Below are 111,759 nucleotides of genomic sequence, written 5' to 3'. Positions count from 1 at the left end.
TGGCGAGCATGCGCTGGTAGAAGATCGCGGGCGGGCTGAGCGCCGGCTGGTCGCCGAGGAGAACGTCGAGATACCAGAGGCGCTCGACATGGCGCCCGAGGACCACCAGGCAGACCGTCAGCGGGGTGGCCAGCACGAGGCCGATCGGTCCCCACAGGAAGGTCCAGATCGTGGCGGAAAGGATCACGGCGACCGGCGAAAGGCCGGTCGAATGCCCGTAGAGCAGCGGCTCGACGACGTGACCGCAGATCGGCTCCACCACGAGGAAGAGCGCGGCCGTGGCGATCACCATGCCCCAACCGGGATCGACCGCCGCCGCGAGCACGATGGGCAGGAGCGCGCTGATCGCGGCGCCGATATAGGGCACGAAGCGCAGGATCGCAGCGAGCACGCCGAACAGGGTCGGGCTCGGCACGCCGATCAACCAGAGCCCGGCGCCGATCACGATGCCGAAGGCGATGTTGAGCGCGAGCTGCGCCAGGAAGAACCGGCTCAGGCGGCTGACCGCATCGTCGATGGCCGCCGTGGTCCGCCGCAGATCCCCCGAGCCCGCAAGGCGGATCATGCGATTTCGCAAATCCTCCCGCTGCAGGAGGATGAAGATCGTGAAGATGAGGATCAGGCCGGTCGTCGCGAGAGGGTGCAGGACGGGCGCGGCGAACGTCCCGAGTGTCTCGATGAGTCCTGCCTTCGGCGGCCTGATCTCGACGGTGAGCGGCTTCTCGCCGCCCGTCCCCTTGCCCGTCTCCTCGGCTTTCGGCGGCTGCAGCTCGGCGCCCAGATCCTGAACCATGTCGATGAAGCGCGAGAGCGTGCCCTGGCTCTCCGTGGCGCCGCGCAGTGACGAAATCTTCTCGCGCATCGTGAGCTGATAGCGCGGCAGGTCGGAGGCGAGTTGCGCACCCTCGTTGGCGATCAGCAATCCGACGCCGACCAGCGCCCCGAAGGCGACCGTGACGACGAGCATGACGGCAGGCACCCGCGGCAGGCCGGTCCGACGCAGGGCGCGCACGGCCGGCACCAGCACGAAGCTGAGGAGAATCGCGAGCGTGACGGGCACGAGGATCTCACGCCCGAAATAGAGGGCGGCCATCACCGCCACGACGAGGAGGAATGAGGCCAGCGCGGTGATGAGCGGCAGAGCCCGCCGGAGGCGCTGGGCCGTGACGGGATCGTCGCTCATGAATGACGCCTCACCTCTTTACGCTTCCAACACGCCAGTACGGAGCCTCGGCCCCCACCATCCCGAGCCGCCTCAGCCGGCGGCGGGCGCCGTCTCGCCCAGCGCGGCGCTGATCTGGCTGAGAAGCTTCGAGAAGTCGACCGGCTTCGGGTGGTAATCGTCGCAGCCGGCCTGGATCGCCTTGTCGCGATCCCCGGACATGGCGTGGGCGGTGAGCGCGATGATGGGAATCCGCTGCGTGTCGCTTCCCGACTTCAGGGCACGCGCCGCCGACCAGCCATCGAGAACCGGCAGGTTCATGTCGAGGAGGATCACGTCCGGACGTGAGGCACGCGCCTGCTGCACGCCAGCCTCGCCATCATGGGCCAGGACGACCTCGTGGCCGCGCCGTTTCAGGCGGCGGGACAGGAAGTCCCAGATCTCCTCGTGATCCTCGACCAGCAATATCTTCGCCATCACGCGCTAACCCCTTCGGCACGAGCCGCCGCACGGCGTTTCCCAACGCGCGGCGACGCGCAAACGTCGCATATCCGGTGACGAATCCATCCCGTGCAAGCCGGTCGAACCGTCAATCCTCCGCGTCGAGATGGAATCGTACGGTCTCGATATTGGCGCGCTCGAAGGCCTGCAACACGTGCTGGTAGGAGCGCTCCATCTCGGTCGGAGCGTCGCCGGGTGTGTCCTCCGGCTTCAGCACGAACATCAGCATCGAGCGCCCGGTCACATCGTAGCGGTTGCCCACCGGGAAGCTCTCCGCCTCCTGATTGTCGGGCAGGTTCGTGTCGATGAGCCGGGTCCAGGCACTGCCGCCGACCGATTCCGGCAGCGTGAACGAGACGACGTCGTGATAGGCGTTGTAGAGCACCAGCAGGGTGGCGTCGCCGCCGCGGCGATGGATGCCGGTCGCCTGCGCGCGGCCGTCGAGCAGGACAGCGAGGGACCGGGCGGCCGCGTCGTTCCAGCCCTCGGTCGACATCTCCTCGCCGTCGGGCCGAAGCCACGTGACGTCCTTGACGCCGAGATCCTCGTCGAAGGCTCCGGTCAGGTACCGGCCCCGGGTCAGGATCGGCAGGGCATTGCGCAGGAGCATGAGGCGCTGCGCGAACTCCGCGAGGTCGCGCTCCTCTTCACCGATCGCGGCCCAGTCGATCCAGGAGACCTCGTTGTCCTGGCAGTAGGCGTTGTTGTTGCCGTTCTGAGTCCGGGCGAACTCGTCGCCGGCCAGAAGCATCGGCGTGCCGCGCGACAGGAACAGCGTCGCCAGCATGTTGCGCATCTGGCGGAGGCGGACAGCACGGATCTCGGGATCGTCGGTCGGGCCCTCGACGCCATAATTGTAGGAGAGATTGTGGGAGTGACCGTCCCGGTTGTCCTCTCCGTTCGCCTCATTGTGCTTCTCGTTGTACGAAACGGTGTCGTTCAGCGTGAAGCCGTCGTGCGCGGTGAGGAAGTTCACGGAGGCCCAGGAGCGGCGACCGCGCTTGTTGAACTTGTCGGCCGAACCCGTGATCCGCGAGGCGAGCGACGGCAGAAGCCCCTCGTCTCCCTTCCAGAAGCCGCGCACGTCGTCGCGGAAGCGGTCGTTCCACTCCGCCCAGCCCGGCGGGAACCCGCCGACCTGATAACCGCCGGGGCCGCAATCCCAGGGTTCGGCGATGAGCTTGACCGAGTTCAGGACAGGATCCTGGCGGCAGGTATCGAGAAAGCCGCCACCCTCGTCGAAACCGTAGGGCTCGCGGCCGAGGATCGTCGCGAGGTCGAAGCGGAAGCCGTCGACGCGCATCTCGGTCGCCCAGTACCGCAGGCTGTCGGTGACGAGTTGCAGCACGCGCGGATGCGACAGGTTGAAGGTGTTACCCGTGCCCGTGTCGTTGATGTAGTAGCGCTGCTGGCCAGGCAGCAGCCGATAGTAGGACGCGTTGTCGATGCCCTTGAACGAGAGCGTCGGACCCTTCTCGTTGCCCTCGGCGGTGTGGTTGTAGACGACGTCGAGGATCACTTCGAGCCCGGCGCCGTGCAAGCGCGCCACCATCTCCTTGAACTCGGAGAAGGCGAAATCGGGCACCGCGGCGTAGCGGCGGGCCGGGGTGAAGAACGAGATCGTGTTGTAGCCCCAGTAATTCACGAGGTCCTTCTGCTGCAGGTAATCGTCCTGCACGAAGGAGTGCACGGGCAGAAGCTCGACAGACGTCACGCCGAGACTCTTGATGTAGTCGAGCACCGCAGGATTGCCGAGGCCGGCATAGGTGCCGCGCAGGCGCTCGGGAACCTGCGGGTGAAGCTTCGTCAGACCCTTCACATGGGCCTCGTAGATGATCGTTTTCTCCCACGGCACGTCCGGCTTCCGGTCGCGTCCCCAGGTGAAGGCCGGGTCGATCACGCGGGAGCGGCGCGTGTAGGGAGCGCTGTCGCGGTCATCGAAGGTCAGGTCGTCGCCCGTCTCCATCTTGTAGCCGAAGAGGGCCGGGTTCCAGACGATCGAGCCGACGAGCCCCTTCGCGTAGGGGTCGATCAGCAGCTTGTTGGGGTTGAAGCGATGCCCGGCCTCGGGCTCGTAGGGGCCGTGGACACGATAGCCGTAGATCGTGCCCGGACGGGCGTCGGGCAGGTAGCCGTGCCAGACCTCGTCCGTGTATTCCGGCAGCTCGATCCGCTCGATCTCCTTCTCGCCCGCATCGTCGAAGAGGCAGAGCTCCACCTTGGTGGCATGCGCCGAGAACAGGGCGAAATTCACGCCGAGCCCGTCCCAGGTCGCCCCGCGCGGATAGGGCAGCCCTTCGCGGATGCGGGACCGCGCCGCGCGCGCACCCGCAGCTGGCGACGACCCGTTTCTCGTATGCTCGACCATGTTCACTCCGGAAGAACGGGGCTGCCCCGCGCGAGCCCGCTCTCGCGTCGCAGGCGGGGCGCCCGAACCGGAACAGAACGTGCCGGTGGCGGCGAAGGTCCTTGGGCGGAGAAAAATTTCGCGGTGCACAACGAACGTCGGGGAGAGCCTTGCGCAGGAGCCCGGCCGAGGCCTGCGAGCACGGTTTCGGAGGGGTCTCCGCCGGGTCGGGTCGGGGCGATTGCGCGGATACAGGTCGTTCCACCTCGGCTTTCTTCATCATGCACGGTGGTCGGGTCGGAACAGCGCGGATCCGGGAATGGGCTATGTCTCTCGCTCCCCGTGCTGCGCTGCCGCGCTCCGTGCTAGAGTCGGGGCGAAAGCCCGGTCCGGGTCGCCAATGCTCGGGATCTACCGACGGAGTACGGTCATGATCGACGAGGGAGCCGAGAAACGCTTCGGCCTGCAGACCATCGCGGACCGGCACGGTGTGAGCCTCGACGCGGTGCGGCACCTCCTGCGCGCCTTGGAGGCGGGCCATGGCACCATGGCGCAATTCGACCATCCGGAACTCGGCGGCTTGGGCCAGTGGTTCGCGGGTGGCATGGTGATGGTCGGGCGCATGTTCGATGCGGAGCTGAAGGCGCGCGTCTCGGCTCTGTGCGGCGAGCTCGCGGCCTCGCTGCCACCGGCAGGCTGGAGCACGGCAGCGACCGGAGGGCCGGGCTCATCGCATTGGTGGCCCACCGACCTCGGCACGCCCTCGACGACGGGAGCGCAGGACGGATTGCGCTACGCCTACTTTCCTCTGACGCGCCGCCTCGCGGTCGCATCCTCGAAGGGTGTCGCCATCTACGATACAGGCGAGCACGCGATTTCCGGGGCCTCCCAGGCGAACGGCGCCGTGCGCTTCACGAGCGCCTTCGGGGATGTCGATCTCGCGAGCCTGCGGCGGGTCGATGCGGCGGAGGATGAAGCCTCCAACGTTCAGGGTCCTTCCGGACCCGCCCAGGCGCCGCCCGCCGAGCGACCGGATTCGGGCGCCGAGATCATCCGGACGATCGAGGCGCTGGCCGAACTGCAGAGAAAGGGCGTGCTCACGGAGGCCGAATTCACGGGCAAGAAGGCGGAGCTCCTCTCTCGTCTCTGAGGGCGCGGCCCCATATATCCATCAGCGGCCCGAGCCCGCCGCGCCGGGCTCCGCATGGCCGACATCCGCGACCTCATCGATATCCGCACGATCTACCACGAGGCCGCCGCCGCCGATTACCCGCTCGGGCGCGAGATCCTCGACCGGCATCCTCTGGCGGAGCGGATCATCGTTCCATCGCACTGGAACATCCCGACCCTGCACGGCAATGCCGGCTCGGTCGAGGATTGGACACGCATCAAGCGCTCCGTTCTGGTGCTCGGCGTGAAGAAGGGGCTCGCGATGCGCCCGAACGGCCGCAGCGCCCACTTCATCGCGCCCTCGACCTCGAACGGCTGCGCGATGGCCTGCGCCTATTGCTACGTGCCGCGCCGCAAGGGCTACGCGAATCCGATCACTCAGTTCGTCAACACCGAAGCGATCGCGGCCTCGATCCGGCGTCATGCCGCGCGCCAGGGATGCCTGCCGGCGCCAGACCAGATCGACGATCGGGCCTGGGTCTACGATATCGGAGAGAACGGCGATCTCTCGGTCGACGCCGTGATCGGCAGCGGCGTGCGCGACCTCGTCGAACTCTTCCGCGACATCCCGAACGCCAAGGCGTCCTTCGCCACCAAGGCCGTCAACCGCGATCTGCTCGGCTACGATCCGCAGGGGCGGACCCGAATCCGCTTCTCGCTGATGCCGGAGCGCATCGCCCGCATCGTCGACGTGCGCACCTCGCCGATCTCGGAGCGGATCGCTGCCATCGACGACTTCGTGGCCGCGGGCTACGAAGTCCACGTCAATTTCTCGCCGGTGATCCTCTACGAGGGTTGGGAGGCGGACTGGCAGGCCCTGTTCGAGACCCTCGACGACACGCTGTCGCCCCGCGCGAAGGCGCAGCTCAAGTGTGAGATCATCCTTCTCACGCACAATGCCGCCTTGCACGAGGTCAACCTCGGCTGGCACCCGAAGGCCGAAGCCTTGCTGTGGCGGCCCGACATTCAGGAATTGAAGCGCTCGGAGGGCGGTGGCGAGAACCTGAGGTATCGCAGCGGCTGGAAGGGACGTTGGCTCTCCCGCTTCAAAGCGCTGCTCTCCGCGCGCATGCCGTATTGCTCGGTGCGCTACGCCTTCTGACGAACCGGGGTCGGGCCTGCGCGTTTCGGAACACCTCCTCGAAGGATCCCGGATGAGCGACCACGAGACCCATATCCGCGACGCCGTCGCCCTCGCCCGCAGCAATGCGGAAGAAGGCGGCTCACCCTACGGAGCCGTGATCGTGCGGGATGGGACGGTGCTCGCCCGCTCGGTGAATACGGTGCATCGGACCAACGACCCGACCGATCATGCGGAGATGGTCGGGCTGCGGGAGGCCAGTCGCCGCCTCGGCAGCCGGGACCTCGCCGGCTGCATCGTCTACGCCAGTGGCCAGCCCTGCCCGATGTGCCACGCCGCGATGCGCCTGTCCGGCATTCGGGAAGGCTATTTCGCCTACACGGCAGAGGAGGCCGACACCTACGGCTTGCAGACGGCCGGCCTCTACGCCGAATTGTGCCGGCTGCTCTCCGAGCAACCCATGCGGCTCGAACAGATCCGGCCGACAGACGAGACGCCGCCCTACGCGGTCCGGCGCGACCGGAGGCCGGAATGAGGCCCCTTCAGTGCGTCCAGGGCGCGGTCCGGTTGAACTTGAAATTGTCCGAATAGGACAGGCCCTTGCGCATGACCGGCCTGTGCGGCTCCTCGACCCGGTAGGCGATGCCGGCGCGCTTGGCGTAGGCGACGGCCTCTTCCTGGGTGTCGAATTCCAGCTTGACCTGCTGCAGCATGTCGGACGAGCCGGTCCAACCCATGAGCGGGTCGGTCTCGCGCGGGCTGGTCTGGTCGAATTCGAGGAGCCAGGTCTTGGTCCGGGCGAGGCCCGACTGCGAGGCATCCTTCGAGGGCTGGAAGATGCGGGCGCTCGACATGGGTCCTGACGGTCTCCGAAGGTGATGGTCGGGGCGATAGGATTCGAACCTACGACCCCCTGGTCCCAAACCAGGTGCGCTACCAGACTGCGCTACACCCCGACATGGGAGGTTTCTAGGGACAAGCCGGCGGGCCGGCAAGTCGCGTTCACGTCGCTGCCCGTGTGTTCGCGGACGAAGCGGCCGACCTGGGCAAGCGATTGGGCTCCCTCGGTCAGCCGTTGATGGAACAGATGCCATGCGTGGATCATGTGAGGCCAGACGGCGAGCGTCACCGGAACGTCTGCCGCGGCGAGTTTGCCCGCCAGCCGCACGGCGTCGTCGAGGAGTGTTTCGGCCGAGCCGACCTGGATCAGCGTCGGCGGAAGCCCTGTCAGATCGGCCTGCAGTGGGGAGACGAGCGGACCGCGCGGATCCGACCCGTCGAGGTAGGCGGCCGCGAGTTCGCCGAGATAGGCCCGATTGATGATCGGATCGACGGCGTCCTTCGTCTCGATGCTGGCGCCCGTCATCTCGAGATCGACCCAGGGCGAGGCGCACCACAGGCAGGCGGGCAGCGGATCGCCCGCCTCGCGCAGGCTGACCAACGTCGCGAGCGCGAGCCCACCCCCGGCACTCTCGCCGCCGAGGCAGATCCGCTCGGGTGCGATGCCGGAGGTCAGCAGGAAGCGGTAGGCTGCCAGGGCATCGTCGAGGGCTGCGGGGAACGGATGCTCGGGCGCGAGGCGGTAGGATAGGGCGAGCGTCCGGCATCCGGCCTCGCGCCCGGCCATCGCGACCATGACCCTGTGGCTCGCGAGCGATCCCGAAACGTACCCGCCTCCGTGCAGGAACAGGAGCACGCGGCTCCCGTCGGCGGAGGGTGTCGCGGACCATTCGGCCGGGACGCCGCCGGGTTCGGAGGGCTCGATCCTCACATCCGGCGGAAGCGTCGAGAGGCTGCCGATCCAGTCGAGCCGCTCCCGCCGCTCCGCCAGACCGGTCGGCCGCGGGCGCGAGGCGAGCAGGGCGCGGACGCTGTCGATCTCCGATGATGACATGGCAGGCCCCCGACGCGGACGGCGACCGACGCTCGCACGCGTCCGTTCGGCCGCAAAGGGCCGGCCGCGCCGCGCTTGACCTCCGTACGGATGCGTCCCACCTGCGCCGCGAGGGCGCGACGAGCGACATGGCACGAGTCCCGGAGACCCGATGATCGACCTCTACTACTGGCCGACCCCGAACGGCCACAAGGTGACGCTCTTCCTGGAGGAGACCGCCCTGCCCTACAGGATTCATCCGGTGAACATCGGCAAGGGAGACCAGTTCAAGCCGGACTTCCTCAAGATCGCCCCCAACAACCGGATGCCCGCGATCGTCGATCACGAGCCGGCGGGCGGCGGCGATCCCGTCTCGATCTTCGAGTCGGGGGCGATCCTGCTCTACCTCGCCGAGAAGACGGGCCGCTTCCTGCCCCAGGATCTGCGCGGCCGGGTGGAGGTCCTCCAATGGCTGTTCTGGCAGATGGGAGGGCTCGGCCCGATGCTCGGCCAGAATCACCATTTCTCGCAATATGCGCCCGAGAAGGTGCCCTACGCCATCGATCGCTACGTCAACGAGACGAACCGCCTCTACGGCGTTCTCGATCGCCGCCTCGCCGACCGGACCTTCGTCGCCGGCCCGGATTATTCGATCGCCGACATGGCGGCCTATCCGTGGATCGTCCCTTGGGAGAAACAGGGCCAGGATCTCGACGAGCACCCGCATCTCAAGCGTTGGTTCACGGCGATCGGCGAGCGCCCGGCGACGAAGGCGGCGTATGCGCGTGCGTCCGAGGTCAACCCAAACCATGGCCAGCCGATGAGCCCCGAGGCCAAGGACGTGATGTTCGGGCAGAATGCCGTGAACACCCGGCGCTGAGCGGGATTGCGGAATCGCGCCGTTCGTCTCGCGCGAACGGCGTGAAGCACCAGCCTCGACGGCGCGCGGGAGATCCCCCGCGCGCCGGGCGTATCCCCTTTCCCCGGCGCGGTTTTTTCGGTTCCGGCGATCGAACTTTGCGGTGGCCTCGGCGTTACCGGCCCATGACCGCGCCCCGACGCCAGATGTCGCCGACCCAGGAGTTGATCAGCCGCGTGATGCGGATCGTCCGCATCTGCCCGGAGGCGGCGGCCGAGGTGCTCGAGCTGATGTTTCTGGTCAGCCAGATCGAGGCCCTCACCACCGTCGACCGGGACTATCGGGACGCGCGGCGCGTGATCAGCCGCCTCCGGCACCCTCTGTGGGACCTCAATCCCGGCGAGCGCGAGACGCTGCTGAGGGCCGCCGAGACGATCCGCAAGGCGTGCCGCCTCAAGGAGAGCGAGATTCCCCCCACGCCGCTCGCCGATATCGGGGAGCGCGAGCGGATCGAGCGGGGGCTCGCTCTTGCCCTCGCCGGCGAGTTCAACGCCGCGCAGATCGCTCGCGTCACGGGGGCCGTCGCCGCCGTGCTGCAGGAGTGACGCGGCCCGGAATTCCGGGCCCCTCACCTCGACGGCTGCGCGAGCCATCCCCACATCGATGAGGCCAGCATCGATCCGGCCGCTCGGCGAGCGACCGGACGTTAGCTGAGCGAGGGAGATTCGCCATATGACAGCCGTGCGCCCGCTCGTTGCCCTGATGACCGCGAGCCTCCTCCTCGCTGCGTCGCAAGCCTCCACGGCGAGCGCGCAGACCACGATCACGAAGAGCGAGACGGTTGTGAGCGGGAAGTCCGTGCGCCTCGCCATCGCCCCGAACCTGAAGAAGGATTGCTCCGAGGGGCCGATGCCGGAGTTCAAGATCACCGTGGCTCCGAAGAACGGCGCGACCATCTCCAAGACGGGCAAGCAGAAGACGCCCGCGAGTTTCCGCTGCCCGAACAAGGATGTGTCCGTTCAGGCGCTGTTCTACCAAGCCAAATCGAATTTCACGGGCTCGGACGAGGTCACGTTCGAGATCAAGAATTCCGACGGGCAGGTCCAGACGCAGAACATCAGGATCACCGTCCAGGCGGCCGGCGCGAAGAAGGATGATGCTGCCAAGAAGGAGAGCACTGACCTCTGATTGCTGAGCAGGCTCGACTTGGTAGAGCACTGTTTTTCGGCAAGCGGGACTGAGAGCGCCTGATTCCCGCCGAGGCGGACATTGTGTCTGAGCGGAGATGCGGCAGGTCCGGTGTTGCAAGCATCACACGCATGCACGGCGTGTTGACCGCACTGCGACAAAAGCGGGCCTGTCAGTTGCATCCGAGGCGAGACAGGATGAAGCTGTCCTCGTCGTGAAAGGGGTTTTCGAATGCCGATGCAGTCGACGAACGACCTGTTTCAGAGCTTCACCCGAGGGTACGAGGCCCGGCGCGACACAGAGATGAGCCTCTCCGAGTATCTGGAGGCCTGCCGCGACGAGCCCCTGATGTACGCGAGCGCCGCCGAGCGCATCCTCGCGGCGATCGGCAAACCGGAGTTCATCGACACGGCCAAGGATTCCCGCCTCGGCCGCATCTTCATGAACCGCACCATCCGCACCTACCCGGCCTTCGCCGAGTTCTACGGCATGGAGGAGACGATCGAGCGGATCGTCTCCTTCTTCCGCCACGCGGCGCAGGGTCTGGAGGAGCGCAAGCAGATTCTCTACCTCCTCGGGCCGGTCGGCGGCGGCAAGTCGTCCCTCGCCGAGCGCCTGAAGTCGCTGATGGAGGTGCACCCCATCTACGTGCTGAAGGCCGGCAACGAGGTGTCGCCGGTCTTCGAGAGCCCGCTCGGCCTGTTCGATCCCGACACGATGGCCGAGGAGATCCAGAACCGCTACGGCATTCCGCGCCGGCGCCTCACGGGCCTGATGAGCCCCTGGGCCTTGAAGCGCCTCGACGAGTTCAACGGCGACATTTCGCGGTTCACCGTCATCAAGGTGCGGCCCTCGCGCCTCCGCCAGATCGCCGTGGCGAAGACCGAGCCCGGCGACGAGAACAACCAGGACATCTCGTCCCTCGTCGGCAAGGTCGACATTCGGCGGCTCGAAACCCTCAGCCAGGCTGACCCCGACGCATATTCCTATTCGGGCGGCCTGAACCGGGCCAACCAGGGCATCCTCGAGTTCGTCGAGATGTTCAAGGCACCGATCAAGATGCTGCATCCGCTGCTCACGGCGACGCAGGAGGGCAATTACGTCGGGACCGAGAACATCGGTGCCATCCCGTTCACGGGCGTCATCCTCGCCCACTCGAACGAGGCCGAATGGCAGAGCTTCAAGACCAACAAGAACAACGAGGCCTTCATCGACCGCATCTACGTCATCAAGGTGCCCTACTGCCTCCGCGTGAACGAGGAGCAGCACATCTACGAGAAGCTGATCAAGGGATCGGAACTCTCGGATGCGGCCTGCGCGCCGGGCACGCTCGAGATGCTGGCGCGCTTCTCGGTCCTCTCCCGCCTGCGGGAGCACGCCAACTCGAACCTCTTCTCGAAGATGCGGGTCTATGACGGCGAGAGCCTGCGCGAGGTCGATCCGCGCGCCCGCTCGATGCAGGAGTACAAGGACACGGCCGGCGTCGACGAGGGCATGGACGGCATCTCGACGCGCTTCGCGTTCAAGGTGCTCGCTGCGACCTTCAATCACGACACGACCGAGGTCTCGGCCGATCCCGTGCACCTGATGTACGTGCTGGAGCAGTCGCTGCGCCGCGAGCAGCTCCCGCCGGAAATCGAGAAGCGCTACCTGGAATTCATCAAGTCCGAGCTCGCCCCGCGCTACGCGGAGTTCATCGGCCACGAGATCCAGAAGGCCTATCTCGAGTCCTACCACGATTACGGGCAGAACCTCTTCGACCGCTACATCGACTATGCGGACGCCTGGATCGAGGACCAGGACTTTAAGGACGCCGAGACGGGCCAGCTCCTCAACCGCGAGCTCCTGAACCAGGAGCTGACCAAGATCGAGAAGCCGGCTGGCATCGCGAATCCGAAGGACTTCCGCAACGAGGTCGTGAAGTTCGCCCTGCGCTCGCGGGCGCAGCATGGCGGCCGCAACCCGAACTGGACGAGCTACGAGAAGCTGCGCGAGGTGATCGAGCGGCGCATGTTCAGCCAGGTCGAGGAACTGCTCCCTGTGATCTCCTTTGGTTCGAAGAAGGACGGCGAGACGGAGAAGAAGCACGGCGAATTCGTCGAGCGCATGGTCGATCGCGGCTACACCGAGCGTCAGGTTCGGCGTCTCGTCGAGTGGTACATGCGCGTCAAGCAGGCGGGGTGAGGTCGCCCCCGTCGGGGGCACGGTTCCGGAGAACCCTCCGCCGCCAGCGTTGCGGGCGACCGGCCGGGACGAAGGGACCGGTCGGGACATGAGGGCGAAGGCTTAGGCACCGGATGCACATCGTCGACCGTCGGCTCAATCCAGGCGGCAAGAGCCTCGCCAATCGGCAGCGCTTCCTGCGCCGGGTCAAGGATGTGGCCCAGCGCGCCGTGCGCGAATCTGCCCGCGAGAAGGACATCAAGGACCTCGGCAAGGACGGGCGCGTCAGCGTCCCCGCCGACGGCGTGCGCGAGCCCCGCTTCTCCCGCCAGCCCGGCAGCGGCCTGCAGGACCACATCCTGCCCGGGAACAAGACCTACGTCGAGGGCGACCGGATCGAGCGCCCGCCGGGCGGCGGGGGCGGCGGAGGCGGCGCCGGAGAGGGGGGCGACGGCAGCGAGAACAGCGAGGACGCCTTCCAGTTCGTGCTCACCCGCGAGGAGTTTCTCGAGCTCTTCCTGGAGGATCTGGAACTGCCGGACCTCGCCAAGCGCCGCCTCGCCGTCGTCGAGTCGGAAGGGCTGCGCCGCGCCGGCTACACCGTCACGGGCTCGCCCGCGAACCTCGCCCTGACCCGGACGCTGCGCAACTCGATGTCGCGCCGCATCGCGCTGAAGCGCCCGAAGCCGGACGAACTCGCGGCTCTCGAGGCCCGGATCGCCGAGCTGCGTGAGGGTGACCCCGCCCTGCCCGATCTCGAGCTGAGCCTGGAGCTGCTGCGCGAGCGCTCGAAGCGCATCCCCTACGTCGATCCGATCGACCTGCGCTACCGCCGCTTCGAGCCCTATCCGCGGCCGGTGGCGCAGGCGGTGATGTTCTGCCTGATGGACGTTTCGGGCTCGATGACCGAGCACATGAAGGACCTCGCGAAGCGGTTCTACATCCTGCTCCACATCTTCCTGACGCGCCGCTATCGGCACGTGGAGATCGTCTTCATCCGCCACACCGACCGGGCGACGGAGGTCGACGAGGAGACCTTCTTCTCCTCGCGCGAGACGGGCGGCACGCTGGTCTCCTCCGCACTCGTCGAGATGAAGCGCGTCATCACCGAGCGCTACGACCCGAACGACTGGAACATCTACGCTGCCCAGGCGTCGGACGGCGACAACGTCTCCTCGGACGGCCCGACCGCGACGGAATTGCTGCGCAGCCACATCCTGCCGGCCTGCCAGCACTTCGCCTATCTGGAGGTCGGCGACGAGAACGGGCCGCGGGCCGGCTTCGTCGAGCACCGCACCACCCTGTGGCGGACCTACGAGGGCATCGCCAAGTCCGGCGGCGCCATCGCCATGCGCAAGGTCAACCACCGCCGCGAGATCTACCCGGTCTTCCGCGAATTGTTCGGGCGCAAGGACGCCCGGGCGGAGGCTGAGGCTTGAGCCGTTCCTCACCCGAAGGGACAACAGCGAGAGAGGCCCGTTCATGGTCGGCAGCCTGAGCCGCGCGACGTCCCGGTCGGTCTCCGGATCGGCCGAGCCCCTGTTCACGGGCAACGACTGGGATTTCGACACGATCCGGCGAATCCACGACGCCTGCGAGGCGGTGGCCGGGCCCGAACTCGGGCTGTCCTGGTATCCGAATCAGATCGAGATCATCACGGCCGAGCAGATGCTCGACGCATACGCGTCGATCGGGATGCCGCTGTTCTACAAGCACTGGTCCTTCGGCAAGCATTTCGCGCAGCACGAAGCGGGGTACCGCCGCGGCCTGATGGGGCTCGCCTACGAGATCGTCATCAATTCCGATCCCTGCATCTCCTACGTGATGGAGGAGAACACGGCCACGATGCAGACGCTCGTGATCGCCCACGCCGCGTTCGGCCACAACCACTTCTTCAAGAACAACTACCTGTTCCGGCAATGGACGGACGCGGAAGGGATTCTCGACTATCTCGATTTCGCCAAGGGCTTCATCAGCCGCTGCGAGGAGCGGCACGGGCATCAGGCGGTCGAGCAGGTGCTCGACGCCGCGCACGCCCTGATGAGCCAGGGGGTGCATCGCTACCCCCGCAAGAAGCGGCCCGACCTCGCCTCCGAGCAGCGGCGCGAGCGCGAGCGGATCGAGCACGGCGAGCAGATCTACAACGATCTCTGGCGCACCCTCCCCTCGAAGCCCGGCGCCGTGCGCTCGGACGCGGCGGCCGAGCGCCGCCGCGCCCTGCTCGAACTGCCGCAGGAGAACATCCTCTACTTCCTGGAGAAGGTGGCGCCCCGCCTGCGCCCCTGGCAGCGCGAGATCCTGCGCATCGTCCGGCTCGTGGCCCAGTATTTCTACCCACAGCGTCAGACCAAGGTGATGAACGAGGGCTGCGCCACCTACGTCCACTATCGGATCATGAACGCGCTCTCCGAGAAGGGGCAGATCGGCGAGGCGGCCTATCTCGAGTTCCTGCAATCGCACACCAACGTGATCCGGCAGCCCAACTACGACGACCGATCCTATGGTGGCCACAACCCCTACGCGATCGGCTTCGCCATGATGCAGGACATCGCCCGCATCGCCGAGAATCCGACCGACGAGGACCGGGCCTGGTTCCCGGAAATCGCGGGGGTCGGCGACGGCATGGGCGTGCTGCGCGACATCTGGGCGAATTATCGCGACGAGAGCTTCATCGCGCAGTTCCTCTCGCCCAAGCTGATCCGGGACTTGCGCCTGTTCCACGTCGTTGACGATCCGGACGAGCCGGAATTGCGCGTGGAGGCGATCCACGACGAGCGCGGCTACCGGCGCCTGCGCCGGTCCTTCGCGCGCCAGTACGACGTGGCTTGGCTCGACCCGGATATCGAAGTCGTCGACGTGGATCTCGAGGGCGACCGCCGCCTGATCCTCCACCACAAGGCGCTGAACCGCATCACCCTTCAGAAGGACGACGCGCGGCGCGTCCTGCAGCACCTCGCGGACCTCTGGGGCTACGATGCGGTGCTGAAGGAGGTCGATCCGGCCACCGGCTCGGTCCTGGCCGAGCATACGGCGAGCGCGCGGCCGATCTTCTTCTGACGCGCCGGCCTCAGCGCGGCAGGACCAAGCCGGGCACGACGGTGCCCGCCGTGCCGAACAGCGCCGATGCGCGGGCGCAGCTGTCCGGGATGTTCTTCCGGTAGGCCTCGATGTAGCCGTGGGCGGCGAGCCGGAGGTCTCCCGTCTCCAGGTCCGGCATCTCGTATCCGAGGGAGGCGACGACTGCCTTGAGGCGGTCCGGGTCGCTGCGCAGGTTGGGGCAGAACAGGTTCACGAAGCCGGCCAGACCGGCGAGCTTGGCGGCGGTCTCGCTCCTCGAGGGCGGGATGCCGGACGCCGCCGGCGCCTCGGCCGATGCGGGCGTCCGGGGGGCGGCAAGGCACATCAGCGTCGCGATGCAGAGGGCAGCTCTCATCTCGTCTCCTCGCGCGGCGCATCGTTCTGCGCGGCCGTCGCGCACGCCGCGACAAGGATAAGAGCCAGGATTGACTTCCCCCGTCCAGACGTCATCCAGTCAAAGAGACGGGATGGGGGGAGAAACACGTGATCAGAGCATTTATGATATCATTATTAGGGATGATCTGGGCGGTAACATTTGCCGATGCTGCCCGACTTGCGATGGACGACAAGGCATCGCTCTGGCCGAGAGCGAGCATGCAGGAAAAGATCGACTTCACGAACCGGATGGGCAAGGCCTTCGTCGCCCTCTCGCCGGACCTCGACAGCCGCTTCTTCATGCGCTGCCTGGAGGAGACGGCCAATATCGGCGACACCAAGGACCTGCGCATGGAGGAGATGGTGAGGGCCTGCATCGCGGTCGGCAGCAAGGCGCCGTGAGGGCGACGGGGCGCTCGATCGCGATCATCGCGCGATCCCGTCTCGGCGGGGTCCCGCGTTGATCGCGATCATCCCGGTGGGGCCTCGTGCGGAACGCACGGCCAGGCCCGGTCGGCCTGTCTCGGCCGCCCGCTTTCGGCTACCCTGACCCCATGATGAGACCATCGCAGCCCCGCGCGTTGCGCCTGTTCGCGTCCGGCCTGCTGCTTGCCGGCTGCGTCCTGCGGGCGGATCCTGCCGCCGCGCAGGGCGTCCCGTTCGTCACCGGCTTCGGGGCCCTGCCCGCCTTCGCCTGGCCGCCAGCGGCGGGGAGCGAGGAGAATCGCTGGGCCGGTTCCTACGCCCGCCTGTCGACCGGGTTCGAGGTGTCCTCGTCGAAGCGGTTCGGCAGCTCGGCAGGGCCGACGATCGGGTTCGAGGGCGGCCGGATGTGGCAGGAGGGCCGCTTCGTCTTCGGCGTCGCCGGCGGGTTCGACTACCTGTCGGCGCTCGGCGGGGTCAGGCCCGGCCTGAGCGGTCTCGCCTATACGCGCGATTTCGCGGGGGCGCTGCAGGTCAAGGTCGGAACGCTCCTGACGCCCGACGTGATGCTCTATGCCAGAGGGGGCGTGCTGGCCGTCCACGGGACGCTGGAGGACCGGGCACGGCCGGTCTCGCGCTCCTTCGCGCGCGAGGACATCGCCGTCGTGCCGGATGCGCATGTCGGCGTCGAATGGGCCGTGTCCGACCGGCTCTCCGTCGCGGTCGAGGCGGGCGTGGTCGGCGGCAATCTCCGCTGAGGCCCCGGGCCAGCGCGCCGGCAGCGAAACGGGCGGCCTCCGGGACCTTCCGATGGGGCCGGGCGCCACCACCCGTACCGGCCGCGCGGCGGCGATTGCCGACTCGTCGCATTGATGCAGGATGCGGAGGATCGGGCGCGCCCCGTGACGGGCAGGCGACGTCCGGCGCGAGGGGCCCGGCCCCGTGCCGCGCTCCCGTCTCGGCGGGGCCGTCGCAGGAGGAGGCCAGGAGCATGCTCAGGCGCTTCGACCATCTGACCATCGTGGTGCGGGATCTCGACCGCGCCAAGGAGTTCTTCGCCGTCCTCGGCTTCCGGGAGGCCATGTCCGTGGTGATCGCCGGAGAGCCCTTCTCGGACTACATGGGCGTCCCCGAGATCGAGGCGGACCACGTGACGCTCGTCCTGGAGGACGTGACGCCCCGGACCGAGATCCAGCTTCTGCGGTACCGTCATCCGGATCCGCTGCCCGATCCCCACATCCGCGACCTGAACAAGCTCGGCATGAACCACATCTGCTTCGCGGTGGACGATGTCGAGGAGGAAGTCGCGAGGCTGAGGGCGCATGGCTTCGAGCCGCGCAACGCGATGATGGATTTCCACGCGCGCAAGCTCGTCTTCATCGACGGGCCGGAGGGCGTCACCGTCGAACTGGCCGAGTGGCATTAGGCCGGCTGAAGCGGAGAGGTGCCCGCGCTCGACCGTGCCCGCGAGAGGAGACGCTGAAGCGCCGCTTCGGAGATCGGCGACGCGCTTGTGGCGGATAGAGCTGACGGTCCGGCGGTTCCGTTCGGATGAACGTCCGGGCGCCGCGCATGCGAGGCGCGCGGCCGACACGTCCAGAAGCTTGCCGGTGATGGAAATTTTGGTCGGAGCGAGAGGATTCGAACCTCCGACCCCTAGTCCCCCAGACTAGTGCGCTAACCGGGCTGCGCTACGCTCCGACGCCCCGAGAGGGCTTGCGCGTCTTAGCTTTCCGGTATCGCCTGCGCAACCCCCCTCCGCGGGGCGCGCACGGCGGCTGGTCGAGGCCGCGCGGGACGGTTAACCCGAAGCCTCGACACGCCCGCCGCACCGTTCGGACATCCATGACAGACAGACCGGTCGCCTTCGACCTCACCCGCCTGATCACGCGCCTGCGCCACGCGAGCCCGACGGGAATCGACCGCGTCGATCTCGCCTATGCCCGCTGGGCGCTCGAAGGCCCCGGCCCGCGCTTCGGGCTCGTCACCACGCCGCTCGGGCCGCGGGTCATCGACCGGGCCGGCGCCGCGGCGATCGTCGAGGCTGTCGCCGCGGGCTGGGTCGAGGATGTCGCGGCGGAGGCCGATCCCGTCTACCGGCGCCTCGCCGGCCGCCTCGGCGCGGAGACGCGCGGGCCTGCCCCCGCGAGCCCGCCTCGGGCACAGCGGGACGCGTGGCGCCGGCGCCGGATCCAGGCCGAGACCTCGCTGCGCACCCTGCGCGCGGGCGGCCCGGACGCGCTGCCGGCGGGAACCGTCTACGTCCACACCTCGCATCTGCGCCTCGACCGCCCCGAGCGGTTCGACTGGCTCTACGACCGGCGCGACCTGCAGCCGGTCTTCTTCCTGCACGACCTGATCCCGATCACGCATCCGGAATACGGTCGCCCCGGCGAGGCCGAGCGGCACGCGGCGCGGCTGCGCACGGTGGCGCGCCACGCGGCCCACATCGTCGTCAATTCGGCCGATGTCGGCGCGCGGGTCGCCCGCCACATCGGCCGGACCGGGGCGACGGCTCCCGGCATCACCGTGGGCCACCTCGGCATCGAGGCGGCCTTCGGGCGGGACGGCCCGCGCCTCGCCCCCGACCGCCCGGTCTTCCTCGTCTGCGGCACGATCGAGCCGCGCAAGAACCACCTCCTGCTCCTCCATCTCTGGCGGTCCCTGGCCGAGCGGATGGGGCCTGCCACGCCCTACCTCGTCCTCGTCGGCCGGCGCGGCTGGGAGGCGGAGAACATCGTGGATCTCCTCGATCGCTGCGAGGCGATCCGCGACAGCGTCGTCGAGGTTTCGGGGCTCTCGACGCACGGACTCGCCGCGCTGATGCGCTCGGCGACCGCCCTGCTGATGCCGTCGTTCACGGAGGGCTACGGCCTCCCGGTGGTCGAGGCGGCGGCGAGCGGCCTGCCGGTCGTGGCCTCCGACATCCCGGTGCATCGCGAGGTCGGCGGCGAGGCGGCCCTGTTCCTCGACCCCCTCGACGGCCCCGGCTGGGGGCGGACGATCGAGGATCTCGCGGCGCCGGCCTCCTCCCTGCGGGCGGAGCGCCTGCGCCGCCTCGCAACCTACGCGCCGCCGAGCTGGGCCGCGCATTTCGAGCGGGTGGAGGCGGCGCTCTCCACGCTTCCCTCATAGCCTGCAGTTGCACCTGTGACGGCTGACGAATATGGAAAGACGTCAGCCCCACCCCCGATCGTGTCGGATGCCGAAGTCTTGCGCGGCGTCACCGTCGCCTCGGGCCCGGTCCCTGGCTATGGATGCTCCGGGGCGCGGACTTTGACGAGGATGGTGCGCATGAAGGTCGTCGATCTGGACCGGGACGCGATCAAGCAGGGGCTCGCCGACAACGCGCTCCTCGTCATCGACGTGCGCGAGCCGCACGAATACGAGGGCGGCCACATCCCGGGCGCGGTGCCCCATCCGCTCTCGAGCTTCGACACGGACGCCCTCGCCGCGCTGATCGCCGACGACCCGCGCCGGCCCGTCTTCTCCTGCGCGTCGGGGGTCCGGTCGGTGCACGCCCTCGCGGCGGCCCAGGCCGCGGGTCTACCGATCGAGGCGCATTACCGGGGCGGCTTCAAGGATTGGGCGGCCTCCGGAGAGCCGGTCGAGTGATCGGGCGAAGGCGCGGCGCTCGGGCGCCGTCATCCCGCATCGGGATCGGCCGTGTGCGGTGGCGCACCACGCGCCCCGGCCCGGCCGAGTAGGGCGCGAAGCGTAGGGATACCCATCATGCACAAGCGCCGGTTCTCGAACCTCCTCCTCGCTGTCGGGCTGGGAGCCCCGCTCCTCCTCGCCGGGTTCGCCGCGCCGGCCCAGGCGCAGGCCCCGGGCGGCCCGCCGCCCACCGTGACGGTGGCCAAGCCCGTCGTCCGCGAGATCGTGGAGCGCGATTCCTACACCGGCCGCTTCGACCCGGTGGAATTCGTCGAGGTGCGTGCGCGCGTCACCGGCTACCTCGACAAGATCGCCTTCCAGGACGGCGCCAACGTGAAGAAGGGCGACCTGCTCTTCATCATCGACCGGCGCCCCTACAAGGCGGCGCTCGACCAGGCGCAGGCGACGCTCACCTCCGCCAAGGCGCGCCTCAACTTCACCCAGACCGACCTGGAGCGCGCCCAGACGCTCAGCCGCTCGGGCAACATCTCCGAGCAGGTCACGGACCAGCGCCGGCAAGCCTCGCAGACGGCGCAGGCGGATGTCGACAACGCCGAGGCCGCGCTGCGCCAGGCCCAGCTCAACTACGATTTCACCGAGGTCCGCTCCCCCATCAGCGGGCGGATCAGCCGGCGCCTCGTCACCGAGGGCAACATCGTCATCACCGACCAGACGCTGCTGACGACGATCGTCTCGCTCGACCCGATCTATTTCGGCTTCACCGTCGATGAGCGCTCGTTCCTGAAGTACCAGGGCAGCCTCGGCATCGGCATGGGCGCCTCGCAGCAGGGCAAGGGCGTGCCGATCCTCATCGCGCTGACGGGCGAGGATAAGCCCACCCGCAAGGGCACCCTCGACTTCGTCGACAACCGCGTCGACAACCAGACGGGCACGGTGCTGCTGCGCGCCACTGTCGAGAACCCGGACAACTTCATCAAGCCGGGCCTGTTCGGCATCGTCTCCCTGCCGGCGACGAAGCCCTTCCAGGGCATCATGCTGCCCGACGAGGCGGTCTCGGCGAACCAGGACAAGCGCATCGTCTACGTGATCGCCGAGGACGGCACCGCCTCCGCCCGGGAGGTCAAGCTCGGCCCGAAGGTCGACGGCTACCGGGTGATCCGCGACGGGCTGAAGGGCGACGAGACCGTCGTCATCAACGGGCTCACCCGCGTGCGCCCCGGCGCCAAGGTGACGCCGGAGACGAAGACGCTGCCGCCGACCCGCTCCTGAGGCGCCGCACGGCACCCGAGCGGGAGACACGATTGACCGCCGCCCGTGGCCCGCGCGCCCCGGGCGTCGCGCCGCAGACGACGCAGGCTGCCGGCCGCCGCGAGGCGCCGGGCGGCGAGAGGTTTGACCGATGCGTTTTGCCCATTTCTTCGTCGATCGCCCGATCTTCGCCTCGGTCACGTCGATCGTCTTCCTGATCCTCGGCTACGTCGCCTACGCGTCGCTGCCGGTCTCGCAATATCCCGAGATCGTGCCCCCGACCGTGACGGTGCGCGCCTCCTTCCCCGGCGCGAACGCCGAGACGGTGGCGGCCACCATCGCGACGCCGATCGAGCAGGAGATCAACGGCGTCGACAACATGCTCTACATGACGTCGCTCTCCACGAACGACGGCAACATGCAGCTGACCGTCACGTTCAAGGTCGGCACCAACCTCGATATCGCGAACGTGCTGGTGCAGAACCGGCTCTCGGTGGCCCAGCCGCGCCTGCCGCCGGACGTGCGCAACCTCGGCGTCACCGTGCGCAAGGCCTCGCCCGACCTGATGCTGGTCGTGCACCTGCTCTCGCCGAACAAGACCTACGACCAGAACTACCTCGCCAACTACATCTACCTGAACATCCGCGACGAGATGCTCCGCCTCGACGGCGTCGGCGACATCACGATCTTCGGCGGCAACGAGTATGCCGAGCGCATCTGGCTCGATCCCGACAAGCTCGCGGCCTACGGCCTCACCACCACGGACGTCACCGGCGCGCTGCAGGAGCAGAACGTGCAGGTGGCCGCCGGCGCCCTCGGCGCGCCGCCGGCGCCCTCCTCCAGCGCGTTCCAGCTCGTGGTGCAGTCGCAGGGGCGCTTCCAGACGCCCGACGAGTTCGCCAGCGTCATCGTGAAGGCGCGGGACGGGCGCCTCGTGCGCCTGAAGGACATCGCCCGCGTCGAGATGGGGCAGAAGGACTACACGACGAACTCCTTCCTCAACGCCACGCCCGCGGTCGGCATCGGCGCCTTCCAGCGCCCGGGCACGAACGCGCTCGCGGCGGCCGCCACGGTGAAGGCGACGATGGAGCGGCTGAAGGGCAACTTCCCGCCCGACGTCGAGTACCGGATCGCCTACAACCCGACCGAGTTCATCGAGGAATCGATCCACGAGGTCTACAAGACGCTGTTCGAGGCGGTGGCGCTCGTCGTCATCGTGGTGCTCGTCTTCCTCCAGAGCTGGCGCACGGCGCTCATCCCCGTCATCGCGATTCCCGTCTCGCTCGTCGGCACCTTCGCGGTGATGGCGGCGCTCGGCTTCTCGCTCAACAACCTGACCCTGTTCGGGCTGGTGCTCGCCATCGGCATCGTCGTCGACGACGCGATCGTCGTGGTGGAGAACGTCGAGCGCAACATGGCCGAGGGGCTCTCCCCCGGCGAGGCCGCGCACAAGACCATGGACGAGGTCGGCGGCGCCGTCGTCGCGATCGCGCTGGTGCTCGCGGCCGTGTTCATCCCGACCGCCTTCATCCCCGGCATCTCGGGCCAGTTCTACAAGCAGTTCGCGCTCACCATCGCGGCCTCGACCATCATCTCGGCCTTCAATTCGCTCACCCTCTCGCCCGCGCTCTGCAAGCTGCTCCTGAAGCCGCACAACGCGCACGCCCAGCCGAAGTTCTTCCTGACCCGCTTCGTGAACTGGCTCGCCAACGGCTTCAACAAGGGCTTCGACAAGCTCTCGCACGGCTACGCCGCGACGATCCGCTTCCTGACGGCGAACGCGATCGGCCTGATCGCCATGCTCCTCGTCTACGCGGCCTCGATCGCCGGGACGGTGCACCTCGCGCAGACGACGCCGACAGGCTTCATCCCGGACCAGGACCAGGGCTACCTGATCGGCGTCGTGCAATTGCCCTCGGGCGCCTCGCTCGACCGCACGACGGAGGTCGTGACGCGGGCGGCCGAGATCGCCCGCGGCGTCGACGGGGTGACGAACACCGTCATCATCGCGGGCTTCGACGGCGCCACCTTCACGAACACCACCAACGCGGCGGTGATGTTCCTCACGCTCAAGAACGCCAAGGAGCGGGCGGCCCAGGGCCGCAGCGCCGCCGTGGTGACCGGCGACGTGCTCAAGGCCACGGCCGGCATCCAGGAGGCGCGCATCATCGTGATCCCGCCGCCGCCGGTCCGCGGCCTCGGCACGGGCGGCGGCTTCAAGATGCAGGTCGAGAGCCGGCAATCGTCGGATATCGGCCCGCTCCTCGCGGCCGCGGGCGAGCTGATCGGCCAAGCCAACCAGAGCAACGACGTGCAGCGGGTCTTCACGACCTTCGGCAACGACACGCCGCAGCTCTTCATCGACATCGACCGGACGGTCGCCCGGATGCTGGACGTGCCGCTCGCCAACGTCTTCTCGACGCTGCAGGCGAATCTCGGCGGCGCCTACGTGAACGACTTCAACACGCTCGGCCGCATCTACCAAGTCCGCGTGCAGGCGGACGCGCCCTTCCGCGTCAGCCAGGAGGACATCACGCAGCTCAAGGTCCGCTCCTCGACCGGGGCGCTCGTGCCGATGGGCACGCTCGCCCAGATCCGGGAGATCACCGGCCCGCAGATCGTGCAGCGGTTCAACCTGTTCTACTCGGTGCCGATCCAGGGCACGGCCAAGCCCGGCATCTCGACGGGCCAGGCGCTCGACGCCATGGAGCAGATGGCCCAGAAGGCGCTGCCCGGCGGCTACGCCTACGACTGGACCGAGATCGCCTTCCAGCAGAAGGCGGCGGGCGGGACGGCGATCTACGTGTTCGCCCTCGGCGTGCTCCTCGTCTTCCTGGTGCTGGCCGCCCAGTACGAATCCTGGGCGCTGCCGCTCGCGATCATCCTCGTCGTGCCGACGGGCGTGCTCGCCGCGCTCTTCGGGGTGCAATTGCGGGGACAGGACAACAACATCCTGACGCAGATCGGGCTGATCGTGCTGATCGGTCTGGCGGCGAAGAACGCGATCCTGATCGTCGAGTTCGCCCACCAGATCGAGGAGACCGAGCACAAGGGCCCGGTGGCCGCCGCCGTAGAGGCGTGCCGCCTGCGCCTGCGCCCGATCCTGATGACGGCCTTCGCCTTCATCCTCGGCGTGCTGCCCCTCGTCATCGCGACGGGCCCCGGCGCCGAGATGCGACAGGCACTCGGCACGGCGGTGTTCTTCGGCATGATCGGCGCCACCGTGTTCGGCCTGTTCCTCACGCCCGTCTTCTACGTCGTGATCCGCAACATCCTGATCTGGCTCGCGAAGAAGCGGGGCAAGGACCCGCAGAACACGACGCCCGACAAGCACGACCCGCACGCGACGCCGGCTCACCCCTAGAGCCGGCCCGCACGCCGCCACTCCCCGCGGCCCCGCTCCCCGTGTCGATTCGGCACCCGGGCGGGGCCGCAACCGTTCGGGGCGCCCCGCATTGAAGGGCCGGGGCGGTCGAGCGTGAGGGTTGCGGAATGGCGCGCGTGGTGGTCGTGACGGGTGGGACCTCGGGAATCGGCCTCGCGACGGCCCTTCTCTTCGCCGCCCGCGGCTGGTCGGTCGCGGTGATCGCGCGCGATCAGGAGCGTCTCGACGCCGCGCAGGCCGCGCTCGCGGCCCACGGGCACCCCGCCCTCGCGATCTCGGCCGACGTGTCCGACGCGCAGGCGGTCGATGCGGCCGCCGAGCGGATCGAGCGCGAGCTCGGCCCCATCCGGGCCTGGGTGAACAACGCGATGTCGACCGTGGTGAGCCCGGCCGACCGGATCACGCCGGACGAGTACCGCCGGGTGACCGAGACGACCTACCTGAGCCAGGTCTTCGGGACGCTCGCCGCGCTCCGCCACATGAAGGCGCGCAACCGCGGCGCCATCGTGCAGGTCTCCTCCGGCCTCGGCATCCGGGCGGCGCCCCTCCAGGCACCCTATTGCGCGGCGAAGTTCGCGGTCTCGGGGTTCACGGACGCGCTGCGGGCCGAGCTGATCCACGACGCCGTCGACGTGTCGCTCACCGTCGTCTACCTGCCCGCCGTCAACACCCCGCAATTCAACTGGGCGCGCACCCGGACCGGGCACGGGCAGAACGCGCCCGATCCCGTCTTCGACCCGCGCCTCTGCGCCGAGGCGATCCATTACGCCGTCGAGCATCCCCGCCGGGAGATCTGGGTCGGGCGCTCCTCGCTCATGATGGCCGTGGCACAGGCGGTCGCGCCGGGATTGGCCGACCGCAAGGCCGCCGACGCCTGGGAGAGCCAGCTCGAGGATCACCCGGTCCCCGACCGGGCCGGCAACCTGTTCGAGCCGGTGCCGGGTCAGGTCGGCGCGGAGGGCCGCTTCGGCGAGCGCATGAAGCACACCCGCACCGAGTTCTGGACGAGCCGGGAGCGCGACCTCGTGGTGCTGGGCCTCGCGGGCGTCGCGGCGCTGGGGGTTGCGGGCCTGCTGACGGCCGCCCGGGCGCCACGCCGCCTCCTCGGGCGGCGCTGAACGCCCCCGTGCATTCGCGTCCCCGGCCTGCTAGGTCAGCCCACCGTCACTTGCCGCGAGACGCTTCGTGCCCGGATATCTGCCCTTCGCGGGCGCCCTCAAGCTGCCCGCCTATACCTGCGACAATTGCGGGTTCTGGCAGCGCCATTTCGAGGCTCCGCCGCATTGCCCGATGTGCCTCGACGCCCGCCACGTCGTTCCGCAGGACGGCTGGCGCTTCTGGACCGAGCGGCAGGCGCAGGAGCGCTTCCCCTGCCACTGGCAGGAACTGGAGCCCGGCGTTTGGCGGTTCTGGAACGAGCCCGTCTCCGGCATCGGGCCGAGCGCCTACCTGATCCGGACCGACGCCGGCAACATGGGCTTCGAGGCGTGCCCCGTCTTCAGCGAGGCGGCGCTCGATCACATCGCGAGCCTCGGCGGGATGCAGGTTCTCTCGGCCTCGCATCCCCATTCCTACGGCGCGCTGGTCCAGCTGCAGGACCGGTTCGACCCCGAACTCTGCCTGCCCGCGGCGGATTTCACCTGGAGCGCGGCCCTGCAGGTCTCCTGGCCCTACGACGATTTCCTGGAGCCGCTGCCGGGGCTGGAGCTTCACCGCACGGCCGGCCATTTCGACGGGCACGCCGTGCTGTACGACCGGGCGCGGCAGATCCTCTTCTGCGGCGACGCCCTGAAGTTCGAGCTCGATCCCCGCGACTTCCGGAAGGCGCTGACGATCTCGGCGCACAAGGCCTTCGTGCGGGGCGTGCCCCTGACGATCAACGAGCTTCGCCGCTACCGGGACGTGTTCGCCCAACTCGACTTCCGGCAGACCTGGACGCCGTTCGAGCCGGCGGCGAATTGCGGCCGCTCCGAGGTGCTGGCGTTGATCGATCGGATGCTCGGCACCCGCCCACACGCGGCGCCTGTGCCGCTCGACAGCCTGAGGGGGTAGGACAGGCCGCTCGACGGCGAGACGCCTGTCGCAATCGGCAGCCGCGACGCGCCCCCTCTCCAATTCGGGAGAGGGTTGGGGTGAGCGGTGCAGGTCTGTCCGAGGAGGTCGCATCCCTCATCCGGTCCGTGTGCCGAGCAACCGAAGTCTCCCGGACGGAAGAGGCGGATCCGCCCCGACCGCGGGGTACGACGGCAGGGCCGCGTTCCCCGGCCTATTGCTCCGGCGGGAGCCGCAGAGCCGCCAGCGCGTCGCGGCAAGCCTTCAGCTCGGCGAGCGCCTCTTCCAGTGCGGCGCGCGCCCTGTCCGCGCCGGCCTCCCGCGGCGGCTCGGCGGTACTCGCCTCGCCGGCCGGCTCGGTCTCCTGCGGCGAGGGAGCGTCGGCCGCAGCCTCGCCGCGGCCGACCGCCTGGACGAAGCGGACCCCGTTCTCGCGCAGCACCCGCTGGGCGCCCCGGATCGTGTAGCCCTGGCCGTGCAGGAGCTGTCGCACGCCGCGCAGGAGGTCGACATCCGTGGGACGGTAATAGCGCCGCCCCCCTGCCCGCTTCACCGGGCGGATCTGCGCGAAGCGGGTCTCCCAGAAGCGCAGGACGTGCTGCGGCACGTCGAGATCCTCCGAGACCTCCTTGATCGTGCGGAAGGCGTCGGGCGCCTTCTCGGCCCGGGGGCCGATCTCGGCATCCTCGGTCACGGCTGCGAGCGTCATGGTCGCTCCCCTTCCCTACCGACCGGCCCTGCGCGGGCGTTGCGCCGCCCGTCGCCGCCGGTGCGGGCCGGCCTCAATCGTCGCCGTCGGTGTGATCGGCGCCATTGGCCCCGTTGATCCGCGCCTTCAAGACGTTCGACGGCTTGAACACCATGACCTGCCGCGGCTCGATCGCCACCTCGACGCCGGTCTTCGGGTTGCGCCCGACCCGCTTGCCCTTGCTCCGCACGACGAAGGAGCCGAACGAGGACAGCTTCACCGTCTCCCCCTGCGCGAGGCAGGTGCAGATCTCCGACAGGACGGTCTCGACGAGAGCGGAGGATTCCGTGCGCGAGAGACCAACCTGCTGGTAGACGGCCTCGCTCAGATCGGCGCGTGTGACCGTCTTTCCTGTCATGCTTCGACCCCCCCGGCGATTCGACGCTTGCGGCGTATCTCTATGATCCCGCACGCTAATCGGCGCCGTACCCCGGGTCAACCGCGGCTCTTGGGATCGGGCTGCGAAAACGAATCCGATCCGTTCGGGTTGCGCGGACAGGGGCGCTCACCAGCGGATGAGCGCGGCGCCCCAGGTGAAGCCGCCGCCGATCGCCTCGATCATGACGAGGTCCCCCTCGCGGATGCGCCCGTCCTTGCGGGCGACGTCGAGGGCGAGCGGGATCGAGGCCGCCGAGGTGTTGCCGTGCCGGTCGACCGTCAGCACCACCTTCTCGCGCGCGATCCCGATCTTGTCGGCCGAGGCCTCGATGATGCGGCGGTTGGCCTGATGGGGCACGAACCAGTCGAGGTCGTCGACGGTGATGCCGGCACGCCGGAACGCGTCCTCGATCACGTCGGTGACCGACCCCACCGCGAAGCGGAACACCTCCCGGCCCTCCATGCGCAGGCGGCCGGTCGTGCCCGTCGTGCCCGGCCCGCCATCGACGTAGAGCTTCGAGCGGTGGCGGCCGTCCGAGCGCAGGCTCGTGCTCAGCACGCCCCGGTCCGCGTTGGAGCCGGCGCCCTCGCGCGCCTCCAGCACGATGGCGCCGGCGCCGTCCCCAAACAGGACGCAGGTGGTCCGGTCCTCCCAGTCGAGGATGCGCGAGAAGGTCTCGGCGCCGACCACGAGGGCGCGCCGGGCGGCCCCCGTCGTCAGGAACTTGTCGGCGGTCGTGACGGCGTAGACGAAGCCGGCGCAGACCGCCTGCAGGTCGAAGGCCGCGCCCTGATGGATGCCGAGGCCCGCCTGGATCTGCGTGGCGGTGGAGGGAAAGGTGTGGTCGGGCGTCGAGGTCGCGCAGATGACGAGGTCGATGTCCTCGGGCCCCAATCCGGCCTCGGCGAGTGCGGCCTGTGCCGCCCGGATGCCGAGGACCGAGGTGCTCTCGCTCTCGTCCGCGAGGTGGCGCTGCCGGATCCCGGTGCGCTGGACGATCCACTCGTCGGAGGTCTCGACGCGCTGCGCGAGCTCGTCGTTCGTGACGGCGCGTGCCGGGAGGGCCGAGCCGCAGCCGACGATGACGGAACGCAGGGCTACCATGAGGATCCTTCTCCCGCCGGCCTCATGCGGAGACCACGGCGGGCGTCTGGTCGAGCATGTCGCGGATCGTGCGCATGAGATCGTGGCGGGCCATGTCGTGGGCAAGGTCGATGGCCGCTGCGAAGCCCTGTGCGTTCTCCGAGCCGTGGCTCTTGATGACGATGCCCTCGAGCCCGAGGAACACGCCGCCATTGGCGCGGCTCGGGTTCATCTTCTCGCGAAGGGCCTGGAACGCGCGGCGGGCGAAGAGGTATCCGATCTTGGCCGACAGGGTGCGGCTCATGGCCGAGCGCAGGTAGGAGCCGATCTGCTTGGCGGTGCCCTCCGCCGTCTTCAGGGCGATGTTGCCCGTGAAGCCCTCCGTCACCACGACGTCGACGGTGCCGCGGCCGAGATCCGTGCCCTCGACGAAGCCGTGATAGGCGAAGTTCGGCAAGTCCATCTCGCGCAGGAGGCGCGCCGCTTCCTTCACCGCCTCGTTGCCCTTCATCTCCTCGGTGCCGACATTGAGGAGGCCCACCGTCGGCCGGTCGAGGTCGAACACGATGCGGGCCATGGCCGCGCCCATCACCGCCATCTCGACGAGGTGCTCGGCGTCCGTGCCGATCGTCGCGCCCACGTCGAGCACCACGCTTTCGCCGCGGATCGTCGGCCACAGGCAGGCGATGGCCGGGCGCTCGATGCCGGACATCGTCTTGAGGCAGATCTTCGACATCGCCATCAGCGCGCCCGTGTTGCCCGCCGAGACGCAGGCATCGGCCTGCCCGTCGCGCACCGCCTGGATCGCCTGCCACATCGAGGATTTGCCGCGCCCCTGGCGCACGGCCTGGGAGGGCTTGTCGTCCATCGCCACCGCGACCGAGGTGTGGCGGATCTCGACGGCGCCCTTCAGGCGCGGCTCGGCCTCGACGAGGGGCCGCAGGACGGCCTCGTCGCCGAACATGAGGAAGGTCGTCTCGGGATGGCGCTCCCGGGCGATGGCCGCACCCGGCACGACGGTCGACGGCCCGTGATCGCCGCCCATGGCGTCGAGCGAGATGCACACGCGTTGTGACATGGGTGTTGTGTCGCGGCCTCGTGCGGAGGGCTGCCGGGTCGCGGGGGCTCGCTCTGTTCGAGGGGACCGCCCGGCGCCGCGGAAAATAGCGATCCGGGCCGGGCGGGCAAACGAAATCTGAGTCCGGGCGGATTCGGCGCCCTATTCCCCGCCCGGCTGGCCATCCCGCAGCCGGGCGAGAGCGGCGAAGGGCTTCTCCTCCTCGCCCTCCCGCAATTCCTCGAAGGCAATGCCGGGCTTGCGCGGATACGGGTCGAGGCCGAGCGCCAGGAACTCGGCGGTGAGCGCGCCGAAATCGATGCGGCCGTTCACGATCGGATCGGGCAATTCGGCATCCTCTGCGTCGGTGCCGACGAGCTGATCGGCGTTGGTGAAGTCGACCTCGACCGGTTCGCTGACCTTCGCCTCGAACGGGTCGAGGCTCACCGTGCAGACCTGCGTCACGCAGGCCTCGACGGTCCCGGTGACGCGGAGCTGGCTTAGCGAGCCGTCGAGATCGAACCGGCCGACGAGATCGCGGATCGCGGGGATGCCGAAATCCCGGGCGAGCGCGTCGCACTCGGCCTGCGTGGCCTCGACGGTGACCGTGCCGCGCCCCTGCGGCAGGCGCTCGACGTTGACGGAGCGGGTGAGCGGGCCGCCCTCGTGCCGGTACATCTCGCTACGGGTCATGCTGCATCTCCGAACGCATCCGGATCGGGAAAGGGCGGGGCGGCGAGGATGGCGTCGAGATCGGTCCGCGCCAGCCCCGCATTGGCGGCCCGGACATAGGCCGCGAGCCCGGCCGCGGCCCCGGGCTCCTCGCGGCCCAGGACGTTGCGGGCGAGCGCCGCCGCCAGGGCGGCCTGATCGTCCGCGTCGAGGGCGGCGTCGTAGCCGGCGGCGCGCCCGTAGAAGGCGGCACCGAGCTTCTTCATGCGCTTGGGCACCCCGAAATCCCCGACGCCGAGCTCCCGCAGCGACGCATCGAGCTGCAGGAAGACCGAGTTCACGAGATCCTGCGCCACGTCCGCGGCCGGGGGCGGCAGCGCGTTGAGCCTACGCAGGACGAGGATGACGTGCAGGCTCAGGCACTCGAAGCGGCCCTCCACCGTATCGGGCACGCCGAGCCGCGCGTAGAGCCCCACCTGCCGCGACGCCTCGTTGACGCGGGCGTGCAGCTGCCGGATCGTCGCGCGGCGATCATCCCCGCGGCGGAAGAAGCGGGCGATCATCGGGCGCCCCCATGCCTCTGCGCGAAGGCTTTGGGGTGTGGCCGAGCTTGCCTTGTCAAAACCATAACCCCGCGGTACGGCAACCCACGGCCAAGGCGCAAGCGTTCATCGGGCACAGGCCCGGAGCCCGCATCCGTGTCCGGGTTGCCAACAGTCTCAAGGGGGGCCGATGTCGCGCCGTCTCGTCTCGTCGCTCGCTCGTCTCGCCGTGGTCGGGCTCCTCGCCACCGGCGTCTCCGGCTGCATCGGCGAGGATCTTCGGCACGGCTACCCGATCGATCAGGCGGCCGTCGCGTCGATCAAGCCCGGCGCGAGCCCGGAGCAGGTCCTGCAGATCCTCGGGTCGCCCTCGACGGTCTCCACGGTCGGCAACAAGTCCTGGTACTACATCTCCCAGAACACCCGCCGCACGGTGATGTTCCTCGGCGAGTCGGTGCAGGATCAGAAGGTGGTCGCGGTATATTTCAGCTCCGGCTTCAAGGTGGAGCGCGTGGCCCTCTACGGCCTGCAGGACGGGCGCGTGTTCGACTTCATCGAGCGCACGACGCCGACGAGCGGCGCGGACCGCGCCTTCCTCAGCCAGCTCTTCCGCGGCCTGACGCGCTACGAGCCCTTCGGCAGCGGCAGCAGCCCCGTGCCCGGCGCCAACCGCGGCCTCTGATCGCGGTTCGGCTCGAGCCCGCCGCTGCGCGGGCTCCTCAGGCGAGAACGGGCGTCCCGGCGAGCAGCCGGGCGATCTGGCCCGGCTCCTCGAACAGATGGTCGGGACCGGTGGCGGCGAGCGCATCGGCCCGCGTGTAACCCCAGGCCACGGCACCGAAGGCGCATCCGGCCGCGCGGGCGGCCTCCGCATCGCGGATCTCGTCGCCCACGCTGAGAACCTCCTCGGGCGCGACGCCGGAGCGGCGGATCAGCGCGGAGAGGCGCCGCGCCTTGCCGAAGAGCGAGGCGCCGCAGGCATAGGCTTCGACGAGGCCGGCAAGGTCCGCCCCGAGCACGCGGCGCACGTTCGATTCCGTGTTCGAACTGAGGATCGCGAGGCGCAGCCCGCGTCCCGCCAGCGCCGTCAGCGCGTCCGGCACGCCCGGGAACAGGCGCAGCCCGTCGATGTCGCGGGCCGCGAGCCCGTGCATGTGGCGCGCGATGGCCGGCAGCTTCCAGAGCGGCACGCCGAGATGCGCCACGATCTCGCGGGCGCCGAGCGCCCGCAGGGCCTCGACCTCGTCCTCGGCGATGCGGCTGAAGCGGTAGCGGTCCGCCACGCCGTTGATGACGGAGCAGAACCACGGAAAGCTGTCGGCGAGCGTCCCGTCGAAATCGAGGACGACGAGGCGGCAGGGCGCGGGCGGGCGCTCACGGGTCATGGCGGGGCGGGCAAGGCAGAGGGGCGAGCGGAGAGGCCGCCTCAATAGCGCAGATTCGCCACCGGGACACGCAGGCGCATCACCAGCCCGCCCGGCGCCCATTCGTGCTCCAAGCTGCCGTCGAGCTGGCCCGCGACGCTCCGCTCGGCGAGCACCGTGCCGAAGCCGCGGCGGGACGGCGCGTGGGCGATCACGGGGCCGCCCGCCTCCGCCCAGGTCAGATGATAGCTGTCGCCCTCGATGCGGCCGGTCAGCGAGACAGTGCCGTCCTCCGTCGAGAGGCCGCCGTACTTCACGGCGTTCGTCGCCTGCTCGTGCATGATCAGCGCGAGCGCGGTGGCCGCCCGCTCACCCACCGGCGCGTCGTCCCCGCCGATCGCCACGCGCGCGCGGCCCGCCTGCATGTAGGCCGCCATGATGAGCCGCATCAGGCCGAGCAGCGTCTCGCCCTCGACGGTGGGGGCGCTCTCCGGCGAGTGGGGCCGCACGTATTCATGGGCCTGCGCGAGGGCCGTCAGCCGCTCGCGGAAGGCCTCGACGAAGGGGCGCGCCTCGGGGTCGCTGCGCGCGGTCAGGGCCGCGATGCCGCCCACCACCGCGAAGATGTTCTTGATGCGGTGCGACAATTCCCGGATCAGGAGGTCGCGGGCCTCCTCGGCGCGCTTGCGCTCCCGGAGGTCGCGGGTCACCGTCGCGTAGCCGACCTCACGGCCGGCCGCGTCGCGCACGGGGAAGATGTTGTAGAGGACGGCGATCCCCTCGCCCGTGCCGAAATGGCGGAAGGCGAGTTCCCCCTCCCACCAGCCGTCGCGGCGCACGGTCGGCAGCACCACCTCGTCGAGGATGCGCTGGCTCGCCGGCATGAAATAATCCGCGATCCGGGTCTCGCGGGCGGCGGCGAGGTCGCCGAGCCCGACGAGGCGGAGCGCCGCCTCGTTGAGGTGAACGATCCGCCCCTCCGCATCGGCGACGCCGATGAAATCCTTGGACGTCTCGACGACGGCGGCGAGCTTGCGCGCCTCGGTCTCCGCGCGCTTCAGGTCCTCGATATCGGTGCAGGTGCCGAACCAGCGCTCGATCCGGCCGCTCGCGTCGCGGATGGGCATCGCCCGGCCGAGCGTCCAGCGATATGCGCCCGTATGGTGGCGCAGCCGGTACTCGATCTCGTAGGGCTCGCCGGTGGCGAGCGAGTGACGCCAGCGCGACCAGGCCCGGTCCTGATCGTCCGGGTGGAACATGCCGTTCCAGCCCTCGCCATCCGTCGAGCCGTAGGGCACCCCGGTGAACTCGTACCAGCGGTCGTTGTAATAATCGTGGAACCCGTCGGGCAGCGTGGTCCAGACCATCTGCGGCATCGCCGCGGTCATCACGCGGAACCGCCGCTCGCTCGCTTCGAGCTCCGCCTCGCGGGCGGTGATCGTCGCGAGATTCTGCCGGTGAGCGAGGAGCGCCGTGATCTGCCGAGCGAGCGCGCACAGGGTCTCGCTCTGCGCAGGCGAGAGGCCCTGAGGCCGCGGCTCATGGTCGAGGACGCACAGGCTGCCAAGCGGCAGGCCGGAGGGCCCGCGGATGACGGCACCCGCGTAGAACCGCAGGAAGGGCTCGCCCGTCACGAGCGGGTTCTCGCGGGTCCGCCGGTCCGCGGTGAGGTCCGGCACGACGAGGAGGGCCTCCTCGCGGATCGCGTGCGCGCAGATCGACCGGTCGAGGGGGGTCTCGGCGCAGCCGAACCCGATCTCGGCCTTGAACCATTGCCGCTCCTCGTCCACGAAGCTCACGAGGGCCGAGGGCGCCTCGCAGACGAGGGCCGCGATCCGGATCAGGTCGTCGTAGGCGGCGTCCTGCGGGGTGTCGAGGACGTGCAGGGCGCGCAGGTCCGCGAGCCGCTCGGCCTCGGACCAGGCCGGCTGGGCCACGTCGCCCGGCAATTCGGACGTCAATTGAGCTGATCCTTCTCCACACGCCGAGAGATAGTCAGCGTGCCCGCCCGGGAACAGGACAAAGACCACCGATCCGGTCGAAAGCCGCAAAAAAGTACGGCTGCCGCGGCGGGAGATCCCGGATCGCAGCAACCTTGCAAGTCAAGGCCGCGACATTCCGCGGCCAGATCAGGTTCTGTCTAAAAATACACAGTTGAGTCAGGGCGCCCGCGCCGAATCGGCGCCGGCATGGGAGCCGGCGCCGGGGCAGGGTTACGCGTCCTCGGCGCAGGCTGGTGCCTGCCGATCCTCAGGCGGCCTTCGAATCCGCGAGCGTCGGATAGTCGATGTAGCCTTCCGGCCCCTGCGAGTACCACGTCTTCGCGACGTCCTTGTTCAGGGGAGCGTCCTCGGCGATCCGGCGGGGCAGGTCGGGGTTGGCGATGAAGGTCCGGCCGAAGGCGACCGCGTCGGCGACGCCCTCGTCGAGGGCGGCCTGGGCGGACCGGCCGTCGTAATCCGAGTTGAGGATCAGGGGGCCTCCGAAGGCGCGCTTGATCGTCGGCGCGACGGGGGGACGATTGGCCTTGCCGAAGGTGCCGTTGGGGCCGGGCTCGCGCAGTTCCAGGAAGGCGATACCGATGCGCCCCAGGGCCTCAGCGGCGGCGCCGAACAGGGCCTCCGGGTTCGAATCGTCAACGCCCTGGCTGTCGCCGTTCGGGGAGAGGCGCACGCCCGTGCGCTCCTTGCCGGCGACGCCGACGACTGCGCGCGTCACCTCGGTAAGCAGCCGGATCCGGTTCTCGACCGGGCCGCCATACGCATCGTCCCGGAAGTTCGAGCCGTCGCGCAGGAACTGGTCGGGCAGGTAGCCGTTCGCGGCGTGGATCTGCACGCCGTCGAACCCGGCGGCGAGCGCGTTGCGGGTCGCGCGCTCGTAGTCGGCGAGAAGCCGCGGGATCTCGTCGAGGTCGAGCGGCCGGGCCTCCGCATAGGGCTTCTTGCCGGAATAGGTGTGCGCCGCGTCCGGCGCCGTCGTCGCCGAGGCCGAGACCGGCTTCTCGCCGCCGAGGAAATCGGGATGGACGATGCGGCCCATATGCCAGAGCTGGGCGACGATGCGCCCGCCCGCCCCGTGCACCGCCGCGACCACCGGCTTCCAGGCCTCGACCTGCTCGTCCGACCAGAGGCCGGGCGCGTAGGGCCAGCCGAGACCCTCCTGGCTGATGCCAGTCGCCTCCGAGATGATGAGGCCGGCGCCGGCGCGCTGGGCGTAATACTCGGCCATGATCGGCGTCGGCACATGGGTGCGCGTGGCGCGGCCGCGGGTGAGCGGGGCCATCAGGATGCGGTTCGGCGCATCGATGGCGCCGAGTCGGATCGGATCGAACAAGGAAGGCATCGCGTCTCTCAAGGACGCTGTTCGGCCGCGCACGTACGCCGCGGCTCGGTCAACCGGGACCGCACAGGTCACCGGGTGCGGGATACGTGGGCACTTCGCTGCACTGCACCAGAGTTGTGCCGGCACCGACGGTGCGCTCGCGCACATGGGGTCCACGAGCGAGGGCGCGGTGCGGCGCCCGCCGGGTCAAAGCCTCGCGACCGCGATCGTGTTGCCCTGCGTGAGCGCGAAGCGGATGCCGGCCCGGCGCAGCGCCGCGATCGCGACGTGCCGGGTGCGGGCGGAGGACGTGTCCGCGTTCTCCTCCAGCCGCCGGATGCTGGAGAAGGACAGGCCGCTCGCTTTCGCGAGATCCGTCATGGACCAGTCGAGCAGGGCGCGGGCCGCGCGCAGGTGCCAGCCGGCGACGGACAATTCGAGCGCCCTGGCGAGGCCGCCCGTCGCCGGCCCCACCGCCATGCGCTCCGGACCGGTGAAGGCCGACCACGCCTCGGTCCCCCCGCTTGCGTCGAGGATCGGCGCGAAGGTGCCGCGATAGCGGACGCGCTCGCCGTCGGCGCGGATCTGCGTGTAGAGGTAGGTGAAGGGCTTCGTCCCCGCCCAGGATTGCATCAGCTCTCCCCGCCAGAAGCCGTGCTCCTCGCGCGGGATCGCGCAGAGCCAGTTCTCGTTGAAATCCTCCCGACGCTTGCCGGTGAGGGCGAGAAGCTCGGGCGGATAGGGATCGAACGGGCTCATCGGGATGTGCGAGAAGTAGGATCCGGTCTCCCGGAACAGGCTCAGGCGGCGCCCCGCGTCGATCGCGCGGGCTTGGTCGAGCCGCTCGCGCTCCGTCACGTCGACGAGGAGCCCGGCCGCGCCGATCGGGCGGCCGTCCAGGGCGTGATGGATCTCGCTGTGGCCGAGCATCGTGCGCTGCGCGCCATTGGGGCGGATGATGCGGAAGCGGCGGTCGCCGAGGACGCCGTAGCGCATCTCGTTCCAGGCGAGCGCGACGGAGGCCCGGTCCGCCGGATGGACGCAGGCGAGGAAGGTCTCGATCCCGGGACGCACGATCCCGGGCTCCAGGCCGAGGAGCCCGTACAGGCCGAGGGACCAGACCTGCTCGCCGGTCGCGAAGGTCCAGCCCCAGTTCCCCGTCAGCCCGAAGCTCTCGACCCGGCGCAGCATCTCCCGCGAGGAATGGGCGAGGCGGGCGGCCGAGGGACGAAGCCCGCCGTTCCAGTCATCGTCCCGATCCTTCATGGGGCCATCAGTTCCGCGAACGAATTCCGACGCTGCCGCGAGCGTCGTCGCGCGGTTCGGCGGCTCGAAGACGACGCGACATGCCTGACGCCGGGACCGCGGCTGCGGCTTTCACGCAGGCGCAGCGCGCCGCCCGAGCGGCCCCCTACACGTAATCTATGTTAAAACGAGTCCGCAAATGCGCGATAACGCAACCCGGCGAACGGGTTGCGCTCTGGTCACGATGAGTTGACGTAAAAAATCCGCGCCCGCTCCCGGAGCGGACGCGGATCGTCAGGGCGGATCTCCGGCGTCGACCGGGCTCGCCCGTGCTCAGCTGTGCGCGAGGACGGCGAGCAGGAGCAGGGCGATGATGTTGGTGATCTTGATCGCCGGGTTCACGGCGGGACCGGCCGTGTCCTTGTAGGGGTCGCCGACCGTGTCGCCCGTCACCGCCGCCTTGTGGGCCTCGGAGCCCTTGCCGCCGTGGTGGCCATCCTCGATGTACTTCTTGGCATTGTCCCAGGCGCCGCCGCCCGAGGTCATCGAGATGGCGACGTAGAGGCCCGTGATGATGACGCCGAGGAGCATCGCGCCGACCGTGGCGAAGGCCTGCGCCTTGCCCGCGATGGCCTGGATGACGAAGAACAGGACGATCGGCGAGAGCACGGGGAGGAGCGAGGGGACGATCATCTCCTTGATGGCCGCCCGCGTCAGCATGTCGACGGCGCGGCCGTAATCGGGCCTGTCGCGCCCCTCCATGATGCCGGGCTTCTCGCGGAACTGGCGGCGCACCTCCTCGACGACCGCGCCCGCCGCGCGGCCCACCGCCGTCATGGCGATGCCGCCGAACAGGTAGGGGATGAGGCCGCCGAGCAGCAGGCCGACGACGACGTAGGGGTTCGAGAGCGAGAAATCGACCGTGAGACCCTGGAAGAAGCGGTACTGGGTCGGGCTCGCATTGGCGATGAAGTAGTTGAGGTCCGACGTGTAGGCGGCGAACAGCACCAGGGCGCCGAGACCGGCCGAGCCGATCGCGTAGCCCTTGGTGACCGCCTTGGTGGTGTTGCCGACGGCGTCGAGGGCGTCCGTCGACTTGCGGACCTCGGCCGGCAGCCCCGCCATCTCGGCGATGCCGCCCGCGTTGTCGGTGACCGGGCCGAACGCGTCGAGGGCGACGATGAAGCCGGCGAGCGCCAGCATCGCGGTGACCGCGATGGCGATGCCGAACAGCCCCGCCAGCGCGTAGGTGGCGATGATGCCGGCGACGATGACGAGGGCCGGCAGGGCCGTCGATTCGAGGGAGATGGCGAGGCCCTGGATCACGTTGGTGCCGTGCCCGGTCACCGACGAATCGGCGATGGATTTGACGGGCCGGAAGTTCGTGCCGGTGTAGTATTCGGTGATCACGACGATGAGCGCCGTGATGACGAGGCCGATCACCGCGCAGCCGAGCAGGCCGCCGGAGGTGAAGGTCTGTCCGGTGCTCGTCTTGAACTCGGCGCCGAGGCCGCCGAACAGGGAGACGTTGACCGCGGCGATGGCCCCGATCGAGAGCACGCCGGCGGCGATCAGCCCCTTGTACAGCGCCCCCATGATCGACTGGTTCGCGCCGAGGCGCACCGCGTAGGTGCCGGCGATCGAGGTGAGGATGCAGGCCGAGCCGATGGCCAGCGGGTAGAGCATCATCGCCTCGAGGACGTTGCGCCCGCCCACATCGGTCTGGCCCGCGAAGAAGATCGCCGCGAGCACCATCGTGGCGACCACGGTGACGGCGTAGGTCTCGAACAGGTCGGCCGCCATGCCGGCACAATCGCCGACATTGTCGCCGACATTGTCCGCGATCGTGGCGGGGTTGCGCGGGTCATCCTCCGGAATGCCGGCCTCGACCTTGCCGACGAGATCGCCGCCGACATCCGCGCCCTTCGTGAAGATGCCGCCGCCGAGGCGGGCGAAGATGGAGATCAAGGAGGCGCCGAAGCCGAGCGCGACCAGCGCGTCGATCACCTCGCGACTCGCGGGCGCGAGGCCGGCGAAGCGCGTCAGGTAGGTGTAGTAGAGCGCGACCCCGAGGAGCGCGAGGCCGGCCACCAGCATGCCCGTGACCGCACCGGACTTGAAGGCGACCTCAAGCCCGCCGCCGAGCGAGGTCGAGGCGGCCTGCGCGGTGCGGACGTTGGCGCGTACCGACACGTTCATGCCGATGAAGCCCGCGACGCCCGACAGCACGGCCCCGATGAGGAAGCCGATCGCCACCTTGATCCCCAGGAAGAAGGCGAGCGCCACGAACAGGATGACGCCGACGATGCCGATGGTCATGTACTGGCGGCGGAGATAGGCCTGCGCGCCCTCGGCGATCGCCCCCGCGATCTCCTGCATGCGCTGCGTCCCGGCGTCTCGTTTCATCACGTCGTTGATCGTGACGATTCCGTAGGCGACGGCGCAGAGCCCGCCCAGGATGATCAGCAGCAATGCGGTCATTCATCCGTCCTTGAATTATGATGCCAGGCGTTGGCTTGTTTCGCCGAGCTCGGCCGGGACGGCCATGGGACGTGGCGCTCGGGTCGTGCCCTTCCTCCCCGGAAGTGCGTGCCCTGATTGCCAAACTTCGCGGCGGAGCGCAAACAGCGCGTACCGTTTCGAACAGCCGATATTGTTGCGCTGCAAAATTATTCAGTATCCGTGCCACCTGCATTATAGCCGTGCGCCCCGCCCCGTCCCGGCGCTCCGGTGCCGCCGCGCCCGACCTCACGAATTCCGATTGCCGGGCGACTCGGCGATGTTAATCAGAGGTTGCAAAGGCGTCAGGGCACAGAGGCAGGGGACACGGGATGAGTGCCGATCAGGTCGCGCGGCTCGCCGCCACGATCGAGACGTTGACGAAGGCCGTCCAGTTCCTGCTCGCGGAACGGGTCAGCGACCAGCCCGAGGATGTCCGCGAGGACCTGATCACGCTCCTGCAACGCTCGTTCTCGGCGCCCGCACCGCGCTCGGCCTCGCCGGCCAGCCGTGTCTCGCAGGGCGACCTCGCCCTCTGGATGCCGTCGGTGGCCGCCGAGCTGATGGACGATGTCCGGGCGCAGCTCGGCCTCGCGCCCCAGGGCCTGCCGAAAGCGCCCGTTCGGGACAGGTGAGATCGGGCAGGCCTCGCGCGGCCCGCCCTCAGCGGAAGTGGCTGAACGAGCCGGCGGCGAAGCTGCGCGAGGCGCCCTCGGCGGTCGTGAAGCGCGGCGATCCCTCCCCCGCCACGACCTCGCCGATCACGGCGACGGGCACGCCAGCGGCCGCGGCTTCGGCGCGGAAGGCCTCGGTCGCCTCCGGCGGCACCGTGCAGAGGATCTCGTAATCGTCCCCGCCGGTCAGCGCCGTGTCGAGGAGCGCGGCGTCGCCCGCGATGGCCGCGCGCGCGGCGGCGGAGAGCGGGACGGACGGGACGGCGATCTCGGCCCGCCTGCCCTCCCCCCCGCCCATCATCTTGGCGAGATCGCCCGCGAGCCCGTCCGAGACGTCCATCGCCGCGCTGGCGTAACGGCGCAGCAGGGGCGCGAGGGGCAGGCGCGGGCGCGGATGCAGGTAGCGGTCGAGGAGGTGCCCGCGCTCATCCGCATCGAGCCCGGCCGCCCAGGCTGCCGCCGGCCGCAGGCGCAGCGCGAGGCCGAGCGCCGCGTCGCCGATCGTCCCGCTGACGCAGACCCGGTCTCCGATGCGGGCCGCCTGCCGGCGCACCATGCGGCCGGCCGGCACCTCGCCGAGCGCGGTGACCCCGATGAAGGCCGCCCCCGGGGAGCGGACCGTGTCGCCGCCGAGCAGCGCGCAGCCGAATGCGGCCGCGGCTTCCGCGAGGCCCGCGCTGAAACCCGCGAGCCAGGCCTCGGTCCAGTCGTCCGGCAGGCCGAGCTGGAGGAGATAGGCCCGGGGCTGCGCGCCCTTGGCGGCGAGATCCGACAGGTTCACGCCGAGCGCCTTGCGGGCGATCGAGGCCGGCGGATCCTCGGGGAAGTAGTGGATGCCGGCCACGAGGGCGTCGGCGGTGAGGACGAGGTCGTGGCCCGGGCGCGGCGTCAGGCTCGCGGCGTCGTCGCGCAGCCCGTCGGCGCCCTCGCCCGCGAGCGGCGCGAAGTAGCGCGCGATGAGCGCGTCCTCGCCGGGCCGCTCCCCGCTCACCCGCGCTTCGCGTCGGCGAGCTCGTCGCCCCGGGTGCCGCGCGCCACCTTGTCGAGCACGGCGTTCACGAGGCCAGGCTCGTCGCCGGCGTAGAAGCTGTGGGCGACGTCCACATATTCCGAGATCGCGGCGCGGGCCGGCACGTCGCGCCGGAACATCAGCTCGTAGGTCCCCGCGCGCAGGATCGCGCGCAGCACCGCCTCGATCCGCTTCAGCGGCCAGCCCTGCGTGAGCGCGCGGTCGATCTGCGGGTCGATCGCCCGCTGCTCCTCGACGACGCCGCGCAGCAGGTCGCGGAAGAAGGCGGGCTCGGCGGGCGGATGGGCGACGCCGTCCACCTCCTGGCCGATCCAGAACACCTCGAATTCGGCGAGCGCCTCCAGGACGCCCTTGCCGGAGATCTCCATGTCGTAGAGGGCCTGCACCACGGCGAGCCGCGCCCCGCTGCGCTCAGCGAGCTTGATGTCTCGTTCGTTCGTCATCGCTCGGCCCCTCCCACAGAGCCGGCCTCGGCCGCACGCTTCAGGGCGAGGACGGCGAGCGCCGCCTCGGCCGCGCCGCCACCCTTGTTCATCTCTCCGACGCGGGCCCGCGCCAGCGCCTGCGCCTCGTTCTCCACCGTCAGGATGCCGTTCCCGAGGGGCAGCCGCAGCGCGACCGAGAGGTCCATGAGCGCGCGCGCGCTCTCGCCCGCCACGATGTCGTAATGGCCCGTCTCGCCGCGGATCACGCAGCCGAGGGCGACGACCCCGTCATAGGGCTCGCCCGAGCGCTCGGCGGCCTCGACGAGGATCGCGACCGTTCCCGGGATCTCCAGGGCTCCCGGCACCGTCACCGTGACCGCGCGGGCGCCCGCCGCCTCGATCGCGGCGAGGGCTCCCGCGAGAAGCTCGTCGGCGAGGTGATCGTAGAACCGGGCCTCGACCACGAGGATGCGCGCGTCGCGCAGCGACGGCGCGGGTCCGACCTCGGGACGCGGTGTGTTCGTCGTCGAAACCATCTCAGCCTTCGTCGATGAGGCAGTGACCCCACGCCCGGCTCCCGGTCGGGAGGGACGGGTCGGCGGCGGGTGGCGAGCGATAGACCGAAGGCCGCCCCTCCACAAGCGGCGGCGGCCGTGCGCGGAATGCGGGGCTCAGGGGGCCACGGCCTCGGCCCGGCTCTCGGCGAGCCGCGCCGCGTAGCGGGCGATGAGGTCGACCTCGAGGTTGAGCCGGTCGCCCTCGCGCCGCTCGCCCCAGGTGGTGACGGCCAGCGTGTGCGGGATGAGGAGGACCGAGAAGAGGTCGCCCTCGACGGCGTTCACGGTGAGCGAGGTCCCGTCGAGGCAGACCGATCCCTTCTGCGCGATGAAGCGGGCGAGGTGATGGGGTGCCCGCAGGGTGAAGCGCTCGCTCGCGCCCCAATCCCCCTCCCCGCCCGTGACGGGGTCGCGGGCGACGATCTCGGCGAGCCCGTCGACGTGGCCGGTGACGAGGTGGCCGCCGAGCTCGTCGCCGATCTTCAGGGAGCGCTCCAGGTTGATCCGCGTGCCCTCCCGCCAGAGACCGACGGTGGTGCGGGCCAGGGTCTCGGCCGCCGCGTCGACAGCAAAGACGGCCCCCCCGTCCACGGCCTCGACCGTCACGGCCGTCAGGCAGGGACCCGAGCAGGCGATCGAGGCGCCGATCGCGATGCCGGCGGGGTCGTAGGCCGAGCGGATCTCCAGCCGGCGCAGGCGCTCGTCGCCCGAGACCTTCAGGACCGTGCCGATATCGGTGACGAGGCCGGTGAACATGGCGGGCTCCGCTCGTAGATGACGGCGCGGTCGAGGCCGAATTGCCGCTCCTCGACCCTTGGGAGGCGGCCGCTCGCGAGGAGCGCGCCGAGACGTGGTCCGACGGCCCGCAGGCCGCCGCGGGGGCCGAGCTCGACCGGCCCGGTGATCAGGGTGCAGGCGTCGATGAGGTCGTGCCCCGCGAGCGTGTCCGCAAGGAGCGGGCCGCCCTCGCTGCAGATGCGGGTGATGCCCCGCTGCGCCAGGGCCTCCAGGGCCGCGCGCAGATCGACGCGCCCCCCCGCCTCGGCGCGGACGCAGACGACCTCGACGCCGAAGGTCTGGAGGGTGCGCTTGGCATGGGCGGGGGCGCTGCGCGTCGTGACGACGAGGGTCGGCACGTCCCGGGCGCTGCGAACCAGCCCGCTCGACGGCTGCAGGCGCAGATGCGAATCGAGGATCACCCGCAGCGGGGAACGCCCGGCGAGGCCGGGCAGGCGTACCGTCAGGGAGGGATCGTCGGCCCGTGCCGTGCCGATGCCGATCATGATCGCGTCCGCGTGGGCGCGCCACAGGTGCACGGCCCCGTCGGCGACCGCGCCGGTGATGCGCAGGCGCTCGTTCCCCGAGGCGGCCGCGAAACCGTCCCGGGTGCGGGCGAGCTTGAGGCTGACGGCGGGCCGCCCCTCGGTCACCCGCGTGACATGCCCAATGTGATCGCCGAAGGCCCGGTCCCGCAGGATTCCCGTGGTCAGCGCGATCCCGGCCGCTTCGAGGAGCGCGTGGCCGCGTCCCGCCACGCGCGGATCGGGATCCTCGATCGCGGTGACGACCCGGGTAATCCCGGAGGCCACGATCGCCTCGGTGCAGGGCGGCGTCCGGCCGTGATGGGAGCAGGGTTCGAGGGTGACGTAGAGCGTCGCGCCGCGCGCCGCATCGCCGGCCATGGCGAGCGCGAGCGGCTCGGCATGCGGGCGCCCGCCCGGCGCCGTCACGCCCTCACCGACGATGCGCTCCGCGCCGGGCGGCCCGGCCACGACGACGGCGCCGACCGAGGGGTTCGGCCAGGTGCGCCCGAGGTTGCGCTGCCCGAGGGCGAGGGCAAGGCGCATGAAGCGGCGGTCGGTCTCGCTCACGGGCGCGCCCGCGCCCCTCGTCGAGGACGCGCAGGCGCGGCGCCGGCCGGCGCCTCCGAGGCCTCGCCGAGCGTGTCGAGCAGCGCCTCGAAATCCTTGGCCTCGCGGAAGTTCTTGTAGACGGAGGCGAAGCGCACATAGGCCACGTCGTCGAGGCCCTTCAGCCCCTCCATCACCAATTCGCCGATGGCCTCGCTGGCGATCTCCGCCTCGCCGCCGCTCTCGAGCTGGCGGGTGATGCCGCTCACCAGTCGCTCGATCCGCTCCGGATCGACGGGCCGCTTGCGCAATGCCACGTCGATCGAGCGCTGGAGCTTGTCGCGGTCGAAGGGCACGCGCTTGCCCGAGCGCTTGAGCACCACGAGCTCGCGCAGCTGCACCCGCTCGAAGGTGGTGAAGCGGCCGGCGCAATCGGGGCAGACGCGGCGGCGGCGGATCGCGGCGCCGTCCTCGCTCGGGCGCGAATCCTTCACCTGCGTGTCGGAGCCGCCGCAATAGGGACAGCGCATCGGGCGCTCAAACCTCGCGTGATCGAACGGAAACGGCCGCGGAGCGCAGAGCCCGCGGCCGTTCCTTACCGTGGTGCAGGCACGGCCGGAAGCGTCTTCCGGCCGGTCCGATCGCCTCAGCCGTAGATCGGGAAGCGGCGGGTCAGCTCGTGCACCTTGCCCTTGACGCGGGCCTCGACCTCGGGGTCGCCGGCCTCGCCCTTGGCCGCCACGCCGTCGAGCACCTCGACGATCAGGCCGCCGATCTGCTTGAACTCGGCCACGCCGAAGCCGCGCGAGGTGCCGGCCGGGGTGCCCAGGCGGATGCCCGAGGTGATGGTCGGCTTCTGCGGGTCGAACGGCACGCCGTTCTTGTTGCAGGTGATGTGGGCGCGGGACAGCGCGGCCTCGGCCGCCTTGCCGGTGAGGCCCTTCGGCTGCAGGTCGACCAGCATCAGGTGGTTGTCGGTGCCGCCGGAGGTGATGGCGTAGCCGCCCGAGATGATGGTGTCGGCGAGCGCCTTGGCGTTCTCGATGACCTGCTTGGCGTAGATCTTGAACTCGGGCTTCAGGGCCTCGCCGAAGGCGACCGCCTTGCCAGCGATGACGTGCATGAGCGGGCCGCCCTGCAGGCCGGGGAAGATGGCCGAGTTGAACTTCTTGGCGAGCGCCTCGTCGTTCGTGAGGATCATGCCGCCGCGCGGGCCGCGAAGGGTCTTGTGGGTCGTCGTGGTGGCGACGTGGGCGTGCGGGAACGGCGACGGGTGGACGCCGGCCGCGACGAGGCCCGCGAAATGCGCCATGTCGACGAAGAAGTAGGCGCCGACCGCGTCGGCGATCTCACGGAACTTCGCGAAGTCCCAGTGGCGCGGATAGCCCGAGCCGCCCGCGATGATGACCTTGGGCTTGTGCTCGTGGGCGAGGCGCTCGACCTGCTCCATGTCGATGCGCTGGTCGTCGCGGCGCACGGTGTAGGAGACGGGCTTGAACCACTTGCCCGAGACGTTCGGGGGCGCGCCGTGCGTCAGGTGGCCGCCGGCCGCGAGGTCGAGCCCCATGAAGGTGTCGCCGGGCTGCATCAGGGCCATGAACACGCCCTGGTTCGCCTGCGAGCCCGAATTCGGCTGCACGTTGGCGAAGCCGCAATTGAACAGGCGCTTGGCGCGCTCGATCGCGAGCTCCTCGGCGATGTCGACGAACTGGCAGCCGCCATAGTAGCGGCGGCCCGGATAGCCCTCCGCGTACTTGTTCGTGAGCACCGAGCCCTGCGCTTCGAGCACCGCGCGGGAGACGATGTTCTCCGAGGCGATCAGCTCGATCTCGTCCTGCTGACGGCCGAGTTCCTGCTCGACGGCCTTGGCGATCTCCGGATCGGCCTCGGCCAGAGAGGCGGCGAAGAACGTGTTCGTGAAATGCTTGTCGGCAGCGGTACCGGCGCTCATGAGATGGCCTCTTGTCTTATGCTCGGGTGACGACCCGGTTGACCCGTCGGCGTGCACGGGCGGGCGTTCAAGCAGGGAGTTCTACACGGGCTGGAATGCCAGGCCAAGCACAGGCGAATTTGCCGCCCCCTTCAAAAAAAATTGAGCATTGGGGCCCGCCATTCGAGCCTCAACAGGCCGTCAGGAATAATTGACATTTTTAGGAAAATTTGCAACAATCGACCTGCTTTCCTTGAGGAGGTCGCCAAGAATGCCTATTCATCCGACAGATCTGGAGATTAGATCGGAGTTCGCATTCCTCGAAATTCAGCTCAACATCTTAAAAATCGAAATTTTACTTAACAAGAAGGCGAACTTCAATCCTGATCAGCCGCGCGACGCGTGCGGACGTTGGTGCATTCAGGGATCAAGTCATGTAGAGGTCATCAGAAAAGATCGAACTGGCGACCCAAAAATCGATGCTAAAACTGATTTGCTGATCGATATTGTAAAAGAAGTCGTCGAAGAAGTGGGTGCCGGAAGCGGTCCTTTGTACGGTGTATATATACATACGAATTCAGCGCAACGAATCCGCGATCTCAACCTGCCTGGAATTGGTAAAGACGGTGTTGAGCAGAGTTTCAGTGCTGGAGACCTCGTCAGGTACGGGCTCAATGGAAGCATTCGAACAGATGTTATTTTGCGTGATGCAGAAGGAACCAACGGGCGTGTTCTAGCAATCTGGGACTTCAAAACAGGTAATGCGCGCCTCACAGAAGCTCGTGCTGCCGAGATTCGAGCAGCCACGGGGGTCGGCAAAGATGTGCCAATCATCGAAATTCACATCCTTCGCGGCATCAATGTGAAGCAAATCATCTCAACTCTTTATCAAAACAGAAGACGCGCCCTCCTAAACAATCCATGAATTTACGCACTTAAAATGAGACGCAAGACATGTCATACGAAGCATACATATTCTGCGATCGGGTGATCAGATCGATAACCGACTGGCAGCGCCACATCGATGACTTAGGCTTCGAAGTCCGCATCGATTCCGATCGGGACCTCCGCACATCGAAGGGACATCTTCCAGCCATCTGGCAGGATCGCGAGGTCGGCTTCGAATTCGGGCCGATCGACTGCGAAGACGTCTTCAGAACCTACGACGACTTGGATCTGGGCGGGCCGTGGCAGCATGCCTTTGCCCTTTACTGGAACACGCTGCCGGGTTTCGTGGGGGCCTGGGTGTGCGCGGCCGCTTACGCGAAAGCCGTGGGCGGCTTCGCCTTCGATCCTCAGGAGAGCGTCCTCCTGTCGCCCGACGCGGCGGTTCGCCACGCGCAGTCGGCGATCGATTCGCTGCCGTCCATCGAGGCGATGCTCGCAGCACAGCGTCGGCGCTGAACGACGACACTGAAGGGACGACGCGGCTAAGCGCCGCCCGCGATCCTGTGGCGGATCAAGGCGTCCGCGCGCACCGCGCAGGCGCTTCGAGCGGTGCGGTCTCGGCCGCACCGCTCGGGATGAGGCTCAGTTCTCCTCGTCGCCCGGCTCGAAGGTCTCGGGCACGGTCTGCTCGGCGCTCGCCACCGGCGTCGGTGCCGAGATCGTCGAGGGCACGTTCACGCCGTCACGCTTGTAGATGTCGTCCCGGAACTGGACGAGGCCGTCCGGGGTCGACCAGGCCGTGATGTAGGTCCAGTAGACCGGCACGGGCTGGGTCAGGCGGGCATCGACGCGCTTGCCGCTCTCGATCGCCTGCTCGACCTCGTTGCGGCCCCAGCCGGGCGTGTCCTTGAGGAGCCACGTGATGTACTCGCGCACGTTCTGCACGCGCACGCAGCCCGAGGAGATGAAGCGGAAATCGTCGCCGAACACGCCCTTCGTGTTGGTGTCGTGCATGAACACGCCATGCGGGTTCGGGATGTTGATGCGCACGATGCCCATCGAGTTGAAGTCGGCGCCCGAATCCTGGCGGTAGGTGTAGCGGGTGCCCTCGTCGGAGAACCAGTTCACGGATTTCGGCGAGACCTCGCCAGCGCCCGAGAGGATGCGGATCTTGTTGTCCGTGAGGTAGTTCGGATCCTTCTGCATCTTCGGGATCAGGTCCTTCTTCACGATGGAAGCGGGGACCGTCCAGGTCGGGTTGAAATTGATCTCGGTCGCCTTGGTGTTCATGATCGGCGACTGCCGGTCGATCTTGCCGACGCCCGCGGCGTGCAGGGTCACGACCTGCCCGTTCTCGACCGTCTGGACGAGGGCCGCCGGGATGTTCGTGATCACGAAGCGGTTGCCGAGATTGCCCGCGTAGGAGCGGAGGCGCACCACGTTGATCTCGAGCTGGCGCAGGCGCACGTCGGCGGGGACGTTCATCGCCTGCTGCGTGGCCGTGCTCATCTGGCCGGTCTGGCTGAGGCCGTGGCGGGCCTGGAAGCGCTTCACGGCGGCGGCGACGTAGGAATCGTAGACGCCCGAGGTGCCGGCCACCGGGTCGAGGTCGCCGGTGACGATCAGGCGCTGGCGGATGGCGGCGACGGCGGGGCCGCGGCCGCCGATGCGCAGGCGGTCCGCGCCCGAGACCGGACGCCAGCCGCCGCGGGCGACGATGTCCCGGTAGCGCTCGACCATCTGCTCGGTCGCCGTCACCGTCTGGGGCGACAGGATCGGGGTGAGCGAGCGCTGCACCTGCATGGCGGCGGGCGAGGCGTAGTCCTGCGCCCACTCGGCCTGGGCGAAGCCGCCGGCGTCGCGGGCGGCGGCCGGCTGCGCGATCGCCACGGCGGCGAGGAGCGCGAAGCCGAGCGTGCGGGTGGTGTGTGCCTGGGTCAGCATCGGTCGGAAGCTCTGGTCCATGAATGGAGCACGGCGGTTTCGGGCCGAGGGACGCCGACGCGCCGGAAACTGCGTGCCCTCAGGGTGTCGAGGTACGGTTAAGAACCCATGCTCTCCGGGCCAGAATGTGGCACGGCGGTGCTCAAGCGCACACGCCTTCGCGGTGCGGCCCTGCGGCAACAGCGCCGTCGCCCGGACTGTGGCAGGAATGGCGCGCTGTGGCGCGATCGCTTAAGGGGTGCCGCGATGAGGGCCGGGAGCACGAGACGGGGCGGATGGCGCGCGGCGACGGCCGTGATCGCGCTCTACGCCTTCGTGCTCCAGATCATGATCGCAGGGATCATCCCGATCGCGGCCTCCGGTCCCGACGGCATCCTCTGCCTTCACGAATCCGACACCGCCTCGGCGCACGGCAAGCCGGCGCCCGTCCATCACCATGCCGATTGCTGCACGGCGGCCCCGCTCCTCGGGACGGCCGAGCCACCCCGCGTCACGCTCAGCACGGCGGCCTGGATGCCCCGAGCCGCGAGCCGGATCTCCTGGGTCCCCGCGACCGAGACGCTGCCGCGCGCCCCCCCCGGGCAGATTCCCCACCCGAGAGGTCCCCCCGCCGCCTGAAGGCTCTCGCATCCCGATTCCTTCAGACGACGGACCACGATCATGAACCGCATTCCCCGGGCCGAGCTCTGCGCCGCCCTTCTCCTCACCGCCTCGACCTCCGCCGCCCTCGCCCACGCCGTGCTCGAACGGAAGGAGGCAAGCCCGAACGCCGCCTATCGCGGCGTCGTCCAGATCATGCACGGCTGCGACGGCCAGCCGACGACCCGGGTCAGCGTCACGATCCCCGAGGGCGTGACCGGCGCGAAACCGATGCCGAAGGCCGGCTGGCAGATCGCCACCGCGCGTGGCGCCTACGACAAGCCCTATCCCTCCTTCCACGGCACCGTCAGCGAGGGGGTGAAGACGATCACCTGGAGCGGGGGCGAGCTGCCCGACGATCAGGTCGACGAGTTCACCTTCTTCGCCCGAATCTCGGACGCGTTCAGCCCCGGCGCCGCGATCTACTTCCCCGTCGAGCAGGATTGCGCCAAGGGCGGCTACCGCTGGAGCGAGATCCCCGCGGAGGGCGGGAAGGCGGCCGACCTCAGAACGCCGGCGCCGGCGGTGCGCGTCGTCGCCGCGGCCGCGGCCGCCGAGCGGTCGCCCTCCCCCGCCCCGGCGGCGCGTGCGGGCGACCTCGCCATCGAAACGCCCTGGCTCCGGGCGACGCCCGGCGGCGCGAAGGTGGCGGGCGGCTATGTTCGCATCACCAACACCGGCTCGCAGCCCGATCGCCTGACCGGGGCCAGCATGGCCCTCGCCGGGCGCGGCGAGATCCACTCGATGTCGATGGATGGCGGCGTCATGAAGATGGCGCCGGTCGAGGGCGGCCTCGCCATCAAGCCCGGCGAGACCGTGGAGCTGAAGCCCGGCGGCCTGCACCTGATGTTCCTCGACCTCACGGGGGCGCCGAAGGTCGGCGAGCCCGTGAAGGGCAGCCTGACCTTCGAGAAGGCCGGCGCCGTACCCGTGACCTTCGCCGTGGCCCCGATCGGCGCGCAGGCGCCGGCCGCTGCCGGCGGCGGGCATCAGCATCACTGAGGCGTCCCGCCCGGCGATCCGCCGGACGTGATGCGTGCCCGACCCGCGCCCCTCTCGGACAGACCGACGGGGCGGCCGGTCCCGAACCATCTCGCGCGCGAAGCTCCGCGCGCCCTCTCCCTCTGTCAGACGCGCGTGCCCGCCGCACGAGCCGGGACGCGTCCGGAGATCCCTCCATGCCCTCCCCCACCCGAACGGGCGTCCTCGCCCTCGCGGTGATGGCGGCTTCGCCGCTCGCGAGCCGGGCTCAGGACAGCGCCAGCGCGGCGCTGCCCGAGCTCTCGGTGAGCGGCGCCGGAACCGCCGGCTCGCTCACCGTGCCAAGCGTCGCGGATCAGCGGCGCGCCCTCAACGGCACCGTCGGCTCCGTCGCCTTCGTCGACGCGCAGGACTTCCAGAACCGCTACGCTAACACCCTGCGGGACGTGCTCAAGGACGTTCCCGGCGTCTACGTGCAGGAGCGCTACGGGCAGGAACTGCGCCTGTCGATACGCGGCTCCGGCCTCAGCCGCGGCTTCCACCTGCGCGGAATCGAGGTGCTGCAGGACGGCATCCCCTTCAACCTCGCGGATGGCAGCGGCGATTTCTACCAGATCGATCCGCTCGCCCTCCGCTCGGTCGAGGTCTTCAAGGGCGGCAATGCCCTGGCCTTCGGCGCGACGACCCTCGGCGGCGCGGTCAATTTCGTGACGCCGACCGCCTACACGGCCTTCGCGCCGAACATCCTGCGCATCGACGGGGGCGCCTTCAACACGATCCGCGAGAACGTCCAGGTCTCCCGCATCTCCGGTCCCGTCGATGCCCTCATCAACGCCACCTTCACGAATTCGGACAGCTACCGCTTTCACGAGGTGCAGCGGACGCAGAACGTCAACGCGAATATCGGCTACCAGCTCGCCCCAGACGCCGAGACCCGCTTCTATGTCGGCGCCTACCTCACCGACCAGAAGCTGCCCGGAACGCTGAGCCTGTTCAACGCGCTCGAGAATCCGCGCATCGCGAACCCCGCGGCGATCGCCGGCAATCAGTCGCGCAAGGTCGAGACCGAGCGGGTCGCCAACCGCACCTCGTTCCTGCTCGACGTGGGCAAGCTCGATATCGACACCTGGGCGATCCACAAGGCGCTGTTCCACCCGATCTTCCAGGTCATCGACCAGGATGGCTGGACCTACGGCCTCGCGCCGCGCTGGGCCGGCACCTACGACGTCGCGGGCTTCCGCAACGACACGATCCTGGGCTTGCGCGCCTATGCCGGCGTGAACTCCGCCCTGCAATTCGTGAACATCAATGGCCAGCGCGGCGCGCAGACCCTGAACTCGGAGCAGCGCGCCTCGAATGTCGAGGCCTATGGCGAGAACCGGTTCTGGTTCCTGCCCGACGTGGCGCTGATGACCGGCGCGAAAGTGTTCTCCTCTGACCGCACCTACCGGAATTTCGGCGGCTTGGCGGCGAGCCCGGTGCCGCAATTCGCGAGCCGCACCTACGAGGGGGTGAACCCGAAGATCGGGCTCCTCTGGCAGCCGCTGCCGGACATCCAGGTCTTCGGCGACGTCACCCGCTCGCGGGACGTGCCCGACTTCTCGGACCTCGTACAGCAGAACACCCTGCGCACCGTTTTCGTGCCGCTGGAGGCTCAGCGCGCCTGGACCTACGAGGCGGGCAGCCGGGGCCGGATCGGCCCGCTCGGGTGGGACGTCACCGTCTACCGCTCGGAGATCCGGGATGAATTGATCAACTTCAACACGGCGGGCGGAGCGGCGATCGGGGTGCCGGCCGCGACCTTCAACGCGCCGCGGACGCGCCACCAGGGCGTCGAGGCCGCCGCCTTCCTCGACGTGGCTCGGGATCTCGGCGCCGCCGGCGACCGGCTAACCCTCGGGCAGATCTGGACGCACAACGATTTCCGCTTCGTGGGCAACCGGATCTACGGCAACAACCAGATCGCCGGGGTGCCACGGGACGTGCTGCGGACGGTGGCGACCTATGCCCATCCGAGCGGGTTCTACGTCTCCCCCTCCCTCGACTGGGTTCCCCAGGGCGCCTTCGCCGACCACGCGAACACGCTGCGCGTGCCGGGCTACGCCCTGTTCAACATCCAGACCGGAATCGACTTCGCCAACGGCGTGTCGCTCTTCGTCGATGCCCGGAACCTCACGGATGCGCGCTACGTGTCGGACATCTCCGTGGTCGCGGATGCGAGGGCGAGCGCGGGGCCGCTCGTCGCCTTCTATCCCGGCGTCGGTCGGGCGATCTTCGGCGGGGTGCGGGCCTCGTTCTGATGCGCCCGGTCCGGGAGGCCGCACGCGGCCTCCCGAATCCTGCCCTCAGTACAGCCCACCGGCCTGTGCGGCCCGGTCCGCGTCGGGCGGGACGGCGCCCGGCGGCGGTGCGGCGGGCTGGGCGACGTAGGCGTCCGGCGGCGCGGTGCCGGGCTTGAAGGCCTCGAGGATCGTGCCGGCGCCCTCGCCCGAGCCGGCGCGCATGCCGGAGGAGGCGCTGACGCGGATCAGCTTGATGCCCGGCGGCACGCGGAAAGGCGTCGGCGGCTTGTCCTTGAGCGCGTTCTTCAGGAAATCGAGGGCGATCGGCGCGGCGAGGCCGCCGCCGGTCGCCCGGTCGCCCAGCGAGCGCGGCTTGTCGAACCCGAGATAGATCCCGACCGCGAGATCCGGCGAGAAGCCCACGAACCACGCGTCCTTGGCGTCGTTCGTCGTGCCGGTCTTGCCGGCGAGCGGCTTGCCGATCTGCTTCAGGATCGTGGCCGTGCCGCGCTGAACGACGCCCTCCATGATCGAGACCATCTGGTAGGCGGTGAGCGGATCGAGCACCTGCTCGGAATCGTCCACGAGCTTCGGCTCGTCCTGGCCCGACCATTTCTCCGCGTCGCAGCCGACGCATTTGCGGTTGTCGTGCCGGTAGATCGTCTCGCCGGTACGGTCCTGGATGCGGTCGATCAGCGTCGGGCGGATGCGGCGGCCGCCATTGGCGAGCATCGAGTAGGCGGTGACCATGCGCATCACCGTCGTCTCGCCGGCGCCGAGCGACATCGGCAGGACGGGGAGCATGTCGTCGTAGACGCCGAAGCGGCGGGCATACTCCGCGATGAGCGGCATGCCGACATCCTTTGCCAGCCGCACCGTCATCAGGTTCTTCGAATGCTCGATCCCGTAGCGCAGGGTGTGCGGGCCGCCCGACTTGCCGTCGTAGTTCGAGGGCGTCCACGCCTCCTGGCCCGGCCCCGCCTCGATGGTGATGGGCGAGTCCTGCACGATCGAGGACGGCGTGTAGCCGTTGTCGAGCGCGGCCGAGTAGACGATCGGCTTGAAGGACGAACCCGGCTGGCGCTGCGCCTGCGTCGCCCGGTTGAACTCGCTCTCGTCGAAGGAGAAGCCGCCGACCATCGCGTGGACGCGGCCCGTATAGGGGTCCATCGCCACGATGGCGCCGGAGAGTTCCGGCTTCTGGCGCAGGCGGAACTGGCCGCGCCCGCCCTCCATCGCCTCGACGTAGACCACGTCTCCGGCCGAGAGCGCGCCGGCGCCGCGCCCGATCCAGCGCATGCCCTCGGGGGGGATCGTGCCGGTCTCGCGCTCCTTGGTCACCGCGCCCGACGCCTCGCGCCGCGGCTGCAGACCGACCTGCACGGAACCGCCCGCCGTCGAGAGCACCACCGCGAGCCGCCAGGGTGCGACGTCGCCGAGCGCCGGCACCTCGGCCACCGCCATCCCCCAGTCGCGGCCGGTCAGGTCGACCCGGGTCTGGGGCCCGCGCCAGCCATGCTGCTGGTCGTAGCGGATCAGCCCGTCGACCAGGGCCTTGCGGGCCCAGGCCTGCATCTTCGGATCGAGGGTGGCGCGCACCGAGAGACCGCCCTCGTAGAGCTTCTTCTCGCCGTAGCGCTCGGAGATCTCGCGGCGGACCTCCTCCGTGAAGTAGTTGGCATTGGCGGCGTTGGGGAAGGCGACGCGCGGGTTGACGCCGAGCGGCATCTTCTTCGCGGCATCGCCCTCCTCGCGGGTGATGTACCCGTTCTGCGCCATCAGACCGATGATCTCGTTGCGCCGGTCGAGCGCCTTCTGGGTCTGCCGATAGGGATGGTAGTTGTTCGGCCCCTTCGGCAGGGCCGCCAGATAGGCGGCCTCGTTGATCGTCAATTCGTGAACGGACTTGCCGAAATAATCGAGCGCGGCCGCCGCGACGCCGTGAAGGTTGCGGCCCGGCACGATCGTGCCGAGGAAGATCTCGTTCAGGTAGAGTTCGAGGATCTTGTCCTTGGAATAGGCCGCCTCGATCCGCAGCGCGATCAGCGCCTCGCGCACCTTGCGGTCGATCGTCTGCTCGTTCGTCAGCAGGAAGTTCTTGGCGACCTGCTGCGTGATCGTGGACGCGCCCTGCTTCTTGCCGCTCTTGGCGTTCGTCAGCACCGCGCGAACGATGCCCTCCGGATCGATACCGCCGTGCTTGTAGAAGTTCTTGTCCTCGGCCGAGAGGAAGGCCGCCACGACGATCTTCGGCATCGCCTGGATCGGAAGATAGAGCCGCCGCTCGCGGGCATATTCGGCGAGCAGCGAACCGTCGGCCGCGTGCAGGCGCGTCATCACCGGCGGCTCGTAATTCGCCAGGGCGGCGTGATCGGGCAGGTCCTGGCTGTATTTCCAGTAGAAGAAGGCGCCCGCCGCCGCCAGCAGGACGAACACCACGGCGCCCGCGCTGAACAGAAAGGCAAAGAATCGAAGGATGAAGCGCATCCGGTGTCCCGTCCGTCGAGTGCTCTGCCGCCGCGGCGGGCCGCGCCGAGCCCCTGGGCGGCGACCCGCCTCGCGGGCACTGTCCGAGGCTCATGGCGGTGGTGTCACGCCCCCTGGCGAATGTCGATGTCTCGACGCCGCGGGCGGGGCTCTCATGGGCCCCGTATCGACACCGGATCTATGGTGAAACTGGGGCGATCGACGCGGCCTTGCGCGCGCTCGGGCCGGGGCGCGTCAGGCTCGCGCGGTTCGTGAAGAACAGGTCGATCGCTTTCGCCATCGAGCCCGTCACCGTCTCGCGCCACTCCTCGGATTGCAGGAGGTCGAGGTCGCGCTTGCTCGACAGATAGCCGAGTTCGACCAGCACGCTCGGCACGTCGGGCGAGCGAAGCACCCGGAAGCCCGCCTCGCGGTGGGGCTTGGGGCTCATCTCCATCACCGGGCCGAGTTGGCCCATCAGGGTGCGGGCGAAGGACGAGGAGAAGCCGCGGGTCTCGCGCAGGGTGAGTTCCTGCAGGATGTCGGCGATGTCCGCCGGCGCCTCGCTCGAATCGGTGCCGGCCGCCGCGTCGGCCTTGTTCTCGCGATCGGCGAGCCGGGCGGATTCGGCGTCCGTCGCCCTCTCGGAGCCGGTGTAGATGGTGGCGCCCCGCACCTGCGGAGCGGCCGAGATCGAATCGGCGTGGATCGAGACGAACAGGTCGGCCTTGGCCTCCCGCGCGATCCGGACCCGTTCGCCGAGCGGCACGAAGACGTCGCGGTCACGGGACATCCGGACGCGATAGCGGCCGGCGGCCTCCAGGCGCTTCGCGAGCGCCTGCGCGAAGCCGAACACGATATCCTTCTCGAAGACCCCGGTCGCCGCGATGGCTCCCGGGTCGGTGCCGCCGTGGCCGGCATCGACCACGATGAGCGGGCGGAGATCGCCCGTGTCGGTCGGCGCCGCGCTCTTGGCTTGCGACGGCGCCGGATCGCTCGCCACCGCCGCCTTGCGGAACGCCTCGCGGTCGGTGCGCTGCAATTCGACCGTGAACAGGACGGCCCCGTCGCGGGGGCGCGTCACGGTCTCGGCCCGCACGACCGTGGCCGGGCTCGCCAGATCGATGACGATGCGCGAGCGGCCCGGGGCAAAGAGACCGTATCGGAAGGATTGGATCAGTCCCTCGCGCCGGCGCCCGCTCTCCGGGTCGAGCTGGAAATTGACCTCGGCGAGATCGATCACGGCCCTGTCCGGCCGCTCCATCACGAAGGCGCGCGCCTCGACGGGCTTCGACAAGGTCAGGGTGAGCTTGGTGGAGCCGCCTGGCGCACCGGACACGTCCGCCGCGATCGCGACCGCGCCTCCTCGGCTCCTGTCGCCATCCTGTGCGCCGGCCGGGCTCATCGCGACGAGAGCGAGAGCCAGACAGCAGGATCGAATCAGGCGAGCGCGTGTCAGCATCTTTTGGCGACTGTTCCGGATGCCTCCGGTTAGGACATAGAGCCGACAGGGTTAACCATTCGTTTGCCGAACGGTTTCGATCGTACCGAGCTGTGGCTCGGGAACGACACCGGCGCGGCGCTCCGGACCCGGCAGGCTCAGTGCTCTCGCGCCAATCGAAGCAGGTTCTGTCCGTAGTTGGTCTTGGAGAACAGCTCGCCGCGGGCCACCAGCTGCTCGCGCCCGATGAAGCCCTGCAGGAACGCGATCTCCTCCAGGCACGCCACCTGCAGGCCCTGCCGGTGCTGGATCGTCCGCACGAACTCCGACGCCTCCAGCAGGCTGTCATGCGTGCCCGTGTCCAGCCACGCGTAGCCCCGGCTCATCCGCTCCACGTGCAGCTGACCGCGCTCCAGATACGCCTCGTTCACGCTCGTGATCTCAAGCTCCCCCCGCGAAGACGGCCGAACCGCGGCCGCGATGTCGAGCACTTGGTTGTCGTAGAAGTACAGACCCGTCACGGCCCAGGTCGAGTCCGGCTCCTGCGGCTTCTCCACGATCCGGGTCGGCCGCCCCGACGCGTCCAGGCTGACCACCCCGTAGGCCTGCGGGTTGTCGACATGGTAGGCGAACACCGTCGCGCCCTCGCGCCGCGCCGCCGCGCTCGCCAACAGCTCGCTCATGCCGGCCCCGAAGAACAGGTTGTCGCCCAGGATCAGGGCCACGTCGTCCCCGCCGACGAACTCTCGTCCGATCAGGAAGGCCTGCGCCAGCCCCTCCGGCCGCGGCTGCACCGCGTAGGAGAAGCTCACCCCGAACTGCTCGCCCGTGCCGAACAGCCGCCGGTAATTGTCCAGGTGCTCGGGCGAGGAGATGATCAGGATCTCGCGGATGCCGGCCAGCATCAGCACCGAGACCGGATAGTAGATCATCGGCTTGTCGTAGACCGGCAGAAGCTGCTTGTTGATCGACAGCGTGGCCGGGTGCAGGCGCGTGCCCGAGCCGCCGGCCAGAACGATGCCCTTCATGATCTGACGCCCTTCATCGTGTCGTCTCCGCCGCGACCGGCCCCACGAGCCGGTCGAGGATCTCCTCGAGCGCCTGCTCCCAAGGCCGCGGCCGGATGCCGTAGGCTGCCGTCAGGCGCGCGGTCGAGAGCTGCGAGTTCGCCGGGCGCTTGGCCGGCGTCGGGTAGGCCGAGCTCGCGATCCCCTCGACCGGCACCGCGCGCCCGCCGCGGCGCGCCGCCCCCGCCACGATCGCTTGGGCGAAGCCGCACCACGTCGTCGCGCCCGCGTTCACGCAATGCACGGTGCCGGTCGGCGCCCCCGCATCCGCAACCAGCCGCAGGGTGATCGTGCGCAGGGCCGCGGCGAGATCCGCGGCCGAGGTCGGGCAGCCGTGCTGGTCGTCCACCACCCCGAGCCGCTCGCGCTCGCCGGCCAGCCGCAGCATCGTCTTGACGAAGTTGGCCCGGTGCGGGCTCACCACCCAGGCCGTGCGCACGATCGCGTGGCGCGGGTTGCCCGTGCGCACGGCGAGCTCGCCCGCCGCCTTCGAGGCGCCGTAGACGCTCTGGGGGTTGATCGCGTCCTCGGGCTCGTAGGCGCCCGGCTTGCTCCCGTCGAACACGTAGTCGGTCGAGACCTGCACCAGCGGGATGCCGGCCGCCTTCGTCGCCGCCGCGAGATAGGCCGGCGCCAGCGCGTTGAGCCGCCAGGCCGCCGCCGCCTCGCTCTCGGCCCGGTCCACCGCCGTGTAGGCGGCCGCGTTCACCACCGCCGCATAGGCACGCGCGCCGAACAGGCGGCCGAGCGCCGCCTCGTCCGTGATGTCGAGATCAAGCCGGCCCGGCGCGTGCAGCCGCACGCCCGCCCCGCCCCAGTCGAGCGCCTGCAGCTCCGTGCCGACCTGGCCGGCGCCACCGAGGATCAGGATCTCCATGCCGCCCTCAGCTCGCCCGGGCGGGCGCCAGCCCCAGCCGCTCGCCCCGGTAGCGGCCCTCCCGGATCGGCCGCCACCACGCCTCGTTCTCGAGATACCAGCGGATCGTCTCCTCCAGCGCCGCCTCGAACCGCTTCGTCGGCGCCCAGCCGAGCTCGGCCTCCGCCTTGCCCGGGTCGATCGCGTAGCGCCGGTCGTGCCCCGGCCGATCCGCCACGAAGGTGATCAGCCGCTCGTGCGGGCCGGCCTCCGGCCGCAGCCGGTCGAAGGCCGCGCACAGCGCCCGCACCACCGCGAGGTTGTTGCGCACCGCCCGCCCCCCGAGCAGGTAGGTCTCGCCGACCCGGCCCCGCTCCAGCACCGCCACGAGGCCCCGGGCGTGGTCCTCCACGTGGATCCAGTCGCGCTCGTTCAGCCCGTCGCCGTAGACCGGCAGCGGCTTGCCCTCGAGCGCGTTCAGGATCATCAGCGGGATCAGCTTCTCGGGGAAGTGGCGCGGCCCGTAATTGTTCGAGCAGTTCGTCACCAGCACCGGCAGGCCGTAGGTCTCGTGCCAGGCCCGGGCCAGATGGTCGGAGGCCGCCTTCGAGGCCGAGTAGGGCGAGCGCGGGTCGTAGCGGCTGTCTTCCGTGAAGAAGCCGCCCGGCGGCAGCGAGCCGTAGACCTCGTCGGTCGAGACGTGCAGGAAGCGGAAGGCCGCGCGCTCGGCCCCGGCCAGCCCCTCGTAGTGGCGCCGGGCGGCGTCGAGCAGGACCTGGGTGCCGGTGACGTTGGTGCGGATGAAGGCGCCGGGCTCGGAGATCGAGCGGTCGACATGGCTCTCGGCGGCCAGGTGCATCACGGCCTGGGGCGCGAAGGCGGAGAAGGCCGCCGCCACGGCCGCGGGGTCGCAGATGTCGGCCTCGACGAGGCGGTGGCGCGGGTCGCCGGCGAGGGGGGCAAGCGAGACGGGATTGGCGGCGTAGGTGAGCGCGTCGAGGGTGAGCACCTCGTGGCCGAGATCCTCGACGAGGTGGAGGACGAGGGCGGAGCCGATGAAGCCGCAGCCGCCGGTCACCAGGATGCGCATGGGGTCAGTCTCGCTCAGAATCGGGTCTGCTCGGGATCACGGGATCGCGTTTCGAAAGCCGAGGCGCGACCGGATGGCCGAGGATCGTGTCGCCGGTGGGGCGGCGGGCGGTCAGTCGAACAGGGGCGGCAGGTCGGCGAGCCGGGGCGCGGCGCGATCCTTGTCGGAGAGGATGGCGGTCTGCGGCGTAACGGGCCAGGCGATGGCCAGGTCGGGATCGTTCCAGAGGAGCGCCCGGTCGTGCTCCGGGCTGTAATAGGCGTCGACCTTGTAGGCGACCATGGCGTCGGGGGTAAGCGTGCAGAAGCCGTGGGCGAAGCCGTGCGGGATGAGGAGTTGCTCGCCGGCCTCGGCGTCGAGGCGGACCGCGACGTGGCGGCCGTAGGTGGGCGAGGCGCGGCGCAGGTCGACGGCGACGTCGAGGATGGCGCCGGCGAGCACGCGCACGAGCTTGGCCTGGGGGGCGGGCGGGATCTGGAAGTGCAGGCCGCGCAGGGTGCCCTGCGGGGCGGAGAAGGACTGGTTGTCCTGGACGAAGGCGATGTCGAGGCCGTGCTGGCTGAGGCGGTCGGCGCGGTAGGTCTCCGAGAACCAGCCACGGGCGTCGCCGAAGCGCTGGGGCAGCAGCCGCTTGACCGCTGGGATCTCGGTGTCGATCACACGCATCGGCAAACTCGTTCCGCGGCGCTCGCGCACCCTCTTCCTCGCCGCGGGGCCTGCCCCCCGGTCGGCCCCGTGTCAAGCCAAGTACGATCCGCACCGATCCGCTCCGGATCGACGCGTCGCGAACGGGCGTGGGGGTGGCACAGCGGCCCAGTCACGCCCTGCCCGCGATCGTCTTTCGCTGCTCGGTCAGAAAGGCGTCGAAATAGTCGATCGTCTTCGCAAGTCCGTCCCTCAACGCAATCTTCGGCGCCCAGCCGAGAATGTCGCGCGCCTTCGTGATGTCGGGGCGACGCTGCTTCGGGTCGTCGGGCGGAAGATCCTTGAAGACCAACGGGGACTTCGAGCCCGTCATCTCGATGACGAGCTTGGCGAGTTCGAGGATCGTGAACTCTCCAGGGTTGCCGATGTTGATCGGTCCGACAATATCCGGCCCGGTATCCATCATCCTGATCATCGCGTCGATCAGATCATCGGCGTAGCAGAACGACCGGGTCTGCGATCCATCGCCGTAGATCGAGATCGGATCGCCGTGCAGCGCCTGCACGATCAGGTTCGACACCACGCGCCCGTCATTCGGATGCATTCGCGGGCCATAGGTATTGAAGATGCGCACCACCTTCACCGGCATGTCGTGCTGCCGCCGATAATCGAAGAACAGCGTTTCCGCGCAACGCTTGCCTTCGTCATAGCACGAACGGAAACCGATCGGATTGACGCGTCCCCAATACTCCTCCGGCTGGGGATGGATTTCGGGATCCCCGTAGACCTCGCTGGTCGATGCCTGGAGCACCTTGGCCTTGAGACGCTTGGCGAGGCCGAGCATGTTGATCGCGCCGATGACACTCGTCTTGGTCGTCTGAACGGGGTCGAATTGATAGTGGACGGGCGAAGCCGGACAGGCCAGATTGTAGATTTCATCGACCTCCACATAGAGTGGGAAGGTCACGTCATGGCGAAGGAACTCGAAGCGGCTGTTCCCGAGAAGATGTGCAATGTTTCTCCTCGATCCCGTGAAAATATTATCGACGCAGAGGACTTCGTGACCCTGTGCGAGCAGCCGTTCGCAAAGATGAGAACCGAGGAAGCCGGCGCCGCCGGTGACCAGAACCTTCTTCATCTCACCGTAGCGCATTTCGATCCCTGCCCAATCTCGCCACGCCGCAAACCGACCGGATGGACGTCGACCCTATAGGCCGGGCAGCTCTGCGGGACCTTCGTCCGGTTCCGGACATTGGCCGAACTGCCGGCTCGAACCGGCGCACGCTGCGCAGATTCATCACGGCGGAGCGGGTCATGATGACGGGCGATCGCTCAAAGTCCAGCACGCGCCCGTTGCCGCTCCGTCCCGCCCTTCCGGGAGAGGTGCCTCTGCCGCTCGCGGCCCTGGCGAACGCCTCTCTCGACCGCCGGAAACTGAACCTGTCCCCGCCGAGTACGGGCGTGACGACGCGCGGCTGCCGCGAAGATGTGTCGTCGTGCCGGGTATCCGGCCGATACGTCGGTCTGTCGGGTCGAGACGACCGGGTGATCGTGCGCCTGATCAATACCAGCACCCGAATCGTCGCCAATCCGCCTGCATTCGCAACCTGAGACCGGCCAGTCACGCCTCCCGCGAGAAATGGCGCTCATTTGCGACTTCTGGTAGACGCACTCGCCATCCTAAGCGGCGGAGTGGAATCATGAGCGAGGTCGCGGCGACAGTGAGCGCGAGGGCCGTGCCGCCGGATCCGATCCCGGACCGCCTCAACGTCGGATGCGGGCACGACATCCGCGAGGGATGGCTGAACGTCGACAGCGGCGACTGGCACAATCCCGACATGATCGCGGACATCACCGATCTGCCAATGCTTCCCAACCGGCATTTCGTCGAGATCGTCGCGCAGGACGTTCTGGAGCACATACCGAGGACCCGGCAGGTCTCCACATTGATCGAATGGGGGCGCCTTCTCTCGCCGAGCGGCGTGCTGAGCGTTCGCGTCCCCAGCTTTCACGATCTGGCGAAACTTGCCAAACACCCCGACTGGCAGAACGAGGAGCGCCAGCAATACCTCGTGCAGATGGCCTATGGAACGCAGGCCTATCCCGGAGACTACCATCTCTGCGGGTACACGCCCTGGACGGTGACGACCAATGCCAGGGAAGCCGGGCTGATCGTAAGCCGCGCGTGGATTCGGGATCTCTGGCTTTTCGAACTCGAATTTCGCCTCTCGAGCGAAATCTACAGCCTCACCGACGAGGAATGGCTGCATCATATCTATTTCTCGAAGGGGCACCGCTGCATCGATGCGGGCGGCCTCGCGTATTGGAGCGGTCAACTCGCTGAAGGACGGAAAAGACGCGATCTCGAACCGGTGATCGTGGCGGCCTTGCTCACCGAACCGTCGTGAGCACCGACCCGCAGCGGAGGATGGAACCACCGCGCATCGGAATCCGTGAGAGGCCGCCTCGCGGCGCATTCCGGTTTCATCACCCTCAGGACAGGAACCAGCCCTGCTCGATCTGGGCGACGTGCGCGCTGTGTGCTTCGGCGCTGTCCGTCAACTGAACGGCGAGATCGGCCCGGGAGACGCCGCTGTCGAGGCGGGCGGTCCAGAACTGCAAACCCTCCGCCTCCGCCGGCCGACCGAGAGCGCTCATGTAGAGCGCCTCGACATAGGCCGAGTTCGAGAGGGACCCGTACTTGGCTTGGCTCTCGGCGCTCGCGAGGAAGCCTTGCGCGAGCACGCTGAGATTCCCGCCCTGATCGAGTTGGTGGGTCCAGAACTCCAGGCCTCCGGCGTCCGGAGCCCGGTTGAGCATCGTGTAGTAGAGGCGGGCCACGTCCGCCGCCTGCCTGTCGGGGACGAACAGCCCCGCGTCGAAGACGCTCTGCAGGCTGCTCAGATGTTCGTCCGAAAACACGAACCCACTGGCGACATCGACGCGCGCGGCGCCCTGGTTCAACTGCCCGGTCCAGAAGGCGAGGCCGCCGCTATCCGCCGACCGATGCAACGTGCTCTGGTACAGTTGCTCCACGAAGGCCGCATTGTCGAGCGCACCGGCGCGTGCCTGGCCTTCGGCCGAGAAGAGCAGTTGCTGACCGAGGTCGCGCACCGAAGCGCCGTGCTCCAGTTGGTCGGCCCAGAACTCCAGCCCGAGATCATCGGGTGCGCGTCCGAGAAGGCCGGCGTAGAGCGAGTAGACCTGCCCGCCGATGCTGTGAACGTCGTGCGTGGAATTCCCGTACAAGGTGTAGAAGAAATTCGGCGCGACACTATATTTGTAGAGGTTGTAATCGTTCGGCAGAAACGTTGCGTTGTTGACATCGACCTTCAGGTCGAAGCCGCTCGTGATGCCGTTCAACAAGCCGATCGGGACGGCAAATTCGACGATGGTCTTGTCCGCGTTGAACACATGGGCCAGCGGCGTCACCGACAGATTCGTCCCGACATCCGTCCCGCTGAAAAGGTATGGCAGTCCGTCCGTCGCGAAATCGACGTAGAATTCCGCGCCCGTGCCGGCCCCGGTAAAAGGCTGCGCGCCCGTGCTCTCGTTGCGATCGGTGTTCAGCCAGAACGTCGTGAAGGCGGCGATGGCCACCGGTGATTGAAGGGCGAAGATGTACTGGTCGCCCTCTCGCGTTGCGTAGAGCGCGTAGTTCGCAGCACCTGTCCGGGCGGTATCGAGCCGCTCCGCGATCGTCCAGTCCGCAAGATTGCCATCGACGACATGTGCCATGGAGCAGCCTCCCTGATCCGCAACGGGCCGCGATCGACAGGCCTCGGCAGATCGAGGCGCGAAGAGCAGGACCGCCAACGGCAATTCCAGTCGAGGCTCTTATCGGCTTGCACGTCGACAAACCGAAGCGAGATTCCGGTGCTCTTCAGGGCCGATATGGGATTAGTCGCTTCGAGGTACGTCGAAGCATCGGCTACATCTTGCCTAGCCTCGTGCGACCGAGGCACAAGACTGGAAAAGCGGGGACTTTCGTTTGCCTTACCGAGGGTTCCGGCGGGATCGCGGCGCCCGAGGCCCGTCAGCCCTTCGGCCGCATCCGCTTCCCGATGGCCCGAACGAAGGCGGCGGAACCGTGCTGGATCCGCCTCGCCGCATTCAGGTGAGGCATTCGGATGACGCCCTCGCCTCGTGGCGGAGGCTTGCCGTCGCTCGTCCCCACCGCTCGATCGATCGTCATCGAGACCAGGCAGAGGCCGAGCTTTCGATCGTCGGCGCTCCTGCCGAGGTCCCGCGGCGAGACGAGGCGGTTCACCTGGAAATAGATCTCCAGAACGCCGCTCGGGTCGATGTCGTCCTCGGTCACCTCGAAAGCGACCGGGATCGCACGCGCCTTGTAACGGTAGGTCAGGTTGGCCTTGTGCCCGGAGGGACAGAAGACGTCGATGGCCTGCGGTCTGCCCTTCGAGGCCATGCCGGTCACGAGGCACCGCACGCGCATCGGCATCGGCTGGCCCGGCTCGGTCTCGATCCTCAGGATCGCCACCGTCTCCTTGCTCCAGACGCCGTTCGGCTCGGCCCCGTACCAGCCGGAGAAGAGATGGGGGGTGAGCGAATGTCGCGAATCCGGCCCTGTCTCCGAACCCGGCTTGCTGGCACGCGGAACGGCCGGGCGCTTGCCCGCGAGGAGAAGCGAGAGGAAGGGGCCGACCCGCCTCAGGGTCGAGGACCACAGGAGCCCGTCCAGGAGCTCCATCTGCTCGATCGTGTAGGTGAGCGGCGCGGCGCGCTCCGAGAGGCAGGCCCGGACCGCCTGCTTGAAGGCGTCCGGCTCGTCGTGGATCGTCAGCCCTGGAAAGCCGATGAAGTCCTCGTAGCCGCGCATCGCGGTCGTCGTGGCGACGATGCGCTTTCGATTGTAGAGGGCCTCAGCCGTCTTCAGGTTCGTGCCGCCTCCGAGCGTGATCGGCAGGACGACGCCGCCCGCCAGGTCGAACAACGTGCTGAGGCCCGCCTCGTCCTGGACGCCCGCGACGATCAGCCGGGCTGCGTTCAACCCGTACCAATCGGCATAGCCGGGCGTGCGATCGAGCAGGCCCGCGACACTGCCGACCACGATGATGCGCTCGTCGGGCGCGAGATAGCTCATCCGGGGACCGAGCATCTCGGCGAAGCCGACCGCGTTCGGCGGATGCCCGGATCCGACGAACACCATCGTGGAGAAAAGCGACAGGGTGCGGCGCCAATGATCCTCCGCGGGAGGCGGGACGAGGGGCCAGACGCCGTTCGGCGCAACGAGGATGGGCTTGCCGACAGGTGCGAAATGATCGTGATCATGCGTGCTCACGACGATGATGGCGTCGGCACGCGAGGCCAGATCGTCCTCGATCTCTCTCGCGCGTGAGGCGAGCCGAGCGCGGCCCTCCGCGGACTGGGCCGCCGTCACGTTCTCGATCAGATGGCCTTCGACGTTCTGCGAGGAGTAGAGGATCCGCACGTCGATGCCGGGCCGCTGACGCAGATACTCGCGCAACGCGGGCCAGAGCCAGGCCTGCTCGCAGGCGATGATGTCGGGGTGGAACTCGTCCACGACCCGGCAGAACCTCTGCCACGCCTCCGGATCCTGCAGGAGGACGTCGGAAGCATCGACATCGACCCGCCCCTCCCGCCGTGTCAGCTCACGTCGGAAACCTGCGCTCACCGGGAACAGGAATTCGCTGTCGGGCTCTTCAGGCTGGGCAGCCGCCTCGTAGACAGCGATGTGTTCCGTGATCCATCCCCGCTCGCGCAGCACGCGGTGGAGCGCGTTGACCCGGATCTGGCCGCCGTGCCGGGGAACGGAGATCGGATAGGTGGCGAGCGAGAGATACCGCATCAAAGGATCCCATTCAGCGGCGTGCCGCCTCATCTCAGCTGCGGTCGCCGGACGTGGCCCGCCACCGGCGAGCGCCTCGGATTTGCCCGTCAGAAGCCGCGTTCGGCCAGGACGGCGTCGAGCTTCCGACGAAACAGCGGGATGACCTGCTCCCATTTGCGCGGCTCGTAGGTCGAGGCGATCCGCGCCCGCCTCGCCTGCACGAGGTCGTCGTCGACCGTGTAGCGATGGATGGCGTCCCGCCAAGCGGCATAGTCGAGCGGGTCCAGGAGCTCGGCCATGTCGCCGGCGACTTCGGGCATCGAAGCGCTGCTGGAGGCGAGGCAGGGCGTGCCCGCCGCCAAGCTCTCGGCGATCGGCAATCCCCAGCCCTCGTAGAGCGAGGGATAAACGGTGTAGCGCGCGTTCGCGTAGAGCCAGCTCAGATCCTCGTCGGAGACGTCCTCCAGAATCCGGATCCGGTCGGGAAAGAGGCGGTGACAGCCCTCGATGCAACTCAGGAGGTTCTCGACATTCCAGCCTGGCCGCCCGACGAAGACGAGCGGCAGCACCTCGCCCGGTGCGCGTTCATGCAGCTCTCGCCAGATGTTGAAGAGCATCTGGTGGTTCTTCCGCGGCTCGATCGTGCTCACGTAGAGGACGAAGCGGCCCGATGCGAGCGAGCGCCAGCTCTCGGTGGGGCGCGGGGAACTCGGATGCACGTCGGCACCGAGTTCCATGCGTGCGAGAGCGGGCTGCCGGGTTTCCAGGCGCGCGAGGTAGGATTCGACGTCGCGCAGGGTTGAATCCGAGATGCAAAACAGGATGTCGGCCGTCCACGCGGCATCAAGAATGAATTTCGGGAACTTCTTGTCCATGCCGGGCACACAATATTCCGGCATCACGATCGGGATGATGTCGTAGATGACCTGCGCGACGAAGATGTTTTTTCGTTTTTTCGCCGTGTAGAGCAAGCTGAGATAATCGAAGTCCCACAGCAATCCCGCGCTGACGACGACATCCCCACTCTGCAAATTGACCTTCGATCCATACTGGACGCGAGGCCCGGCCTGCGGATCCATCCGCTTGGGGACCTGTTTCGGGTCCTGGTAGAGGATCTCGCAGGCTTTCTCGCGACCGATGCTGCGGAATTCCGCGTTCAGATGGTCGTAATAGAAGAACTCCGTCCGCTTCTCGCTCGCGAGATATTCCTTGGCGATCTCCCGCTCGGTTCGAACGATCCCGACGGCGTGCTTACCGATGTAGTGCCGGCTCGTCGTGATATCGATTAGGAAACGCTTCGGCATAGACGCTACCAACCTTGGATCATGTATCGAAGTCCGGCAGGGCCGGGAGAACGCGGGCTCTCAGCGCGATCGATCATCGCGACGGGCAGGGCCGGCGCTTAGCATGCGGGGCGATGGGAGGATGAGCCGGGACGTCGCCCCCATCATGCGATCTCTCCGCCTGCGATCCGACGGCGCCAATCGTCGAGGACGTCGTCGAGGGTCTGCGACCACGGGATCGCCGGGCTCCATGCCAGGAGTTCCGCCGCTCTCTCCGCGTGCCCGTAGGCGACCGGGGTATCGCTCGGGCGCAGGCGCTGTGGATCGCGCTCGACCGCGATGGGACGTTGCGCGCGGGCCAGCAGGTCCGTCAGGACGTCTCCGATCCGTCGCGGCACGCCCGAGGCGAGATTGAAGATGATGCCGGACGGCAGATCGTGCCGCAGAACGGCGCGCCGATAGGCGTCCACCACGTCCCGCACGTCGAGGAAGTCGCGGCAGGCGTCGAGATTGCCCACGCGGATCGTGGGCGGTTGCAGCCCCGCTTCGATTCGCGCGATCTGAGCCGCGAAGGCCGGCACGACGAAGCGTTCCGTCTGACCGGGACCGGTGTGGTTGAAGGGGCGGAATCTGACCGCGCGAAGCCCGTCCCGCACCATCTGACCGACGAGGAGATCCGCCGCCGCCTTCGAGGCGGCGTAGGGATTGGTTGGGTCGAGCGGGGCTGCCTCGTCGAGGCCGCTCGCGCGCAGCTTGAAGGTCCCCCCATACACTTCCGAGGTGCTCACGAAGACGAGGCGCGCATCGGGCACCTCGCCGAGCATGGCCTCGCCGAGTGCGCGGGTCCCGCCGCAATTGACCGCCCAGGCCTGGTCCCGGTCGAGAAAAGCGTCCTGAACCGCGGTGATCGCGGCGAGATGGACCACGCAGGTCGGTCGCACCTCGCGGATCGCCTGACGGATGCGGCCCGCATCCACGAGGTCGAACTCGACGGCCTGAAGGCCCTCGTCCAGCGAGCCGTCCGCCCTGCGTTGCGCGCCGAAGAGCCGATCCTGATCTCCGAGCCAGGGCCGGAGAGCGCGGACCAGCGCCCGCCCGACGAAGCCGTCCGCTCCGGTGATCAGGATGCGCTCGCTCACGCTTGCCTGCCTCTCGCGTAGGACGCGCATGCCGTCCGGCCCGGCCAGAGTCACCGGCTCGCGGAGAGCCGCTTCAGATCGGCGTCGACCATCTCACGAATCATGTCCTCGAGGCTCGTCTCCGGCTCCCAGCCGAGTCGGCTCTTCGCCTTGGCCGCATCGCCGAGCAACACGTCGACTTCGGCCGGACGAAACAGTGCGGGATCGATGACGAGATGCTCCTCGGCGGCGAGGCCGCAATGCTCGAACGCGATCCGGCACATGTCGCGCACGGTCACGGTCCGCCCGGTCGCGACGACGTAATCGTCGGCAATCTGCTGCTGCAGCATCAGCCACATGGCCTTCACGTAGTCGCGAGCATGGCCCCAGTCGCGTTTCGCGTCGATGTTGCCGAGCCTCAGATTACCGGCGAGGCCGAGCTTGATCCGCGCGACGCCATCCGTAACCTTCCGCGTGACGAACTCGATGCCGCGGAGCGGGCTCTCGTGGTTGAACAGGATACCGCTGGAAGCGTGCAGCCCGAAGCTCTCACGATAATTCACGGTCATCCAGTGGGCATAGAGCTTGGCCGCCGCGTAAGGGGATCGCGGGTAGAAGGGCGTGCTCTCGGATTGCAGGGGCTCCTGGACCAGACCGTACATCTCGGACGACGACGCCTGATAGAAATGCGCGTCGGGCTTCTCGATCCGCACCGCCTCGAGCATGTTCGCGCAGCCGAGACCGGTGATGGCTCCCGTGAGCAGCGGCTGCTGCCAGGAGGTCTTCACGAAGGATTGTGCGGCAAGGTTGTACACTTCGTCCGGCTGGACGGTCCGGACGGTTCGCAAGAGGCTCGAGAGGTCGGCGAGGTCGCCGTCGACGAGCCGCACATCCTGAGCGATGCCGAGCCAGCGAAGCCGCACATCGTTGACGTCGGTCGTGCTCGACCGGCGCACGAGCCCATGGACGTCGTAGCCCTTACCGAGGAGCAGTTGCGCCAGATAGGCGCCGTCCTGCCCCGTGATGCCGGTGATGAGGGCTTTCTTCATGCGCGGTCCAGGGAAGTCCTGTCGGGAGGCACCCGTTCGAACGGGACGGGAGACATGCGGTACGATTCTCGGGAGGCCGCGTCAAAACGCGGCCCGGCGACGCGAACCTCGGCGGCAACACTATTCCGGGCGGGCCATTGTGTCGGACGCCGGAAACAACACGGCAATGGCCAGGATGCCAGGGTACGGATGCGCACTGTCAGGCCTTTGATCCTGCGGCCCGACCGGTTCGGAAGTCGGGATGCGCCGCGGGATGAGCGAGGCCAATCAACGACCGGTAGAACGCACCCTTCGCGGCATCCGCTTTCATCCCCGCATCGCTTTCGATGGCCTGCACGCCGCGCCGGATGCTAGCTTCCACCGGCAGTTGCAAGCGCCAAGCGTGGCGAACTCTTTTCTTCGCCCGAACCGAACCCTTCACGCCAGCCCGGAAACGTCATGCCCGTGACCGAAGACGAAGTTGATTGGGCCTATAAGCTCGCTTTCGGCCGGCCGGCAGAGTCGGACGACGCACGCGCCTTCTGGGCCAGCAACGCGATCGACCTCCGGCATCTTGTGGATAGACTGGTTCATTCGAGCGAGGCCGTCGCGAACAGGCAGGGTGCGCACAGAGGTGCCGTCTACGATCTGTCACCGACGTTGCAGCCCCGCCTCCTGCCGATTCTGCGCCGCCTGCGACCGCACCGGCCGGTCGGCACAGACAAGATCCGGGTCGGACGCGACCATGACGGCGGGTACGTGATGGTGGACGACCTCGATGGAATCGCAGCCGCCTATTCCCTCGGCATCAGCGACGACGTCTCCTGGGATCTCGACCTCGCCAATCGGGGGATCGAGGTCTTCCAGTTCGATCACACCATCGAGAACAGCCCGGTCGAGCACCCGCTTCTGCACTGGTCGAAGCTCGGAATCGAGGGCGTGTCGAGCGAGCAGGAGGAACTCGACACATTGACCCACATCCTGGCCCGGAACGCCCATCGCGACCGCACCGACCTCGTGCTGAAATGCGACATCGAGGGGCACGAATGGGAGATGCTGAGCCATCTCTCCTCGAATCTGCTCGATTGCTTCCGGCAGATCGTGATCGAGATCCATCTTCTCGATCGCCTCGAAAACGACGCCTTCCTCGACACGCTCCGTCGAGGCGTGCTTGCCCTGACCGCGAACCACCGCGTCGTCCACGTTCACGCGAATAATTGCGCGCCCTACTTCATCCTCGGCGGCATTCCACTTCCCTCCGTCCTGGAACTGACGCTGCTGAGGCGCGACCGTCGCCGTCTCGAGCCCAGCGACGAGACTTTCCCGACGGCCCTCGACATGCCGAACGCGCCGCACCTCGCCGATTTCCAACTCGGCACTTTCCGGTTCTGAGGGCGGCGCCCCGGAGCGCGGCTCACGGGAATCCGGCGTTCGATGAGGCAGCGAGGTGCCGCAGGTCCGCGCCGCGAAGGCCGTGCGCGCCGGAGCGCGGTTTCGATCCTGCAGCGAAGGTGGGGGGCTTTGGGATCGGGGCCTGTGCCGCGGCCTTCCGATGCGGGTCAGGTCCGGCCGTGACCGCCGATGCGGCCGCGCGCAGCAGGATGGCGATGAAGCACCGCGGCGCCGCGATGCGCGGCCGCCGCCTCTTCAGGTCATTCCCACTCGATGGTGCCGGGCGGCTTCGAGGTGATGTCGTAGGTGACGCGATTGATGCCCTTCACCTCGTTGATGATGCGGGTGGCAACCCGCCCGAGGAAGGCCATGTCGAAGGGATAGAAATCCGCCGTCATGCCGTCGACGGAGGTGACGGCACGGAGCGCGCAGACATGGTCGTAGGTCCGGCCGTCACCCATCACTCCGACCGTCTTCACGGGGAGGATCACCGCGAAGGCCTGCCAGATCGTATCGTACAACCCGGCCTTCCGGATCTCTTCGAGGTAGATCGCATCCGCCTTCCGGAGCGCATCGAGCTTCTCGGCCGTAATCGTGCCGGGACAGCGGATCGCGAGGCCCGGGCCGGGGAAGGGGTGGCGGCCGACGAAGGCCTCCGGCAGGCCGAGCTCTCGACCGAGCACCCGCACCTCGTCCTTGAAGAGTTCGCGCAGCGGCTCGACGAGCTGCATGTTCATGCGCTCGGGCAAGCCGCCCACGTTGTGATGGGACTTGATGGTGACGCTCGGCCCCCCCGTGAACGAGACGCTCTCGATGACGTCGGGATAGAGGGTGCCCTGCGCGAGGAAGGCCGCGCCGCCGATCTTCTTCGATTCCGCCTCGAACACGTCGATGAAGAGCCGGCCGATCGTCTTGCGCTTCACCTCCGGGTCGCTGACGCCCTCGAGCGCACCGAGGAAGGTGTCTTGCGCCTCCACGTGGACGAGCGGGATGTTGTAATGGTCGCGGAACAGGCGCACGACCTCCTCGGCCTCACCCGCCCGCAGCAGGCCGTGATCGACGAAGACGCAGGTCAGCTGCTCGCCGATCGCTTCGTGAATGAGAACCGCCGCCACCGCCGAGTCGACGCCGCCGGAGAGCCCGCAGATCACGCGCTCCTTTCCGACCTGCGCGCGGATCTTCTCGATCGCCTCCTCGCGATAGGCACCCATGGTCCAGTCGCCGGAGCAGCCCGCGATGTCGCGCACGAAGTTGCGGATCAGGAGCGCGCCGTGCGGCGTATGGGCCACTTCGGGGTGGAACTGCACCGCGTAGAACTTGCGCGCCTCGTCGGCCACCGCGGCGAAGGGTGCGTTCTTCGAGATCGCGACCGTGGTGAACCCGTCCGGCAGCTTCGTGACCCGGTCCCCGTGGCTCATCCAGACGGGATAGTGCTCGCCGATGTGCCAGACGCCGTTGAACAGGGCGCACTCGGCCAGGATCTCGATCTCGGCCCGGCCAAATTCGGCGTGGTGCCCGCCCTCGACCTCGCCGCCGAGCTGGGCCGCCATGGTCTGCTGGCCATAGCAGATGCCGAAGACGGGGACGCCGGAATCGAACACCACCTGCGGTGCCCGGGGCGAGGCCTCCGTGGTCACCGATTCCGGGCCGCCCGAGAGGATGACGCCCTTCGGCTTTGTCTCCGCGAAGGCTTCGGCTGCCTTCGTGAAGGGCACGATCTCGCAGTAGACGCCCTCCTCGCGCACGCGCCGCGCGATGAGCTGCGTCACCTGGCTGCCGAAATCGACGATGAGGATCTTGTCGTGGTCGGTGGTCGTCATGGCCTGCAGTTAGACGAGCGCCCGCGCCCGTGCAACGCGCCTGCCCGCAGGGCTGGGAGGCACCGGCTCGAAGGCTGGGGATCGGGAGCGCGAGGACGATCCGGGCGGACCGCAGCATTAAGGGGATGTTCACGCCCCGGCAGCGAAAGGGGCCGCCCAGTCCACACGCTCAGGAGCCTCACGCCATGAGAGCAACGATCCTCGGACTCACCGCCGTCGCGCTCGCCGGCATCACTCCCGCCGCCGCGTTGCCGATCGCCGGCAACCCGCTCGTGGCACCCGCCACCGGAATCGAGCAGGCGCGCGTGGTCTCGCGCACCGTCATCCGCGGCCCGCGCTGCAAGACGGTCGTGGTCAAGCGACGCGGCCCCTACGGCCGGGTGGTCGTGGAACGCCGGCGCCGCTGCTTCTGAACATCCTGAAAGACCTCCGAATGGCCCCGCTCCGGGGCCATTCGCCGTTTCAGGACCGCTCCAGCGTGGCGACGTAGAACCCCTCCGTGCCGGTCAACGCCGGGCTCATCTGCAATCCGTGCTCCGTGAAGCGCAGGAAGTCCGCGAGACCCGGCAGGAGCCGATCCACGACGCTCCGCGACGGCACAACCGCGAAGGCGCCTCCGCTTCGCCCCAGCAGGCCCGCGATCGCGCCGTCGTTCTCTTCGGGCAGGATCGAGCAGGTGATGTAGGTGATGCGCCCGCCGGGGCGGACGAGGCGGCTCGCGCGGTCGAGAACCGCGGCCTGTTCACTGAGCCGGGTCGCGAGGCTGCCCGGACGCAGGCGCCACTTCGCGTCCGGGTTGCGGCGCCAGGTGCCCGTGCCGGTGCAGGGAGCGTCGACGACGACACGATCGACGGTGCCGTCGAGATCTTCGAGGACGTCGGCGCGGGCGCGCCCGGTGCGGGGCGTGCGCACCTCCGCCTCGGCGCCGGCCCGGCGCAGCCGCTCGTGGATGGGCGCGAGGCGGCGCGGGTCACCGTCCGTTGCGACGAGGCGGCCCCGATTGCCCATCTCGGCCGCGAGGGCGAGCGTCTTGCCCCCACCCCCGGCGCAGAGATCGACGACCGTCTCGCCGGGCTCCGCCCCCGCGAGCAGGCTCGCGATCTGCGAACCCTCATCCTGGATCTCGTACCAGCCTTCGAGGAATTCCGGCTCGACATGCAGCGCGGGACCCCGCCCGTCGGCGCCGATCGGGATGCGCAGGCCCTGGGGCGCGTGCGGCGTCGGCGCGGCGGAGAGGTGGCCGAGGCTCGCGAGGGCATCGGCCCGGCTCCGCTTCAAACTGTTGATGCGGATATCGAGCGGCGCCCGGCGGCCGAGCGCGCGCAATTCCGGCAGCAGGTCGTCGCCCAGTATGGCCCGGAGCGAGGGCAGCACCCAATCGGGCGCGTCCCCCGCGATCTCCGGGGGCGCCCCGGCGAGGCTGCCCGCCTCCACCCGCTCGCGTTCCGTCTCGGTGAGCGGCGCCGGCGCGAAGCGCTCGCCGCTGAACAAACCGGCGATCGTCGGCGCGGCGAGGCCCTGCTGCAGGCGCAGCGAGCCGATCAGCACGGCGCGCGGGCTGTCCGCGCCCATGATCCAGGCTGCGGAGGCGCGGCGGCGCAGTGCGTCGTAGACGAGGCTCGCGATCGCCGCGCGATCGCCCGAGCCGGCGAAGCGATGGGCGAGGCCCCAATCCTTCAGGGCATCGGAGGCCGGCCGGCGGCGCTCGGTGATGTCGGCCAGAACCTCGATGGCGGCGGAGCAGCGTGCGGCGGGGGTCAGGTCGAACTCTCCTTCAGAAACGATTCACGCTGCCGCGATACGGCCACGCTTCGCGCCCAGCCGGGCCACATTACGGCCGAGCTTCCGGCGCGATCCCGGCTCAGAACGCGAGGGCCTGCCCTTCGTCAACGCCGGAGCCAACAAGCCAGCCATGTCGCCCGTCATCCATCTTGCCGCCGCCGGCCTCCTGGCTCTCGCGGTCGCCGCCTGCTCGACGGCGCCGGCCGCGCCCGACCTCACGCCGCCGCCGCGCCGGCCGGTCGATGCCAAGACGCAGCTCGAATACGGCAGCCCGCCGCCCCCGCCGCCCGGCCCGCGCTACTGAGCCATCCGCTCAGGCCGCCTCGCGGGCGCGCCGCCGTTCGTAGGTCTTGAGGTGGGTGTAGGCCCGCTCAAGATGCGGACGCGCGGCGCCCTGCGCAGCATCTCTCCCCCGCGCGATCAGGTCGCCCACGATGTGGTCGGCCTCGATCCGGCCACCACCCTCGATGTCGCGCAGCATCGAAGCGGTGACGGGCGAGCCCTCCTGCGTCAACATCGTGCGGGCACCGGCCGCGACCTTGGCCCGCGGCTCGAAGCCGGACGCCGAGGCCACCGCCACACACTCGGCGTAGAGCCCCTCGACGAAGTCTCTCCCGCCCGGCGCACCGACGATGTCGCCGATGCTGCCGCGCATCAGGCAGGTGCTGCCCGCGAGCGTCGCGAGGAAGACCCACTTTTCCCACATCTCGAGCAGGATGGTCGCGCTGAGCTTCGGCTGGAAACGCGCGCCTTCCATCAGGGCATCGATCGCCTCGACACGGGCCGAGCGCGTGCCGTCGCGCTCGCCGAAGGTCAGGGTGCAGAATTCGCTCATGTGGCGGATCTCACCCGCCTGACCGAGGGTCGCCACGATCGCGCATGAGCCGCCGAGGACCCGCTCGGATCCGAAGCGGGCGTCGAGGGCATCGAGGTGGCGCACGCCATTGAGGATCGGCAGCACGCTCGTGTCTTGGCCGATTGCGGGCGCGACGTCGCGGATCGCCCCGTCGAGGTCGTAGGCCTTGCAGGAGAAAAGAACGAGATCGAAGACGCCTCCCTTGCCCGCGGAGAGCGCGTCGGCCGTCACCGTCTGGGGCTCGGGGATATGTGCGTCGCCGAGCGGGCTACGGACGGCGAGACCGTCTGTCCGGAGCTTCTCCGCCCGCGCCGGACGCACGAGGAACGTGACGTCGCGCCCAGCCTCGGCGAGGCGCGCCCCGTAATAGCCGCCGGTCGCCCCTGCTCCAACCACGAGCACCCGCATCGAACCTCTCCTGCCGCCAGGACCCTGTGCCGGCCCTCCATGCGCGCGACGGCACGCGGATGCAACGGAGCTTCAGGTCCCGAGCGGCGTGAAGAGGATGCGCCAGGCGAAGATGAGCCACATCAGGCCGAGGATTAGGACGCCCGCCATGTAGGCGCGGAAGCGGCTCGGCACGTGGTTCGAGGTCACGAAGATGTAGGCGTGGGCGTAGCGCGACAGCACGAAGATCCAGGCCAGCACGACGAAGACGACGTCCGCCTTGCGGGTGTAGAGCGCCAGAGGCACGAGCGCGAAGAACAGGACTGGGATCTCGAACTGGTTCGCGAAGGCGTTGGCCGCGGCCTGGACCTTCGGGGGCCAGTTGCGCTCGCCGAGCGCGATGTCCCCGATCCGGACTCGCCCAGCCCCGATCTCGGCGAAGCGTCGCCGCCCCATGACGCCGATCAGGATGAAGACGAGAAGCACCTGCACGAAGACGGGCGCGAGGATGGCCTGGACGGTCATGAGGAAGTCCGCGGGGGCGCGCACCATCGTGCGCGCCCTCCCCTGAGAAGAAGGATCGGGTGCGTCAGCCTCAGGTCCGGCTCGGGTAGTTTGGGCTCTCGCGGGTGATGGTCACGTCGTGCACGTGGCTCTCGCGCAGGCCCGCATTGGTGATGCGGATGAACTGCGCCCGCTCCTGAAACTCCGGCACGGTCGCGGCACCGACGTAGCCCATGGCGGCGCGCAGGCCACCGACGAGCTGGTGGAGCACCGCGGCGACCGGTCCCTTGTAGGGGACCTGACCTTCGATTCCCTCGGGCACGAGCTTGTGCGTCTCGCTGACCTCGGCCTGGAAGTAGCGGTCCGCGGAGCCGCGGGCCATGGCACCCACCGAGCCCATGCCGCGGTAGCTCTTGTACGAGCGGCCCTGGTAGAGAAAGACCTCGCCCGGCGCCTCGTCGGTGCCCGCGAGCAGCGAGCCGAGCATCGCCACCGAGGCGCCGGCGGCGATCGCCTTGGCGAGGTCGCCGGAGTACTTGATGCCGCCATCCGCGATCACGGGCACGTCGGCCTCGTAGGCGGCTTCGACCGCCTCCATGAGGGCGGTGAGTTGGGGCACGCCGACGCCTGCCACGATCCGCGTCGTGCAGATCGAGCCTGGGCCGATGCCGACCTTGATGGCATCGGCGCCCGCATCGATGAGGGCTTGCGCACCCTCCTTCGTGGCGACGTTGCCGGCCACGACCTGGACCGCATTCGAGAGCTGCTTCACCCGGCGCACGCTCTCGAGCACCTTGATCGAGTGGCCGTGCGCGGTGTCGACCACGATGACGTCGCAGCCGGCATCGATCAGGCGCTCGGCGCGCTCGAAGCCGCTGTCGCCCGTCGTCGTCGCGGCGGCCACGCGCAGACGCCCCTGCTCGTCCTTGACGGCGTGCGGATACGCGACGCGCTTCTCGATGTCCTTGACGGTGATCAGGCCGATGCAGCGGTAATGGTCGTCGACGACGAGGAGCTTCTCGATCCGGAACTGGTGCAGGAGGCGCTTGGCCTCGTCCTGCGTCACGCCCTCGCGCACGGTGATGAGACGGTCGCGCGTCATCAGCTCGGCGACGGGCTGGCCGGCATTGGTCGCGAAGCGCACGTCGCGGTTCGTCAGGATGCCGACGAGCTTGCCGCGGGAGCCGTTGGGGCCCCGCTCCACCACGGGAATGCCGGAGATGCGGTTCGCCTTCATCACCTCGAAGGCGTCGGCGAGCGTTTCGTCGGGGTGGATGGTGATGGGGTTCAGCACCATGCCCGACTCGTACTTCTTGACGAGACGGACCTGCTCGGCCTGCTCCGGGGGCTCCAGATTGCGGTGGATGACCCCGAGGCCGCCGTTCTGCGCCATGGCGATGGCCATCGGCGCCTCGGTCACGGTGTCCATCGCCGAGGCGAGGATCGGCAGATTGAGGGCGATCGTGCGCGTCAGGCGGGTCGCGACATTGACATCGGTCGGCATCACCGAGGAGGCGGCGGGCCGCAGCAGAACGTCGTCGAACGTCAGGCCCTCGATGATGGAGTCGCTGCTGATCCGGGCCATGTGCCAACTACCTCACGGGCATCGCGCCGGGCCGGATTCGGCGCAACGGCGTCACTGGGTTGGCACGGGCCAGTATCATGCGCGGCAGGTCCGCGCAAAGCGGGACGCGGGCGGGGCAACAGGAAAACGGTCAGGCCCGCCCTGCGCCGGCCGCATGGCGGCCCGGCGCCGCATCCCGTGTCAGTTCGAGCGGCCGGCAGGGCCCTTGTCCGTCCAGTCGGGCGGCAGGCCGATGTAGTCGCCGATCATGCCGTCGATCCCGGGGGCGCGGCCGAAGGCCTCGCAATCCGGATCGAGCGGCGCCTCGCCGAGCACCGTGATGCGGATGCGGTCGTAGGTCGGGAGCGTCAGCGGCGCCTTGAACGGGTCCTGCCCGGTGGCGAGGAAGAAGCCGAAATCCTGCCCGAACTCACCCGCGAGATCGTAGATGTCGCTCGCCGGCGAGAAGCGCGCTTGGTTCGTGAAGGCGTTCGCCGCCCCGCCCCAGACCATCGCGGCCCGCTGATCGTGGCGCCTGTCGAGCGCCTCGGCCTCGACCGTGAGGCTCCCGAGGCCGATGGGCAGGCGTGGGATCGGCACGCGACCGACCGCGGTGGCGAAGCCGACCCCGACCTGGGAGGCCACGGTGACAGCGGCCGAGGTCGCGATGGTCGCGCCCGCGGCCGGCACGTTGGTGAGTTCGGCGCGGGTGACGGCGGCGCGGATCGTCAGGTCGGCCTTGCGGGTCGAGACCACGTCGTAGCGCAGCGACAGCTCGTAGCAGAGGGCGCGGTCGGCGGCATTGGCGACGAGCTTGCGCTCGGCCGGCGTGAGACCCGGCGCCACGGCCTGCGAAAACTCCGTCGGGATGATGCGGACCGTGCGGGTCTGCGGCAGGGCTGCGCGGTCGAGATAGATGCGGGCGCTGCTCGCCGTCTCCTCGCTGGAGGCCAGACGGTCGTAGCGGGTCAGCGAGCCCGTCTCGTTCAGGAGCACCGTGCCGCAGGCGGCGAGGGCCGTGAGCAGGGTGATTCCGGCGGTGAGGCGGGGCAGGGAACGGGGCGTTTTCAGCCGAAGAGGCATCCTGTCACTTTCGCGGCGAGGTCTCGTGCGACGGCGACAGCCCCCGTCGCAACCGTCCCGCGGCGCAGGGGCTAGGCCCGTCGCGCAGTGATGGCTGGAGCGGCGGCAGGCCGGCGTGTTGCGGCTGAGCTTAAGCGCCTTCCGGCTCGCCCGGAACGGGATTCGCCGTTAACGAAGCACTTACGACCGGCCGTGTGGCCCGGGCGACACGAACCAGCAACATACGATTGTGGCGCGCGCTTCATCCCGCGGCTTTCGCGACGTCGGCGCCCCACGCAACCTCGATCGCACCTCGACCATTCTCCGCCCGATGCGCACGTCCCGAATCGTCCCCCTCGTCGTCGCCACCGCCCTCTTCATGGAGAACACCGACTCGACGGTGATCGCGACGGCTCTGCCCACCATTGCGGCAAGCCTCGGCGAGGACCCGATCGCGTTGAAGCTCGCGCTCACCTCGTACCTCGTCAGCCTCGCGATCTTCATTCCGATCAGCGGTTGGATGGCCGACCGCTACGGTGCCCGCACGGTGTTCCGCGCGGCGCTGACGGTCTTCATGGCAGGCTCACTGGCCTGCGCGGCCTCGAACGGCCTCGGTTGGTTCGTCGCCGCCCGCTTCCTGCAGGGGATCGGCGGCGCGATGATGGTGCCGGTCGGCCGCCTCGTGATCCTGCGCAGCGTGCCGAAGGCGGAGCTCGTCACGGCACTCGCCTACCTCACCATTCCCGCTCTGATCGGACCGATCATGGGGCCGCCCCTCGGCGGCCTCATCACCACCTGGCTCGACTGGCGCTGGATCTTCCTCATCAACATCCCGATCGGCCTGATCGGGATCGGCCTCGCGACCGCCTTCTTCGAGGATCTGCGCGAGCCCGAGCGCCCTCCCCTTGACCTGAGCGGCTTCCTGATGCTGGCCCTCGGCCTCGCAACCCTGATGCTGGGCCTCGCCTCGACCGGGCGCCACCTTCTTCCGGACTGGCTGAGCTGGGCCTGCCTCGGTGTGGGTGCGGCCCTCCTTGTCCTCTATCTGCGGCATTCCCGTGCGGTGGCGCATCCGGTGCTCAGGCTCGACCTCTTCCGTCACCCCACCTTTCGTGCCTCCGTCGTCGGAGGCAGCCTCTTCCGGATCGGCACGGGCGCGATTCCCTTCCTGCTGCCGCTCATGCTGCAGATCGGCTTCGGCCTCGATCCGCTGCAATCGGGCCTCATCACCTTCGCGGCGGCGGCCGGCGCCATGTTCGTCAAGACGGTGGGACCCCGGATCCTCCGGGCGTTCGGATTCCGCCGCGTGATGGTGACGAACGCGGTGCTCGCGGCCGGCTTTCTCGCCGTGAACGGCCTCTTCACGGCCCAGACGCCGCATTGGCTGATCGTGGCTTTGCTCTTCGTCGGCGGCTGCCTTCGGTCGCTCCAGTTCACCTGCGTGAACGCCATCGCCTACGCCGATCTCGAATCCCGCGACATGAGCGCGGGCACGAGCCTCGCCAGCGTCGCCCAGCAGATCTCGCTCAGCCTCGGCGTCACGATCGGCGCGCTCGCGCTGGAAGCGGCAGCCGGCTGGCAGGGTCGGAATGCCATACGCGCCGAGGATTTCGCCCCGGCTTTCCTCGCGGTCGCGCTGGTCTCGGGCGCCTCGGTCCTGGCCTTCCGCCGGCTCGCGCCGGATGCGGGTGCCGAGGTCTCCGGCCAGCGCATCGCGAGGGCACAGCCCGCCGGCGCCCCGGGCCGCACCTGACTCGGCGGCCTGGAGCGGCTTTGGGAGGACGGCTAAGCGGCTGCTCGCGCGGCGGACGCCCGCTTCGGTCGCGCGGGCGCCCGAGCTGCAGCCTTCGGAGCATTTTTGGCCGGCTTCGCGGAGGCGCGCCCGATGCGCCAGCCCTGCCAGCTCCAGGCTCCCGGCCCCATCAGCGCGTAGATCAGGAACCCGCCGGCGAGGCCGAGGTCGGCCAGGAACAGCGTGCGCTCGGCGACCGACGGGGCTCCGACGAAGTGCCAGAACGGGTGAAGCAGGAACGCCATCGTCGCGACGAAGCCCGCGAGCGCAAGGCCGGTCAGGCGCGGTAGCACCCCTAGGATGATGGCCAGCGGACCGAAAACCTGAACGATCACCGCAGCCGTGGCGAGCACGTTCGGAGAGGGCAGACCGGTGCCCGCGAGCGTCAAGGCGAAACCCGAGACGTTGAGTGCCCGGGCGATGCCGGTGGGCAGGAGAGCCGCCGCGAGCAGCAGGCGCGAGGTGAGTAGCAAACCGTCCTGGGCGCGGGCGATCACGTGAGAGACTCCGGTCTCGAAAGGGTCGCCCGCAGGCTCGCGGGGCCGCATGAAGACCGGGTTAAGGATGCGGGGTTCTCAACCGGAGACGCCGCCGCGGAACAGACGCCCGTGCTCGGTCCAGGCGACGACGATGAGGGCGAGGGTGCCGAGCCCCGCGTAGCCGATTCCGATCGGCAGGGTGCTGCCGTCGAATGCCCGGCCGATCAGGTAGCCGCAAAAGGCGCCGAGGATGGTCGTGTAGAACCCGAGGACGGACGAAGCGGTCCCGGCGATGGCGCCGAGGGGCTGCAGCGCCAGCGCGTTGAAGTTCGGCATCGCGAAGCTGAGCAGGAACTGGTTGAGCGCCAGCACGCCGAGGAACAGGGCGAGCGGGGGCTGCCCGTGATAGGCGAGGCTGCTGCAGACCTGAGCGATGCCGACGACGACGAAGGCGATGAGGCCGGCATGCGACAGCGGGCGCATGCCGAGCCGGCGCACCGCGCGGGCGTTGACCAGGGTCGCCGCGCCCATGGCGCCCGCGACGGCGCCGAAGGCCAGCGGGAACAGGCTGCCGAGGTGATAGAGCCCCGTGTCGAACACCTGCTGGGCCGAGCCGACATAGCCCATGATGCACCCGGTCAGGAGCCCGAGCGCCGTGGCATAGCCGACAGCGGTCCGGTTTCGCAGCGTAAGGAGCAGCGCCTGCCCCGTCGCCCTCAGGGAGAGCGGGCGACGAAACTCCGGGTGCAGCGTCTCGGGCATCCGCGCCGTGAACCAGACGACGAGAATGCCGGCGAGCACCAGCATCGAGACGAAGACGTAGGTCCAGGAACCGAGCGCCAGCATCATGCCCCCGATCGCGGGCGCGATCATCGGCACGATCAGGAAAACCATCATGATGAGCGACATCACACTCGCCATCTCGCGCCCGGCGAAGCGATCGCGGACGATCGCCGTCGAGAGCACGCGCCCGCCCGCCGCGCCGAGCCCCTGGATGACGCGCGCGGCGAGCAGCCAGCCGAAGGACGGTGCCGCCATGGCGAGGAAGCAGCCGGCGACGTAGATCGCGAGGCTCGCGAGCAGCACCGGCCTCCGGCCGAGCGCGTCGGACAGCGGTCCGTAGACGATCTGCGCGAGGCCGAACCCGATCATGTAGACATAGACGAGAAGTTGCAGACTGTTCGGATCATCGATGCCGAACCGGGCCTGGATCGCCGGGAAGGCGGGGAGCAGATTGTCGATCGAGATCGCGGTGACGGCCATCATCAGCGCGACGATGGCGACGAACTCGGCGAAGCCCGGCCCGCTCCAGGCTGGGGCCTCGCGCAGCGTTGCAGCCTCGGAATGACGGAGCGGTGCGGTCACGGACGGCCTTCGCTGGGGATTGGAGATCGGAGAACGCGCGGGCGGCCGGTTCGGCGCCGCCGGGAATCCGCCCGGTTAGGCGGCGCGGCGGGCTGCCGATGTGTGGACGCACACCGACGCGTTCACGCCGCAATGAACCCTCAACCTGCCAAGCTTCGGGATCGTCGCTCCCGTTCCGGAGGGCCAGCATGCACGGCGTCCGCCTCTTCGCGCTCATTCTTCTCGGCTGGACGGGTCTCTCGATCGGGGCCGCGAGGGGCGAAGCGCCGCCGGACTTCGCAGACCGGGCGGAATCCCTCGTCCTCCCGCTGGCACGGAGCGGCCTGTTCTCCGGCGCGATCCTCGTGGCGCATCGCGGCGTGCCCGTCTTCCGCCGCGCCTACGGCTACGCGAACAGGGAATGGGAGGTTCTCAACACGCCCGAGACGCGGTTCCGGGTCGGTTCGATCACCAAGCAGTTCACGGCAGCCGCGATCCTGAAGCTCGCCGAGACGGGGCGGCTCACGCTGGAGGATCCGATCCGGCTCTTCTATCCGCAGGCACCGGACGCCTGGGCAGGCGTCACGATCCGGATGCTCCTGAACCACACGTCCGGCATCCCGAGCTACACGAACCTGCCGGACTATTACGCGCGCATCCAGCGGCTCGAATTGAGTCCGCAGGCGATCGTCGCGCTGACAGCGGACAAGCCGCTCCTGTTCGAGCCCGGTCGCGGCTTCGACTACAACAATACCGGCTATATCCTGCTGGGCCTCGTGATCGAGGCGGCATCCGGCCTCTCCTACGAGCGCTACCTGCGCGAGACGTTCTTCGATCCGCTCGGCCTGAACGACACCGGATACGACGACGCGACCACGATCCTGCCCCGGCGGGCCGCAGGCTACCGACACGCCAACGGCCGCTGGCGCAACGCCTTTCCGATCGCCTCCAGCATACCCTACGCCGCGGGCGCGCATTACTCGACCCTCGACGATCTCCTCGCCTGGGACCACGCCCTGTTCTCGGATCGGGTGATCTCGGCGCCGTCGCGCCGGGCGATGTTCACGGATGGCGGCTACGGCTACGGGCTCGCCTGGTTCCTCGGAACGGCTCATGGCCACCGGCTCTGGTCTCATGGCGGCAACATCAACGGCTTCCTGACCATCAAGGACAACTACCCCGACGACGACCTCGTGGTTCTCGTCCTCGCGAACACCGAGACGGCTCCCGTTCAGACCTTGGCCCGCGAGATCGCGGCCCTCTGGTTCGGCGATCTCGAGCCGAAATCCGATATCGTGCTCGAGCCGGAGATCATGGACCGCTATGCGGGGCGCTACCGGCTGTCAGACGGGGCCATCCTGACGCTCGTGCGCGAGGGCGATCATCTCATGGTCGCGCTCTCCGGCGAGTCCGCCGTCCCGTTCGCGCCGGAAGGCGACCGGACCTTCCTGTCCCGGGAGCGGGACACCCGCATCACGATGGACACGGAGCCCGACGGAAGACCCACCGGCCTCATCCTGAGCCGGGGCACGACCGACCGGATGGCCGAGCGGATCGAGGAGCCGGCGCAGCACTGACGGCGGGTGGGCCGCAGTCGCCATCCCGGCCGTTCGAGGCTAAGATGCGCCGCGGACGGCTTCAGCGGCGGCGCCGGATGGACGCGAGGCTGTGATCCCGTACGAAGCGGGCCGGCCCGCGCCGCCCGCGCCGCCCGCGCCCTGTGTACGAGATTCTTATGGCCAAAAGTCCAACTTGATTTGGGGGGCCATCTGCCATTGGCTGCGGCCGAGAAAATCAACACCGCACAAGAAACGCCACCCGGAGGAGATCCCCATGAACAAGCCGGAATTTCTGGGCTCGACCACGAAGTCGCCCTTCGCGGCGCGCTATGACAACTTCATCGGCGGCCAGTGGGTCGCGCCCGCCAACGGCCGCTATTTCGAGAACACCTCCCCGATTACCGGCCGCGTCGTCTGCGAGGTCGCGCGCTCCGACGCCCAGGACATCGAGAAGGCGCTGGACGCCGCGCACGCGGCGAAGGACGCCTGGGGCCGCACCTCCCCGGCCGAGCGCGCCCGCATCCTCAACAAGATGGCCGACCGGATGGAGGAGAACCTCGATCTGATCGCCCTGGCCGAGACCTGGGACAACGGCAAGCCGATCCGCGAGACGACCCACGCCGACATCCCCCTCGCCATCGACCACTTCCGGTATTTCGCCGGCTGCGTGCGGTCGCAGGAAGGCTCGATCTCGGAGATCGACCACGACACCGTGGCCTACCATTTCCACGAGCCGCTCGGCGTCGTCGGCCAGATCATTCCGTGGAACTTCCCGATCCTGATGGCGGTCTGGAAGCTCGCCCCCGCCCTCGCCGCGGGCAATTGCGTGGTGCTCAAGCCGGCCGAACAGACCCCGGCCTCGATCCTCGTCGTGCTCGAGTTGATCGGCGATCTCCTGCCGCCGGGTGTCCTCAACGTCGTCAACGGCTTCGGCCTCGAGGCGGGCAAGCCGCTGGCCTCCTCGCCGCGCATCGCCAAGATCGCCTTCACCGGCGAGACGACGACGGGCCGGCTGATCATGCAGTACGCCTCGCAGAACCTGATCCCGGTGACGCTGGAGCTCGGCGGCAAGTCGCCGAACATCTTCTTCGCCGACGTCGCCAACGAGGACGACGATTTCCTCGACAAGGCGCTCGAGGGCTTCACGATGTTCGCCCTCAACCAGGGCGAGGTCTGCACCTGCCCGAGCCGCGCGCTCGTCCACGAGTCGATCTACGACCGCTTCATCGAGAAGGCGATCAAGCGCGTCGAGGCGATCGTGCAGGGCTCCCCGCTCGATCCCGCCACCATGATCGGTGCCCAGGCATCGGGCGAGCAGCTCGAGAAGATCCTCAGCTACATCGACATCGGCCGGCAGGAGGGCGCCCAGGTGCTCACCGGCGGCGAGCGCAAGCGGCAGGACGGCGACCTCGCCGAGGGCTTCTACGTGAAGCCGACCGTGTTCAAGGGCCACAACAAGATGCGGATCTTCCAGGAGGAGATCTTCGGGCCCGTGCTCTCGGTGACCACCTTCAAGGACGACGCGGAGGCGCTCTCGATCGCCAACGACACGCTCTACGGCCTGGGCGCGGGCGTGTGGACCCGTGACGGAACCCGCGCCTACCGCTTCGGCCGGGCGATCCAGGCCGGCCGCGTCTGGACGAACTGCTACCACGCCTACCCGGCCCACGCGGCCTTCGGCGGCTACAAGCAGTCCGGCATCGGCCGCGAGACCCACAAGATGATGCTCGATCACTACCAGCAGACCAAGAACATGCTGGTGAGCTACTCCCCGAAGAAGCTCGGCTTCTTCTGAGAGCCTCGCCCCGCACGAGGAGAGCGCCCCGGCCGTCAGGCCGGGGCGTTTTCGTATCGAGCCCCCCGTGCCGGCCCCTGCCGATCGCGCCGCCGCGCGCCACATGGGACGGGAGCGCCCCCGCCGACCATCGGCGACGGGACCTGATCAGAGAGGATGCGCCCATGTCCGAGCCCGAGACCCTTCAGGCCAACACCGCAGAGCGAGCCGGCGTCGACGGCACGCCCCTGCGCGTCACCGCCACGCCCGCCGCGCTGGAGCTGATCGAGGAACTGCGCGCCGACCACGGCCCGGTCATGTTCCACCAATCCGGAGGCTGCTGCGACGGCTCCTCGCCGATGTGCTATCCCGTCGGCGATTTCATCACGAGCGACGGCGACGTGCATCTCGGCCAGGTCGGCGGCGCCGACTTCTTCATCAGCCGCTCGCAATTCGAGGTCTGGAAGCACACCCACATCATGCTCGACGTGGTGCCCGGCCGCGGCGGCATGTTCTCGCTCGAGAACGGCCGAGAGAAGCGCTTTCACATCCGCTCGCGCCTGTTCTCGGCTGCCGAGAACGAGGCGCTCGCCGGCGCCTGCCGGATCTAGTCCGCGCGCTCCGCGCCGCGATAGCCGGTCGCCAGGACGTAGAGCTCGCTCGAATCCGCCCGGCTCGCGGGCGGCTTGACGTGGCGCACCAGGGTGAAGTCGCGCTTCAGGTCGGCGAGCAAGCTCCCCTCCGTCCCGCCCTGGAAGACCTTGGCGACGTAGCTGCCGCCGGGGGCGAGGATCTCGCGCGCGAACTCGGCGGCCGTCTCGGCAAGCCCGATGATGCGCAGGTGGTCTGTCTTCTTATGGCCCGTCGTATTGGCCGCCATGTCCGACATGACGAGGTCGGCCGGTCCGCCGAGCAGTTCGGTGAGACGGTGCGGCGCGCTCGGATCGAGGAAGTCGAGGGTGATGAACTCGACACCGGGCATCGGCTCGATCTCGAGGAGGTCGATACCGACGACCCGCCCCTCGGGGCCGGCCACCTTCGCCGCCACCTGCGACCAGCCGCCTGGAGCCGCGCCGAGATCGACCACCCGCTGGCCCGGTTTCAGGATGCCGAAGCGCTCGTCGATCTCCAGGAGCTTGAAGGCTGCGCGGGAGCGGTAACCCTCGCGCTTGGCGCGGGCGACGTAGGGGTCGTTCAGCTGCCGCTCGAGCCAGCGCTTCTGGGACAGGGTGCGCCCGCGCCCCGTTTTCACCCGCTGCTTCAGCTCGCCCCGAACGCCGCCTCCCCCTCCCCCGGCACCACGCCTGTCGCTCACCGGTAGCCTCCACGGCGCCACACGCCGTCTTCGCGCATCATGTTCATCAGAAGCCCCTCGCGCAGGCCGCGATCGGCGATGCGCAGGCGCTCCGACGGGAAAGCGCGCCGGATCGCCTCCAGGATCGCGCAGCCCGCCAGTACCAGATCGGCACGGTCGCGGCCGATGCAAGGGTTGTCGGCTCGCTGCTCGAGCCGTGTATCGAGAAGATCCTCGATCGCGTCCGTCACCTCGGCGTCGCTCATCCAGAGTCCGTCGACCCGGCGCCGCTCGTAGCGCACCAGGCGCAGATGCATGGCGGCGAGCGTCGTGACCGTCCCGGATGTCCCGAGCAGGTGGAAATTCGCCGCCGTGGCCGCGGCTGCGGCGCGGATCGCGAAGCGCGCCAGAAGGTCCGCCACCTCCTCGACCATGCCCTCGAACATCATCCGCGTCACCTCGGCGCCGCCGTGGCGCTCGGCGAGGGTGACGACGCCGACGGGCAGCGAGTCCCAGGCCCGGATGCGCAGGGTCGGATCGGCGGACGGGTTCGTCGCCGCGCCGTCGAGCCACGCGATCTCGGTCGAGCCGCCTCCGATGTCGAAGATCACGACCGATTCCGCCCGCGGGTCGGCCAGCGCGGCGCAGCCCGTGACGGCGAGGTAGGCTTCCGTCTGCCGATCAACGATCTCGAGATCGAGTCCGACATCGCTGCGCACGCGCTCGACGAAGTCGGCGCCGTTGGTGGCGAGCCGGCAGGCTTCCGTGGCGATGATCTTGGCCCGCACGACGCCGCGGGACTGCATCTTGGCGCGGCAGATGCGCAGGGCCTCGACGGTTCGCTCCACCGCGGCCTCGCTGAGCCGGTCGGAATTGCCCAATCCCTCACCGAGGCGGACGATCCGCGAGAAGGCGTCGATGACACGGAACCCATGCGAGGCGGGCTCCGCGATGAGGAGGCGGCAGTTGTTGGTGCCGAGATCGAGGGCCGCGTAGGCGTTGCGGCGGCCCTGTCGGGCCGGCCCGGCGTGGCGCAGCGGCGCGGCGCCCGCGCCGGCAGCACGCGGCGGGTCGCCTGCGAAACGTGTCACCGGCGCCCCGTCGCGGGTTGCCGATGGGCCGGCCGCGGCAGGGCGGGCCGGCACGGCGGCGGCACTCTCGTCCCTCATCGGCGGTGCCGAGATCCTCAACGCGTGGCCCGGGCGGAAAGCCCGGCCATCATTCTCAAGGAACCTACAAGCTCGCCTGAGAACTGCAAAGCCTCGAATGCAGTTCGACCCCCGCCGGATGCCCTCAGGCCACGGCCTTGACGGTTCCGGCCATGCGAGGGGTCGGGCGCAGCAGGCTCTTCACCTGGCTGTAGGGGCGCGGGCGATTGATCACCTCGTCGAGGCGCGACCACAGGGTCTTGGGAGAGAAGGGCTTGGCGATGATCTCGTTGACGCCGAGCGAGATCGCCCTGTCGACCACGTTGCGGCGCGGCTGTGCCAGCATGAGGATGATCGGGACGGTGGGGCACGGCGAGGTGGCGGGTGTCCGGGCGAGGCGGATGAACTCCTCTCCGGAGAGGATCGCGAGGTCCCAGTCGATGATGGTGAGGTCCGGCTTGCTCTCGGCCAGCACGCCCAGCGCCTCCGCGCCGTCCGGCGCCTCCAGCACGCGCTTGATGCCGACACGCATCAGCATGTCCCGCACGATGCGGCGAATGTAGAGGCTCTCGTCGACGACGAGGGCTGAGAGATCGGGGAAAGTCGGGGTCGCGATCATCGGGCCGGAACACGGCCGCGCGCAGCGGCCGGCAGACAGGATAGCGCCACCATCTTTTCCCGTTCCCTAACGCGGACCCGTGTCCCGATCTGGGTACCGGCGGTTGCAGGGTGCCGGTTCCGTTGCGTACCTTCCGGCCTTCACAATTGACGATCGCCGCACCGCCCGGGCGCCGGGTCTCGGTAGTTCGCTACCGGAAAGTGATGGAACCGGCCCTCTGCGCGGCAGAAGGTTCTTGCGGTACGGCCGGGTTTGCGTCAGGACTGAGGCGTTATTCTTGGTTACCGCGACCAGGAGTAATGATAGTGCGGAGCGTGGGCTGTCTGGGATGGCGCGCACGCGGTATTCGAGACGATGGTCGGCGGGACGGGTTTGCGAGCTTTCTAATGGGACGTGGTCGTGATTTCAGGGGGCCGCAGAAGCGCGGCTTCGATGAGAGTGGCGAGCCGCGGTGGCCGGATCAGGCGCCGCCGAGCGGCGGCTTCGGTGGCGGTTTCGGCGGCGGATATGGCGGTGGCGGCGGCTTCGACCGTGGTCCGTCGCGTGCTGCAGCGGTCCCTACGGGACCGGAGCGTGATGCCACGGTGAAGTGGTTCAACAAGGAGAAGGGCTTCGGCTTCGTCGAACTCGGCGACGGTTCGGGCGATGCCTTCCTCCACATCCGCGCCGTCGAGGCTGCCGGTCATGCCGACCTGCTGCCCGGCACCCGGCTGACGGTCCAGACGGCCCAGGGCCAGAAGGGTCCGCAGGTGACGAACGTGACCAGCGTCGACACCTCCACGGCCGAGGCGGCTCCGCCCCGGCGCGACGCGCGCCCGCCGCGCTCCGGCTTCGGCGGGGGTGAGCGGTTCGGTGGCGGCGACCGCTTCGGCGGCGGCGGCGATCGGTTCGGCGGGGGTGGCGGCGGCGGTGGCGGTCGTTTCGCTTCCGGCCCCTCGGTCGAGATGACCGGCACGGTGAAGTGGTACGATCCGGCCAAGGGCTTCGGCTTCGTCTCCGTCAATGACGGCGGCAAGGACGTGTTCGTGCATCGCTCCGCCCTGTCTCGTGCCGGCCTCGATTCGCTGGCCGAGGGCCAGCAGGTCACGCTCGGCGTGGTCGAGGGCCAGAAGGGTCGCGAGGCCCAGAGCATCAACGTCGACGACTGATCGCTGACGCGGTCAGGAAGGCGGCCACAGGATTGCCGCCTTCACGACGCTCGCTTTGACGGCGGCCCCTGGGGCCGCCGTTCTCGTTTCGCAGGAGCGTCATGCGCCTCGCCACCGTCCTGCTCATCCTCCTCGCTCTCTCCGCCGCAGCGCGAGCCGAGGACTTCACCGGCTTCTACGCCGGCGTGAATGCGGGTTACGCCTTCGGGCGGGACCGGGAGATCGACGCTTCAGCACCGAATGCCGCTTCCGGCCGCCCGTCCAACGGCAGCGGCGAGTTACCGCCGAGCGCGGCAGAGGCAGCGCGTGCGATGCGCGCATCCCGCCCGGACGTTCGAACCGGCAGGTCACGCTGAGAGGCCCGTCCTCGTCCTGGAACCGGTCCGCCACCGGGCGATTCCCGTTCTGCGATCTCGACGATTCGGAAGGCGGAGGCACCATGAACATGCACGGAACGCGTCGGCTGTTCCGCGGAGGAACGCTCGGCCTCGCCGGTCTCGCTCTCCTCGCAATACCTGCCGCTGCGGCCGACCTACCGAAGGTCGCGATCATTGCGACCGGCGGCACCATCGCCATGAAGCTCGATCCCGTGACGCAGGCGCCTGTGCCGGCTCTCTCGGGCGAGGATCTCGTCGCGGCCGTGCCGAAGCTCAAAGACATCGCCTCGATCTCCGTGACCGAGTTCAGCAACGTGCCGAGCGACTATATGGGCCCGGATCGCTGGCCGGATCTCGTCCGTCGCGTCGAATCGGTGCTCGCCGATCCCGGAACGCGCGGCGCAGTCGTCCTCCACGGCACCGACACCCTCGATCAGACCGCCTATTTTCTCGACCTCACGCTCAAGACCGAGAAGCCCGTCGTCCTCGTCGGCGCCCAGCGCAACGCCTCGGACCACGACGCGGACGGGCCACGCAATCTCCTGAATGCCGTCCGCCAGATCCTCGCGGAGGGCGCGACCGGCATGGGTGTCACGGTGACGCTGAACCATCGGATCAATGCGGCCCGCGAGGTGCGCAAGACGCACACGAGCAATGTGGAGACCTTCGACTCGGGCGATGCGGGCATCCTCGGCTACGTGGACGAGGACCGGGTGGTGTTCAGCCGCAAGTCGCTGCGCCGGCAGACCCTGCCCCTGCCCGAGCGCATGCCGCGGATCGACCTCGTCGCGATGTATGCGGGCGCGGACGGGAGTCAGGTTCGCCACGCCGCCGAGAGCGGCGCGGAGGCCATCGTCGTCGAGGCCTATGGCTGGGGCAACGTCAACGCGCCGATGCACGACGCGATCAAGGCCGCGGTCGAGCGGGGCGTCCCGGTCATCATCGCAACAAAGGTCTATGACGGGCGCGCGCTGCCCGTCTACGGGTTCAAGGGTGGCGGCAGCACCCTGCGGAAGGCGGGCGCGGTCTTCGCCGGCGACCTGACGCCGGACAAGGCCCGCATCCTCGGGCTCGTCGCGCTGCCCCAGTCGAAGGACGCGGGAGCATTGCAAGCTGTCTTCGACCGGTAGCCCGATTCGTCAGCACGCCTGTTCGTCGCGCGGCGGAAGCGTGATGATCACGGGCTTGCCGGATACGGGGTCGAGAATGACGATCGCCATCAATCCCTCCTGACGCCCCCCATCCGGGCAGTCGGCGCCCGGCATGTGGCCGTTTTGTGATTCGGGGTCGGGCGGACCGACAGGCTGGGGATAACTCCGCCCCCGCGTCCGGGGTCTCCCATTTCCGGCTCATCCTGCTACCCGATCCTGCAAGCCCTGCGGCCTCCCGACGCGAGGGTCGGAAGGAGTGCGATGAACGCGGTCACGATCATCGTCCCGATCTTCGGCGTCATCCTGATCGGCTGGGCGGCTTCGGTGGCCGGGCTGCTCTCGGACCGGGTCAGCGACGGGTTGTCCGAATACGTCTTCGCCATCGCGGTGCCGGCCCTCATCATCGGAACGCTGACGCGGCCGGGCCTCAGCGGCGAACTCGCCTGGTCCTACTGGTTCGCCTATTTCGGCGGAGCGGCCCTGTCCTGGGCGGCCGGATCTCTGATCGCCATCCGCCGCCACGGGATCGGCCGACAGGGCGCCGTGCTGCACGGGTTCGCGGCGAGCCAATCGAACACGGTCTTCGTGGGCGTCCCGACGATCCTGCAGGCCTACGGCGAGGAAGGCGCGTTCCCGCTGTTCCTCCTGCTCGCGGTCCATTTGCCCCTGATGATGAGTTGCGCCACTTTCCTGATCGAGGCGGAGGGCGATCGACCGCTCCTGCACCGCCTTCGCAGTCTGGCGCTCGTCCTTCTCAAGAACCCGATCTTCATCGCTCTCCTGGTCGGGCTCGCCATGAAGAGCGGCGGGATCGTCCCGGTCGGCGTCGTGAAATCCCTCATCGATTCCCTTGCCGCCACCGCTTCGACCTGTGCCCTGATCGCCCTCGGAGCTGGCTTGACGCGCTACCGCGTGCTGTTCGACCTGCCCGGCGCGGCGGTCATCGCCGGTCTGAAGCTCATCCTACACCCCTTGGCAGTGTGGCTCCTCGCCTTCCACGTATTCTCCATGCCCGCGGCCTATGCCGGCGTCGCCACCCTGTTCGCGGCGATGCCCGTCGGCATCAACGCCTACCTGCTCGCGGCGCGCTACAAGACCGAGACGGGCCTGGTCGCAGCCTCCATCCTCGTCTCCACGCTCGCTGCGCCGCTGACCACCCTGGCGTGGCTCGTCATCCTGGGCCGCAGCTGAGCAGCTCACCGCAGGGGCAGGAGATGCAGGACGGTGCGGTTCGCATCCCGCACCACGATGCGCCAGCGGTTCCCGCCTCGTAGCTGACCGCTGAGCCGCATCTCCTCGATGGCCGTCATCGCCTGGCGAAGGGCCTCGTCCAGGTCGCCGACGACGACGCCGGTCTCGTCCGAGAGCACCGTGAACCCGTCCGTGAGATCGAAGTAGATCCGGCGCATCAGGATCCGCCACAGATAGGGCGCGGCGAGGGAAGCGGCGCCGCAGGAGAAGCCTTGCCGGCGAGACGTCTCATCTCCGCCCACCGCAACGCGCGAAAGCGCACGATCCTAATAAGATGTTGCAACGCTCAATATTGAGCGCTAGGAATTTCGTATAGAAGGTTAACTATTCGTTGATATCCAGTAAGTTAGTTGACAAAAAGGTACTAATTCCTGCAAATGTTAATGATTAGTACCTGGATATGTACGGCGTGAGACAATCGATCACTCGCGCTATGGCGCGCAAGAATGAAACATCCGGCTCGATTAGAGAAGAACGTTATTCCCGCGACGCCGACTTTTTCGGCATGAAGTCTCGCAGCGGCAAGAACAGAAGGGCTTTCCATGTGCGCTGATCGCCCGCGAGCCAGGGCGAGACAGGCTCGTGCTGATGCACCGTCCAGTAACGTCCACACCTCGTTGGCGAGGGGAGCACCGACATGTCATCCGGTGATGTTGTTCCGACGGCTCTCGTGGCGTCGAGTTCGTTCGTTCGTGCGGGAGGGTCTGACCTCCTTCCTGAACGGGACACGCTTTCAAGTCACGACCATCCACCCGAGCGATGCGGCGTCCGGACCGGAGGGCGAGCCCCTTCTGGTTCTCGCCTCGCTCGATGACGGCGCCAGCGTCGACACGGCGCGGGCCCTTCGCGCCGCGCGCGCGGACGCGCTCCTCGTGATCTTCGGGCGTCCCGATGCCCCGGCCTCACTGCCAAGGGACCTCTGCCTGACCGCGCAGGCGGTCCTCGACCGGGACATCGGGCGCGAGACGCTGATCAAGGCGCTCGACGCCGTGATGTCCGGCGTGACGGTCCAGTCGGCCAACCTGTTCTCGTGGATGGTCGATCGCGCGCGCATCGGCCCCGAGTCCTTGCCCGGGCAGCAGATCATCGTCGCGGGCGCGGACGAGGCCGAGGCGGCGCCCTGCCACCCGCTCTCAAGCCGCGAGCTCAACGTGTTGCGCTGCCTCGCGGACGGGGCCTCGAACAAGGTGATCGCCCTCAAGTTCGACCTCGCCGAGGCGACCGTGAAAATCCACGTCAAGAACATCCTCCGCAAGCTCAAGACGCAGAACCGCACGCAGGCCGCGATCTGGGCGCGCGAGCACGGCATCTACCCGAAATAGTCTCCGCGGGCCGCCCGGCGGGGTGCCCACCCTGCCGAGCGGAGGCGGCTCAAGACGGGAGGCGGTCGAGCAATCGATTCCCGAAGAAGGGTACGAAACCGAGGCGGCTGAGGCGCGCCCGCGCACGCAGCCGCGTCACCGCATCGTCGAGATACTCGATCGCCAGGATGGGCAGACCGTAGCCGCGCGCGCGCTCGAGGTAGGTGAGGCTCCAGCGGATATCGTCGTCCGTGTTCTCCACGCCGGCCCCGTGCAGGTTGTAGAGAAGGCTCTCCTTGCTGACGGCGTCGATCGCGCCGCAATAGGCCTCGTTCATCAGGAGCGGCTCCGCGTTCTGCGCGACGACGACGAATCCGGGCCTGAGCGCCTTTGCGCGGGCCGAGAGCCGAGCGATCAGGTCGATCATCTCGCGGCGAGCTGCGGTCTCGCGCTCGCGCCAATCGCCATACGCGTCGACGCGGTCGAGGAAGACGCCATCGAAGCCGGCGGCACAGAGGGCCTCGATTGCACCCCCCTCCCCCGTGATCATCGATTGCCAGGAGGGGTGCCAGTAGCGCACGGCGAAACTGCCGGGCCAGCGCGGGTTCTCCGGCCCGAGCCAGTCCGGCGGCGCCTCGCGCCACGAGGCCTGCCAGTAGGAGCGGTAGCTCTCGGCCTCTCCGACGCTGAGATAGGCCAGCACCAGGCGCCGGCCGCCATCGGGCCTGACGCGCAGGTTCGGGCTCTCGGCGATGTTGATCCGCGCGCCATCCACGACCGGGTCGAGGACGATCAGGTCGAGGGCGGAGGCCGCGACACGGTCGAGATCGATCTGCTGATATTGGCAGCCCCAGCGCGAGACCTCGACGCCGTCGAGGCGGGCCGACACGCGCCGCCCGATCAGGGGCGCAGCGCCGAGACCGGCCAGCGCCGCGAGTCCAAAGAAACCCGAGGTCAGGAGCGTGCGGCGGCTCATGGCGATGCTCATGGCGCTCCCCCGAGAGCCGCCTCCTTCTCGACGGACGCGGTTGCGGGGCGGCTCGTCTCGGGCGGCGAGAGCCGCACGCGCAGCACGTCGCCGGGCTCCAGAGCGTCGAGTTCGCCGGCGCGCAGCGTGTCGGTCGTCTCGATCGTGCGGCGCACGATCTCGAAGGTCAGCACGCCCCCTTCCCGGCCGGCCGTCGGGCTCGACCGCGCCATCAGCGTCGCCGTCGCGGCGAGAGCGTGATAGGCCCGCTCCGCGGCGTCCGCCTCGCTCTCCACGGTCGCGAGATCCCGCTCCAGGGTCAGGCGGCGCTCGAGGTCTGCCTGGACCAGGGCCTTGCGGGCGGTCTCGAGTCGCTGCTCGGCCTGGAGGAGGCTGATCTCGATGTCGCGGCGGCGGCCCTCCATGTCGACGTAGTCGCGGCGCACGTCGGCGACCCGCTCGTTCTCCACCACCTGACGGGCGAACAGGGCCTCCATCATCTTGAGCCTCTCGCCGCGCACCCTGATCTGCGCGTCGAAATTCGCCATCCGCTGCTTCAGGAGTTCGATCTCATCCTGGGTGGCGGTGATCGCACGCTCGCGCGTCGCCCGCGCGCTCGCGAGATTCTGCAGGCGCAGCTGAGCCATGCGCTGCTCGCCCGCGATCAGCGAGGCCGAGCCGTCCGCACCGACGAGCTGGCGCAGTCCGTCGGCGGCCTTGGCGACAGGCGCCCCATCCCGCTCGGCGACCAGCGCCGCCTTGCGCAGCAGGAGTTGCTTGAGGCGGTCGCGCGCCGCATCGCGCCGCTCCTGCTCGCGGCTCGCCTCGATCGCCTGGGCCGGCAGGCCATTCTGGTTGTCGCCGCCCGCGAGCGCCACGGCCTGCAGGACCATAAGCCCCGGCACGTAGGCGAAGGATCCCGGGTTGCGCACCGCGCCCACGACGTAGACGGGCGCCCGCTGCAGGATCGAGACCGTGATGTTGCAGCGGCGGTGGAACATGCGGTCGAAGGCGTCACCGAGATCGGCCCTGAAGGCCGCGGTCGTGCGCCCCGCCGCCTCGATGCCCCCGAAGAGGGGCAGCACCACGGAGCCGCCCGGCTCGACGCCGTACTCGCCCGAGAGATCGACCCGCGGGTAGACCGTCTGCATGACGGCGGTCGCGTCGCCGCTGCGCGGCTTGTCGACCTCGGGTGGCTCCGGAACCTCCATCGTCTCGAAGATCATCACCTTGAGCCGGTCGCCGGCACGCAGCACGGTGTCACCGGCGGCCCGTGCGGGGGCGGCGAGCAGGGCGAGAAGCCCCGCGATCAGCAGCAGCCACGATCCGCGAGACCCGGCGCGGCGTCCGTCGAATGGCCGGTGCAATCCCATCGTCCCCTCCCTGCCCAAAGATCCGTCAGACCGGACGCGCCTGCGTCGCGCTGCCCACGAACACGCGATAATCGATCGACCCGAGCACCCGGATGAGCGCGAAGAGCGAGGCGAAGCCGGAGACGATGCAGGCCAGCATGTACCCGGTGCCGAGGCTGCCCGGCCCGAACTGCGAGACGACGGCCGTGAGGATGGCGAGGCTCGTCAGGAAGAGGATCTGAAGCGCGGCGTAGACGCGGGTCGCGTCGAAGAAGATCAGCAGCGCCGAGCAGGACATGAACAGGTACTGGAACAGGGCGCCGACCGTGCCCATGCGCAGGATTCCGATCTGCCGGAACTGGAGGCCCACCGCCTCGACGATGGCCGGCGCCGTGAGCACCACGATCACGCACAGGGCCGTCTGCACCACCATGATGTTGGCGAGGGTGCGGATCGTCTCCCGCTCCAGGATGCGTCCCTGCGCGCGGATCGTCTTGAGGGTCGCGTGCGTGTCGATCGCGAGGAAGTAGGCTCGGTAGCGATCGAAGAACGTCGTCTCGAGGCTGGTGACGAAGAGCGCGAGCGCCGGCACCACCGTCAGGCTCGCGATGAACATGGGGCCGTCGTAGATCGGCGCGTGGATCAGGCCGGCCTCGACGCGCTCACCGTAGTCGCTCGTCCAGATGATCCATTTGTCGATCCAGACGCTGACCGCGCCGGCCGTCGCGCCCACCGCCAACCAGGGGGTGCAACGCAAGCGCGAGACGAAAGCGGCCTGGACCGAAGCGAGGCTTCGGCAGGGAGCGGGGAAGGTCGCCGAGAAACGCGCCGTGAGCCACAGAAAGACGATCATGAAGCCCGCCGAGAGGCCCCAGACCATCGGAACCGGCCCGTAGCCGTGTCCCGCGGCGACGACGGCGAGGCCCGCGCCCGCGAGAAGCCCCGTGACGAATGCGAGCGTCACCTGAAGATAGTCGCGCACGGCCCCGCAGAAGGCGAGCCCGACCCAGACCATGCTGACGATCTGCGCGCCCGCGATCCCCGTGACAGCCACGTCGAAGGGCACCCGCAGAAGCAGCACGAAGGCGAGGACCGAGAGGATGGCGGTCGCGGCGCTCGCGGCGAGCAGCGTGAGGACGAAGACGGAGCGCACGTCGTCGTACTGGCGCCGGTAGAGCGCGTCCGCGAGCACACGGGTGCCGACCATCGCCACCGGCGACGTACCGACGAGGGACAGGGAGAACACGTAGACGACCAGCACGCGGAAGGTCGCCATCGCGTCCTCGCCGATCAGCGGCGCAGCCGCCTCTCCGATCACGAGAATTGCCATGACCGTGTAGAGCCAAGGCCCCGCCGCCACGATCGCGGCATGCGCGACGGCGGCCACCGGCCCGAGGATCTCGTCGCGGCTGCCCAGACGCCTCAGCTCGAATCCGATCCCGGCCATGTGCCCTAGCTCCCGGAGCGCGCATCTTCGGCCCGGGCGGGCGCGAGATAGTGGGCGTAGGTCTCCCGATAGGCCGCGAGCGCGTCCTCCGAGGCGTAATAGCGGCGGACCCGGGTGCGCAGGGTCTCGCCTTGCTGCCGTCGAAGAGTCTCGTCGCGCAGCAGGCGCTCGACGGCCCCTGCCGTGTCCGTGGGGCTGACGAGGGGCGTGACCGCGCCTCCGGGGCCGAGGCGGGGTTCCTCGGAGGAGCGTCCCTCCAGGATCTCGCGACAGGATCCGACGTCGGTGGCGACGCAGGGTATCCCGGCGGCCCCCGCTTCCAGGATGACGAGCGGCTGCGCCTCGCTGAGGCTCGTGAGAACGACGACGTGAATCTGGGAGAGAAACTCGACGAGCTTCACAGCCCCGGTGAACTCGACCGTGTCGCCGAGCTCAAGCTCGCGCACGAGGTCGAGGCATTCCTCGAAATAGACCTGATCCTCGTCGGTGGGCCCCAAAACCAGGGCACGCAGGCCCGGCAGGCGCCGCCGCAGGATCCCGGCCGCCTCGATGTAGGACTTCACGTCCTTGATCGGGACCACGCGGCCGATCAGAGCCATCGTCGGCCGGCTCTCCGCGGCCGCCGGAAGCAGGGCGGCGAAGCCCGCGACGTCGATGCCGTTGGCAATGATGGCGAGCCGCGAGGGTGACGCGCCGAGCGCCATCTGAAGACGCTGGTTGTCCTCGTAGAGCGTGATGATCCGGCGGCAGGCCTGATAGCAGATCAACGCGTGCGCATCGAAGATCTGCATCCAGATGTCACGAAGGTCGACGCGGTCATCGCTGAGCGAAATCCCCTTGTCGACCGTGTCGCAGATCCACTCGGCCATCAGGATCTCGACGCGGCGCTCGTTCGTGTAGATGCCGTGCTCGGTGATGATGGCCGGCCTGCCGGTCTCCAGGGCGGCCCGCGCCGCCAGCAATCCCGCATAGCCCGTGGAGATCGTGTGGTAGACCCGGGCCCGGGGAAGCGGGGCCTTGAGAACGGCGAAGAGGCCGCCGAACAGCGCACGCCACGCCCAGAAGAAGTGCAGGAACGAGGCGTGCGGCATCAGCCGCTCGTACATCTGGCATGTCACGCGCCAGGAGAGCGGCGAGGCCATCAGGCTCGCGTGCGACAGCCCGTGGTCGGGGTCGTTCACGAGACGCACCAGCCGGTCGAAGGCCTCCAATCCGCCGCCTCGCACGAGGGAGATCAGCTGCTCGGCGAGGGCCTCCTCGGTCTCGGCCGTGCGCACGCCCTCCTGCCAGGGCTCGGCGCGAAAATCCGCGTGCAGGTGCAGATCGCAGAACGCGACGACGTTCTCCGGCAGCTTGAAGCGGATCTCGCGTGGTCCGGCGCCGGCCACGATCGCGACGATGGAGAAGGTGAGGTTCGGATTGCCGCGGATCAGCCAGTCGATCCAGGTCGAGACGCCGCCACGCACATAGGGATAGCAGCCCTCGACCACGAGGCAGACATCCGCTTCCGGCGGCTCGGGCAGCGGCCTAGACAGGAAGCGCATGGCCGCCTCCCAGGGCTTCCGCACCCGCTGTGCGGGCGAGGATTGCGTGAAGCTCCTTCGTCCGGCCCAGTTGCATCAGGCTCTGCGTCAGGGCCTCGGCCTGGGGATCGCCCCGACGGAAGGGTGTCGCGGCGGATCGGGCGATCACGTCCTCCCAGCGGCCGAGCTGTGCGAGCAGGGTGCAGAGGAGCACGTGTGCCGGGCGGTGCTCCGGGATCAGCGTCAGGGTTTCCTCACAGAGCCCGGCCGCGACCTCTCGGGCGTTCCGGGCGTCGGCCTCGTCGAGAAAGCCGCCCGCCGCGAGGCGAGCGAGTTCCGTGGCCCGGGAGAACAAGCTGGCTGGCGGCTCCGCGCGGTGATCGCGCCCCCGGGCCTTCTGGAATTCCAGCCGGGCGCGGGCGCGCAGCTTGACCGAGACCGCGGCCGCGTGGACCCGGATGCTCGGCTCGGCGCTGCGGAGGGCCTGGCCCAGAAGGGGCCGGTAATCGGGGTGGTAGGCGAGGCCGATCAGCCCGAGGAGCGCCTGTTGCTGGGTGAGCGCACCTTCGAGGACGCTGGGAAAATGGTCGATGGAGACGCGGCCCGCCCGCCGGGCTCGACCGTCGACGATCTGGGCATGGAGCGCGACGGCCGGGTTCGCCTCGCCGACGCCTGAGATCTGCCGGTACCAGCTCTCCAATTCATGATGGCTGACCGGCGTCCGCGCGAGGACGACGTAGAGGACGAGGGCCGCCGCCGCGCCGGCCGGACCGCTGCACGCGGCGAGCAGCAATGCGACGACGTGGATCGTCAGGTCCTCCGCGAAGACGGCCCGCCGCGCGAGAAAGGCGAGCAGCACCACGCCGTGCGCGGCGAGTGCGGCCGCCTCCGAAAGGGCTTCCTGGAGCCATGCGGTCAGCAATGCGGATTCTGCCGCGAGCAGGAAAAGAAGGGCGAGGACAGGCCCGGCCGACAGGCGCGCTGCGAAGCTCTGGGAGCTCATGGTGCGTCTCCCGCGGAGATCGAGTGCGCCGCGGCGGGATGCGGGAACCGGAATTCGAGCGTGTCCGGATCGGGACCAACCGGATGCCGGACATCGTGGCAAGGGCCGCGCCCGCGCGCCCGGCCGGCCGCCTCGCCGAGGGCGTCGGCGATCACCGCCACCGCGGCGGCGCTGGCCGCATCGAGCCGCTCGGGCGGCACCGTCTCCAGAACGAGAAGTCCGAGCCCCGTGGCCGCGTCACCCGTCCGGACCGCCGTGGCGAAGATGCCGACCCCGTCGAGGAGGTTGGCCTCGGTCTCGTCGAACACGCTGAGGACACGCAGGCGATGGCAGGCGACCGCGTAGACCAGGGCCGCGCGCACCGGGAAGCAGGCGTCGAGCCGGGCGCGCTCGGCATGGGCGTGGCGCAGCTCGCCATCCTGGATCGGATAATAGGTCCAGCGGGCGTTCCCGAGCCACGCTTCGACCGCGCCCTGAAGCGCGCTCGTGATCTCACGCCCGCCCGCCGAGCGCAGCCGCTCGAGGCTCGCCAGCCCGGCTTCCAGCGATCCGGCGCGGGCGGTGGCCGCCCGTCGCTCGTTGACCGCGGCATGCTCCTGCAATTCGTGGCAGAAGCCCGCGATCGTGTCGCGCTGCTCCTCGGTGATCCGGAGGCGCTCCTCCAGCGCGAGGCGCTCACGGATCTGCCGGTTGCGCAGGCCGCCGATCACGATGGCGCAGAGGATCCACAGGACGGGCTCGCGCCAGACCCGAAGGGAGTAGGTGTAGAAATCCTCCTGCGAGGTCTGGGGCGGCCATCCCGCCATCCAGCTCAGCCCGGCGGCCAAAGCGGCCACCGCGAGGCCCGTACCGCTGCCGTACTGCACGCTGAGCAGCACCACGGGGATCCAGAACGGGTGCGGTGCGATCTGCGCGAGCGAGGCCGGCCCCGGGATGATCCACTCGATGATCATCAGGAGCAGGAAGAGGAAGCACGCCTCGTACTTGCCGCGCATGCCCGACAGGCGGCGGGTGAGCCAGCTCGCATCATCCGGAGCCCGTTCCGGTGCGGCGGCCGTCAGAGGGTCCCGTGTGGTCCGTGCTGCGATCACCGTGGGATCCCCGCCAAATGCCGGTTCGCGGCGACCGTGACCGCCGGTCCCGCGGTAAGTCCGAGGCGGATCGCCATGGCGCGATAGGCCGCGTGCAGATTGCCCGGCAGCTGCGAGCGCGCCTCAAGGCGAGAGAGCGTCGCGAAAGCTTCCTGCGGCGTGTTCAGGCGCAGAAGGAGATCGAGCCATTGCCCGCGCTCGGCCGGGGCCAGCAGCTCAAGATCGGCCTCCGCCAGGATGTGGCGGGCCCGCATCTGCTGCCCGAGATGCAGCGCGAGGCGGGCGCCGAAGATCGGGCGCCGCCGCAGCACCTCGTCCGGCAGCGCCGGCTGCAGCATGGCGATCGCCGGGAGCCCGTATTCCGCCGCGATGGCCTCCGCGAACAGCGCCTGTGCCTCTCCCTCCGCCGGGCGGCCGCGCAGCAATGCGAACCGAGACCAGATCAGGGTCGGGATGCCAGTCGCGGCCGAGGCGACGACGTAGCCGTCGATGTTGGGTTTCGTCAGCGGCATGCCGTCATAGGGCCAGCCGAGGAGCATCGACACCGCGAGGCGCCGGTTGCCCTGCTCCGCGAGGCTCTTGGCGAGATAGAGCCGCGCTTCGGGGTGGAGCGCGGCGCTCGTCTCGGCAAGCTTGCGCGCCTCGGCAAGGGGCGCCTTCACGGCGAGTCGGAGGGTGAGTTGGGCGGCGAGCCAGGGCTTGCGCCAGGCGCTCAGCCAGCGCTCCGCCCGCTCGGCGGCCTCGTCGTAGCGTCCCGAATCGATCAGCAACTCGAATAGGAGACGGCGCGGCCGCTCCCCCGCGTCACCGAGCCGCTCGTCGAGCCCACGCAGGACCTCGACGGCGCGCGGGACGCGGCCTTCGGCGGCGAGAAGCTGCCCGAGCCGCTCGAGTTGATCGGAGGTCAGGACACCCGACTCCGCGAAGCGCTCCAGGGCCGAGCATTCGTCGGCATAGCGGCCGTGGTAGCGGTAGAGCCCGACCAGGCGGCCGACCTGCTGCGGGCTCGGGTCGAGGGCCGCGAGCCGGGCCTGCGCCTCCAAGAGGCCATCGACGTCGTCCGCGCCCTCATAGGCCCGAACCAGCCAGGCGAGGGCGTCCCGATCCCGCGGCCGGGAAAGGATGTAGAGCTCCATCAGCTCCGAGGCGCGGGAACGCTCTCCGGCGGAATCCTCAAGCATCGCCAGGGTCATGAGGACGCGGGGCTTGGCTGTCCCCGTGGCCAGGAGGCGCTGGATCTCGGTCACGGCCTCCGCATTGCGGCCGTCCCGGACGAGCATGGCGATGCGCTCCTCCGGCCCCGATTGCAGCAGGTAGGCGGTGACGGCGCAGATCACGAGAGCGACGCCGACGAGGAGCCTAGCGATGGACACCGCCGCCTCCCTCGTCGTTGAGCGATTCGACGCTGATCCGGACTGCCTCGGCACCCGCGGCCGGTACCGTGAAGGCAAGGCGCCCCACCGAGTCCGCCTCGGCGTTGCCCGACCACAGGAGCCGTTCGGCGCGGTGGACCGTGACGGCGTACCGACCAGGCGGCGCGTCGGACCACCGGAACACGCCCGGGCCGAACCCGGATGCCGCGAAGCGCCACCCCGCCTCGTCCCGCGACAGGCTCGATACCTGCCAGCGGCTTTCCGAGAGGCCGACGACGCGCGAGGCGTCGGCACCGTCCCGCAGGGCCACAAGCACGGGTTCGACGCTCGAATCGAGGGTCAGATAGAGGGCGCCGCCGCGGCGTGTCTGCCCGATCACGCCGCGAGAGGCGGCGAGATCGGCCTCGATCGCCTCGGCTTCGTCGAACCGGAGCGTCTGCACGCTGCCCCGGTTCCGCACCTCCCAGCGCCGGGCCCCGGCGCGCGCGATTTCGACGCGCGAGAAATCGTCCGCGAGCGCCGCATAGGCGCCCGTCCGGATCGGGATGAGGTCTGAACCCTCGGCCTCGCGCAGATATCCCTCGATCACCTCCAGCGCGTCGGCGTTTCCGACGGCTGCCAGCCGGTAATGCAGATTGAAGGCTGTCAGACGCCGCGGCGTCTCGGTCGCAGCAAGTGTCGTCCGCAAGCCGCGCAGGCTCGCGACGGACGAGCGCCAGAGCTTGCTGACGGGCAGGTCGTCGCCGGAGACGGCGTAGACCTGCCGTTGCGCGCCGACAGGGCGCGTGAGCGGCGGCAGATGCGCGACCGACCGGTAGGTCGCATCGAAGCGCGCCTCCCCGCCGTTGATGTTGAGGAGCCCGAGGCTGCGCGTCGCTGCAATGGCTTCTTCGGAAGGCTGCGCATCGCCCGTCCACTGGAAGAGGTGCACGCCCTTGGCGCGCGGCGCGAGATCCTTCGCGACCGACAGGGCGGTGGTGGTTTCCTGGCCGAGGTCGAAGGGCGTCAGCAGGTAGGTGCGGGGAAACTCGCGGGCCTTGGCGACGAAGCGGTCGACGCGCGCTGCGCTGCTGACGAGGTCGGTCAGGCGTCGGAGCCCGAAGCGTCCGGGCGGGCGGGTCGCGGCGACGAGTTCCTCTTCCCGGGCCCGGCTGTACCCGTCGAAGAAGCGCCACGTGAACGGCCGCGTGTAGGATGAGACGCTCGGCTCGACCTGCGGAAGCGCCCAGATCTCCCGCACGATGTCGCGCGGCGTCTCGTTGCCACCGATGGTCGGGTCGAGATCGCCCGGTGTCAGGGCGAAGGTGACGGGCAGGTCCGGAAAAGCGTCGACGACCCGCTCGAGGAAGAGCCGCGCCACGAGCACCTGCTCCTTCTCGCGCGTGAGGACGACGTTGTTGAGGCCCTCGCTCTCGACATGGCTGAAGTAGATCCGCCGCCCGGACAGGGTCGTCACATCGGGCATCGGCGCGGGCCCGTCGCGGAACGCGCGCGCGAAGAAGGCGAAGGGATCGATCAGCCAGCGGGCGAGGCCCTGACCCGGATCCTCGACGATCTCGAAGCCGCCTGCCGCGTAGCCGCCCCGCGGGCTCACCGCCACGGTCACGCTGCGGCCACCGCCGTCGCGCTGAGGCAGGCGCAATTCCTGCCACGTCTCCAGATCGGGTCCGGCGGCTTCCACGACCTCGTAGGTCGGCAAGACGGGGTCGGGCACGCCCTCGAAGGCGGTCAAAGCGGGCGCACGCGATTCGATCTGGGTGCCGAGTGTCAGGTCGATCGCCTTGCGGCGGTGCCTGAGCCCAATCTCGCCCAGCAGCGCGTCGCCCGTCTCGGCATCGTCGGTCCAGAAGGCGGCACCGGTCGTCCCGAGAATGACCCAGCGCCTGGCCGTCCGCACTGCGGAGCGCGACCAGGACAGGTAGGCCTCGCGGGAGGCGGGCGGCGCGGCAAACCAGGTCAGGACGCCCGCATAGCGCCGGGTCTCTCTCGGATCCGGCAGCGGCCCGCGGATATCGCGATAGGTGACGGTGAAGCCGAGGTGATTGAGCGGCAGCTCCGCGTAGCGATGGATCCGCGTCTCTGCGGCCGCCCGTTCCAGGGCGCCGTCGTAGAGAGCCAGGATCTCGCGGGGAATGACGGGGCCGGCCTCCGGTCCGGCCGCTGCCGGCGCCTGTGGCACGGCACAGCCGAAGCCCGCCACCGCGACCGCGCACGCGATCGCAACCCTACGCCGAAGAACAGACAGGGCCGCTCCGCGCCTCGATCCCACGTGCCGGTCGCCTTGCTAGAGAAGTTCTCGCCCCACGGCGGGAACGTCGACACCGTCCGGTCGACCCTCGTGACGAACACAGGGCAGCGTCGCCTTTGCAATTTCTGGATAGAGCCGCCGCCGGATCCAAAGCCAGGGCTCATAGTGGTTAGTATAAGTTACTACCTTTGAGCTAGATTGAAGTTTCCTTCAATTTGCATTCCATTTAAGGCGCAGAAACATAACGCCGGAGGTTCAGGCGGAATGTTGTCATCAAACTATGGTTTGATCGAGAAATAGGCAAATCGGCCCGGTCGGAGGCACACTTTGTCCCCGACAATACCGTTCACGCGCTCTCTCCGAGCAGCGCGCACGATCTTCTTTGCCCACTCGAGCGAATGCGACCTGGCAACCGGCGCCGCTCAGGGAGACCAAGATGCCCCCGTGAGTGATGGAAGCCGTCTCGATGAGATCACCGAGTGAATTACCACTTGCCGATCTCAGTACGTCGTGAGTTCATACGAAAAAGCTCAATTTAGTCTTGTCTTTAAGTAAATCTTGTTTTCCTGCCCACGCGGATTAATCGTAGATATAGTATAGTGACATTAAATTTGCTGCCAAAACTTCATTGAAAATCGATAATTACTTTTAGACATATCTAGAGCTCGAAAACTGAGAACCAAAAATCACGGCCAATAGTCAAGACAGCTACCATCCAAGCACGTCGCAATCCCGCTCATGAAAGAATATTGGAGAAACCGCCGTGTCAACCATCACCCTTGATGGAAGCCTGCAGCAAGACTGGACGGCTTCCGACCTCATTGACACGACGGCTCCCGTCGCTGGCTACAGCGTCTACGGAAAATTCGACGCGAGCACGAACATCTACTTCCTCGCTCTCCAACTGAGTACCACCGCTGGAGCGCAGCAAACGTCGTTTGGTCCGAATACGACGATTTGGCTGAACGCCGATCGCAACGTGACCACCGGATATCAGGTTTTCACCAACTCGGTCGGAGCAGAGTACAAGATCGAGTTCGGCGCAGACGGCAATCCAAGTCTCTTCGCGCTCGACCCGGCCACGGGCAATGGAACGCCGATCCAGAATGGAGTTCAGTTTGCTTTTTCTGCGGACAAGCAAACCGTTGAACTCGCCGTCCCGCAAAGCAATCTCGTGCCGCCCGGAACGACCTCTGCGCCGGGCACTCTGCCGGGACTGGGCATCGCTCTCGACGTCAACGACAGCAACGTCTTCCTTCCCAGCAGTTTCGCCCAGCAATACACGATCCGAGCGCCGGCGGCGCACATCAACGACGGTCAGCTGCGAGTCGGCATCGTCTATTCGGAGACGAGCGCGGCGAAATATTTCAATACGACGGCCTATTCCGATCTCTTCATGGCGGCTCAGAACCAAGCGACGATGGCGGGCATCCCCTATGATGTCCTCTCCGAGACCGACCTTACGAACATCGACACGCTCAAGAAATACGACACCTTGATTTTTCCGTCGTTTGCCAACGTCAAGCAGGCCGAACTTTCCACGATCCAGAACACGTTGTCGGACGCCGTCTACAAATACGGCGTGAGCTTGATCGCGGCCGGCAATTTCATGACCAGTGATGAGAACAACACCGCTTTCGCCGGAGATTCCTACGCCCGCATGAAGCTGTTGCTGGGCGTCCAGCGGGACGGCGGCGACAACGTATCGACGGATCAAGTGACGGCGGCCGGGAATAGTGCCGGAATCATCGGCTACGCGGCCGGCACCCCTATTCACACCTATACTGAGAACGCGACCTCCAAGGTCGGGACGGCGTATTTCTCCGGCGTGGACCCTTCGGCTCAGGTCGTCGCGACCCAAACGACAACGGGCGGAACGGCGTCCGGCCCCTTCAACGCCGTTCTCGCCACGCATACGGGCAGCAACAACGTCTTTTTCTCGACGGAAGGCATGCTGGCCGACAGCAACATGCTCGCCCATGCGCTGGACTACACCATCCAGAGCCAGAAGCCGGCCGGCCCTGAACTGAGCCTGCAGATGAGCCGCTTCGCGTCGATCGTGGCCACGCGCGTCGACATGGATCAGGCCATGTATCCGGAAGACGTCGAACCCACTGCCGGGCCTGGCATCTATGACAAATTTCTGCCGATCGTTCAGCAATGGAAGCAGGCTTACAACTTCGCGGGATCTTACTACGTCGATATCGGTAATGGGCAAACCGATACCTATGCCAGCGACACGATCGCGGGGACGTCGGCGTCGCTGAATAAGTCGGCTGAGTTTTATAAGCAGCTGATCGCGCTCGGTGGCGAGATCGGCAGCCACACGATGACGCACCCGGAGGATACGAACGCCACCGCTGTCGATCTCGCCTATCAGTTCGGCGCCTCCAAGACTTTGATCGAGAAATACCTCTCTGGCTATACGGTGGTTGGAGCGGCACTCCCCGGGGCTCCCGAAACGCTGAGCACGGACGAGAACATCTACGCAGCGGCCCCCGGCTATTCCTACATCACGGGCCGATACACCGGCGTCGGCTCGAATTACCCCGGCGCCATCGGATATCTGACGCCGTCTCAGACAGACACGCAGCACATCTTCCTCGCACCGAACATGAAGGCGGATTTCAGCCTCGTGGAGGCAGCGCCCGAGTTCGGCGGCGGGATGAGTGCGCTACAGGCAGCAGCGGAGTGGCAGAAGGAATTCGACGACCTCAGCTCCCACTCCGATCTCCCTGTCGCGATCTGGACCTGGCACGATTACGGAGCGGCGATGTGGCCCACGAATGGACCCGGCACCACGTCGCCCTACACAACCGACATGTACACGAGCTTCATCAACTATGCGTATAGCAAAGGCGGTGAGTTCGTCACGTTGGCCGACTTGGCCGAACGCGTCGCCGCGTCGGAGAAGGCCACCTTCGACTACAATTACAACAGCGCCACCAATACTGTCACGGCGAACATCAACGGAAGCAATCTCGGAAACTTTGCTCTCGATCTCGACGCCGGCTCCCACATCGCGAGCGTGTCGACGAATACCGGGCAATGGTACGCCTACGACGACGACAGCGTGTTCCTCCCGGCGTCTGCGGCCAATGTGAGCTACAACATCCAGCTTGGAACGAGTGCCAGTCGCGTCACGCACATCACCTCGTTGCCGATGCGCGCAGACTTGGTGTCTCTGAGCGGGGACGGCCGCAATCTCTCCTTCCAGGTGACGGGTGATGGACAGGTCACCCTCGATCTGGCGGATCCCAACGGTCAGCCGGTCACGGTCACCGGCGCGACGATCGTCAGTCAAACGCAGGACACGGCGGGGGCTCGCCTCGTGCTGAGCCTCGCTGGCCTCACCACGCATGATGTCGTCGTCAAACTGGGTACGCCGCCGGCGGCGGATATCGTGCCGCCGACCGTGACGCTATCCACCGACCCGACGAGCCTGAAGGCTGGTCAGACGGCAGCCGTCGCCTTCACCTTCAGCGAGACCGTGACGGGCTTCGATGCGCAGGACGTGAGCGTGACCGGCGGATCACTGGGCGCGCTCACGGCGATCGACGCCACCCACTACACCGCCTTGTTCACGCCGGTTGCAGCCGACGCCCTGTCAGCCTCGATCCAGGTCGGGGCGAGCGGAACGGGCACGGCTTCGTGGGTCGATGCGGCCGGCAACAACGGTTCGGCCAGTTCCGTCCTGAGCCTCGCGGGGGATACAAAGGCGCCGACCGTGACGCTGTCCTCCGACGCATCGACCCTGACGGCTGGGCAGACGGCGAACATCGCCTTCACGTTCAGCGAGGGCGTGACCGGCTTCGACGCGCAGGACCTGAGCTTGAGCGGCGGCTCGCTTGGCGCGATCACCTCGATCGACGCAACGCACTACACCGCCCTGTTCACGCCGGTTGTGACCGCCAGCTTGTCGGCCTCGATCCAAGTCGCGGCGAGCGGAACCGGCACGTCCGCGTGGGCCGATGCGACCGGCAACGGCGGCTTGGCGAGCAACATCCTGACTCTCACGGGCAATACCAGCGGCGGCACCGTCAGCGGCCCGCAGCCTCAGAATGCGCATTACTTCGGGGACGTGATCCACGATCCGCACAGCGCGGCCGGCGAGGTCTACGCCCTCTATGACGCGGTGCTGCACCGACCCTCCGACGTCGGAGGCCAGAATTACTGGACCGGCTTGCACAGCGCAGGTCTGTCGCTTCACGAGCTCGCCCAGGGTTTCCTCGACTCCGCCGAGGGGCAGTCGCATCTCGGCACCGGCGACAACCTGTCCTTCATCCAATCCCTGTACCGGACGGCCCTCGACCGCGAGGGCGAGGCGACCGGTGTGCAATGGTGGACAAGCGCCCTCGACCAGGGCCTGTCGCGGGCGGACGCGGTGGTCAGCTTCGCCTTCTCCGATGAGAACCTGGCCGGCCTGCAACCCGCCTATACGGCCGGCATCTTCATGGCCGATGCGGATGCAGGCGACGCGGCCCGGCTCTATTACGGGATCCTCAACCGGGCGCCGGATGCCGGTGGCCTGGAATACTGGACGGGCGCGCTGAAGGGCGGCCTTGCCGATGGGGACGCCGCGCAGGGCATGCTGACCTCGAACGAGTACCAGCAGAAATATGCGAGCCTGACCGACGCCGCCTTCGTCGACACGCTCTACCAGAACGCCCTTGGGCGGCAGGCCGATACCAGCGGGCACGATTATTGGACGGGCCTGCTGGCACAGGGCAGCACCCGCGCCGCGATCGCGGTGGGCATCGCCGAGAGCGACGAGGCGCACCAGCACCTCATGTCCTTCATCGAGACGGGATGGCACCTCGTCTGAGATCGGCGAGCGGCCATCAGAGGATACCGGACGGCAAGGCGCCGTCCGGTCACCGAACTTGCGTGTCAAAACAGGGAGGGTGGGGAGATGTGCGGCATCGTCGGCATCGCCGGGCGCGACGCGGTGGCAGGACAGGTCATCGAGGCGCTGCGCCGCCTCGAATACCGCGGCTACGACTCGGCCGGCATCGCAACCCTCGAGCACGGGCGCCTCGAGCGCCGCCGCGCCGAGGGCAAGCTCGCCAACCTCCAGCTCAAGCTCATCCAGGCCCCCCTGTCCGGCGCCATCGGCATCGGGCACACCCGGTGGGCCACCCACGGGCGCCCCAACGAGACCAACGCGCACCCCCACGCCACCGACCGCCTCGCCGTCGTCCACAACGGCATCATCGAGAACTTCCGCGAACTGAAAGCCGAGCTCCAGGCCCACGGCATCGTCTTCGAGACCGAGACCGACACCGAGGTCGTCGCCCAGGCCGTCAGCCACGCCATGGCCCAGGGCCTCGGACCCGTCGAGGCGGTCGCCGCCACCCTGCCCAGATTGCGCGGCGCCTTCGCCCTCGGCTTCCTCTTCGCCGGCCGCGACGACCTCCTCATCGGCGCCCGCCACGGCGCCCCGCTCGCCATCGGCTACGGCGAGGGCGAGACCTATCTCGGCTCCGACGCCCTGGCGCTCGCCCCCTTCACCGACACCATCACCTATCTCGAGGAGGGCGACTGGGCGATCCTCTCCCGCGAGGGCGCCGAGATCCGCGACGTCGCGGGCCGGCCCGTCCAGCGCCCGCGCCAGACGATCGCGGCCCAGGCCTACCGCATCGACAAGGGCAACCACCGCCACTTCATGGCCAAGGAGATCCACGAGCAGCCCGAGGTCGTCGGCCGCACCCTCGCCCACTACGTCGACCTCGCCCAGGGCCGCATCGCCCTGCCCGAGCCGCTGCCCTTCTCGTTCGCCGACCTGTCGCGCCTCTCGATCACCGCCTGCGGCACCGCCTACTACGCCGGGCTGGTCGCCAAGTACTGGTTCGAGAAGATCGCCCGCCTGCCGGTGGAGATCGACGTGGCCTCCGAGGCCCGCTACCGCGAGGCGCCGCTGGAGGCGGGCGGGCTGACGCTGGTGATCTCGCAATCGGGCGAGACCGCCGACACGCTGGCCTCGCTGCGCTACGCGCGCGCCCAGGGCCAGCACACGCTCGGTGTGGTCAACGTGCCGACCTCGACCATCGCCCGGGAGGCCTCGGCCGTGCTGCCGACGCTGGCGGGGCCCGAGATCGGGGTGGCCTCGACCAAGGCGTTCTCCTGCCAGCTGACCGTGCTGCTGTGCCTCGCCCTGCAGGCGGGCCGCGAGCGGGGCGTGCTCCCGGCGGCCGAGGAGCGGCGGCTGGTGGACGCCCTGATCACGGTGCCGGGCCTGATGGCGGAGGCCGTCAAGCAGGAGGCCGAGATCGAGGGGCTGGCCCGCGAGATCGCCAAGGCGCGGGACGTGCTGTATCTCGGCCGGGGCACGGCCTACCCGATGGCGCTGGAGGGCGCGCTGAAGCTGAAGGAGATCAGCTACATCCACGCGGAAGGCTATGCGGCGGGCGAGCTGAAGCACGGCCCGATCGCCCTGATCGACGAGAGCGTGCCGGTGATCGTGATCGCGCCGCACGACGCGATCTTCGAGAAGACGGTCTCGAACATGCAGGAGGTGGCCGCGCGGGGGGGCCGGATCATCCTGGTGGGGGATGCCAAGGGGGCGGCGGAGGCGGGCCTCGAGACGCTGGCGACGCTGACGATGCCGGCTCTCGACCCGGTGATCGCGCCGATCGTCTACGCCGTGCCGATGCAGTTGATCGCCTACCACACGGCCGTATTCATGGGCAAAGACGTCGACCAGCCGCGGAAC

General features: G+C 68.7%; 99 protein-coding genes and 2 tRNA genes (1 of these 101 only partly in view). 41 read left to right on the top strand and 60 right to left on the bottom strand.

Annotation, left to right across the window (positions count from 1 at the left end):
- The 3 genes from E1J50_RS01070 to glgX form a co-directional block, all read right to left on the bottom strand.
- Window positions 1-1,183 carry the 5' portion of an AI-2E family transporter gene (locus tag E1J50_RS01070; RefSeq protein WP_132249505.1) on the bottom strand. Its footprint begins 791 nt before the window's first position, so only the first 1,183 of its 1,974 coding nucleotides appear in the window; its start codon is at window positions 1,181-1,183; the stop codon falls past the left edge of the window.
- A gap of 72 nt (window positions 1,184-1,255) precedes the next feature.
- Window positions 1,256-1,639: a response regulator gene (locus E1J50_RS01065; RefSeq protein ID WP_132249503.1), complete on the bottom strand. Its 384-nt coding sequence runs from the start codon at window positions 1,637-1,639 to the stop codon at window positions 1,256-1,258.
- A 112-nt stretch (window positions 1,640-1,751) separates the two neighbouring features.
- Window positions 1,752-4,031, bottom strand: coding sequence for a glycogen debranching protein GlgX (gene glgX / locus E1J50_RS01060; RefSeq protein ID WP_132249501.1), 2,280 nt, complete (start codon window positions 4,029-4,031; stop codon window positions 1,752-1,754).
- Window positions 4,032-4,440: 409 nt separating this feature from the next.
- Here glgX and E1J50_RS01055 point away from each other — a divergent pair, with 409 nt between their 5' ends.
- From E1J50_RS01055 to E1J50_RS01045, 3 genes are read left to right on the top strand one after another with little or no spacing between them, the layout of a single operon-like run.
- Window positions 4,441-5,160, top strand: a complete 720-nt coding sequence (locus tag E1J50_RS01055; protein WP_132249499.1) for an SHOCT domain-containing protein — start codon at window positions 4,441-4,443, stop codon at window positions 5,158-5,160.
- Between the two features lie 54 nt (window positions 5,161-5,214).
- Window positions 5,215-6,282: a spore photoproduct lyase family protein gene (locus tag E1J50_RS01050; RefSeq protein WP_132249497.1), complete on the top strand. Its 1,068-nt coding sequence runs from the start codon at window positions 5,215-5,217 to the stop codon at window positions 6,280-6,282.
- A gap of 52 nt (window positions 6,283-6,334) precedes the next feature.
- Window positions 6,335-6,796 (top strand): nucleoside deaminase, encoded by a 462-nt coding sequence (locus tag E1J50_RS01045; protein ID WP_132249495.1) that lies wholly within the window; start codon window positions 6,335-6,337, stop codon window positions 6,794-6,796.
- Between the two features lie 7 nt (window positions 6,797-6,803).
- On the opposite strand, the gene E1J50_RS01040 is transcribed toward E1J50_RS01045, so the two are convergent.
- The 3 genes from E1J50_RS01040 to E1J50_RS01030 all read right to left on the bottom strand — a co-directional run bounded on the left by E1J50_RS01040 (window position 6,804) and on the right by E1J50_RS01030 (window position 8,155).
- On the bottom strand, window positions 6,804-7,115 hold the full coding sequence (locus tag E1J50_RS01040) for an ETC complex I subunit (protein WP_132249493.1): 312 nt from the start codon (window positions 7,113-7,115) through the stop codon (window positions 6,804-6,806).
- A 25-nt stretch (window positions 7,116-7,140) separates the two neighbouring features.
- Window positions 7,141-7,217: transfer RNA gene (locus tag E1J50_RS01035), tRNA-Pro, on the bottom strand.
- Entirely contained in the window at window positions 7,208-8,155 is a 948-nt protein-coding gene (locus tag E1J50_RS01030; RefSeq protein ID WP_132249491.1) for an alpha/beta hydrolase, read from the bottom strand. Before E1J50_RS01030 ends, E1J50_RS01035 begins: the two co-directional genes overlap by 10 nt.
- Before the next feature lie 151 nt (window positions 8,156-8,306).
- Here E1J50_RS01030 and E1J50_RS01025 point away from each other — a divergent pair, with 151 nt between their 5' ends.
- The 6 genes from E1J50_RS01025 (at window position 8,307) to E1J50_RS01000 (ending at window position 15,401) form a co-directional block, all read left to right on the top strand.
- The gene (locus E1J50_RS01025) at window positions 8,307-9,014 is read left to right on the top strand and encodes a glutathione S-transferase N-terminal domain-containing protein (protein ID WP_132249489.1); all 708 of its coding nucleotides are present in this window, start codon (window positions 8,307-8,309) and stop codon (window positions 9,012-9,014) included.
- Between the two features lie 164 nt (window positions 9,015-9,178).
- Window positions 9,179-9,598: a hypothetical protein gene (locus E1J50_RS01020; protein ID WP_132249487.1), complete on the top strand. Its 420-nt coding sequence runs from the start codon at window positions 9,179-9,181 to the stop codon at window positions 9,596-9,598.
- 127 nt (window positions 9,599-9,725) lie between these two features.
- On the top strand, window positions 9,726-10,181 hold the full coding sequence (locus E1J50_RS01015) for a 4-aminobutyrate aminotransferase (RefSeq protein WP_132249485.1): 456 nt from the start codon (window positions 9,726-9,728) through the stop codon (window positions 10,179-10,181).
- A gap of 231 nt (window positions 10,182-10,412) precedes the next feature.
- Window positions 10,413-12,365 carry a PrkA family serine protein kinase gene (locus E1J50_RS01010; RefSeq protein WP_132249483.1) on the top strand — a complete coding sequence of 651 codons (1,953 nt, stop codon included), beginning with the start codon at window positions 10,413-10,415 and terminating at the stop codon, window positions 12,363-12,365.
- 113 nt (window positions 12,366-12,478) lie between these two features.
- On the top strand, window positions 12,479-13,783 hold the full coding sequence (locus E1J50_RS01005; protein ID WP_132249481.1) for a YeaH/YhbH family protein: 1,305 nt from the start codon (window positions 12,479-12,481) through the stop codon (window positions 13,781-13,783).
- 43 nt (window positions 13,784-13,826) lie between these two features.
- On the top strand, window positions 13,827-15,401 hold the full coding sequence (locus tag E1J50_RS01000; RefSeq protein ID WP_132249479.1) for a SpoVR family protein: 1,575 nt from the start codon (window positions 13,827-13,829) through the stop codon (window positions 15,399-15,401).
- A gap of 10 nt (window positions 15,402-15,411) precedes the next feature.
- On the opposite strand, the gene E1J50_RS00995 is transcribed toward E1J50_RS01000, so the two are convergent.
- Window positions 15,412-15,777 carry a hypothetical protein gene (locus E1J50_RS00995; RefSeq protein WP_245516382.1) on the bottom strand — a complete coding sequence of 122 codons (366 nt, stop codon included), beginning with the start codon at window positions 15,775-15,777 and terminating at the stop codon, window positions 15,412-15,414.
- Between the two features lie 239 nt (window positions 15,778-16,016).
- Here E1J50_RS00995 and E1J50_RS00990 point away from each other — a divergent pair, with 239 nt between their 5' ends.
- The 3 genes from E1J50_RS00990 (at window position 16,017) to E1J50_RS00980 (ending at window position 17,646) form a co-directional block, all read left to right on the top strand.
- Window positions 16,017-16,199 (top strand): hypothetical protein, encoded by a 183-nt coding sequence (locus E1J50_RS00990; RefSeq protein WP_245516381.1) that lies wholly within the window; start codon window positions 16,017-16,019, stop codon window positions 16,197-16,199.
- Between the two features lie 152 nt (window positions 16,200-16,351).
- Window positions 16,352-16,978: an outer membrane protein gene (locus E1J50_RS00985; protein ID WP_132249475.1), complete on the top strand. Its 627-nt coding sequence runs from the start codon at window positions 16,352-16,354 to the stop codon at window positions 16,976-16,978.
- 233 nt (window positions 16,979-17,211) lie between these two features.
- Window positions 17,212-17,646: a VOC family protein gene (locus E1J50_RS00980; RefSeq protein WP_132249473.1), complete on the top strand. Its 435-nt coding sequence runs from the start codon at window positions 17,212-17,214 to the stop codon at window positions 17,644-17,646.
- A 197-nt stretch (window positions 17,647-17,843) separates the two neighbouring features.
- Here E1J50_RS00980 and E1J50_RS00975 read toward each other — a convergent pair.
- Window positions 17,844-17,921 (bottom strand) — tRNA-Pro (locus E1J50_RS00975).
- Window positions 17,922-18,065: 144 nt separating this feature from the next.
- Here E1J50_RS00975 and E1J50_RS00970 point away from each other — a divergent pair.
- The 6 genes from E1J50_RS00970 to E1J50_RS00945 all read left to right on the top strand — a co-directional run bounded on the left by E1J50_RS00970 (window position 18,066) and on the right by E1J50_RS00945 (window position 26,523).
- Complete coding sequence (locus tag E1J50_RS00970) at window positions 18,066-19,355, top strand: glycosyltransferase family 4 protein (protein ID WP_132249471.1); 1,290 nt, start codon at window positions 18,066-18,068, stop codon at window positions 19,353-19,355.
- Between the two features lie 159 nt (window positions 19,356-19,514).
- Window positions 19,515-19,835 carry a rhodanese-like domain-containing protein gene (locus E1J50_RS00965; RefSeq protein WP_132249469.1) on the top strand — a complete coding sequence of 107 codons (321 nt, stop codon included), beginning with the start codon at window positions 19,515-19,517 and terminating at the stop codon, window positions 19,833-19,835.
- 117 nt (window positions 19,836-19,952) lie between these two features.
- On the top strand, window positions 19,953-21,107 hold the full coding sequence (locus E1J50_RS00960) for an efflux RND transporter periplasmic adaptor subunit (protein WP_132249467.1): 1,155 nt from the start codon (window positions 19,953-19,955) through the stop codon (window positions 21,105-21,107).
- 130 nt (window positions 21,108-21,237) lie between these two features.
- Window positions 21,238-24,450, top strand: a complete 3,213-nt coding sequence (locus E1J50_RS00955; RefSeq protein WP_132249465.1) for an efflux RND transporter permease subunit — start codon at window positions 21,238-21,240, stop codon at window positions 24,448-24,450.
- A 128-nt stretch (window positions 24,451-24,578) separates the two neighbouring features.
- Window positions 24,579-25,589, top strand: a complete 1,011-nt coding sequence (locus E1J50_RS00950; RefSeq protein WP_132249463.1) for an SDR family oxidoreductase — start codon at window positions 24,579-24,581, stop codon at window positions 25,587-25,589.
- 67 nt (window positions 25,590-25,656) lie between these two features.
- Window positions 25,657-26,523 carry an MBL fold metallo-hydrolase gene (locus tag E1J50_RS00945; protein WP_132249461.1) on the top strand — a complete coding sequence of 289 codons (867 nt, stop codon included), beginning with the start codon at window positions 25,657-25,659 and terminating at the stop codon, window positions 26,521-26,523.
- A 214-nt stretch (window positions 26,524-26,737) separates the two neighbouring features.
- Here E1J50_RS00945 and E1J50_RS00940 read toward each other — a convergent pair whose 3' ends face one another.
- The 6 genes from E1J50_RS00940 to E1J50_RS00915 all read right to left on the bottom strand — a co-directional run bounded on the left by E1J50_RS00940 (window position 26,738) and on the right by E1J50_RS00915 (window position 31,025).
- The gene (locus E1J50_RS00940) at window positions 26,738-27,232 is read right to left on the bottom strand and encodes a MerR family transcriptional regulator (RefSeq protein WP_132249459.1); all 495 of its coding nucleotides are present in this window, start codon (window positions 27,230-27,232) and stop codon (window positions 26,738-26,740) included.
- Between the two features lie 73 nt (window positions 27,233-27,305).
- On the bottom strand, window positions 27,306-27,629 hold the full coding sequence (locus E1J50_RS00935; protein ID WP_132249457.1) for an integration host factor subunit alpha: 324 nt from the start codon (window positions 27,627-27,629) through the stop codon (window positions 27,306-27,308).
- 147 nt (window positions 27,630-27,776) lie between these two features.
- Window positions 27,777-28,754, bottom strand: a complete 978-nt coding sequence (locus tag E1J50_RS00930; protein WP_132249455.1) for a beta-ketoacyl-ACP synthase III — start codon at window positions 28,752-28,754, stop codon at window positions 27,777-27,779.
- A 22-nt stretch (window positions 28,755-28,776) separates the two neighbouring features.
- Window positions 28,777-29,811: a phosphate acyltransferase PlsX gene (gene plsX, locus E1J50_RS00925; RefSeq protein ID WP_132249453.1), complete on the bottom strand. Its 1,035-nt coding sequence runs from the start codon at window positions 29,809-29,811 to the stop codon at window positions 28,777-28,779.
- Between the two features lie 141 nt (window positions 29,812-29,952).
- A complete protein-coding gene (locus E1J50_RS00920; protein ID WP_245516380.1) occupies window positions 29,953-30,483 on the bottom strand; it encodes a YceD family protein in 531 nt (176 codons plus the stop codon).
- Window positions 30,480-31,025 (bottom strand): ubiquinol-cytochrome C chaperone family protein, encoded by a 546-nt coding sequence (locus E1J50_RS00915; protein WP_132249451.1) that lies wholly within the window; start codon window positions 31,023-31,025, stop codon window positions 30,480-30,482. The genes E1J50_RS00920 and E1J50_RS00915 overlap by 4 nt, the downstream gene beginning before the upstream one ends.
- A 169-nt stretch (window positions 31,026-31,194) precedes the next feature.
- Between E1J50_RS00915 and E1J50_RS00910 the strand changes: the two genes are divergently transcribed.
- The gene (locus E1J50_RS00910) at window positions 31,195-31,686 is read left to right on the top strand and encodes an outer membrane protein assembly factor BamE (protein ID WP_132249449.1); all 492 of its coding nucleotides are present in this window, start codon (window positions 31,195-31,197) and stop codon (window positions 31,684-31,686) included.
- A gap of 37 nt (window positions 31,687-31,723) precedes the next feature.
- On the opposite strand, the gene E1J50_RS00905 is transcribed toward E1J50_RS00910, so the two are convergent.
- The 5 genes from E1J50_RS00905 to E1J50_RS00885 form a co-directional block, all read right to left on the bottom strand.
- A complete protein-coding gene (locus E1J50_RS00905; RefSeq protein ID WP_132249447.1) occupies window positions 31,724-32,389 on the bottom strand; it encodes an HAD hydrolase-like protein in 666 nt (221 codons plus the stop codon).
- A 41-nt stretch (window positions 32,390-32,430) separates the two neighbouring features.
- On the bottom strand, window positions 32,431-34,329 hold the full coding sequence (locus tag E1J50_RS00900; RefSeq protein WP_132249445.1) for a sensor histidine kinase: 1,899 nt from the start codon (window positions 34,327-34,329) through the stop codon (window positions 32,431-32,433).
- Between the two features lie 289 nt (window positions 34,330-34,618).
- Window positions 34,619-35,710, bottom strand: a complete 1,092-nt coding sequence (locus E1J50_RS00895; protein WP_132249443.1) for an alkene reductase — start codon at window positions 35,708-35,710, stop codon at window positions 34,619-34,621.
- A 186-nt stretch (window positions 35,711-35,896) separates the two neighbouring features.
- Window positions 35,897-36,955, bottom strand: a complete 1,059-nt coding sequence (locus E1J50_RS00890; RefSeq protein WP_132249441.1) for a helix-turn-helix domain-containing protein — start codon at window positions 36,953-36,955, stop codon at window positions 35,897-35,899.
- A 312-nt stretch (window positions 36,956-37,267) separates the two neighbouring features.
- A complete protein-coding gene (locus tag E1J50_RS00885; protein ID WP_132249439.1) occupies window positions 37,268-39,415 on the bottom strand; it encodes a sodium-translocating pyrophosphatase in 2,148 nt (715 codons plus the stop codon).
- Between the two features lie 350 nt (window positions 39,416-39,765).
- Here E1J50_RS00885 and E1J50_RS00880 point away from each other — a divergent pair, with 350 nt between their 5' ends.
- On the top strand, window positions 39,766-40,068 hold the full coding sequence (locus E1J50_RS00880; protein WP_132249437.1) for a hypothetical protein: 303 nt from the start codon (window positions 39,766-39,768) through the stop codon (window positions 40,066-40,068).
- A 28-nt stretch (window positions 40,069-40,096) separates the two neighbouring features.
- Here E1J50_RS00880 and thiL read toward each other — a convergent pair whose 3' ends face one another.
- The 7 genes from thiL to glyA all read right to left on the bottom strand — a co-directional run bounded on the left by thiL (window position 40,097) and on the right by glyA (window position 45,920).
- Window positions 40,097-41,098: a thiamine-phosphate kinase gene (gene thiL / locus E1J50_RS00875; protein ID WP_132249435.1), complete on the bottom strand. Its 1,002-nt coding sequence runs from the start codon at window positions 41,096-41,098 to the stop codon at window positions 40,097-40,099.
- Entirely contained in the window at window positions 41,095-41,580 is a 486-nt protein-coding gene (gene nusB / locus E1J50_RS00870) for a transcription antitermination factor NusB (protein ID WP_132249433.1), read from the bottom strand. Before nusB ends, thiL begins: the two co-directional genes overlap by 4 nt.
- Complete coding sequence (ribH, locus tag E1J50_RS00865) at window positions 41,577-42,098, bottom strand: 6,7-dimethyl-8-ribityllumazine synthase (protein WP_132249431.1); 522 nt, start codon at window positions 42,096-42,098, stop codon at window positions 41,577-41,579. Before ribH ends, nusB begins: the two co-directional genes overlap by 4 nt.
- 135 nt (window positions 42,099-42,233) lie before the next feature.
- Entirely contained in the window at window positions 42,234-42,875 is a 642-nt protein-coding gene (locus tag E1J50_RS00860; protein ID WP_132249429.1) for a riboflavin synthase, read from the bottom strand.
- Complete coding sequence (gene ribD / locus E1J50_RS00855) at window positions 42,836-43,990, bottom strand: bifunctional diaminohydroxyphosphoribosylaminopyrimidine deaminase/5-amino-6-(5-phosphoribosylamino)uracil reductase RibD (protein ID WP_281024537.1); 1,155 nt, start codon at window positions 43,988-43,990, stop codon at window positions 42,836-42,838. Before ribD ends, E1J50_RS00860 begins: the two co-directional genes overlap by 40 nt.
- A complete protein-coding gene (gene nrdR / locus E1J50_RS00850) occupies window positions 43,987-44,499 on the bottom strand; it encodes a transcriptional regulator NrdR (protein WP_132249427.1) in 513 nt (170 codons plus the stop codon). The genes ribD and nrdR overlap by 4 nt, the downstream gene beginning before the upstream one ends.
- Before the next feature lie 116 nt (window positions 44,500-44,615).
- Complete coding sequence (gene glyA, locus E1J50_RS00845) at window positions 44,616-45,920, bottom strand: serine hydroxymethyltransferase (RefSeq protein ID WP_132249425.1); 1,305 nt, start codon at window positions 45,918-45,920, stop codon at window positions 44,616-44,618.
- A 250-nt stretch (window positions 45,921-46,170) separates the two neighbouring features.
- On the opposite strand from glyA, the gene E1J50_RS00840 reads away from it, so the two are divergent.
- Window positions 46,171-46,824, top strand: a complete 654-nt coding sequence (locus E1J50_RS00840) for a hypothetical protein (RefSeq protein WP_132249423.1) — start codon at window positions 46,171-46,173, stop codon at window positions 46,822-46,824.
- Window positions 46,825-46,853: 29 nt separating this feature from the next.
- Window positions 46,854-47,303: a hypothetical protein gene (locus E1J50_RS00835; RefSeq protein ID WP_132249421.1), complete on the top strand. Its 450-nt coding sequence runs from the start codon at window positions 46,854-46,856 to the stop codon at window positions 47,301-47,303.
- A 126-nt stretch (window positions 47,304-47,429) separates the two neighbouring features.
- On the opposite strand, the gene E1J50_RS00830 is transcribed toward E1J50_RS00835, so the two are convergent.
- Window positions 47,430-48,731 (bottom strand): L,D-transpeptidase family protein, encoded by a 1,302-nt coding sequence (locus tag E1J50_RS00830; RefSeq protein WP_132249419.1) that lies wholly within the window; start codon window positions 48,729-48,731, stop codon window positions 47,430-47,432.
- 294 nt (window positions 48,732-49,025) lie between these two features.
- On the opposite strand from E1J50_RS00830, the gene E1J50_RS00825 reads away from it, so the two are divergent.
- From E1J50_RS00825 to E1J50_RS00815, 3 genes are all read left to right on the top strand, one after another.
- The gene (locus tag E1J50_RS00825) at window positions 49,026-49,349 is read left to right on the top strand and encodes a hypothetical protein (RefSeq protein WP_132249417.1); all 324 of its coding nucleotides are present in this window, start codon (window positions 49,026-49,028) and stop codon (window positions 49,347-49,349) included.
- Between the two features lie 42 nt (window positions 49,350-49,391).
- On the top strand, window positions 49,392-50,372 hold the full coding sequence (locus tag E1J50_RS00820) for a DUF1775 domain-containing protein (RefSeq protein ID WP_132249415.1): 981 nt from the start codon (window positions 49,392-49,394) through the stop codon (window positions 50,370-50,372).
- A 218-nt stretch (window positions 50,373-50,590) separates the two neighbouring features.
- Entirely contained in the window at window positions 50,591-52,651 is a 2,061-nt protein-coding gene (locus tag E1J50_RS00815; RefSeq protein WP_425374898.1) for a TonB-dependent receptor family protein, read from the top strand.
- Window positions 52,652-52,696: 45 nt separating this feature from the next.
- On the opposite strand, the gene E1J50_RS00810 is transcribed toward E1J50_RS00815, so the two are convergent.
- From E1J50_RS00810 to E1J50_RS00780, 7 genes are all read right to left on the bottom strand, one after another.
- Entirely contained in the window at window positions 52,697-55,120 is a 2,424-nt protein-coding gene (locus E1J50_RS00810) for a penicillin-binding protein 1A (protein WP_132249411.1), read from the bottom strand.
- A gap of 178 nt (window positions 55,121-55,298) precedes the next feature.
- On the bottom strand, window positions 55,299-56,561 hold the full coding sequence (locus E1J50_RS00805) for an N-acetylmuramoyl-L-alanine amidase (RefSeq protein WP_132249409.1): 1,263 nt from the start codon (window positions 56,559-56,561) through the stop codon (window positions 55,299-55,301).
- Window positions 56,562-56,698: 137 nt separating this feature from the next.
- A complete protein-coding gene (gene rfbA, locus E1J50_RS00800; RefSeq protein ID WP_132249407.1) occupies window positions 56,699-57,568 on the bottom strand; it encodes a glucose-1-phosphate thymidylyltransferase RfbA in 870 nt (289 codons plus the stop codon).
- A gap of 13 nt (window positions 57,569-57,581) precedes the next feature.
- Window positions 57,582-58,484 (bottom strand): dTDP-4-dehydrorhamnose reductase, encoded by a 903-nt coding sequence (gene rfbD, locus E1J50_RS00795; protein WP_132249405.1) that lies wholly within the window; start codon window positions 58,482-58,484, stop codon window positions 57,582-57,584.
- Window positions 58,485-58,491: 7 nt separating this feature from the next.
- On the bottom strand, window positions 58,492-59,553 hold the full coding sequence (gene rfbB, locus E1J50_RS00790) for a dTDP-glucose 4,6-dehydratase (RefSeq protein ID WP_132249403.1): 1,062 nt from the start codon (window positions 59,551-59,553) through the stop codon (window positions 58,492-58,494).
- Window positions 59,554-59,664: 111 nt separating this feature from the next.
- Window positions 59,665-60,219 (bottom strand): dTDP-4-dehydrorhamnose 3,5-epimerase, encoded by a 555-nt coding sequence (gene rfbC / locus E1J50_RS00785; protein WP_132249401.1) that lies wholly within the window; start codon window positions 60,217-60,219, stop codon window positions 59,665-59,667.
- 151 nt (window positions 60,220-60,370) lie between these two features.
- On the bottom strand, window positions 60,371-61,351 hold the full coding sequence (locus E1J50_RS00780; protein WP_132249399.1) for a UDP-glucuronic acid decarboxylase family protein: 981 nt from the start codon (window positions 61,349-61,351) through the stop codon (window positions 60,371-60,373).
- Between the two features lie 161 nt (window positions 61,352-61,512).
- Here E1J50_RS00780 and E1J50_RS00775 point away from each other — a divergent pair, with 161 nt between their 5' ends.
- Entirely contained in the window at window positions 61,513-61,809 is a 297-nt protein-coding gene (locus E1J50_RS00775) for a hypothetical protein (protein WP_132249397.1), read from the top strand.
- Between the two features lie 89 nt (window positions 61,810-61,898).
- Window positions 61,899-62,606: a class I SAM-dependent methyltransferase gene (locus E1J50_RS00770; protein WP_132249395.1), complete on the top strand. Its 708-nt coding sequence runs from the start codon at window positions 61,899-61,901 to the stop codon at window positions 62,604-62,606.
- An 85-nt stretch (window positions 62,607-62,691) separates the two neighbouring features.
- Here the strand turns inward: E1J50_RS00770 and E1J50_RS00765 are convergent, their stop codons facing one another.
- The 5 genes from E1J50_RS00765 to gmd form a co-directional block, all read right to left on the bottom strand.
- Window positions 62,692-63,936: a DUF4214 domain-containing protein gene (locus tag E1J50_RS00765; RefSeq protein ID WP_132249393.1), complete on the bottom strand. Its 1,245-nt coding sequence runs from the start codon at window positions 63,934-63,936 to the stop codon at window positions 62,692-62,694.
- A gap of 298 nt (window positions 63,937-64,234) precedes the next feature.
- Window positions 64,235-66,028: a glycosyltransferase gene (locus tag E1J50_RS00760; protein ID WP_165937746.1), complete on the bottom strand. Its 1,794-nt coding sequence runs from the start codon at window positions 66,026-66,028 to the stop codon at window positions 64,235-64,237.
- An 89-nt stretch (window positions 66,029-66,117) separates the two neighbouring features.
- Window positions 66,118-67,314: a glycosyltransferase family 4 protein gene (locus tag E1J50_RS00755; RefSeq protein WP_132249389.1), complete on the bottom strand. Its 1,197-nt coding sequence runs from the start codon at window positions 67,312-67,314 to the stop codon at window positions 66,118-66,120.
- 143 nt (window positions 67,315-67,457) lie between these two features.
- Window positions 67,458-68,432, bottom strand: coding sequence for a GDP-mannose 4,6-dehydratase (locus E1J50_RS00750; RefSeq protein WP_245516379.1), 975 nt, complete (start codon window positions 68,430-68,432; stop codon window positions 67,458-67,460).
- Window positions 68,433-68,482: 50 nt separating this feature from the next.
- On the bottom strand, window positions 68,483-69,460 hold the full coding sequence (gene gmd, locus E1J50_RS00745; RefSeq protein WP_132249385.1) for a GDP-mannose 4,6-dehydratase: 978 nt from the start codon (window positions 69,458-69,460) through the stop codon (window positions 68,483-68,485).
- Window positions 69,461-70,099: 639 nt separating this feature from the next.
- Here gmd and E1J50_RS00740 point away from each other — a divergent pair.
- Window positions 70,100-70,831: a class I SAM-dependent methyltransferase gene (locus E1J50_RS00740; RefSeq protein WP_165937745.1), complete on the top strand. Its 732-nt coding sequence runs from the start codon at window positions 70,100-70,102 to the stop codon at window positions 70,829-70,831.
- A 260-nt stretch (window positions 70,832-71,091) separates the two neighbouring features.
- Here the strand turns inward: E1J50_RS00740 and guaA are convergent, their stop codons facing one another.
- A complete protein-coding gene (gene guaA / locus E1J50_RS00735; protein WP_132249381.1) occupies window positions 71,092-72,651 on the bottom strand; it encodes a glutamine-hydrolyzing GMP synthase in 1,560 nt (519 codons plus the stop codon).
- Between the two features lie 185 nt (window positions 72,652-72,836).
- Between guaA and E1J50_RS00730 the strand changes: the two genes are divergently transcribed.
- Window positions 72,837-73,064: a hypothetical protein gene (locus tag E1J50_RS00730; RefSeq protein WP_132249379.1), complete on the top strand. Its 228-nt coding sequence runs from the start codon at window positions 72,837-72,839 to the stop codon at window positions 73,062-73,064.
- Between the two features lie 49 nt (window positions 73,065-73,113).
- Here the strand turns inward: E1J50_RS00730 and E1J50_RS00725 are convergent, their stop codons facing one another.
- Entirely contained in the window at window positions 73,114-74,412 is a 1,299-nt protein-coding gene (locus tag E1J50_RS00725) for an RsmB/NOP family class I SAM-dependent RNA methyltransferase (RefSeq protein ID WP_132249377.1), read from the bottom strand.
- A gap of 151 nt (window positions 74,413-74,563) precedes the next feature.
- Between E1J50_RS00725 and E1J50_RS27065 the strand changes: the two genes are divergently transcribed.
- Window positions 74,564-74,737, top strand: coding sequence for a hypothetical protein (locus E1J50_RS27065; RefSeq protein ID WP_165937744.1), 174 nt, complete (start codon window positions 74,564-74,566; stop codon window positions 74,735-74,737).
- 9 nt (window positions 74,738-74,746) lie between these two features.
- Here the strand turns inward: E1J50_RS27065 and panE are convergent, their stop codons facing one another.
- The 4 genes from panE to E1J50_RS00705 form a co-directional block, all read right to left on the bottom strand.
- Window positions 74,747-75,697 (bottom strand): 2-dehydropantoate 2-reductase, encoded by a 951-nt coding sequence (gene panE, locus E1J50_RS00720; protein WP_132249375.1) that lies wholly within the window; start codon window positions 75,695-75,697, stop codon window positions 74,747-74,749.
- 72 nt (window positions 75,698-75,769) lie between these two features.
- Entirely contained in the window at window positions 75,770-76,228 is a 459-nt protein-coding gene (locus E1J50_RS00715) for an MAPEG family protein (RefSeq protein ID WP_342635882.1), read from the bottom strand.
- Window positions 76,229-76,271: 43 nt separating this feature from the next.
- A complete protein-coding gene (gene guaB, locus E1J50_RS00710) occupies window positions 76,272-77,765 on the bottom strand; it encodes an IMP dehydrogenase (protein WP_132249373.1) in 1,494 nt (497 codons plus the stop codon).
- Window positions 77,766-77,945: 180 nt separating this feature from the next.
- Window positions 77,946-78,827, bottom strand: coding sequence for a DUF3313 domain-containing protein (locus E1J50_RS00705; protein WP_132249371.1), 882 nt, complete (start codon window positions 78,825-78,827; stop codon window positions 77,946-77,948).
- A 310-nt stretch (window positions 78,828-79,137) separates the two neighbouring features.
- Between E1J50_RS00705 and E1J50_RS00700 the strand changes: the two genes are divergently transcribed.
- Window positions 79,138-80,559 carry an MFS transporter gene (locus tag E1J50_RS00700; RefSeq protein ID WP_132249369.1) on the top strand — a complete coding sequence of 474 codons (1,422 nt, stop codon included), beginning with the start codon at window positions 79,138-79,140 and terminating at the stop codon, window positions 80,557-80,559.
- Between the two features lie 32 nt (window positions 80,560-80,591).
- Here E1J50_RS00700 and E1J50_RS00695 read toward each other — a convergent pair whose 3' ends face one another.
- Window positions 80,592-81,095: a DoxX family protein gene (locus E1J50_RS00695; RefSeq protein ID WP_132249367.1), complete on the bottom strand. Its 504-nt coding sequence runs from the start codon at window positions 81,093-81,095 to the stop codon at window positions 80,592-80,594.
- Window positions 81,096-81,173: 78 nt separating this feature from the next.
- Complete coding sequence (locus tag E1J50_RS00690) at window positions 81,174-82,343, bottom strand: multidrug effflux MFS transporter (protein ID WP_132249545.1); 1,170 nt, start codon at window positions 82,341-82,343, stop codon at window positions 81,174-81,176.
- Window positions 82,344-82,630: 287 nt separating this feature from the next.
- Between E1J50_RS00690 and E1J50_RS00685 the strand changes: the two genes are divergently transcribed.
- From E1J50_RS00685 to E1J50_RS00675, 3 genes are all read left to right on the top strand, one after another.
- Window positions 82,631-83,998 carry a serine hydrolase gene (locus tag E1J50_RS00685; RefSeq protein ID WP_132249365.1) on the top strand — a complete coding sequence of 456 codons (1,368 nt, stop codon included), beginning with the start codon at window positions 82,631-82,633 and terminating at the stop codon, window positions 83,996-83,998.
- Window positions 83,999-84,254: 256 nt separating this feature from the next.
- Window positions 84,255-85,775, top strand: coding sequence for an aldehyde dehydrogenase (gene adh / locus E1J50_RS00680; protein ID WP_132249363.1), 1,521 nt, complete (start codon window positions 84,255-84,257; stop codon window positions 85,773-85,775).
- 164 nt (window positions 85,776-85,939) lie between these two features.
- The gene (locus tag E1J50_RS00675; RefSeq protein WP_132249361.1) at window positions 85,940-86,365 is read left to right on the top strand and encodes a DUF779 domain-containing protein; all 426 of its coding nucleotides are present in this window, start codon (window positions 85,940-85,942) and stop codon (window positions 86,363-86,365) included.
- Here E1J50_RS00675 and E1J50_RS00670 read toward each other — a convergent pair.
- The 3 genes from E1J50_RS00670 to E1J50_RS00660 form a co-directional block, all read right to left on the bottom strand.
- Window positions 86,362-87,069 (bottom strand): RlmE family RNA methyltransferase, encoded by a 708-nt coding sequence (locus E1J50_RS00670; protein WP_132249359.1) that lies wholly within the window; start codon window positions 87,067-87,069, stop codon window positions 86,362-86,364. The genes E1J50_RS00675 and E1J50_RS00670 overlap by 4 nt on opposite strands.
- Complete coding sequence (locus E1J50_RS00665; RefSeq protein ID WP_132249357.1) at window positions 87,066-88,217, bottom strand: Ppx/GppA phosphatase family protein; 1,152 nt, start codon at window positions 88,215-88,217, stop codon at window positions 87,066-87,068. Before E1J50_RS00665 ends, E1J50_RS00670 begins: the two co-directional genes overlap by 4 nt.
- Window positions 88,218-88,341: 124 nt before the next feature.
- On the bottom strand, window positions 88,342-88,815 hold the full coding sequence (locus E1J50_RS00660) for a response regulator (RefSeq protein ID WP_132249355.1): 474 nt from the start codon (window positions 88,813-88,815) through the stop codon (window positions 88,342-88,344).
- Between the two features lie 386 nt (window positions 88,816-89,201).
- Here E1J50_RS00660 and E1J50_RS28290 point away from each other — a divergent pair, with 386 nt between their 5' ends.
- The 3 genes from E1J50_RS28290 (at window position 89,202) to E1J50_RS00645 (ending at window position 91,470) form a co-directional block, all read left to right on the top strand.
- Window positions 89,202-89,963 carry a cold-shock protein gene (locus E1J50_RS28290; protein ID WP_132249353.1) on the top strand — a complete coding sequence of 254 codons (762 nt, stop codon included), beginning with the start codon at window positions 89,202-89,204 and terminating at the stop codon, window positions 89,961-89,963.
- 101 nt (window positions 89,964-90,064) lie between these two features.
- The gene (locus E1J50_RS00650) at window positions 90,065-90,319 is read left to right on the top strand and encodes a hypothetical protein (protein WP_132249351.1); all 255 of its coding nucleotides are present in this window, start codon (window positions 90,065-90,067) and stop codon (window positions 90,317-90,319) included.
- Window positions 90,320-90,402: 83 nt separating this feature from the next.
- Window positions 90,403-91,470, top strand: a complete 1,068-nt coding sequence (locus E1J50_RS00645; RefSeq protein ID WP_245516378.1) for an asparaginase — start codon at window positions 90,403-90,405, stop codon at window positions 91,468-91,470.
- A 9-nt stretch (window positions 91,471-91,479) separates the two neighbouring features.
- Here the strand turns inward: E1J50_RS00645 and E1J50_RS28285 are convergent, their stop codons facing one another.
- A complete protein-coding gene (locus E1J50_RS28285) occupies window positions 91,480-91,605 on the bottom strand; it encodes a hypothetical protein (protein ID WP_281024535.1) in 126 nt (41 codons plus the stop codon).
- 147 nt (window positions 91,606-91,752) lie between these two features.
- Between E1J50_RS28285 and E1J50_RS00640 the strand changes: the two genes are divergently transcribed.
- Window positions 91,753-92,682 (top strand): AEC family transporter, encoded by a 930-nt coding sequence (locus tag E1J50_RS00640; protein WP_132249349.1) that lies wholly within the window; start codon window positions 91,753-91,755, stop codon window positions 92,680-92,682.
- A gap of 5 nt (window positions 92,683-92,687) precedes the next feature.
- On the opposite strand, the gene E1J50_RS00635 is transcribed toward E1J50_RS00640, so the two are convergent.
- The gene (locus E1J50_RS00635; RefSeq protein ID WP_132249347.1) at window positions 92,688-92,900 is read right to left on the bottom strand and encodes a DUF6894 family protein; all 213 of its coding nucleotides are present in this window, start codon (window positions 92,898-92,900) and stop codon (window positions 92,688-92,690) included.
- A gap of 534 nt (window positions 92,901-93,434) precedes the next feature.
- Between E1J50_RS00635 and E1J50_RS27740 the strand changes: the two genes are divergently transcribed.
- Complete coding sequence (locus E1J50_RS27740; RefSeq protein ID WP_245516377.1) at window positions 93,435-94,064, top strand: response regulator transcription factor; 630 nt, start codon at window positions 93,435-93,437, stop codon at window positions 94,062-94,064.
- A 49-nt stretch (window positions 94,065-94,113) separates the two neighbouring features.
- On the opposite strand, the gene E1J50_RS00625 is transcribed toward E1J50_RS27740, so the two are convergent.
- The 8 genes from E1J50_RS00625 to E1J50_RS00590 are packed head-to-tail and all read right to left on the bottom strand — an operon-like array spanning window position 94,114 to window position 104,978.
- On the bottom strand, window positions 94,114-95,031 hold the full coding sequence (locus E1J50_RS00625) for an MJ1477/TM1410 family putative glycoside hydrolase (RefSeq protein WP_132249345.1): 918 nt from the start codon (window positions 95,029-95,031) through the stop codon (window positions 94,114-94,116).
- Window positions 95,028-96,383, bottom strand: a complete 1,356-nt coding sequence (locus tag E1J50_RS00620; RefSeq protein WP_132249343.1) for a polysaccharide biosynthesis/export family protein — start codon at window positions 96,381-96,383, stop codon at window positions 95,028-95,030. The genes E1J50_RS00625 and E1J50_RS00620 overlap by 4 nt, the downstream gene beginning before the upstream one ends.
- 25 nt (window positions 96,384-96,408) lie before the next feature.
- Window positions 96,409-97,809 carry an exopolysaccharide Pel transporter PelG gene (gene pelG / locus E1J50_RS00615; protein WP_132249341.1) on the bottom strand — a complete coding sequence of 467 codons (1,401 nt, stop codon included), beginning with the start codon at window positions 97,807-97,809 and terminating at the stop codon, window positions 96,409-96,411.
- 5 nt (window positions 97,810-97,814) lie between these two features.
- Window positions 97,815-99,353, bottom strand: a complete 1,539-nt coding sequence (gene pelF, locus E1J50_RS00610; protein ID WP_132249339.1) for a GT4 family glycosyltransferase PelF — start codon at window positions 99,351-99,353, stop codon at window positions 97,815-97,817.
- Window positions 99,337-100,335 carry a hypothetical protein gene (locus E1J50_RS00605; RefSeq protein WP_132249337.1) on the bottom strand — a complete coding sequence of 333 codons (999 nt, stop codon included), beginning with the start codon at window positions 100,333-100,335 and terminating at the stop codon, window positions 99,337-99,339. Before E1J50_RS00605 ends, pelF begins: the two co-directional genes overlap by 17 nt.
- Complete coding sequence (locus E1J50_RS00600; protein ID WP_132249335.1) at window positions 100,332-101,426, bottom strand: hypothetical protein; 1,095 nt, start codon at window positions 101,424-101,426, stop codon at window positions 100,332-100,334. The genes E1J50_RS00605 and E1J50_RS00600 overlap by 4 nt, the downstream gene beginning before the upstream one ends.
- On the bottom strand, window positions 101,423-102,799 hold the full coding sequence (locus E1J50_RS00595; protein WP_132249333.1) for a tetratricopeptide repeat protein: 1,377 nt from the start codon (window positions 102,797-102,799) through the stop codon (window positions 101,423-101,425). Before E1J50_RS00595 ends, E1J50_RS00600 begins: the two co-directional genes overlap by 4 nt.
- Window positions 102,786-104,978, bottom strand: a complete 2,193-nt coding sequence (locus E1J50_RS00590) for a polysaccharide deacetylase family protein (protein ID WP_132249331.1) — start codon at window positions 104,976-104,978, stop codon at window positions 102,786-102,788. The genes E1J50_RS00595 and E1J50_RS00590 overlap by 14 nt, the downstream gene beginning before the upstream one ends.
- 832 nt (window positions 104,979-105,810) lie before the next feature.
- Here E1J50_RS00590 and E1J50_RS00585 point away from each other — a divergent pair.
- Together E1J50_RS00585 and glmS are read left to right on the top strand one after the other, a co-directional pair.
- Window positions 105,811-109,872, top strand: coding sequence for a DUF4214 domain-containing protein (locus E1J50_RS00585; protein WP_132249329.1), 4,062 nt, complete (start codon window positions 105,811-105,813; stop codon window positions 109,870-109,872).
- 87 nt (window positions 109,873-109,959) lie between these two features.
- The coding region (gene glmS / locus E1J50_RS00580) for a glutamine--fructose-6-phosphate transaminase (isomerizing) (protein ID WP_132249327.1) at window positions 109,960-111,759 on the top strand (1,800 nt) is incomplete at its 3' end.

The organism is Methylobacterium segetis, from assembly GCF_004348265.1.
Taxonomy (GTDB): Bacteria; Pseudomonadota; Alphaproteobacteria; order Rhizobiales; family Beijerinckiaceae; genus Methylobacterium; species Methylobacterium segetis.
The sequence above is the reverse complement of the archived record's forward strand: the minus strand, read 5'-3'. Positions and strand labels throughout refer to the sequence as shown.

What these genes read in the sequence shown, in the direction of transcription:
- guaB (WP_132249373.1), bottom strand. Translation starts at nt 77,765, where the DNA reads ATGGCCCGGATCAGCAGCGACTCCATCATCGAGGGCCTGACGTTCGAC.
- E1J50_RS00675 (WP_132249361.1), top strand. Translation starts at nt 85,940, where the DNA reads ATGTCCGAGCCCGAGACCCTTCAGGCCAACACCGCAGAGCGAGCCGGC.
- E1J50_RS00840 (WP_132249423.1), top strand. Translation starts at nt 46,171, where the DNA reads ATGCCTATTCATCCGACAGATCTGGAGATTAGATCGGAGTTCGCATTC.
- E1J50_RS00605 (WP_132249337.1), bottom strand. Translation starts at nt 100,335, where the DNA reads ATGAGCTCCCAGAGCTTCGCAGCGCGCCTGTCGGCCGGGCCTGTCCTC.
- pelF (WP_132249339.1), bottom strand. Translation starts at nt 99,353, where the DNA reads ATGCGCTTCCTGTCTAGGCCGCTGCCCGAGCCGCCGGAAGCGGATGTC.
- plsX (WP_132249453.1), bottom strand. Translation starts at nt 29,811, where the DNA reads ATGTCACAACGCGTGTGCATCTCGCTCGACGCCATGGGCGGCGATCAC.
- E1J50_RS00770 (WP_132249395.1), top strand. Translation starts at nt 61,899, where the DNA reads ATGAGCGAGGTCGCGGCGACAGTGAGCGCGAGGGCCGTGCCGCCGGAT.
- E1J50_RS01015 (WP_132249485.1), top strand. Translation starts at nt 9,726, where the DNA reads ATGACAGCCGTGCGCCCGCTCGTTGCCCTGATGACCGCGAGCCTCCTC.
- pelG (WP_132249341.1), bottom strand. Translation starts at nt 97,809, where the DNA reads ATGGCCGGGATCGGATTCGAGCTGAGGCGTCTGGGCAGCCGCGACGAG.
- E1J50_RS00755 (WP_132249389.1), bottom strand. Translation starts at nt 67,314, where the DNA reads ATGCCGAAGCGTTTCCTAATCGATATCACGACGAGCCGGCACTACATC.
- ribH (WP_132249431.1), bottom strand. Translation starts at nt 42,098, where the DNA reads ATGGTTTCGACGACGAACACACCGCGTCCCGAGGTCGGACCCGCGCCG.
- panE (WP_132249375.1), bottom strand. Translation starts at nt 75,697, where the DNA reads ATGCGGGTGCTCGTGGTTGGAGCAGGGGCGACCGGCGGCTATTACGGG.
- E1J50_RS00780 (WP_132249399.1), bottom strand. Translation starts at nt 61,351, where the DNA reads ATGCGCTACGGTGAGATGAAGAAGGTTCTGGTCACCGGCGGCGCCGGC.
- E1J50_RS01000 (WP_132249479.1), top strand. Translation starts at nt 13,827, where the DNA reads ATGGTCGGCAGCCTGAGCCGCGCGACGTCCCGGTCGGTCTCCGGATCG.
- E1J50_RS00920 (WP_245516380.1), bottom strand. Translation starts at nt 30,483, where the DNA reads ATGACCCGTAGCGAGATGTACCGGCACGAGGGCGGCCCGCTCACCCGC.
- rfbB (WP_132249403.1), bottom strand. Translation starts at nt 59,553, where the DNA reads ATGCGCATCCTGGTGACCGGCGGCTGCGGCTTCATCGGCTCCGCCCTC.
- E1J50_RS00700 (WP_132249369.1), top strand. Translation starts at nt 79,138, where the DNA reads ATGCGCACGTCCCGAATCGTCCCCCTCGTCGTCGCCACCGCCCTCTTC.
- E1J50_RS00705 (WP_132249371.1), bottom strand. Translation starts at nt 78,827, where the DNA reads ATGCCTCTTCGGCTGAAAACGCCCCGTTCCCTGCCCCGCCTCACCGCC.
- E1J50_RS00880 (WP_132249437.1), top strand. Translation starts at nt 39,766, where the DNA reads ATGAGTGCCGATCAGGTCGCGCGGCTCGCCGCCACGATCGAGACGTTG.
- E1J50_RS00690 (WP_132249545.1), bottom strand. Translation starts at nt 82,343, where the DNA reads ATGATGGCCGTCACCGCGATCTCGATCGACAATCTGCTCCCCGCCTTC.
- E1J50_RS01025 (WP_132249489.1), top strand. Translation starts at nt 8,307, where the DNA reads ATGATCGACCTCTACTACTGGCCGACCCCGAACGGCCACAAGGTGACG.
- nrdR (WP_132249427.1), bottom strand. Translation starts at nt 44,499, where the DNA reads ATGCGCTGTCCCTATTGCGGCGGCTCCGACACGCAGGTGAAGGATTCG.
- E1J50_RS00765 (WP_132249393.1), bottom strand. Translation starts at nt 63,936, where the DNA reads ATGGCACATGTCGTCGATGGCAATCTTGCGGACTGGACGATCGCGGAG.
- E1J50_RS00915 (WP_132249451.1), bottom strand. Translation starts at nt 31,025, where the DNA reads ATGATCGCCCGCTTCTTCCGCCGCGGGGATGATCGCCGCGCGACGATC.
- glgX (WP_132249501.1), bottom strand. Translation starts at nt 4,031, where the DNA reads ATGGTCGAGCATACGAGAAACGGGTCGTCGCCAGCTGCGGGTGCGCGC.
- E1J50_RS00635 (WP_132249347.1), bottom strand. Translation starts at nt 92,900, where the DNA reads ATGCGCCGGATCTACTTCGATCTCACGGACGGGTTCACGGTGCTCTCG.
- E1J50_RS00930 (WP_132249455.1), bottom strand. Translation starts at nt 28,754, where the DNA reads ATGGTAGCCCTGCGTTCCGTCATCGTCGGCTGCGGCTCGGCCCTCCCG.
- E1J50_RS00910 (WP_132249449.1), top strand. Translation starts at nt 31,195, where the DNA reads ATGTCGCGCCGTCTCGTCTCGTCGCTCGCTCGTCTCGCCGTGGTCGGG.
- E1J50_RS27065 (WP_165937744.1), top strand. Translation starts at nt 74,564, where the DNA reads ATGTCGCCCGTCATCCATCTTGCCGCCGCCGGCCTCCTGGCTCTCGCG.
- rfbC (WP_132249401.1), bottom strand. Translation starts at nt 60,219, where the DNA reads ATGCGTGTGATCGACACCGAGATCCCAGCGGTCAAGCGGCTGCTGCCC.
- glyA (WP_132249425.1), bottom strand. Translation starts at nt 45,920, where the DNA reads ATGAGCGCCGGTACCGCTGCCGACAAGCATTTCACGAACACGTTCTTC.
- E1J50_RS00940 (WP_132249459.1), bottom strand. Translation starts at nt 27,232, where the DNA reads ATGACGCTCGCAGCCGTGACCGAGGATGCCGAGATCGGCCCCCGGGCC.
- E1J50_RS00775 (WP_132249397.1), top strand. Translation starts at nt 61,513, where the DNA reads ATGATGACGGGCGATCGCTCAAAGTCCAGCACGCGCCCGTTGCCGCTC.
- guaA (WP_132249381.1), bottom strand. Translation starts at nt 72,651, where the DNA reads ATGACGACCACCGACCACGACAAGATCCTCATCGTCGATTTCGGCAGC.
- E1J50_RS28290 (WP_132249353.1), top strand. Translation starts at nt 89,202, where the DNA reads ATGGGACGTGGTCGTGATTTCAGGGGGCCGCAGAAGCGCGGCTTCGAT.
- E1J50_RS00905 (WP_132249447.1), bottom strand. Translation starts at nt 32,389, where the DNA reads ATGACCCGTGAGCGCCCGCCCGCGCCCTGCCGCCTCGTCGTCCTCGAT.
- E1J50_RS00650 (WP_132249351.1), top strand. Translation starts at nt 90,065, where the DNA reads ATGCGCCTCGCCACCGTCCTGCTCATCCTCCTCGCTCTCTCCGCCGCA.
- rfbD (WP_132249405.1), bottom strand. Translation starts at nt 58,484, where the DNA reads ATGGAGATCCTGATCCTCGGTGGCGCCGGCCAGGTCGGCACGGAGCTG.
- E1J50_RS00715 (WP_342635882.1), bottom strand. Translation starts at nt 76,228, where the DNA reads ATGGTGCGCGCCCCCGCGGACTTCCTCATGACCGTCCAGGCCATCCTC.
- E1J50_RS01020 (WP_132249487.1), top strand. Translation starts at nt 9,179, where the DNA reads ATGACCGCGCCCCGACGCCAGATGTCGCCGACCCAGGAGTTGATCAGC.
- E1J50_RS00685 (WP_132249365.1), top strand. Translation starts at nt 82,631, where the DNA reads ATGCACGGCGTCCGCCTCTTCGCGCTCATTCTTCTCGGCTGGACGGGT.
- E1J50_RS00645 (WP_245516378.1), top strand. Translation starts at nt 90,403, where the DNA reads ATGAACATGCACGGAACGCGTCGGCTGTTCCGCGGAGGAACGCTCGGC.
- adh (WP_132249363.1), top strand. Translation starts at nt 84,255, where the DNA reads ATGAACAAGCCGGAATTTCTGGGCTCGACCACGAAGTCGCCCTTCGCG.
- E1J50_RS00990 (WP_245516381.1), top strand. Translation starts at nt 16,017, where the DNA reads ATGCAGGAAAAGATCGACTTCACGAACCGGATGGGCAAGGCCTTCGTC.
- rfbA (WP_132249407.1), bottom strand. Translation starts at nt 57,568, where the DNA reads ATGAAGGGCATCGTTCTGGCCGGCGGCTCGGGCACGCGCCTGCACCCG.
- E1J50_RS01050 (WP_132249497.1), top strand. Translation starts at nt 5,215, where the DNA reads ATGGCCGACATCCGCGACCTCATCGATATCCGCACGATCTACCACGAG.
- E1J50_RS00760 (WP_165937746.1), bottom strand. Translation starts at nt 66,028, where the DNA reads ATGCGGTATCTCTCGCTCGCCACCTATCCGATCTCCGTTCCCCGGCAC.
- E1J50_RS00810 (WP_132249411.1), bottom strand. Translation starts at nt 55,120, where the DNA reads ATGCGCTTCATCCTTCGATTCTTTGCCTTTCTGTTCAGCGCGGGCGCC.
- E1J50_RS00835 (WP_132249421.1), top strand. Translation starts at nt 46,854, where the DNA reads ATGTCATACGAAGCATACATATTCTGCGATCGGGTGATCAGATCGATA.
- nusB (WP_132249433.1), bottom strand. Translation starts at nt 41,580, where the DNA reads ATGACGAACGAACGAGACATCAAGCTCGCTGAGCGCAGCGGGGCGCGG.
- E1J50_RS01010 (WP_132249483.1), top strand. Translation starts at nt 10,413, where the DNA reads ATGCCGATGCAGTCGACGAACGACCTGTTTCAGAGCTTCACCCGAGGG.
- E1J50_RS00665 (WP_132249357.1), bottom strand. Translation starts at nt 88,217, where the DNA reads ATGAGGGACGAGAGTGCCGCCGCCGTGCCGGCCCGCCCTGCCGCGGCC.
- E1J50_RS00965 (WP_132249469.1), top strand. Translation starts at nt 19,515, where the DNA reads ATGAAGGTCGTCGATCTGGACCGGGACGCGATCAAGCAGGGGCTCGCC.
- E1J50_RS00955 (WP_132249465.1), top strand. Translation starts at nt 21,238, where the DNA reads ATGCGTTTTGCCCATTTCTTCGTCGATCGCCCGATCTTCGCCTCGGTC.
- E1J50_RS00895 (WP_132249443.1), bottom strand. Translation starts at nt 35,710, where the DNA reads ATGCCTTCCTTGTTCGATCCGATCCGACTCGGCGCCATCGATGCGCCG.
- E1J50_RS00885 (WP_132249439.1), bottom strand. Translation starts at nt 39,415, where the DNA reads ATGACCGCATTGCTGCTGATCATCCTGGGCGGGCTCTGCGCCGTCGCC.
- E1J50_RS00625 (WP_132249345.1), bottom strand. Translation starts at nt 95,031, where the DNA reads ATGAGCATCGCCATGAGCCGCCGCACGCTCCTGACCTCGGGTTTCTTT.
- E1J50_RS00815 (WP_425374898.1), top strand. Translation starts at nt 50,591, where the DNA reads ATGGCGGCTTCGCCGCTCGCGAGCCGGGCTCAGGACAGCGCCAGCGCG.
- E1J50_RS00820 (WP_132249415.1), top strand. Translation starts at nt 49,392, where the DNA reads ATGAACCGCATTCCCCGGGCCGAGCTCTGCGCCGCCCTTCTCCTCACC.
- E1J50_RS01055 (WP_132249499.1), top strand. Translation starts at nt 4,441, where the DNA reads ATGATCGACGAGGGAGCCGAGAAACGCTTCGGCCTGCAGACCATCGCG.
- E1J50_RS00730 (WP_132249379.1), top strand. Translation starts at nt 72,837, where the DNA reads ATGAGAGCAACGATCCTCGGACTCACCGCCGTCGCGCTCGCCGGCATC.
- E1J50_RS00660 (WP_132249355.1), bottom strand. Translation starts at nt 88,815, where the DNA reads ATGATCGCGACCCCGACTTTCCCCGATCTCTCAGCCCTCGTCGTCGAC.
- E1J50_RS00620 (WP_132249343.1), bottom strand. Translation starts at nt 96,383, where the DNA reads ATGGGATTGCACCGGCCATTCGACGGACGCCGCGCCGGGTCTCGCGGA.
- E1J50_RS01030 (WP_132249491.1), bottom strand. Translation starts at nt 8,155, where the DNA reads ATGTCATCATCGGAGATCGACAGCGTCCGCGCCCTGCTCGCCTCGCGC.
- E1J50_RS00995 (WP_245516382.1), bottom strand. Translation starts at nt 15,777, where the DNA reads ATGAGAGCTGCCCTCTGCATCGCGACGCTGATGTGCCTTGCCGCCCCC.
- E1J50_RS00935 (WP_132249457.1), bottom strand. Translation starts at nt 27,629, where the DNA reads ATGACAGGAAAGACGGTCACACGCGCCGATCTGAGCGAGGCCGTCTAC.
- E1J50_RS00980 (WP_132249473.1), top strand. Translation starts at nt 17,212, where the DNA reads ATGCTCAGGCGCTTCGACCATCTGACCATCGTGGTGCGGGATCTCGAC.
- E1J50_RS00805 (WP_132249409.1), bottom strand. Translation starts at nt 56,561, where the DNA reads ATGCTGACACGCGCTCGCCTGATTCGATCCTGCTGTCTGGCTCTCGCT.
- E1J50_RS00830 (WP_132249419.1), bottom strand. Translation starts at nt 48,731, where the DNA reads ATGCTGACCCAGGCACACACCACCCGCACGCTCGGCTTCGCGCTCCTC.
- E1J50_RS00640 (WP_132249349.1), top strand. Translation starts at nt 91,753, where the DNA reads ATGAACGCGGTCACGATCATCGTCCCGATCTTCGGCGTCATCCTGATC.
- gmd (WP_132249385.1), bottom strand. Translation starts at nt 69,460, where the DNA reads ATGAAGAAAGCCCTCATCACCGGCATCACGGGGCAGGACGGCGCCTAT.
- E1J50_RS00985 (WP_132249475.1), top strand. Translation starts at nt 16,352, where the DNA reads ATGATGAGACCATCGCAGCCCCGCGCGTTGCGCCTGTTCGCGTCCGGC.
- E1J50_RS00950 (WP_132249463.1), top strand. Translation starts at nt 24,579, where the DNA reads ATGGCGCGCGTGGTGGTCGTGACGGGTGGGACCTCGGGAATCGGCCTC.
- E1J50_RS00960 (WP_132249467.1), top strand. Translation starts at nt 19,953, where the DNA reads ATGCACAAGCGCCGGTTCTCGAACCTCCTCCTCGCTGTCGGGCTGGGA.
- E1J50_RS00890 (WP_132249441.1), bottom strand. Translation starts at nt 36,955, where the DNA reads ATGAAGGATCGGGACGATGACTGGAACGGCGGGCTTCGTCCCTCGGCC.
- E1J50_RS00860 (WP_132249429.1), bottom strand. Translation starts at nt 42,875, where the DNA reads ATGTTCACCGGCCTCGTCACCGATATCGGCACGGTCCTGAAGGTCTCG.
- E1J50_RS01040 (WP_132249493.1), bottom strand. Translation starts at nt 7,115, where the DNA reads ATGTCGAGCGCCCGCATCTTCCAGCCCTCGAAGGATGCCTCGCAGTCG.
- E1J50_RS01065 (WP_132249503.1), bottom strand. Translation starts at nt 1,639, where the DNA reads ATGGCGAAGATATTGCTGGTCGAGGATCACGAGGAGATCTGGGACTTC.
- E1J50_RS28285 (WP_281024535.1), bottom strand. Translation starts at nt 91,605, where the DNA reads ATGCCGGGCGCCGACTGCCCGGATGGGGGGCGTCAGGAGGGATTGATG.
- E1J50_RS00970 (WP_132249471.1), top strand. Translation starts at nt 18,066, where the DNA reads ATGACAGACAGACCGGTCGCCTTCGACCTCACCCGCCTGATCACGCGC.
- E1J50_RS01005 (WP_132249481.1), top strand. Translation starts at nt 12,479, where the DNA reads ATGCACATCGTCGACCGTCGGCTCAATCCAGGCGGCAAGAGCCTCGCC.
- E1J50_RS01045 (WP_132249495.1), top strand. Translation starts at nt 6,335, where the DNA reads ATGAGCGACCACGAGACCCATATCCGCGACGCCGTCGCCCTCGCCCGC.